This window comes from Caballeronia arvi (assembly GCF_001544695.2).
Lineage (GTDB): Bacteria > Pseudomonadota > Gammaproteobacteria > Burkholderiales > Burkholderiaceae > Caballeronia > Caballeronia arvi.
This window is the reverse complement of sequence record NZ_FCOM02000001.1, coordinates 115344-229289: the sequence shown is the minus strand read 5'-3', so window position 1 is coordinate 229289 and position 113946 is coordinate 115344. Positions and strand designations below refer to the sequence as shown.

The 113946-nt window shown below is 64.5% G+C and carries 107 protein-coding genes (2 of these 107 running past the window's edge); 54 read left to right on the top strand and 53 right to left on the bottom strand.

The window, feature by feature from the left end:
- The 6 genes from AWB74_RS01040 to cobA form a co-directional block, all read right to left on the bottom strand.
- Positions 1-670: the beginning of an Hsp70 family protein gene (locus AWB74_RS01040; RefSeq protein ID WP_200821906.1), read on the bottom strand. 1217 nt of this gene lie to the left of the window's left edge; 670 of the gene's 1887 nt are visible here — the first part of the coding sequence; it begins with the start codon at positions 668-670; its stop codon lies beyond the left edge, outside the window.
- Positions 667-1284 carry a DUF2760 domain-containing protein gene (locus AWB74_RS01035; RefSeq protein ID WP_061144913.1) on the bottom strand — a complete coding sequence of 206 codons (618 nt, stop codon included), beginning with the start codon at positions 1282-1284 and terminating at the stop codon, positions 667-669. Before AWB74_RS01035 ends, AWB74_RS01040 begins: the two co-directional genes overlap by 4 nt.
- A gap of 265 nt (positions 1285-1549) precedes the next feature.
- Positions 1550-2035 carry an adenosine-specific kinase gene (locus AWB74_RS01030; protein WP_061144912.1) on the bottom strand — a complete coding sequence of 162 codons (486 nt, stop codon included), beginning with the start codon at positions 2033-2035 and terminating at the stop codon, positions 1550-1552.
- Between the two features lie 45 nt (positions 2036-2080).
- Positions 2081-3202, bottom strand: coding sequence for a CmpA/NrtA family ABC transporter substrate-binding protein (locus tag AWB74_RS01025; RefSeq protein WP_061144911.1), 1122 nt, complete (start codon positions 3200-3202; stop codon positions 2081-2083).
- 14 nt (positions 3203-3216) lie between these two features.
- Entirely contained in the window at positions 3217-3810 is a 594-nt protein-coding gene (locus AWB74_RS01020) for an ANTAR domain-containing response regulator (protein WP_061144910.1), read from the bottom strand.
- Positions 3800-4558, bottom strand: a complete 759-nt coding sequence (gene cobA / locus AWB74_RS01015; protein ID WP_061145238.1) for a uroporphyrinogen-III C-methyltransferase — start codon at positions 4556-4558, stop codon at positions 3800-3802. The genes AWB74_RS01020 and cobA overlap by 11 nt, the downstream gene beginning before the upstream one ends.
- A gap of 586 nt (positions 4559-5144) precedes the next feature.
- On the opposite strand from cobA, the gene AWB74_RS01010 reads away from it, so the two are divergent.
- The 9 genes from AWB74_RS01010 to AWB74_RS00970 all read left to right on the top strand — a co-directional run bounded on the left by AWB74_RS01010 (position 5145) and on the right by AWB74_RS00970 (position 16817).
- Positions 5145-6470, top strand: a complete 1326-nt coding sequence (locus AWB74_RS01010) for an MFS transporter (protein WP_061144909.1) — start codon at positions 5145-5147, stop codon at positions 6468-6470.
- Between the two features lie 12 nt (positions 6471-6482).
- Positions 6483-9023, top strand: a complete 2541-nt coding sequence (gene nirB, locus AWB74_RS01005) for a nitrite reductase large subunit NirB (protein WP_061144908.1) — start codon at positions 6483-6485, stop codon at positions 9021-9023.
- Between the two features lie 17 nt (positions 9024-9040).
- Positions 9041-9385, top strand: a complete 345-nt coding sequence (gene nirD / locus AWB74_RS01000) for a nitrite reductase small subunit NirD (protein WP_061144907.1) — start codon at positions 9041-9043, stop codon at positions 9383-9385.
- A complete protein-coding gene (locus AWB74_RS00995) occupies positions 9382-10656 on the top strand; it encodes an NAD(P)/FAD-dependent oxidoreductase (protein ID WP_061144906.1) in 1275 nt (424 codons plus the stop codon). The genes nirD and AWB74_RS00995 overlap by 4 nt, the downstream gene beginning before the upstream one ends.
- Positions 10653-13382, top strand: a complete 2730-nt coding sequence (locus AWB74_RS00990; RefSeq protein WP_061144905.1) for a nitrate reductase — start codon at positions 10653-10655, stop codon at positions 13380-13382. Before AWB74_RS00995 ends, AWB74_RS00990 begins: the two co-directional genes overlap by 4 nt.
- Before the next feature lie 662 nt (positions 13383-14044).
- On the top strand, positions 14045-14395 hold the full coding sequence (locus tag AWB74_RS00985; protein WP_061123470.1) for a hypothetical protein: 351 nt from the start codon (positions 14045-14047) through the stop codon (positions 14393-14395).
- A 123-nt stretch (positions 14396-14518) separates the two neighbouring features.
- Positions 14519-14866, top strand: coding sequence for a hypothetical protein (locus tag AWB74_RS00980; RefSeq protein ID WP_061123471.1), 348 nt, complete (start codon positions 14519-14521; stop codon positions 14864-14866).
- A gap of 143 nt (positions 14867-15009) precedes the next feature.
- The gene (locus AWB74_RS00975) at positions 15010-16023 is read left to right on the top strand and encodes a hypothetical protein (RefSeq protein WP_061144904.1); all 1014 of its coding nucleotides are present in this window, start codon (positions 15010-15012) and stop codon (positions 16021-16023) included.
- A gap of 167 nt (positions 16024-16190) precedes the next feature.
- Entirely contained in the window at positions 16191-16817 is a 627-nt protein-coding gene (locus AWB74_RS00970) for a hypothetical protein (protein ID WP_061144903.1), read from the top strand.
- A gap of 10 nt (positions 16818-16827) precedes the next feature.
- On the opposite strand, the gene AWB74_RS00965 is transcribed toward AWB74_RS00970, so the two are convergent.
- The 6 genes from AWB74_RS00965 to AWB74_RS00940 all read right to left on the bottom strand — a co-directional run bounded on the left by AWB74_RS00965 (position 16828) and on the right by AWB74_RS00940 (position 25615).
- Positions 16828-18309 (bottom strand): heavy metal sensor histidine kinase, encoded by a 1482-nt coding sequence (locus AWB74_RS00965; RefSeq protein WP_061144902.1) that lies wholly within the window; start codon positions 18307-18309, stop codon positions 16828-16830.
- Positions 18306-19019 (bottom strand): heavy metal response regulator transcription factor, encoded by a 714-nt coding sequence (locus AWB74_RS00960; RefSeq protein ID WP_061144901.1) that lies wholly within the window; start codon positions 19017-19019, stop codon positions 18306-18308. The genes AWB74_RS00965 and AWB74_RS00960 overlap by 4 nt, the downstream gene beginning before the upstream one ends.
- A 111-nt stretch (positions 19020-19130) precedes the next feature.
- Positions 19131-20579 (bottom strand): efflux transporter outer membrane subunit, encoded by a 1449-nt coding sequence (locus AWB74_RS00955; protein ID WP_061144900.1) that lies wholly within the window; start codon positions 20577-20579, stop codon positions 19131-19133.
- The gene (locus AWB74_RS00950) at positions 20576-21793 is read right to left on the bottom strand and encodes an efflux RND transporter periplasmic adaptor subunit (protein ID WP_061144899.1); all 1218 of its coding nucleotides are present in this window, start codon (positions 21791-21793) and stop codon (positions 20576-20578) included. Before AWB74_RS00950 ends, AWB74_RS00955 begins: the two co-directional genes overlap by 4 nt.
- A 22-nt stretch (positions 21794-21815) precedes the next feature.
- Positions 21816-25001, bottom strand: coding sequence for an efflux RND transporter permease subunit (locus tag AWB74_RS00945; protein WP_061144898.1), 3186 nt, complete (start codon positions 24999-25001; stop codon positions 21816-21818).
- A 344-nt stretch (positions 25002-25345) separates the two neighbouring features.
- On the bottom strand, positions 25346-25615 hold the full coding sequence (locus AWB74_RS00940; RefSeq protein WP_061144897.1) for a DUF4148 domain-containing protein: 270 nt from the start codon (positions 25613-25615) through the stop codon (positions 25346-25348).
- Between the two features lie 264 nt (positions 25616-25879).
- On the opposite strand from AWB74_RS00940, the gene AWB74_RS00930 reads away from it, so the two are divergent.
- Entirely contained in the window at positions 25880-27211 is a 1332-nt protein-coding gene (locus AWB74_RS00930) for an Nramp family divalent metal transporter (RefSeq protein WP_061144895.1), read from the top strand.
- Positions 27212-27272: 61 nt separating this feature from the next.
- On the opposite strand, the gene motB is transcribed toward AWB74_RS00930, so the two are convergent.
- Positions 27273-28253: a flagellar motor protein MotB gene (gene motB / locus AWB74_RS00925; protein ID WP_061144894.1), complete on the bottom strand. Its 981-nt coding sequence runs from the start codon at positions 28251-28253 to the stop codon at positions 27273-27275.
- An 18-nt stretch (positions 28254-28271) separates the two neighbouring features.
- Complete coding sequence (gene motA, locus AWB74_RS00920) at positions 28272-29144, bottom strand: flagellar motor stator protein MotA (protein ID WP_061123595.1); 873 nt, start codon at positions 29142-29144, stop codon at positions 28272-28274.
- A 239-nt stretch (positions 29145-29383) separates the two neighbouring features.
- Between motA and AWB74_RS00915 the strand changes: the two genes are divergently transcribed.
- Both AWB74_RS00915 and AWB74_RS00910 read left to right on the top strand, forming a co-directional pair.
- On the top strand, positions 29384-30202 hold the full coding sequence (locus tag AWB74_RS00915; RefSeq protein WP_061144893.1) for a helix-turn-helix domain-containing protein: 819 nt from the start codon (positions 29384-29386) through the stop codon (positions 30200-30202).
- A gap of 130 nt (positions 30203-30332) precedes the next feature.
- Positions 30333-30605, top strand: a complete 273-nt coding sequence (locus tag AWB74_RS00910) for a hypothetical protein (RefSeq protein WP_061123485.1) — start codon at positions 30333-30335, stop codon at positions 30603-30605.
- 93 nt (positions 30606-30698) lie between these two features.
- Here the strand turns inward: AWB74_RS00910 and AWB74_RS46320 are convergent, their stop codons facing one another.
- The 3 genes from AWB74_RS46320 to AWB74_RS00900 form a co-directional block, all read right to left on the bottom strand.
- Entirely contained in the window at positions 30699-30857 is a 159-nt protein-coding gene (locus AWB74_RS46320; protein WP_160110222.1) for a hypothetical protein, read from the bottom strand.
- A gap of 81 nt (positions 30858-30938) precedes the next feature.
- Entirely contained in the window at positions 30939-32411 is a 1473-nt protein-coding gene (locus AWB74_RS00905) for an MFS transporter (RefSeq protein WP_061145237.1), read from the bottom strand.
- Positions 32412-32514: 103 nt separating this feature from the next.
- Entirely contained in the window at positions 32515-33807 is a 1293-nt protein-coding gene (locus AWB74_RS00900; protein WP_061144892.1) for an MFS transporter, read from the bottom strand.
- Positions 33808-34334: 527 nt separating this feature from the next.
- Between AWB74_RS00900 and AWB74_RS00895 the strand changes: the two genes are divergently transcribed.
- The 7 genes from AWB74_RS00895 to AWB74_RS00865 all read left to right on the top strand — a co-directional run bounded on the left by AWB74_RS00895 (position 34335) and on the right by AWB74_RS00865 (position 40568).
- Entirely contained in the window at positions 34335-35078 is a 744-nt protein-coding gene (locus tag AWB74_RS00895) for a response regulator transcription factor (protein ID WP_061144891.1), read from the top strand.
- Positions 35079-35307: 229 nt separating this feature from the next.
- Positions 35308-36258 carry a 4-hydroxyproline epimerase gene (locus AWB74_RS00890; RefSeq protein WP_061144890.1) on the top strand — a complete coding sequence of 317 codons (951 nt, stop codon included), beginning with the start codon at positions 35308-35310 and terminating at the stop codon, positions 36256-36258.
- Positions 36255-37394 (top strand): NAD(P)/FAD-dependent oxidoreductase, encoded by a 1140-nt coding sequence (locus tag AWB74_RS00885; RefSeq protein ID WP_061144889.1) that lies wholly within the window; start codon positions 36255-36257, stop codon positions 37392-37394. The genes AWB74_RS00890 and AWB74_RS00885 overlap by 4 nt, the downstream gene beginning before the upstream one ends.
- Positions 37387-37635, top strand: coding sequence for a (2Fe-2S)-binding protein (locus tag AWB74_RS00880; protein WP_061144888.1), 249 nt, complete (start codon positions 37387-37389; stop codon positions 37633-37635). Before AWB74_RS00885 ends, AWB74_RS00880 begins: the two co-directional genes overlap by 8 nt.
- A complete protein-coding gene (locus tag AWB74_RS00875) occupies positions 37632-38912 on the top strand; it encodes an NAD(P)/FAD-dependent oxidoreductase (protein WP_061144887.1) in 1281 nt (426 codons plus the stop codon). Before AWB74_RS00880 ends, AWB74_RS00875 begins: the two co-directional genes overlap by 4 nt.
- 88 nt (positions 38913-39000) lie before the next feature.
- Entirely contained in the window at positions 39001-39804 is an 804-nt protein-coding gene (locus AWB74_RS00870) for an AraC family transcriptional regulator (RefSeq protein ID WP_061145236.1), read from the top strand.
- Between the two features lie 353 nt (positions 39805-40157).
- Positions 40158-40568 (top strand): response regulator, encoded by a 411-nt coding sequence (locus AWB74_RS00865; protein ID WP_235012016.1) that lies wholly within the window; start codon positions 40158-40160, stop codon positions 40566-40568.
- 66 nt (positions 40569-40634) lie between these two features.
- Here the strand turns inward: AWB74_RS00865 and AWB74_RS46800 are convergent, their stop codons facing one another.
- Complete coding sequence (locus AWB74_RS46800; RefSeq protein WP_200821905.1) at positions 40635-40805, bottom strand: hypothetical protein; 171 nt, start codon at positions 40803-40805, stop codon at positions 40635-40637.
- Between the two features lie 151 nt (positions 40806-40956).
- On the opposite strand from AWB74_RS46800, the gene AWB74_RS00860 reads away from it, so the two are divergent.
- The 3 genes from AWB74_RS00860 to AWB74_RS00850 all read left to right on the top strand — a co-directional run bounded on the left by AWB74_RS00860 (position 40957) and on the right by AWB74_RS00850 (position 45204).
- Positions 40957-41628, top strand: coding sequence for a glutathione S-transferase family protein (locus tag AWB74_RS00860; RefSeq protein ID WP_061144886.1), 672 nt, complete (start codon positions 40957-40959; stop codon positions 41626-41628).
- A gap of 90 nt (positions 41629-41718) precedes the next feature.
- Positions 41719-43356, top strand: a complete 1638-nt coding sequence (locus AWB74_RS00855; protein WP_061144885.1) for an ATP-binding domain-containing protein — start codon at positions 41719-41721, stop codon at positions 43354-43356.
- 3 nt (positions 43357-43359) lie between these two features.
- Complete coding sequence (locus AWB74_RS00850) at positions 43360-45204, top strand: ATP-binding response regulator (protein ID WP_061144884.1); 1845 nt, start codon at positions 43360-43362, stop codon at positions 45202-45204.
- A gap of 21 nt (positions 45205-45225) precedes the next feature.
- Here AWB74_RS00850 and AWB74_RS00845 read toward each other — a convergent pair whose 3' ends face one another.
- Together AWB74_RS00845 and AWB74_RS00840 are read right to left on the bottom strand one after the other, a co-directional pair.
- Positions 45226-46080 carry a helix-turn-helix domain-containing protein gene (locus AWB74_RS00845; protein WP_061144883.1) on the bottom strand — a complete coding sequence of 285 codons (855 nt, stop codon included), beginning with the start codon at positions 46078-46080 and terminating at the stop codon, positions 45226-45228.
- A gap of 190 nt (positions 46081-46270) precedes the next feature.
- Complete coding sequence (locus tag AWB74_RS00840; protein WP_200821904.1) at positions 46271-46939, bottom strand: TetR/AcrR family transcriptional regulator; 669 nt, start codon at positions 46937-46939, stop codon at positions 46271-46273.
- A gap of 183 nt (positions 46940-47122) precedes the next feature.
- On the opposite strand from AWB74_RS00840, the gene AWB74_RS00835 reads away from it, so the two are divergent.
- On the top strand, positions 47123-47641 hold the full coding sequence (locus AWB74_RS00835) for a DUF6622 family protein (protein ID WP_061144881.1): 519 nt from the start codon (positions 47123-47125) through the stop codon (positions 47639-47641).
- Positions 47642-48043: 402 nt separating this feature from the next.
- Here AWB74_RS00835 and AWB74_RS00825 read toward each other — a convergent pair whose 3' ends face one another.
- On the bottom strand, positions 48044-49528 hold the full coding sequence (locus AWB74_RS00825) for a Fic family protein (protein WP_061144879.1): 1485 nt from the start codon (positions 49526-49528) through the stop codon (positions 48044-48046).
- A 216-nt stretch (positions 49529-49744) separates the two neighbouring features.
- Here AWB74_RS00825 and AWB74_RS00820 point away from each other — a divergent pair, with 216 nt between their 5' ends.
- The 5 genes from AWB74_RS00820 (at position 49745) to AWB74_RS00800 (ending at position 56550) form a co-directional block, all read left to right on the top strand.
- Entirely contained in the window at positions 49745-50506 is a 762-nt protein-coding gene (locus AWB74_RS00820; protein WP_061144878.1) for an SDR family oxidoreductase, read from the top strand.
- Between the two features lie 22 nt (positions 50507-50528).
- Positions 50529-51848, top strand: a complete 1320-nt coding sequence (locus tag AWB74_RS00815) for an MFS transporter (protein WP_061144877.1) — start codon at positions 50529-50531, stop codon at positions 51846-51848.
- A 17-nt stretch (positions 51849-51865) separates the two neighbouring features.
- Entirely contained in the window at positions 51866-53044 is a 1179-nt protein-coding gene (rhmD, locus tag AWB74_RS00810; protein ID WP_061144876.1) for an L-rhamnonate dehydratase, read from the top strand.
- Positions 53045-53180: 136 nt separating this feature from the next.
- The gene (locus AWB74_RS00805) at positions 53181-55697 is read left to right on the top strand and encodes a carbohydrate-binding family V/XII (RefSeq protein WP_061144875.1); all 2517 of its coding nucleotides are present in this window, start codon (positions 53181-53183) and stop codon (positions 55695-55697) included.
- 70 nt (positions 55698-55767) lie between these two features.
- Positions 55768-56550 (top strand): SDR family NAD(P)-dependent oxidoreductase, encoded by a 783-nt coding sequence (locus AWB74_RS00800; RefSeq protein ID WP_061144874.1) that lies wholly within the window; start codon positions 55768-55770, stop codon positions 56548-56550.
- Here AWB74_RS00800 and AWB74_RS00795 read toward each other — a convergent pair.
- Positions 56537-57505: a LysR family transcriptional regulator gene (locus AWB74_RS00795; protein WP_407642379.1), complete on the bottom strand. Its 969-nt coding sequence runs from the start codon at positions 57503-57505 to the stop codon at positions 56537-56539. The genes AWB74_RS00800 and AWB74_RS00795 overlap by 14 nt on opposite strands.
- 162 nt (positions 57506-57667) lie before the next feature.
- Here AWB74_RS00795 and AWB74_RS00790 point away from each other — a divergent pair, with 162 nt between their 5' ends.
- The 6 genes from AWB74_RS00790 to rhaS all read left to right on the top strand — a co-directional run bounded on the left by AWB74_RS00790 (position 57668) and on the right by rhaS (position 63550).
- On the top strand, positions 57668-57982 hold the full coding sequence (locus AWB74_RS00790) for an L-rhamnose mutarotase (protein WP_061144873.1): 315 nt from the start codon (positions 57668-57670) through the stop codon (positions 57980-57982).
- A gap of 29 nt (positions 57983-58011) precedes the next feature.
- Positions 58012-58896, top strand: coding sequence for an amidohydrolase family protein (locus tag AWB74_RS00785; RefSeq protein ID WP_061144872.1), 885 nt, complete (start codon positions 58012-58014; stop codon positions 58894-58896).
- A 12-nt stretch (positions 58897-58908) separates the two neighbouring features.
- Complete coding sequence (locus AWB74_RS00780) at positions 58909-60420, top strand: sugar ABC transporter ATP-binding protein (protein WP_061144871.1); 1512 nt, start codon at positions 58909-58911, stop codon at positions 60418-60420.
- On the top strand, positions 60420-61460 hold the full coding sequence (locus tag AWB74_RS00775) for an ABC transporter permease (RefSeq protein ID WP_061145234.1): 1041 nt from the start codon (positions 60420-60422) through the stop codon (positions 61458-61460). The genes AWB74_RS00780 and AWB74_RS00775 overlap by 1 nt, the downstream gene beginning before the upstream one ends.
- Positions 61453-62457: an ABC transporter permease gene (locus AWB74_RS00770; RefSeq protein WP_061144870.1), complete on the top strand. Its 1005-nt coding sequence runs from the start codon at positions 61453-61455 to the stop codon at positions 62455-62457. Before AWB74_RS00775 ends, AWB74_RS00770 begins: the two co-directional genes overlap by 8 nt.
- 79 nt (positions 62458-62536) lie before the next feature.
- Positions 62537-63550: a rhamnose ABC transporter substrate-binding protein gene (rhaS, locus tag AWB74_RS00765; RefSeq protein ID WP_061123600.1), complete on the top strand. Its 1014-nt coding sequence runs from the start codon at positions 62537-62539 to the stop codon at positions 63548-63550.
- A 103-nt stretch (positions 63551-63653) separates the two neighbouring features.
- Here rhaS and AWB74_RS00760 read toward each other — a convergent pair whose 3' ends face one another.
- The 7 genes from AWB74_RS00760 to AWB74_RS00730 form a co-directional block, all read right to left on the bottom strand.
- On the bottom strand, positions 63654-64259 hold the full coding sequence (locus tag AWB74_RS00760) for a copper-binding protein (protein WP_061144869.1): 606 nt from the start codon (positions 64257-64259) through the stop codon (positions 63654-63656).
- A 53-nt stretch (positions 64260-64312) separates the two neighbouring features.
- Complete coding sequence (locus AWB74_RS00755; protein ID WP_061144868.1) at positions 64313-64717, bottom strand: helix-turn-helix domain-containing protein; 405 nt, start codon at positions 64715-64717, stop codon at positions 64313-64315.
- 488 nt (positions 64718-65205) lie between these two features.
- Positions 65206-65460, bottom strand: coding sequence for a hypothetical protein (locus AWB74_RS00750; protein WP_407642377.1), 255 nt, complete (start codon positions 65458-65460; stop codon positions 65206-65208).
- 445 nt (positions 65461-65905) lie between these two features.
- Positions 65906-66151: a hypothetical protein gene (locus tag AWB74_RS00745; protein ID WP_035969404.1), complete on the bottom strand. Its 246-nt coding sequence runs from the start codon at positions 66149-66151 to the stop codon at positions 65906-65908.
- 221 nt (positions 66152-66372) lie between these two features.
- Positions 66373-67368 carry an LLM class flavin-dependent oxidoreductase gene (locus AWB74_RS00740; RefSeq protein WP_061144866.1) on the bottom strand — a complete coding sequence of 332 codons (996 nt, stop codon included), beginning with the start codon at positions 67366-67368 and terminating at the stop codon, positions 66373-66375.
- A 102-nt stretch (positions 67369-67470) separates the two neighbouring features.
- A complete protein-coding gene (locus AWB74_RS00735; protein ID WP_061144865.1) occupies positions 67471-68283 on the bottom strand; it encodes a phosphate/phosphite/phosphonate ABC transporter substrate-binding protein in 813 nt (270 codons plus the stop codon).
- 25 nt (positions 68284-68308) lie between these two features.
- Positions 68309-69313 (bottom strand): fatty acid desaturase, encoded by a 1005-nt coding sequence (locus AWB74_RS00730; protein WP_061144864.1) that lies wholly within the window; start codon positions 69311-69313, stop codon positions 68309-68311.
- A 187-nt stretch (positions 69314-69500) separates the two neighbouring features.
- On the opposite strand from AWB74_RS00730, the gene AWB74_RS00725 reads away from it, so the two are divergent.
- Both AWB74_RS00725 and AWB74_RS00720 read left to right on the top strand, forming a co-directional pair.
- Entirely contained in the window at positions 69501-70547 is a 1047-nt protein-coding gene (locus AWB74_RS00725; RefSeq protein WP_061144863.1) for a HoxN/HupN/NixA family nickel/cobalt transporter, read from the top strand.
- An 81-nt stretch (positions 70548-70628) separates the two neighbouring features.
- On the top strand, positions 70629-71486 hold the full coding sequence (locus AWB74_RS00720; protein WP_061144862.1) for a formate/nitrite transporter family protein: 858 nt from the start codon (positions 70629-70631) through the stop codon (positions 71484-71486).
- A gap of 12 nt (positions 71487-71498) precedes the next feature.
- Here the strand turns inward: AWB74_RS00720 and AWB74_RS00715 are convergent, their stop codons facing one another.
- The 6 genes from AWB74_RS00715 to AWB74_RS00690 form a co-directional block, all read right to left on the bottom strand.
- Positions 71499-71810: a hypothetical protein gene (locus tag AWB74_RS00715; protein ID WP_061145233.1), complete on the bottom strand. Its 312-nt coding sequence runs from the start codon at positions 71808-71810 to the stop codon at positions 71499-71501.
- Between the two features lie 189 nt (positions 71811-71999).
- On the bottom strand, positions 72000-72308 hold the full coding sequence (locus tag AWB74_RS00710; RefSeq protein ID WP_061144861.1) for a hypothetical protein: 309 nt from the start codon (positions 72306-72308) through the stop codon (positions 72000-72002).
- Positions 72309-72591: 283 nt separating this feature from the next.
- On the bottom strand, positions 72592-72870 hold the full coding sequence (locus AWB74_RS00705; RefSeq protein WP_061144860.1) for a hypothetical protein: 279 nt from the start codon (positions 72868-72870) through the stop codon (positions 72592-72594).
- 25 nt (positions 72871-72895) lie between these two features.
- Entirely contained in the window at positions 72896-73261 is a 366-nt protein-coding gene (locus AWB74_RS00700) for a hypothetical protein (RefSeq protein ID WP_061123516.1), read from the bottom strand.
- Positions 73262-73401: 140 nt separating this feature from the next.
- Positions 73402-75105, bottom strand: coding sequence for a peptidoglycan D,D-transpeptidase FtsI family protein (locus AWB74_RS00695; RefSeq protein WP_061144859.1), 1704 nt, complete (start codon positions 75103-75105; stop codon positions 73402-73404).
- A gap of 46 nt (positions 75106-75151) precedes the next feature.
- Positions 75152-75988: an arylamine N-acetyltransferase family protein gene (locus tag AWB74_RS00690; protein WP_061145232.1), complete on the bottom strand. Its 837-nt coding sequence runs from the start codon at positions 75986-75988 to the stop codon at positions 75152-75154.
- Positions 75989-76205: 217 nt separating this feature from the next.
- Here AWB74_RS00690 and zwf point away from each other — a divergent pair, with 217 nt between their 5' ends.
- From zwf to AWB74_RS00675, 3 genes are read left to right on the top strand one after another with little or no spacing between them, the layout of a single operon-like run.
- Positions 76206-77774 carry a glucose-6-phosphate dehydrogenase gene (gene zwf / locus AWB74_RS00685; RefSeq protein WP_087038768.1) on the top strand — a complete coding sequence of 523 codons (1569 nt, stop codon included), beginning with the start codon at positions 76206-76208 and terminating at the stop codon, positions 77772-77774.
- A 28-nt stretch (positions 77775-77802) separates the two neighbouring features.
- Positions 77803-78624 carry an ROK family protein gene (locus AWB74_RS00680; RefSeq protein ID WP_061144858.1) on the top strand — a complete coding sequence of 274 codons (822 nt, stop codon included), beginning with the start codon at positions 77803-77805 and terminating at the stop codon, positions 78622-78624.
- A complete protein-coding gene (locus AWB74_RS00675) occupies positions 78624-79517 on the top strand; it encodes a Cof-type HAD-IIB family hydrolase (protein ID WP_061144857.1) in 894 nt (297 codons plus the stop codon). The genes AWB74_RS00680 and AWB74_RS00675 overlap by 1 nt, the downstream gene beginning before the upstream one ends.
- Positions 79518-79646: 129 nt before the next feature.
- Here AWB74_RS00675 and infA read toward each other — a convergent pair whose 3' ends face one another.
- The 6 genes from infA to AWB74_RS00645 all read right to left on the bottom strand — a co-directional run bounded on the left by infA (position 79647) and on the right by AWB74_RS00645 (position 84588).
- Positions 79647-79913: a translation initiation factor IF-1 gene (gene infA / locus AWB74_RS00670; RefSeq protein ID WP_006999277.1), complete on the bottom strand. Its 267-nt coding sequence runs from the start codon at positions 79911-79913 to the stop codon at positions 79647-79649.
- Positions 79914-80411: 498 nt separating this feature from the next.
- Positions 80412-81389, bottom strand: a complete 978-nt coding sequence (gene corA, locus AWB74_RS00665; RefSeq protein WP_061144856.1) for a magnesium/cobalt transporter CorA — start codon at positions 81387-81389, stop codon at positions 80412-80414.
- A gap of 166 nt (positions 81390-81555) precedes the next feature.
- On the bottom strand, positions 81556-81990 hold the full coding sequence (locus AWB74_RS00660) for a bactofilin family protein (protein ID WP_061144855.1): 435 nt from the start codon (positions 81988-81990) through the stop codon (positions 81556-81558).
- Between the two features lie 47 nt (positions 81991-82037).
- Positions 82038-82400 (bottom strand): hypothetical protein, encoded by a 363-nt coding sequence (locus tag AWB74_RS00655; RefSeq protein ID WP_061123523.1) that lies wholly within the window; start codon positions 82398-82400, stop codon positions 82038-82040.
- Positions 82387-83337, bottom strand: a complete 951-nt coding sequence (locus tag AWB74_RS00650) for a M23 family metallopeptidase (protein WP_087038727.1) — start codon at positions 83335-83337, stop codon at positions 82387-82389. Before AWB74_RS00650 ends, AWB74_RS00655 begins: the two co-directional genes overlap by 14 nt.
- Positions 83338-83622: 285 nt before the next feature.
- On the bottom strand, positions 83623-84588 hold the full coding sequence (locus tag AWB74_RS00645) for a LysR family transcriptional regulator (RefSeq protein ID WP_061145230.1): 966 nt from the start codon (positions 84586-84588) through the stop codon (positions 83623-83625).
- 205 nt (positions 84589-84793) lie between these two features.
- On the opposite strand from AWB74_RS00645, the gene AWB74_RS00640 reads away from it, so the two are divergent.
- The 3 genes from AWB74_RS00640 (at position 84794) to AWB74_RS00630 (ending at position 87856) form a co-directional block, all read left to right on the top strand.
- On the top strand, positions 84794-86326 hold the full coding sequence (locus AWB74_RS00640) for a CoA-acylating methylmalonate-semialdehyde dehydrogenase (protein ID WP_061144853.1): 1533 nt from the start codon (positions 84794-84796) through the stop codon (positions 86324-86326).
- Positions 86327-86338: 12 nt separating this feature from the next.
- On the top strand, positions 86339-87235 hold the full coding sequence (gene mmsB / locus AWB74_RS00635; protein WP_061144852.1) for a 3-hydroxyisobutyrate dehydrogenase: 897 nt from the start codon (positions 86339-86341) through the stop codon (positions 87233-87235).
- Between the two features lie 264 nt (positions 87236-87499).
- Entirely contained in the window at positions 87500-87856 is a 357-nt protein-coding gene (locus AWB74_RS00630; RefSeq protein WP_061144851.1) for a hypothetical protein, read from the top strand.
- A gap of 82 nt (positions 87857-87938) precedes the next feature.
- On the opposite strand, the gene AWB74_RS00625 is transcribed toward AWB74_RS00630, so the two are convergent.
- Genes AWB74_RS00625 through glgC form a run of 3 tightly spaced genes read right to left on the bottom strand, consistent with a single transcriptional unit; the run spans position 87939 to position 92169 of the window.
- Positions 87939-89375, bottom strand: coding sequence for a dihydrolipoyl dehydrogenase (locus AWB74_RS00625; protein WP_061144850.1), 1437 nt, complete (start codon positions 89373-89375; stop codon positions 87939-87941).
- A gap of 17 nt (positions 89376-89392) precedes the next feature.
- On the bottom strand, positions 89393-90859 hold the full coding sequence (gene glgA / locus AWB74_RS00620; RefSeq protein ID WP_061144849.1) for a glycogen synthase GlgA: 1467 nt from the start codon (positions 90857-90859) through the stop codon (positions 89393-89395).
- A gap of 38 nt (positions 90860-90897) precedes the next feature.
- On the bottom strand, positions 90898-92169 hold the full coding sequence (gene glgC / locus AWB74_RS00615; protein WP_061144848.1) for a glucose-1-phosphate adenylyltransferase: 1272 nt from the start codon (positions 92167-92169) through the stop codon (positions 90898-90900).
- Between the two features lie 520 nt (positions 92170-92689).
- Between glgC and pdxY the strand changes: the two genes are divergently transcribed.
- On the top strand, positions 92690-93571 hold the full coding sequence (gene pdxY, locus AWB74_RS00610) for a pyridoxal kinase PdxY (RefSeq protein ID WP_061145229.1): 882 nt from the start codon (positions 92690-92692) through the stop codon (positions 93569-93571).
- On the opposite strand, the gene AWB74_RS48360 is transcribed toward pdxY, so the two are convergent.
- Both AWB74_RS48360 and AWB74_RS48355 read right to left on the bottom strand, forming a co-directional pair.
- Positions 93568-94350, bottom strand: coding sequence for an IclR family transcriptional regulator (locus tag AWB74_RS48360; protein WP_061144847.1), 783 nt, complete (start codon positions 94348-94350; stop codon positions 93568-93570). The two genes, pdxY and AWB74_RS48360, sit on opposite strands and share 4 nt — an antisense overlap.
- Entirely contained in the window at positions 94347-95105 is a 759-nt protein-coding gene (locus tag AWB74_RS48355; RefSeq protein WP_061144846.1) for an IclR family transcriptional regulator, read from the bottom strand. Before AWB74_RS48355 ends, AWB74_RS48360 begins: the two co-directional genes overlap by 4 nt.
- 181 nt (positions 95106-95286) lie before the next feature.
- On the opposite strand from AWB74_RS48355, the gene AWB74_RS00595 reads away from it, so the two are divergent.
- Positions 95287-96246, top strand: coding sequence for an MBL fold metallo-hydrolase (locus AWB74_RS00595; RefSeq protein ID WP_061144845.1), 960 nt, complete (start codon positions 95287-95289; stop codon positions 96244-96246).
- Positions 96247-96353: 107 nt separating this feature from the next.
- Positions 96354-97682: an MFS transporter gene (locus AWB74_RS00590; RefSeq protein ID WP_061144844.1), complete on the top strand. Its 1329-nt coding sequence runs from the start codon at positions 96354-96356 to the stop codon at positions 97680-97682.
- 2 nt (positions 97683-97684) lie between these two features.
- On the opposite strand, the gene AWB74_RS00585 is transcribed toward AWB74_RS00590, so the two are convergent.
- The 6 genes from AWB74_RS00585 to AWB74_RS00555 all read right to left on the bottom strand — a co-directional run bounded on the left by AWB74_RS00585 (position 97685) and on the right by AWB74_RS00555 (position 104097).
- Entirely contained in the window at positions 97685-98155 is a 471-nt protein-coding gene (locus AWB74_RS00585; protein WP_061145228.1) for a hypothetical protein, read from the bottom strand.
- Positions 98156-98243: 88 nt separating this feature from the next.
- Positions 98244-99119, bottom strand: coding sequence for an alpha/beta fold hydrolase (locus AWB74_RS00580; RefSeq protein WP_061145227.1), 876 nt, complete (start codon positions 99117-99119; stop codon positions 98244-98246).
- Positions 99120-99665: 546 nt separating this feature from the next.
- Entirely contained in the window at positions 99666-100130 is a 465-nt protein-coding gene (locus AWB74_RS00570) for a hypothetical protein (RefSeq protein ID WP_061144843.1), read from the bottom strand.
- Positions 100131-100444: 314 nt separating this feature from the next.
- On the bottom strand, positions 100445-101272 hold the full coding sequence (locus AWB74_RS00565; protein WP_061145226.1) for a shikimate dehydrogenase family protein: 828 nt from the start codon (positions 101270-101272) through the stop codon (positions 100445-100447).
- 148 nt (positions 101273-101420) lie between these two features.
- Entirely contained in the window at positions 101421-103139 is a 1719-nt protein-coding gene (locus AWB74_RS00560) for a SulP family inorganic anion transporter (protein WP_061144842.1), read from the bottom strand.
- Between the two features lie 70 nt (positions 103140-103209).
- Positions 103210-104097, bottom strand: coding sequence for an NAD-dependent epimerase/dehydratase family protein (locus AWB74_RS00555; protein WP_061144841.1), 888 nt, complete (start codon positions 104095-104097; stop codon positions 103210-103212).
- Positions 104098-104247: 150 nt separating this feature from the next.
- Here AWB74_RS00555 and AWB74_RS00550 point away from each other — a divergent pair, with 150 nt between their 5' ends.
- From AWB74_RS00550 to AWB74_RS00515, 8 genes are all read left to right on the top strand, one after another.
- Entirely contained in the window at positions 104248-106029 is a 1782-nt protein-coding gene (locus tag AWB74_RS00550) for an FAD-dependent oxidoreductase (protein WP_061144840.1), read from the top strand.
- On the top strand, positions 106026-107765 hold the full coding sequence (locus AWB74_RS00545; protein ID WP_061144839.1) for an FAD-dependent oxidoreductase: 1740 nt from the start codon (positions 106026-106028) through the stop codon (positions 107763-107765). Before AWB74_RS00550 ends, AWB74_RS00545 begins: the two co-directional genes overlap by 4 nt.
- A complete protein-coding gene (locus tag AWB74_RS00540) occupies positions 107762-108373 on the top strand; it encodes an NIPSNAP family protein (protein WP_061144838.1) in 612 nt (203 codons plus the stop codon). Before AWB74_RS00545 ends, AWB74_RS00540 begins: the two co-directional genes overlap by 4 nt.
- 20 nt (positions 108374-108393) lie before the next feature.
- Positions 108394-109218 carry a sugar phosphate isomerase/epimerase family protein gene (locus AWB74_RS00535; RefSeq protein ID WP_061144837.1) on the top strand — a complete coding sequence of 275 codons (825 nt, stop codon included), beginning with the start codon at positions 108394-108396 and terminating at the stop codon, positions 109216-109218.
- A gap of 72 nt (positions 109219-109290) precedes the next feature.
- Positions 109291-110133, top strand: a complete 843-nt coding sequence (locus tag AWB74_RS00530; protein WP_061144836.1) for an IclR family transcriptional regulator — start codon at positions 109291-109293, stop codon at positions 110131-110133.
- A gap of 75 nt (positions 110134-110208) precedes the next feature.
- A complete protein-coding gene (gene relB / locus AWB74_RS00525; RefSeq protein ID WP_061144835.1) occupies positions 110209-110406 on the top strand; it encodes a type II toxin-antitoxin system RelB family antitoxin in 198 nt (65 codons plus the stop codon).
- Positions 110406-110684 carry a type II toxin-antitoxin system RelE/ParE family toxin gene (locus AWB74_RS00520; RefSeq protein ID WP_061144834.1) on the top strand — a complete coding sequence of 93 codons (279 nt, stop codon included), beginning with the start codon at positions 110406-110408 and terminating at the stop codon, positions 110682-110684. The genes relB and AWB74_RS00520 overlap by 1 nt, the downstream gene beginning before the upstream one ends.
- A gap of 91 nt (positions 110685-110775) precedes the next feature.
- On the top strand, positions 110776-112209 hold the full coding sequence (locus AWB74_RS00515; protein ID WP_061144833.1) for a cytochrome P450: 1434 nt from the start codon (positions 110776-110778) through the stop codon (positions 112207-112209).
- A 15-nt stretch (positions 112210-112224) separates the two neighbouring features.
- Here the strand turns inward: AWB74_RS00515 and AWB74_RS00510 are convergent, their stop codons facing one another.
- Entirely contained in the window at positions 112225-112842 is a 618-nt protein-coding gene (locus tag AWB74_RS00510; protein ID WP_061144832.1) for a helix-turn-helix domain-containing protein, read from the bottom strand.
- Between the two features lie 240 nt (positions 112843-113082).
- Here AWB74_RS00510 and amaB point away from each other — a divergent pair, with 240 nt between their 5' ends.
- A protein-coding gene (gene amaB, locus AWB74_RS00505; protein ID WP_061144831.1) for an L-piperidine-6-carboxylate dehydrogenase crosses the window boundary here: on the top strand, positions 113083-113946 show its 5' portion. The gene runs 636 nt beyond the window's last position; the window shows 864 of its 1500 coding nt (coding positions 1-864); it begins with the start codon at positions 113083-113085; its stop codon lies off the right edge, out of view.

Below are 113946 nucleotides of genomic sequence, written 5' to 3'. Positions count from 1 at the left end.
CGCCCACTTTGACCTGCTTGCGCCAGCCGCCGCCCGACTTCTGAATCCAGCTGTAGAGCGCGGCCTGCGGCTCTTCGAGCAGCGTCATGCGCGTGTAGCCGGCAGCGGCCGCCGCTTCGGCGGTGAGTTCGCGCGCGGCGGGATCGAAGGACGCGGGAATCGTCACGGTGACGTCCTGCTGATCGAACGGCGCATCCGGATGCGCGTGATTCCACGCCTCGCGCAGGTGCGTCAGATAGCGCACCGAGCTTTCCATCGGCGACACGCGCTCGACTTCCTCGGGCGCATCGGACGGCAGAATCGCCGCGCGGCGATCGACGCCCGGATGGCACAGCCAGCTTTTCGCGCTGGAGACGAGGCGGATCGGCGTGCCCGCGCCACGCGTACGCGCCAGTTCGCCGACGATGAACTTGCGCTCCTGCGTCCACGGCAGCGTCAGATCGCCGGGCGCGAGCTCGTTTTCATGCGGCAGATAGAGAAACGAAGGCAGCAGATCGCGTTCTTCGGCGGCGCCGGGCGCGGTCAGTTGCGCGACGGGGAGCACGCCTTGCGCGGTCTTTTCGCCGTCGCTCGCGCTCATGTCGACATAGGACAGCGCGCAATGCGTCGTGCCGAGATCGACGCCGATCGAATAGCGCGCCTGGTTTTCGTTCGAGTTGATATCGCTCACAGTTCCACCTCCGCCGGCGCGACGATGCTCGCATCATGGGACGGCGCGAGCTTCGGCAGGCGCGTGTCTTCGACCTTCCATCCGCGATGGCTGATGCTGCCCGAAAAGGGCGGCTTGCCGACGACATTGCCCGTCAGGCGCACTGCGGCTGCATCGAAACCTTCCTGCAGCGTGACGCGGGTGCCTTCGGCTTCGCCGCGCACCGGCTTGATCGAAAAATGCTCGCGCAGCACCGCGCGGCAGCCGTCGTGCACGAGGCGGGCGGCCGCGCCTATATCGGCGTCGCTGTATTTGGCGATGTCTTCTTCGACGAAATCGATGAAACGCGCGTCGCGCTGCAAGAGACCGAGCAGTTGCAGCGCGGCGACCGGGCTCGCTTCCTTCAGCGCCGATGGCGCGGGTTGCACGGGCGCGGCGGCGGGCTTGGGCGGTTGCGGCGCTTTCGGTGCTTGCGGCGCGGCTTCGGGCGAGACTTCAGGGGCGGCTTCGGGCGCGAGCGGCGCTTCGCGCAGCCGCTGCACGCGGCCCGCGAACGCCGCATTGCCCAGAATGCCGAAGAAGGCGCCGAAGGCGATGCCTATCCTGCCGAAAAAGCCTGGATTCATGTCGGTCATGTGATGCTCCTGTTGGCCGCGCGAGGACGACACTATCCTCGGGCGGCGCGGGTGGCCGGTGTTCGATGCCGTATCGGCGGGTGTGATGCCGGGATTCTGCTGACGCGTCCGCGCGGCGGCTCGGGCGGCGGCAAGACGCGAAAACGCTAACGGGGTTTATACCGTATCCCGATATTTTCCATGATGTCGCGCCCCGAATCGAAAAAAGCGCCATAACGGGTGCGCGCGGGCGTCATTCTCGTGATTTGCCCGCTCAAGTCAAGGTTCAGGCTTTGTAGCCGATCTTGCGCAGCAGGTCCTTGCGCCATTGCACGTCTTCGGCTGTTTCGACGCCGAGCGGCGGCAGCCCGTCGATCACGCCGACGATCCCGCGCCCCTGATCCGTCTGCGCGACGAGCACCTGCGTCGGATTGGCGGTCGCGCAAAAGATGCGGCAGACCTCCGGTACCGCCTTGACGGTGTTGAGCACGTTCACGGGGAAGAAGCCGTCGCCGAGCACGATGATGAAGCTATGCCCCGCGCCGATCTGCTGTGCATTGCGCGCGGCCATCTCGACGAGCGCGTCGTCCGTGCCCGATGTGCGCACGAGCCGCTTGCCCGACGCCTCGCAGAACGCGAGCCCGAAGCGGATGCCCGGCACGGCGCCGACCAGCGCCTCGTGCAGATCCTCGACCGTCTTGATGAAATGCGACTGGCCGAGGATGAAGTTGGTGTCCTCCGGCTTGTCGATGGCGATGGCGAGCAGTTCCATGGTGAATCTCCGGGACGCGCTGGAGATTCAATGGTAGGCGCTTTTCTAGGCCCTGATTTCGAATCCCGCAAGATACGCCGCCGTGTCGCCGCCATCCCAGACGCGGCCATCGCAGAACGTTGCTGAACGCCGCTCGCCCGGCACCGCGATGCCCGCCGCCAGCGCCGCCTCGCGATAAAGCGCGGTCTGGTTGACGGCTTGCGCGACGGCGGCATCGTCGAGTTCGCCGGCGAGCATCCCCCAGCGCCGATATTGCGCGATGAACCACAGCCCGTCCGATACGCGTGGATAGTTGACCGCGCCGTCATCGAAGAAACGCACCGGCAGCGCGCGTGCATCGCCGCCATCGGGCGCGGCGAGACGCGGCTCGATCAGCGCGCGCGGCACGTCGAGCAGTTCCGTCGATGCCAGCGCCTCTGCGATTTCCCCGCGATGCGCGCCAACGTCGAGCCACGCGCAGGCATCGAGCATCGTGCGCACGAGCGCGCGCGCCGTGTTCGGATTGAGCGCGGCGAAATCGCGCCGGCACGCGAGCACCTTTTCTGGATGATCCGGCCAGATCTCGCTCGTGTACGCGACCGTCGCGCCCGCGCCGCGCGCCTCGGCCACCGCGTGCCACGGTTCGCCCGCGCAGAAGCCGTCGAGCGCGCCGTCGACGAGCGCATCGGCCATGCGCGGCGGCGGAATCACGACGCTCTGCACGTCGCGCAACGGATGCACGCCGTTGGCCGCGAGCCAGTAGTACAGCCACATCGCGTGCGTGCCGGTCGGAAACGTCTGCGCGATGACCGGCTTGCGGCCGAGCGACGACAGCGCGTCTTTCACGCTCGCGCCTTGTCGGATCGCATCGGCGAGCGGGCGCGACAGCGTGATCGCCTGACCGTTGCGATTGAGGACCATCAGCACGGCCATGTCCGCCTGCGGTCCGCCGATGCCTAGTTGCACGCCGTACACCAGCCCATAGAGCGCGTGCGCGGCGTCGATTTCGCCGGAGAGCAGCTTGTCGCGCACGGCGGCCCACGAAGGCTGTCGACACAGTTCGATCGTGATGCCGTGACGCGCGCCGAGCTCGCGCAATGCGGCGACGGCGAGCGGCGCGGCATCGGACAGTGCGACGAAGCCGAGCCGCAGATGCGTGCGCTCGGGTCGGGAAGAAGTGATGTTCATAAGTGTCGATAAAGCTAAAGCAGATCGGCCATCGCGAGCAGTTGCCGCGCGATTTCCGCGACCTTCACGCCCTGATCCATCGCGCGCTTGCGCAGCGCGGCGTACGCGTCTTGCTCGGACATGCCGCGCTTGTCCATCAACAGCCGTTTCGCACGGTCGATGACCTTGCGCTGTTCCAGCTCGTTCTCCACTTGCGCGAGGCGTTGCCGCAACTGTTCTTCATGCGCGAAGCGCGCGAGCGCCACTTCGATGATCGGCGCGAGCCGCGCGCTAGCAAGTCCTTCGACGGAATACGCGGTCACGCCCGCGCCGACCGCCGCGCGGATGAACTGCTGATCGGCGTCGTTGCTGAACATCAGGACGGGGCGCGGCGCGGACTTGTTCATCACGGCGAGCTGTTCGAGCGTGTCGCGCGAAGGCGATTCGGTATCGATGATGACGACATCCGGCTTCTGGCTCTCGACGGCCTCGTGCAAAGCCGATGGCGCGGCGACTTCGGCGAGCATGTCGTAGCCCATGCGCGCGAGTTGCTCGCGCAAGTCGCCGATGGGCTTGTCGGTATCGGTGACGAGAAGAACGCGCAGCCTGCGCGCTGCTTCATGCGGCATGGGCAAAACCTTTGGCATGCGTTGCGAACTCGGCCGCTTCCCCGATCGCCCCGCCGATGAGAATCACCGCGGGACTGCCGAGACCGGCGGCGGTGGCGTCCTGCGCGAGCCGATCGAGCGTCGTGACGAGCCGCTTTTCCATCGACGATCCCGCGTTCTGCACGACCGCCGCCGGCGTGCTCGCGGGCATGGCATCGAGCAGCGCTGCCGTAAGACTCTCGATGCGGCTCATGCCCATATAGATCGCGAGCGTGGTGCCCGTGGCGGCGAGCGCGGCCCAGTCCGGCTGACTGTGGTCCCGCATGTGCGCGGTGACGAAAGTCACGCCCTGGCAATGATCGCGATGCGTGAGCGAGATGCCGAGGCCCGCCGCCGCCGCGAATCCCGACGACACGCCGTTGACGATCTCGACCGCGATACCCGCGTCGCGCAACGCGGCGATCTCTTCGCCCGCGCGTCCGAAGAGCAGCGCGTCGCCGCCCTTCACGCGCACCACATGCAGCCCCTTCTTCGCGTAACGCTGCATGAGGCGCTCGATGAAGGCCTGCGGCGTCGATTTGCAGCCGCCTCGCTTGCCGACGCGAATCACGCGCGCTTGCGGCGCAAGCGTGACGATGTCCGCGTTGGCGAGATCGTCGACGAGCAGGATGTCGGCGGCGGCGAGCGCCTTCGCGGCGCGCAGGGTGAGCAGGTCCAGATCGCCGGGACCTGCGCTCAACAAGGTGACTTTGCCTTTGATGGTGCTCATCGTTGCTTCCTGATTCATGGCGTATGTGAAACATCGGCGCGGCAAACGCCAATGGCGTCCGCTCGTGCCGCTGCACGAAGGGACGCCTTTGTCCGTCCTGCTGTCCTTCATCGTGCCGCGACCGCCGTTGCCCGCAGCGCTTTCATCAATGCAATAAGCGGGCCATTGCGTGATGCGGACGTGTTTCGCACTGTGCTTGTGCGTGAATCGCAGGCGCGGCACCGTTTCGGCGCGAACGCGCTCCGACCGCGTGAACCGGATCGTACAAATGCAAACGCACGGCATCAGTGCTGCGTCGCACCATCGCTGTGCCCGGCTGCATCGAAACATGACGCTCATCGCGCGTGCACCTGCAGTGCGCGCATCGCGAAGCGCCTTACGCAGCAACGCTTTCCCGCCGATACCCCGCGCATGGCATAGCCCTTGCCTTATGACTTGCCATCGGATCAACGGCGATCCGTCCTGAATACAGCGCCCGGCAGGTTGCAGCCATGCGGGCATCGGACAACGGCGTCCCCCGCATTCGGCCAACCGGTCGAATGCGCGGGACGCCTTTCTTTTTGGCGGCTACACGATGAACACAGCGATGGACAAAGCCACCCGGATCGATCTCTTCAGCATGCGCGGCGCACCGATGCGCGCCTTCCATCTCACGTGGATGGCGTTCTTCGTGTGCTTCTTCGCGTGGTTCGCGTGCGCGCCACTGATGCCGCTCATCAAGCGCGAATACGGTCTCACGGCCGATCAGGTCGCGAACATCAACATCGCGGCCGTCGCGGTGACGATTCTCGTGCGCCTCGTCGTCGGCCCGATGTGCGATCGCTTCGGCCCGCGCAAGGTGTATAGCGCGCTGCTGCTCGCGGGTTCGCTGCCGGTGCTCGGCGCCGCGCTTTCGACCGGCTACGACAGCTTTCTGTGGTGCCGTCTCGCGATCGGCGCGATCGGCGCGAGCTTCGTCATCACGCAGTACCACACGTCGGTGATGTTCGCGCCGAACGTCGTCGGCACCGCGAACGCGACGACCGCCGGCTGGGGCAACGCAGGCGCGGGCGCGGCGCAGGCCATCATCCCGCTGCTCGTCGCGGCCGCCATCGCGCTGGGCGCGGGAGAGGCGTCGGCGTGGCGCGTCGCGCTGATCGTGCCGGGCATCGCGATGCCGGTCATGGCCTTCTTCTACTGGCGCTATACGCAGGACTGCCCGCAAGGCGATTTCGCGACGCTGCGCCGTGCGGGCATCGCGATCGATGGTGGCAAGAAGGGCGGCTGGCAGAGCTTCCTGACGGCGTGCGCGAACTATCGCGTGTGGATGCTCTTCGTGACATATGGCGCGTGCTTCGGCGTGGAAGTGTTCATCCACAACATCGCGGCGATCTACTACGTCGATCACTTCAATCTCACGCTCGGCCAGGCCGGCATGGCGGCGGGCAGCTTCGGCCTGCTCGCACTGTTCGCTCGTGCGCTCGGCGGCTGGCTCTCCGATAAGGCCGCAGCGAAGAAAGGCCTCGACATTCGCGCGACGCTGCTCTTCGCGTTGATCGCGGGCGAAGGCATCGGACTTTATACGTTCGCGCATGCATCGGGCGTCGTGCTCGCCATCGTCGCGATGCTGCTGTTCGGTCTTTTCACTCACATGGCGTGCGGCGCGACCTACGCGCTGGTTCCGTTCATCGATCGCAAGGCGCTCGGTGGCGTGGCGGGCGTGATCGGCGCGGGCGGCAACGTCGGTGCGGTCGCGGCGGGCTTCCTGATGAAAGGCCTCGGCAACGCGCAGGCGACGCTCTCGATGCTCGGCGTGATCGTCGCGGGCACGGCGCTGTGCGCGCTCGCGGTGCGTTTCTCTCCGGAACACAAGGCCCGCGAAGCCGCACTGCGCGAAAGCGCGCTCGCAGCCAATAACGCAATCGCAAACTAGGAAGGTCCCGTCATGAAAATCGTCGTCATTGGTCACGGCATGGTCGGCCACAAGTTCCTCGAATGTCTCGCCGAAAGCGCGGCGCTTGCACTCGACGTGACGGTGCTCTGCGAAGAACCGCGCGCCGCTTACGATCGCGTGCATCTCACCGAGTTCTTCTCGGGCAAGTCGGCGGACGATCTTTCGCTCGTGCAGGAAGGCTTTTTCGAGCAGTCGGGCTATGTGCTGAAGTTGAATGCGCGCGCCGTCGCGATCGATCGCGCCGCGCGCACCGTGACTGCCTCCAACGGCGACGTGCTTCCGTACGACAGGCTCATTCTCGCGACGGGCTCGTATCCGTTCGTGCCGCCGCTCGAAGGAAAGGAGCGCGACGGCTGCTTCGTGTATCGCACGATCGAGGATCTCGAAGCGATGCAGGCCTTCGGCGCACGCGCGAAGACGGGCACGGTGGTCGGCGGCGGCCTGCTCGGTCTCGAAGCGGCGAAGGCGTTGCGCGACATGGGGCTCGAAACGCATGTGGTCGAATTCGCGCCGCGCCTGATGGCCGTACAGGTCGATGAAGGCGGCGGACGCGTGCTGCGCGGCAAGATCGAAGAACTCGGCGTGACGGTGCATACGGGCAAGAACACGCTGGCTATCGTCGATGGAGAAGGCGCGGTCAATCGCATGAATTTCGCCGATGACACGCATCTCGACACCGACATGATCGTGTTCTCCGCGGGCATTCGTCCGCGTGACGATATCGCCCGCGCGGCGGGTCTCGACATCGGCGCACGCGGCGGCATCGTGATCGACGACGCATGCCGCACGAGCGATCACGATATCTTCGCGATCGGCGAATGCGCGCTGTGGAAAGGGCAGCTCTTCGGTCTGGTCGCACCGGGTTACGACATGGCGCGCATCGTCGCGAAGCAGATCATCGGCGAGGAAGCCGCGTTCGCGGGCGCGGACATGAGCACGAAGCTCAAGCTGATGGGCGTCGATGTGGCAAGCATTGGCGATGCGCACGGCAAGACGCCGGGCAGCCGCACGTATCAGTACAGCGACGAGCGCAAGCAGGTCTACAAGAAGCTCGTCGTATCCGATTGCGGCAAGTTCCTGCACGGCGCCGTGATGGTCGGCGATGCGACGGAATACGGCACGCTCCTGCAAATGATGTTGAACAAGATCGAATTGCCCGAAGCGCCCGAGTTCCTGATTCTCCCGTCGAGCGATGGCAAAGCGAAGCCCGCACTCGGCGTCGAAGCCTTGCCCGATGCCGCGCAAATCTGCTCGTGCAACAACGTGAGCAAGGCGGAAATCTGCGCGGCGGTATGCGCGGGCGCGACCAGCATCGGTGCGATCAAGTCGTCGTGCAAGGCGGGCGCGTCGTGCGGCGGCTGCGTGCCGCTCGTCACGCAAGTGATGAAGTCGGAGATGAAGCGTCAGGGTCTCGCGGTCAACAATCACATATGCGAGCACTTTCCGTATTCGCGTCAGGAGCTGTATCACATCGCGCGCGTGGAAGGGCACCGCACGTTCGGCGCGCTGCTCGCGAAGCACGGCAAGGGACGCGGCTGCGATATCTGCAAGCCTGCGGTCGCGAACATTCTCGCTTCGTGCTGGAACGAATTCGTGCTGAAGAAGGAGCACGCGAGCCTGCAGGATTCGAACGATTACTACCTCGCCAACATTCAACGCGACGGCACGTATAGCGTCGTGCCGCGCATGCCGGGCGGCGAAGTGACGCCCGATGGCCTGATCGCGGTCGGCCAGGTCGCGAAGAAATACGGGCTCTATACGAAGATCACGGGCGGCCAGCGTGTCGACATGTTCGGCGCGCGCGTCGAGCAATTGCCGTTCATCTGGGAAGAGCTGATCGCAGCGGGCTTCGAATCGGGTCATGCCTACGGCAAGGCGCTGCGCACCGTGAAGTCGTGCGTCGGCTCGACGTGGTGCCGTTATGGTGTCGGCGATTCGGTCGGCCTCGCGATCGAGCTTGAAAACCGCTACAAGGGCCTGCGCACGCCGCACAAGATCAAGTTCGGCGTGTCGGGCTGCACGCGCGAATGCGCCGAAGCGCAAGGCAAGGACGTCGGCGTGATCGCGACGGAGAACGGCTGGAACCTCTACGTATGCGGCAACGGCGGCATGAAGCCGCGTCACGCGGAACTCATTGCGTCGGATCTCGATCATGACACGCTCGTGCGTTACATCGACCGCTTCCTGATGTTCTACGTGCGCACGGCGGATCGTCTGCAACGCACGAGCGTGTGGCGCGACAACCTCGAAGGCGGCCTCGATTATCTGATAGATGTCGTCATCAACGACAAGCTCGACATTGCCGCCGAGCTCGAATCGGAAATGCAGCTCGTCGTCGATACCTACGAAGACGAATGGAAGAAAGCCGTCACCGATCCGCACACGCGCAAGCGCTTCCGTCACTTCGTCAACAGCGATGCAGGCGATGCGAACGTGACGTTCATCGAAGAGCGCGGACAGATTCGTCCCGCCACGCTGGAAGAACGCAAGTCGAAGCTCGCCGATATTCCCGTCACCGTCGAAACCGTCTGAAGCCCAGGAGAAACATCATGAACGACCGCATCGAACAGGACTGGACCGCCGTTTGTGAACTCGACGACATCGTGCCCGACACGGGCGTGTGCGCGCTCGTGAAGGGCACGCAGGTCGCGGTGTTTCATCTCGCGGGCGAAGACGCGGCCCTGTACGCGATCGACAACTACGATCCGCATTCGCAAGCGGCGGTGCTGTCGCGCGGCATCGTCGGCAGTATGGGCGAGCGCATCGTCGTCGCATCGCCGATCTATAAACAGCACTTCGATCTGCGCACGGGCGAATGCCTCGAAGCGCCGGAGCTTTCGGTGAGCGCGTATCGCGTGAAGGTCGCGGGCGGCAAGGTCTGGGTCGCCGCATGAAAACCGAATATGCGGTTGCGGGCATCGCCTCTTTGAATGGCGCGCCGTTTGCGCGCCAGCGGCTGGTCGTCGTCGGCAACGGCATGGCGGGCATGCGCACGGTCGAAGAGCTGTTGAAGATCGCGCCCGAGCTCTACGACATCACCGTGTTCGGCGCGGAGCCGTACGGCAATTACAACCGCATTCTGTTGTCGCCGGTGCTCGCGGGCGAGAAGCGCGTCGACGACATCATTCTCAATACGCGCGAATGGTATGACGCGAACGGCATCACGCTGCATGCGGGCGATGCCGTGACGGAGATCGATCGCGTGCGGCGCATCGTGCGCTCGGAGAAGGGCGCCGAGGCGCGCTACGACCGCCTGCTGATCGCGACGGGTTCGAAGCCCTTCATCATTCCGGTGCCCGGCTGCGATCTGCCCGGCGTGATCGCATTCCGGGACATTCAGGATGTCGAAACGATGCTCGACGCGGCACGCGATCATCGTCATGCGGTGATCATCGGCGGGGGGCTGCTCGGGCTGGAAGCGGCCAACGGCTTGCAGCGGCAAGGCATGTCGGTGACGGTCGTGCATGCGACCGACAGCCTGATGGATCGTCAGCTCGACGCAAGCGCGGCCGCGTTGCTCAGGCGCTCGCTCGAAGCGAAGGGCCTGCGCTTCGCGATGGCCGCGCAGACGACCGAAATCATCGGCGATGACCGCGTGCGCGCCGTGCGTTTCGCCGATGGCACGCAGATCGATGCGGACCTCGTCGTGATGACGGCGGGCGTGCGCCCGAACATCGCGCTGGCGCAGGCATCGGGTCTGCATTGCGAACGCGCGATCGTCGTCGACGACACACTGCAGACCTTCGATCCGCGCGTCTATGCGGTGGGCGAATGCGTGCAACATCGTTCGGCGACCTTTGGTCTCGTCGCGCCGATCTGGGATCAGGCGCGCGTGGCGGGCGCGCATCTCGCGGGCGCGGGGCATCGTCGCTATGTGCAGAGCGCGACTGCGACGAAACTCAAGGTCACCGGCGTCGATCTGTATTCGGCGGGCGATTTCATCGGCGGCGACGGCAGCGAGGATCTCGTGCTGCGCGATCCGCGCCGCGGCGTCTACAAGCGGCTCGTGCTGCAGGCTGGACGTCTGATCGGCGCGGTGCTGTATGGCGATGTGAAAGACGGCGGCTGGTATTTCGATCTGATTCAGGCACGCGCGGACGTCTCGCATCTGCGCGGGAAACTGCTGTTCGGCAAAGCGCTTTGCGAAAGTGAGATTTCCAATTGAGCATTCCCATCGTTCCGCTGGTTCCGGTTAAAACCACGTGTCCTTATTGCGGCGTCGGCTGCGGTGTCAGTGCGTCGCCCAAGAGCGCGACGCAAGTCGATATCGCCGGCGATGAAATGCATCCGTCGAACTTTGGGCGTCTGTGCGTGAAGGGCTCGGCGCTCGGCGAAACGGTCGGACTCGAAGGCCGTCTGCTCACGCCGAAACTGCGCGACGAGACGACCGGCGCGCTCACCGATGCTTCATGGGACGACGCCATCGGCACGGTCGCGAGCGGCTTTGCGCGCATCATCGAAGAACATGGCCCGGATGCAGTCGCGCTGTATGTGTCGGGCCAACTGCTGACCGAGGACTACTACGTCGCCAACAAGCTGATGAAGGGCTACATCGGCAGCGCAAACATCGATACGAATTCGCGGCTGTGCATGTCGTCGTCGGTGGCGGGACACAAGCGCGCATTCGGCGAAGACCTCGTGCCGATGAACTACGAGGATCTCGAACTCGCGGATCTGATCGTGCTGGTCGGTTCGAACACGGCATGGTGTCATCCGATCCTGTTTCAGCGCATCGTGAAGATGAAGGAGACGCGGCCCGATGCGAAGATCGTCGTGATCGATCCGCGTCATACGGCGACGTGCGAAATGGCCGATCTGCATCTGCCGCTCAAGCCCGGCAGCGATGTGCGCCTCTTCAACGGCCTGCTCGCCTTTCTCGCGGAACACGGTGCGACGGATGCTTCTTTCGTCGACGAGCACACCAACGGCTTCGACGCGGCGCTCACGGCCGCGGGGCCTTCCGATCTCGCGCAAACCGCGAAGGACTGCAAGCTCGATCAACATGATCTGATGACGTTCTATCGCCTGTTCGCGCGCACCGAACGCGTCGTGACCGTGTATTCGCAAGGCGTGAACCAGTCGAGCGCAGGCACGGACAAGGTCAACAGCATCATCAACTGTCATCTGCTGACGGGGCGTATCGGCAAGCCGGGCATGGGGCCGTTTTCGTTCACCGGGCAGCCGAACGCGATGGGCGGCCGCGAAGTCGGCGGCCTCGCCAACACGCTCGCCGCGCATCTGGAGTTCGGCGATCCGCTGCATGGCGAGATCGTGCAGACGTTCTGGTCTTCGCCGGTCATCGCGCAGCGTGCGGGCTTGAAAGCCGTCGAACTGTTCGATGCGATCGAAGCGGGCCGCGTGAAGGCCGTGTGGATCATGGGCACGAATCCGGTCGTGAGCCTGCCCGACGGCGATCGCGTGAAGCGCTCGCTCGAGAAGTGCGAACTCGTGGTGGCATCGGACATCATCGAGAAGACGGATACGAACGCGTTCGCCGATGTGCTGCTGCCCGCGCTCGGCTGGGGCGAAAAGAACGGTACCGTGACGAACTCGGAGCGGCGCATTTCGCGTCAGCGCGCGTTCATTCCTGCGCCGGGCGAGGCGCGCGCGGACTGGCGCATCATCTGCGATGTCGCGCGGCGCATGGGCTTCGATGGCTTCGATTTCGCGGGACCGCACGAGATTTTCGACGAGCATGCGCGGCTGTCCGCGTATCGCAACGATGCTTGGAAAGGTGCGTATCGCGCGTTCAACGTGAGCGGTCTCACCGGCATGAGCCGCGCGCAATACGATACGCTGAAGCCCGTGCAATGGCCTTTGCTTGCGTCCGGCGAAGAAGGCGCGGCACGTCTCTTCGAAGATGGCCGCTTCAGTCATGCGGACGGCCGCGCGCGTTTCATCGCGACGACTGCGCGCGCGCCGGTCAACGCGCCCGATGAAGACCATCCACTCGTGCTGAACACGGGCCGTGTGCGCGACCAATGGCACACGATGACGCGCACGGGCCGCTCCGCGAAGCTCGCGGGGCATATCAGCGAATCGTTCATCGACATGCATCCGCACGACGCGCTCGCATGCGGCGTGCGCGAGGGCGAACTCGCGCGCGTGGCGAGCCGCTGGGGCTCGATGATCGCGCGCGTGCAGCACGGCGGCGGCATGCCGCGCGGCAGCGTGTTCGTGCCGATTCACTGGAACGATCAGGTCGCCTCCGATGCGCGCGTCGGCGCGGTGGTGAATCCTGTCGTCGATCCGGTTTCGGGCGAGCCGGAGTTCAAGCACACGCCGGTGTCGGTCGAGAAATTTCATGTCACGTGGCATGGTTTTTCGCTTTCACGCAGCACGCCCGATCTCGACCGCGTGACGCACTGGACGCGCGTGCATGGCGCGCGTTTCGAGCGCTACGAGATGGCGGGCCGCAATCGTTTCGATGCGGCTCATGGCGATCATCACGACTGGGCGCGTGCGCTTTTTCATATCGACGATCATCACGCGGACTGGATCGAATACGAGGACAAGAGTGCGGGCGTGTATCGCGCGGCGCATCTGGTGGACGATCGCATCGAAAGCTGCGTGTTCATCTCGGAGCGTCCCGATCTCCCCGCGCGCGCCTGGCTTGCGAGTCTCTTCGAGAAAGATCGCCTCGACGATGACGATCGCGCAAGCCTCCTGCTCGGCCAGCCCGCAGCCAAGGGCGAAGACACCGGACCGACCGTGTGTTCGTGCTTCGGCGTCGGACGCAACACGATCTGCAACGCGATCCGCGACAAGGGGCTGAAGAGCGCCGCCGAAATCACGTCGTGCCTCAAAGCGGGCGGCAATTGCGGATCGTGCGTGCCGGAGTTGAAGAAGCTCATCGTCGAGACGGAAATGGCGCGGCTGAGCACGGTCTGATTGCCGGACCGCTTGCGTGGTCTGACGCACGAACGCGGGCGCATGTCGTCCGCGTTTTTTGCTTTTCAGCGCATCGCATCGTACACACGGACCCGTGGAAACCCGCGAAAACAGGGCGTTTCCGGGCGGTCGGCCTATTGGTATGAGCGGTTGCCCACCAAATTTCTCACGATTTGGTGTGACATGAAATTTAGTGTTGGCTGCCCCACGCTTGGCACATTTCAATTTCCGTACAGTCACTTCAAAACACAGGCACTTAAAAAACCAGGTGCCTGAAACAACATAAAAACGTGTTACGGGGATTGCGATGAAGAACAACGCAAAGCAAATCGACACCGCGGAAGGCCAACGCGCCTCAATCCGCTCGACGGGAATCGTAAGCCCGTCCCAGACCGGCCTCGACCTGTTCGACTCATTGCACGAACGACGACTTCGTCCGCTCGAAGCTCGCGCGTTCCCGCTTTCGCGCTACTTCTGATCTGACTGATCCGCGCCCGAAGCGCGACCTCTTTCAAACGTCTACTGATTTTTCGCACGGATTCATCGACGCGAAATTCGAACAGGCGCTTGAAATAGGAATGCTAATTAAATTGCTGTGTCCGCTACATATTGGCGTCGATGTAGCCGGAAAAACCCGTGCGCCTTCACTTGGAGACATCACCATGCAACGCAAACTGATCGCAGCCGCAGCCGCTCTCTCGCTCGTTTCCGCCGCAGCTTTCGCAACGGGCACGAACTCCAGCTCCAGCTCGACGTCGGGCGGCACGTCGGCCGCAGCCGTCTATGGCTTCGGCTCGTTCACCGCGACCAACGCCGGCATCGCCAACGGCCACGCATCGGCTACGGCTGGCCAGGGCCACGGCGTCACGGGCAACACGACCAACGCGACGACCGGCCACATCAACACGACGTCGGCGAGCGGCAAGGGTTTCGGTGGTTCGGGTGCAACGGGCGTCTCGGGCGCCGACGCTGCAGCGAACGCCTGGAGCAAGCTGGGCGGCGGCTGGCGTTAAGCCCCCGGTTGCGGACGGCGGACTTCGCCCGCAACGGGGTTCGCTTATCCGTATCGGTGTGACCGTAGATCGAAGAACAAAAAACGAAATCCAATCTTTCCGATTCGATAAGGAATGCAAATCATGAAACGCACTCTGATCGCTGCTGCACTGCTCTCGTTCGTCTCCGCCGCCGCTTTCGCAACGGGCACGAACTCCAGCTCCAGCTCGACCTCGGGCGGCTCGACCTCCGCTTCGGTTTCCGGCTTCGGCCACTTCACGGCCAGCAACTATGGCACGGCCAACGGCAACGCGCAGTCGGTCGCCGGCAACGCGTTCGGCGGGACGGGCAACTTCACCAACGCGACGACCAGCCACACCAACACGTCGAACGTCGGCGGTTTCGGTCACGGCACGTCGTCGGCAGGCGGCACCTCGGGCGCGGACGCAGCGGCCAATGCATGGAGCAAGCTCGGCGGCGGCTGGCGTTAAGCCGGACCGTGAGCCACGGCAGGGGCGGCGTCATCACGAGACGCGTATATGCGCGACACCGCCTTTGCCGATCTTATAAAAAAATCCAAGTCGTCCGGGGCGTCATGCGTTGTGGCGTTCCCCTTTCCTTCCGGAGAACCAGAATGAACAAGACCACTTTGCAACTGGCATGCGCAGTGCTGTTTTGCGCAGCGCAACTTGCCCACGCTGACACCACGGCGAATTCCTCGTCGGGCTCCGTATCGGGGTCGACTTCGACCGGCATCGGTCAGGGCGGCGGATCGAGCCTGAACAACATCGGCACGTCGGCGAACTCGACGGCCAACACCAGTTCCAATTCATCGTCGGTCGGCGGCCTCGGCGTGGCGAACGCGAACGGCGGACGTTCATCGGCAACCGGCGGCAGCTCGTCGGCGCGAGGCGGTTCGTCGAACGTCAATATCTCGCTGACGATGCCGGCGCTCGCGAACTCGAGCACGGGCGCGAACGGCACGGGCTCTCCCACCGGCACGGATGCGACGGGCAAAGCCGCGACCAGCGGCCCCGGCACGAGCGCGTTCGACACGCGCACGACGGTCGATTACAACCAGAGCTCGTACTCGGTGCGCACGACGCCGTCGATCGCCGCGCCGGCGCTCACGACGACGCTGTCCGACACCTGCATGGGCTCGGCGAGCTTCGGCCTGTCGATCACGGGCTTCGGCGCGACCGGCGGCACGACGCTCGTCGATCAGGCTTGCGTGCGCCGTCTCGATGCACGCGAATTCCGCGCAATGGGCCTGACCGATGTCGCGCTCGCGCTCCTGTGCCAGAGCGAAGCGAACCGCCGCGCCGTCGAAGCCACGGGCCATCTGTGCCCGGGCACGACCACGCCGCTCGCGAAGACGGGCGCAGACGCAGTTCTTTCGGATGACGAAAAGTATCGCGATCCGCTGATCCGCGCGCGCCTCGGCTTGCCGGTCACCGCCGCGAACAATCCGGAAGTCAACCTGAAGACGCGGGACGATGCGAAGCAGGCTCAGCCGGCGCCCGCGAAACAGGTCGCGCAGCCGACGCCGGTCGCGGTTCGCGCGTACGATAAGCATGAAGCCTCGGATGGCGTCGAAGTGGCGAGCGCGCCCATCGGCGAAAAGATCGAAGTCTCGCTGGTGCAGTGAGGTGCGGTACATCCAATGGCAGCATGACGCCTTGGAGCAGAAGAGACGCGCCTGAGTAATCAGGCCGTCTCTCCCTTTCAAGGGTTGGCTCTGAAAGACTGGTCCCGGAGAGTCAACCCTCGTTTTCCCGCTTGATGTCCCGCTTGATTTTTTGCACGAGGCAGGCGATGAAGAGTCAGAAGAAAACAGCGGCCATCGCGCTCGCAGCGGCTGCAATGGTCTCGATGACGCCGATGCGCGCGCACGCCGACGTGAGCGCCGGTCTGATCTGGGCCGCGAATCCTGCGGGCCTGCAGGCGATGCCCGATGCGCAGGCGCTCGCGCTCTTGCCTTCGACCGGTTATGTGCCGTTGCAGACTTCGGGCGGCAAGTGCCTGCTCGTCGCGCGACGCGGCACGAAGATCGTCGCGGTGGAACTGTCGCCGCTCACAATCGGCACGAAGATCATCGGATGGAAGCCGCAGGAGATCGACATGAGCACGCTCACGTCGAAGTGGGGCTATCAGCCGCCGAAATCGTCGATCGATACGAAGAGCTTCGGCAATCCGGTCACGAATAGCATCTCCGTGCAAAGCAAGACCGACACGTCGAAAGGCGGTTCGTATGCACGCGCGAGCAGTTGGAGCAACGGCAACGTCGACGCGCACAGCAGCGCGATTGCATCGGCCAACGGCGAGACGGAAGCCGCCGAATCCGTGACGGTGAACGGCAAGACGTATCGCAAGTACAGTCATTTCAAGCCGGCGACGGCAGACGCGCCGGTCGCGGCATCGGACGAATATTTCTGTCAGTGACGCATGCGCATCACGTCGCGGCGGATTTCGTTTCGACGACCGGCGGCACCGGCAAGGCGACACTCTCCGGCCGCGTCTCGCTGCCGAAACGGGCGACCGAGAACGAGAACGTGTTGATGCCGTTCGCGCTCGTCGCGGACACCGTGCCGCGATGCATCTCCGCCACCGCCTTGACGATGGCGAGCCCGAGGCCATGATTCTCGCGGCTGTTCGTACGTGAGCTTTCCGCGCGATAGAAGCGGTCGAAGAGATGCGCCATCACATGCGGCTGAATCGGCTCGCCCGGATTGGCAACCGCGATGCGCACGCGTCCATGCTCCCGCGTGATCGATACGGCGATCGTCGCGCCGGGCGCGCAATGCTGAATCGCATTCATCACGAGATTGGTCAGCGCGCGTCCGAACAGCGACGTGTTGACGAAGGCGCGCGCGTCGCCGCTCGCCGTCGCGCCGACTTGCGCTTCCTCCAGCGGAATCTCGAGAAACTCCAGTGTGCGATTGACTTCCGCCGCGAGCGAAACCTCGACGAGCCCCGTCGCGCGCTCGCCCTGATCGGCGCGCGCGAGAAACAGCATGTCGTTGATGATCGCGCGCACGCGCTCGAACTCTTCGAGATTCGATTGCAGCGTATGACGCAGCTCTTCGATCGAGCGATCGCGCGTCAATGCGACTTCCGTCTGACCGATCAAAATCGTGACCGGCGTGCGCAGCTCGTGCGCGACATCGGCGTTGAAGGATTCGAGCCGGCCGTAGGCGTGATCGAGACGCTCCAGTGCGCCATTGAAGGACTTCGCGAGATCTTCCAGCTCCATCGGCAGCGCGCGCGTGTTGAGGCGTTGCGAGCGATTGGTCGGGCTCAGTTTCGATGCATCGCGTGTGAGCCGCGTGAGCGGCGCGAGACCGAGACGCGCGACCGAATAGCTCAGCAGCAGGACGGCGATGGTCGACAGCGCCATGAATGCGGCGAGCGCGAGACCGAAAGCACGCATCGTGTGGACGTTGGGTGAGCAGTCGATTGCGACGAAGAGCTGCAAGGGCGGACGGTCCGCGTTGGGCGGGATCGTCAGCGTGGTCATCAGCATGTCGTAGGCGCGGTCTTTCGGGCGAAAGCGCTCATAGCCGCCCAGCACGCGCTTGACGACGCGGCCCTCGGGCGGCGCACCGTATTCGAAGCGCGGATCGTTGCTGGAGACCGCGAAGAGCGTGGAGCCGTCGCGCGGCGTGATGTCCGCGAGCTTCTCTTTCGCGATCTTCCATTTGTCGGGATTCGATACGTGCGTGACGATGAGCCGTGCAACCTCCGCGCGATTGTCGAGCGAGTCGCGCAAGTGCTGCTCCAGTTGCACGCGCAACACGAGAAAAAGCCCGGAGCCGACGAGCGAAAACACGAACAGCGCGACGAGCGCGAACATCACGGCGAGACGCCGCGAGATGGAGCGCTGCGTGCGCGGTTCGAGCGGCTCACGCGCCGGCGATGCCCACTGCGTGTTCATGATGGTCTCGCGTCTTCCCTTGTTTCGCGCGTGTCGCGGGCTTCGCGCACTTCGAGCACATAGCCCATGCCGCGCACGGTGTGCAGCAGTTTCGTGCGGAATGGTCCGTCGAGTTTTGCGCGCAGACGTTTGATCGCCGTTTCGACGACGTTCGTGTGGCTTTCGAAATCGACTTCCCACACGAGCTCGGTGATCGCGGTCTTCGACAGAATGTCGCCGTGACGGCGCGCGAGCACCGAGAGCAACTGAAACTCTTTCGCGGTGAGATCGAGCCGCACGCCATCGCGCGTCGCACGGCGGCCGATCAGATCGACATACAAATCACCGACGGAAATGAGCGTGGATTCCTGCGCGCGCGTGCGGCGTGCGAGCGCATGCAGCCGCTCGACGAGTTCGAGGAACGAGAAGGGCTTGGTCAGATAGTCGTCCGCGCCTTCGCGCAAGCCGCGCACGCGATCGTTGATGTGATCGCGCGCGGTCAGCATGATGACGGGCGTCGACTTCTGCATGCGCAACGCCTTCAGCACCGCGAATCCGTCGCGTCGCGGCAGCATCACGTCGAGCACGATCACGTCGTAGTCGTATTCGATGGCGAGATGCGTGCCTTCCTCGCCGTCCATCGCGACATCGACGACCCAGCCTTGCTCGGTCAACCCCGAGCGCAGGTAATCCACAACCTTGTGTTCGTCTTCGACTATCAGGACTTTCATGCCTGGCACCTGTGTGCGTTCAGTGTGTGCTTACCGTGTTGTTCAACGATAACTATACGAGCCTCGTGGGCTTCGTGCTTGTTTTCGTGCTTACTTTGGTCGCTTACGTTTCTACTGACTTTGCTGCGTTGCATTCGCAACTTCTTGCGCGTCATTCGTAGTCCATCCTCCGCCCAACGCCTTCACGAGCGCCACCGATGTCGTGCGCTGCTGGCCGCGAATCTGCACATCCTGACGCTGACTCGTGAGCAATTGCTGCTGTGCGGTGATGACGTCGAGATACGCGACGAGCCCGCCCGAATAACGATCGTTCGCGAGCGACAGCAATCGTTGCGCATCGACCACGGCCGCATGCGATTGCTTCGCCGCGCCATCCAGCACCGACAATCCGACGATACCGTCCTGCACTTGCTGAAATGCGCCGAGCACGGTTTGCCGATAATTCGCGACCGCCGCGACATAACCTTCGTTGGCGAAATCGACGCCGGCCGCGCGACGCCCGCCATCGAACACGACCTGGCTCGCCATCGTGCCGATGGTCCACAAAAGGCTCGGCGCGGAAATCAGGCTGGAAAACGCAGTGCTTTCCCATCCGATCGTGCCGTTCAGCGTGACGCTCGGGAAGAACGCCGCGCGGGCGACGCCGATCTGCGCGTTGGCCGCCGCCATCGCGCGCTCGGCCGAGGCGACATCGGGCCTGCGTTGCAGCACGTCGCTGGGCACGCCGAGCGGTATCGACGGAAGCGGGCTGTCATCCAGCGCGGGCGCGATGGCGAATTGCGGCGCGGGCGTGCCGACGAGCGCAGCGATCGCATGCTCGAACTGCGCGCGCTGATTCACGAGCAGTTGCGCCTGCACGCGCGTCTGATCGAGCAGGGCTTGCTGCTGCAATACATCGAGGCCCGACACGGCGCCCAGATCATGCTGCGCTTTCACGTAATCGAGCGCCTTGTTTTGCAAATCGACGGAGCGGTTCAGCACGTCGATTTCGGCATCGAGCTCGCGCATCGAGAAGTAATCGCTCGCGAGATCGGTCGTGAGCACGAGCCGCGCATTGGCGAGATCGTCGCGCGACTGGTCGGCCGTGGCGTGCGCGGCTTCCACTTCGCGTCGAATGCGGCCGAAGAGATCGACGTCGTAATCGACGGTCGGCGCGAGCTTCAGATCGTTCTGCACGGTCGAGCTGTTCGGCGTCGCGTAGTTGTTCACGGGCCGGTTCTTCGATATGCGCGAGCGCGAAGCATTTGCGCCGAGATCGACTTCCGGCAGCGTGAGCGCCGATGTTTGCGCGAGCGTCGCGCGGGCCTGCGCGTAATGCGCGCTCGCGGCAGCGAGCGTCTGGTTCTGCGCGAGCGCCTGCGTTTCGAGGCCGTTCAGCGTGACGTCGCCGAAGCCTTGCCACCAGTCGAGCGCGAGCGGCGCATGCGAAGGCTCGCCGACGCGCCAGTACGAATCCGTCTTCCAGTCCGGCGGCGCGTCGGCCATCGGGCGATGATAATCAGGCCCGACCGTGCAGGCCGCGAGCATCGAAACGAGCGCAATACAAAAGGCGGCTTTCATGACGCGGCCTTGCCTTGCTGCGGCGCGATGACGACATGATCGCCGTCCGCGATCGAATCGCTCGGGTTGATGATGACCTTGTCGCTCGCGTCGATGCCGCTCTCGATTTCGAGCGATTGCCCGAGGTCCTGCGCGATCACGATCTTGTGCAGATGCACGCGACCGTCTGCATCGACGACGGCGACACGCGGGCCTTCCGCGCGAAACAGCAGCGCGTTGCCCGGCACGAGCAGCCGCGCGTGCGCGGTGGCGGGCAACGCGACCTGCACATACGCGCCGGGACGCAGACGGCCGTCGGCGTTCGGCAACGTCACTTCGATCTGCAAGGAGCGCGTGGGCACGTCGATCGCGCCGGAGATATGCGTGATCTTGCCGTGAAACTGCTCGCCCGGCAGCTCGGCCTGCATCACGGTCACGTCCTGGCCGACCTTCGCGTTTTGCGCATACGCCTGCGGCATCTGCACGAACACGCGCAGCGGATCGGACTGCGCGAGCGCGAACAGCGCGCGGCTCGTGCCGCTGCCCGCATCGATGAGATCGCCGACATCCACATTGCGCTGCGTAACGACGCCTGCGAACGGCGCGACGATGCGCTTGAACGATTCGAGCTGACGCAGGCGCTTCACGTTGGCATCGGCGGCGGCGAGATTCGCAACGCCCTGGTTGTACGTGCTCTGACGTTCATCGAGCTCCTGTTGCGAGACCGCGTCGCGCTGACGCAATTGCTGCCAGCGTTGCAGCGAACTCTTCGCGAGGCCGAGGCTCGATGCAGTCTGATCGCGTTGCGCGACGGCCTGCGCGAGTTCCTGATCGATCTCGGGCGTATCGAGATCGGCGAGCAACTGGCCTTGCTTCACGCGCGCGCCGATATCGACATACCAGTGCAGCAAATAACCGGTCGAGCGCGCATAGATCGGCGATTCGACGAAACCGCGCAACGTGCCCGGCAAGGTGATTTCGCCGCCGCCGTCGGTTTGCGTCGGCGTGACCACATTCACGTATTGCTGCGCGTTTTGCTGCGTGCTCGCGGCCATCGAGCGGTTGTGCATCATGTCTGTGACGACGGTGCGCGCGGCGCCGATCGCGAGCAGCGCGAGCACGATGACGAGCGCGATCTTCGCGCGTTTCCATTCCGCATGGCGCGGCGGCAGCGCGGGGCCTTCGTCCGGGTCGCGTGCGGGAATCGCAAGCGATGCATGGTTCTTTTCGGTCATGTTCGTTCGAAATGCTGTGAAGTCAGTGTTGGCCGTTGCCGTCTACGTGTTGCGATGGATGCTCGCGGCCCGCGCGACGTGCGAGCCGTGCATGAATGCCCGCAAAGACGAGCGGCACGAAAAAGAGCGTGGAAACCGTGGCGAACAGCAGGCCGCCGATCACCGCGCGGCCGAGCGGCGCGTTCTGCTCCGCGCCTTCGCCGAGGCCGAGCGCCATCGGCACCATGCCGATGATCATCGCGAACGCGGTCATCAAAACCGGACGGATGCGGCTCGCGCCCGCTTCGAGCGCGGCGGTGAGCGGCGGCATGCCGGCATTCAGGCGCTGGCGCGCGAACGAGACCATCAGAATGCTGTTCGCGGTAGCGACGCCCATGGTCATGATGGCGCCGGTGAGCGCGGGCACGCTCAAATGTGTGCCGGTGAGAAACAGCATCCAGATGATGCCCGCGAGCGCGGCCGGCAATGCGCTCACGATGATGAGCGGATCGACCCACGACTGAAAGTTCACGACGATCAGCAGATACACGAGCACGATCGCCGTCGCGACGCCGAGGCCGAGACCGAAGAACGACGTGCGCATCGTTTCGACCTGGCCGCGCACGACGATCTGACTGCCGCGCGGAAGCGTCTTACGCGCTTCATCGACGAGATGGTTCACCTGCCGCGCGACGCCGCCGAGATCGCGTCCTTCGACGCTCACGAAGAGATCGATCACGGGCCGGATGTTGTAGTGCGTGACCACCGCGAACTGCGTGCGCGGCGAGAGCCGCACGAGATTGCCGAGCAGTTGCGTCGGCCCGTTGAGCGATGCGGATACGGGCGTGCGCAGCAGTTCATCGATCGATGAAACCTGATATTGCGGCGTCTGCACCGCGAGGTTGTATTCGACGCCATTGCGCGGATTGAACCAGAAGCCCGGCGCGGTTTGCGAGCTTCCCGACAGCGAGACGAGCACGTTCTGCGCGACGTTACTCGCGGAAAGATTCAGTTGTTGCAGGCGCGTGCGGTCCATTTGCAGGTCAATGGCCGGCTCGTCGAGCTTCTGCTGAATGTGCGTATCGACATTGCCGGGAATCATGCGGATCTGCTTCATCAGCTTGCTCGCAGCTTCGAAGTTCGCTTGGCCGTTCTGCCCTTGAATCTGCACGTCGATGGCTGCGGGCAGGCCGAAGTTCAGGATCTGCGTGACGATATCCGCGGGCTGAAAGAAGAACTCGACGCCGGGGAAGCGGCGCGGCAGGAGCGCACGCAATTCGTCGATGTACTTCTGCGTCGGCGCGTGATCTTCCTTGAGCGCGACCTGAATCTCGCCGTCGAGCGTGCCGATCGTGCCCGCGTTGCTGTACGAGAGATTGATGCCGCTATAGGGCAAGCCGAGGTTGTCGAGGATCGTCGCGAGTTCGTCTTGCGGCACGACCTGGCGCACGACCTTTTCGACTTCATCGGCGAGGCGCGCGGTTTCCTCGATGCGCGTGCCGGTCGGCGCACGCATGTGCATGCGGATATCGCCCGCATCGACGCTCGGGAAGAAGTCTTCGCCGAGCACGAACACGAGGCCCGCGGAAAGCAGGCAGAAACCGAGAAACAGCGACGCGAACATGCGACGGCGCACGAGCAGCGTCGACAGAATCACGATATACGCACCACGCATGCGCTCGAAGCCGCGATCGAAGCGGCGATGCAGCCGCATGAAGAGATTCGGCTTCGCCTTCGCATCGGGCGCGTGCGCGTGGCCCATCAAGAGCATCGCGAGCGTCGGCACGAGCGTGCGCGACAGGATGTATGACGCGAGCATCGCGAACACGACGGCTTCGGCGAGCGGCACGAACAGGAACTTGGCGACGCCGGTGAGAAAGAACATCGGCACGAACACGATGCAGATGCACAGCGTCGACACGAGCGCGGGCACGGCGATTTCACCGGCGCCTTCGAGAATCGCGTCGTGCAGATTCGTGCCCATGTGCAGATGCCGTTCGATGTTCTCGATCGTCACCGTGGCATCGTCGACGAGAATGCCCACCGCGAGCGCGAGGCCGCCGAGCGTCATGATGTTGATGGTCTGCCCGAGCGCATGCAGCACGATCAGCGACGAGAGTATCGAGAGCGGAATCGAGATCGCGATGATGCACGTGCTGCGCCAGTTGCCGAGAAAGAGCAGGATCATCGCGGCGGTGAGCGCGGCGGCAATGAGCGCTTCACGCACCACGCCTTGCACCGCCGCTTTCACGAACACGGACTGATCGAAGAGCGCGCTGATCTTCAGATCGGGCGGTAACGACGCACGCGCTTGCGGCAAGAGATCGTGCAAGGTGTTGACGATGGAAAGCGTCGACGCATTGCCGTTCTTCAATACCGAAATCAGCACGCCGCGCCTTCCGTCCTGCCGCACGATATTGGTTTGCGGCGAGAAGCCGTCGCGCACGTGTGCGACTTCACGCAGATAGGTGGTCGCGCCGTTGATCGTGCGCACAGGAATGTCGTTCAGGCCCGCGACGGTCGCGGGCGAGCCGTTCATGTTGATCGTGTATTCCTTCGGGCCGATCTTCGCGGTGCCCGTCGGCAGAATCAGGTTCTGTGCGTTGACGGCCTGCACGACATCCGTCGGCGTGAGGCCCTTGGCGAGCAGCGCGCGCGTATCGAGATCGACGGATATGAGGCGCGTCTTGCCGCCATAGGGATAGGGCACGGCCGCGCCGGGAATCGTCACGAGTTGCGGGCGCAGGAAGTTGAGCGCGGTGTCGTTCAGATCCTGCTCGGACTGCTTCGGGCTCGACAGGCCCAATTGAATCACCGGAATGCTCGATGCTGAATAGCTGATGACGAGCGGGGGCGTCGCGCCTGGCGGCATCTGCTTCAACTGCGCCTGCTCGACCGCGACGGTCTGCGCGATCGCGGTCTGAATGTTCGCGGTGGGCTGCAGAAAGAGCTTGATGATCGCGATGCCTTGCAGCGATTGCGACTCGATGTGCTCGATGTTGTTCACCGTGGTCGTGAGGCTGCGCTCGTTGACCGACGTGATGCGGTTGGCCATGTCCTGCGCGGAGAGGCCCGTGTAGTTCCAGATGATGCTGACGACGGGAATATCGATTTCAGGCAGTACGTCCACCGGCGTCGTCACGAGGACGAAGGGCGTTGCCAGCAGAATCATGATGGCCATCACGATGAACGTGTATGGCCGCTTGAGGGCAACGTTGACTATCCACATTGAGTCGTTCGGAAGATGCTGGGGAAGGGCGTCGCGAAAGATGCGAGTGCGGCGCGCGAGATGCAATGACGGCGCGAGCCGCGCGGTGCGCCATCGGTGTCGCTATGGTAGTGGCGGGGTGCCAACGACAATGTGACGCGAATATGGCGTCGTTGTCAGATTAGGCGATTTGAAAGCAAGCTTGCGAAAGCGCGCGGTCAGGACCGCGTGCGTCTGTCACATATAACGGGAATAGCGCGGTTTGATTGCAGGTAACGTCCTGCATCGGTGCGTCAGCGAGACGGCGCGGGATCGTTCGCAGTGGCGGGAGCCGCGCGTGTCTCGTCGGAAAAACGGGCGAAGCGTTATTGCGCGTTCTGCGGCGTCGCGCCTTGTCCGGAAGCGGAAGTGCCGTCAGAGGACGAGCCATACGCAGTCGACGGCTGCAGCTTTTGTTCTGCTGCCTGGATGTTGTCCGGATAGAAGGCGTCGCGTTCGGACGGGTTATAGCCGGCTTGCTCGACGCGTTGCAGATCCTGCCTGACCTGTGCCCGCGTGAGGCCTTCGCTTTGTGCGAGCGCGGCGAGCGGCGCGGCGGCAAGCGCAATGACGGCGATGCGTGTGATTAATTTCATGACGTACTCCTCATGCGAGTGAAGGTTGAACGTGGCGTGCAGCGTCGCACAGCCACCCTCGAATTCTATTTGTCGTACCGTGACGACATGCTGGCGATCACGTGGCGCATTGGTCAGATTGGAACGAGCGATCAACGTGAAGTGAAGCTATGGAAGGGGCATCTGTCATCGCGCGTAGCCGATGTTAGACTCGCCCGCGTAAGGCGTTTCGTAAGCCGTTCGACGTCGCGTGCCGTCCCGGATATCGAGTAAGGAACACAACAATTGCCCTTCAATCTGCCGACCACGGCCACCGCGCCGTTTTGTCCATCGGAAGTCAAAGGCTCGGTCGCCGTTTCGCCGGGCGCGCCGCTCTGGAAAAAGCTCTTGCAGTTCGCGGGGCCGGGTTTGCTCATTTCCATCGGCTATATGGATCCGGGCAACTGGGCGACGGATATCGAAGCCGGTTCGCGTTACGGCTATAACCTGCTGTTCGTCGTCGTCCTGTCGAGTCTCGCGGCAATGGTGCTGCAATGTCTTTCGATGCGCCTTGGCATCGTCACGGGAAAGGATCTCGCGCAGTTATCGCGTGAACGCTATTCGAAGCCGGTCGCGAACGTGCAATGGATGCTCGCGGAGTTATCTATCATCGCGTGCGATCTCGCGGAAGTGCTCGGCGGCGCGCTCGCGTTTCATTTGCTGTTCGGCGTTTCGCTGATATGGGGCGTCATTCTGACGGCATTCGATACGCTCATCGTGCTCGGATTGAAAGGCAAGAACTTCCGCGATCTCGAAGCGATCATGCTCGGTCTCATCGCGACGATCGGCGTCGGTTATATCGTCGAACTCGTGCTCGTGAAGCCGCATTGGCCATCGGTGGCGGCGGGGCTCGTGCCGTCGATTCATGCGTTGAGCGATCGCGAGCCGCTGTATCTCGCGATCGGCATTCTCGGCGCGACCGTGATGCCGCATAACCTGTATCTGCATTCGTCGATCGTGCAGACGCGCGTCGTCGATCGCGACACGAAAAGCCTTGCATCGGCGATCAATCTTTCGCGGCTCGATACGATCGTGTCGCTCATTCTTGCCTTGCTCATCAATGCGGCGATTTTGATTCTCGCTGCATCGGCGTTCCATGCGACGGGGCATACGCAAGTCACCGAGATCGAGGACGCCTATAAGCTGCTTGCGCCGATCGTTGGTACTGGGCTTGCGGCGATTCTTTTCGCGGTGACGCTGTTTGCGTCAGGGCAGAGCTCGACCTTTACAGGAACGATCGCTGGGCAGGTCATCATGGAAGGCTTTCTGCGGCTGAAGATTCCGTGTTATCAACGCAGATTCATTACGCGGGCGCTGGCTCTCGTGCCGGCCCTGATCGGCGTCTATCTGATGGGCAATGGTGCGGTCGGCAAGCTGCTTGTGGCGAGTCAGGTGGTATTGAGCCTGCAATTGCCGTTCGCGCTTTATCCGCTGATTCGCATGACGAACGATCGTGAGTTGATGGGGCAGTTCGTGAACAAGCCGTTTATGAAGCTCGTCGCGTGGGCGCTGTTCGCGGTGATCAGCGCGGCGAATGTGTGGCTCGTAGTGCAGACGGGGATGGAGTGGTTCGCCTGAATGAAAAAGCGCTATGCATCTTTTGGAATGCATGGCGCTTCATCAAACCCACCAACTCGCCTCACTTCGCCATCGCCACCGACACATTCGTCCTCGCCGCCACAGCGGCCGGAATCGCGCCATCGACAGGCCGTGTTTCATCCACCGTCGTGCGTCCGCCATCGCGGAAAAACGCCTGCTCCGCAGCCTTGTTCAGCACGAGAATACTGATCCGCCGATTCGTGGGCTCATCGACGACATCTTTATTCAAAGGCAGAACGTCCGCGAGACCGCGCACCTGTAGCACCTTGCTTTCCTTCATTCCGCCCGCAACCAGCGCGCGCCGCGCGGCATTTGCCCGCTCGCCCGACAGCTCCCAGTTCGAATAGCCCGCCTGATTGCCGGAGTAGGGCACGGCATCGGTGTGTCCTGCGATCGACACGCGGTTATCGACATCATTCAACGACGCGCCGATGTTCGTCAGGATCGTCGTCACATAACTTTCGAGCCTGAAGCTGCCCGATGCGAACATCGGCCGCTTGAGCGAATCGACGATCTCGATGCGCAAGCCTTCGCTCGTAATCGCAATGCGGATCTGATCCTTGTATGCGCGCAGCGCGGGCATTTGCTCGATCAACGCCATGAGCTTCTGCTTGAGCTGCTGCAGCTTTTGCAGATCTTCCATCGCAACGGACGCGCGCGCGATCGATTGCGGCACCGGCTGCGTCTGGCTCTTCTTGCCTTCACCGGGACGCGTGCTCGACAAATCCTTGCCGCCGCCCGTGATGACGCTCGTATGCGCCGATGCACCGCCGTCGTTGCCGAACAGCGCGGACAACGGCGTGTTGAAGTACTGCTCGATGCCTTCCTTGTCGTACTTCGAGGTCGATCCGAGCAGCCACATCAACAGGAAGAACGCCATCATCGCGGTAACGAAGTCGGCATAGGCGATCTTCCATGCGCCGCCATGATGTCCGTGACCGTGCGCCTTCTTCTTGCGCTTAACAACGACGGTGGGCGCAAGCACGGATTGCAGCGGGTCGCGCGAAGGTTTCTCAGCCATGTGCGTGCTCCTCGTGCTTTAGCCAGCCGCCTTCGGCATCTTGGTCGCGCGCACCGCGTCGTCGAGTTCCTTGAAGCTCGGGCGATCGGCGGTGAAGAGCACCTTGCGGCCGAATTCGACGGCGACCGTCGGCGCATAGCCGTTCATCGATGCGAGCAGCACGGACTTCACGCACTGGAACGGCTTCGCTTCGGCCGCGCCCTTCGCGTTCAACAGATCCGCGAGCGGGCCGATGAAGCCATACGCCAGCAAAATGCCCAGGAACGTGCCGACGAGCGCGCCCGCGATCATCTCGCCGAGCACGGCGGGCGCAGCGCCGACCGAGCCCATCGTGTGCACGACGCCCATCACCGCCGCGACGATGCCGAACGCAGGCAAGCCATCGGCCATCTTCTGGATCGCGTTCGCGGCGACCGAGCTTTCGGTGTGATGCGTCTCGAGTTCTTCGTCCATCAGGTCCTGCATTTCGAGCGCGTTCACATTGCCCGCCGACATCATCCGCAGATAGTCGACGATGAAATCGAGCAGATGATGATCCGCCATCACGTGCTCGTATTTCTGAAAGAGCGGGCTGGACTCGGGCGCATCGACATCGGCTTCGAGCGCCATCATCCCTTCCTTACGCGCCTTTTGCAGCAGTTCGTAAAGCAGCGCGATCAGCGCGACGTATTTCTCTTTGGTGTAGCCGCCGCCCTTGAACGCCTTGGGTATCGATTGCAAGGTTTTCTTGAGCGTGGCCGTCGGATTCGATACGACGAACGCGCCGATCGCCGCGCCGAAGATACACAGCAGCTCGAACGGTTGCACGAGCGCGGCGAGGTGGCCGCCGACGCCGATGAAGCTTCCGATCACCGAGCCGATGACCAGGACCCATCCGATGATGACAAACATGTTTTCTCCGCAAATGTCCGGGCGCCGCGGGCAGTGCGCGCTCGGGCTTGAGACGCGCACGACTCGCGACGCATTGTTCGCTTGTTGTGGGGCTTATCGGCTCGAAATACACGAGATTTAGGGTGACGCGCGCAAGTTTTTCTGCGCAAATGTTTGCGGAGTAAATCTTACGTTCGTTCGGTACGCCCTACGTCGAAGGTAATGGATCGCTTGTCCGGGCTTCGTCTAACATCGCCTGCATGAACTCGACCCTCGTTGCTTCCGCCGTTCAATCGACCGTCGGCGCGCTATTGCGCGAATGGCGCCAGCGCCGCCGTTTGAGCCAGCTCGATCTCGCAGGCGTTGCGGACGTCTCCACGCGCCATCTGAGCTTCGTCGAATCGGGACGCTCGCTGCCGAGCCGCGACATGCTGATGCGCCTCGCCGAGCAACTCGATGTGCCGTTGCGCGAGCGGAACACGTTGCTCGTCGCGGCGGGTTATGCGCCGCTGTATCGCGAGCGTGCGCTCGCCGATCCGCAACTCGCGGCGGCGCGGCGCGCAGTCGATCTCGTGTTGAAAGGGCACGAGCCGTATCCCGCGCTCGCGATCGATCGTCACTGGACCATGGTCGCCGCCAATGCGGCGCTCGCTCCGCTCGTCGCGTCGGCGCACGCGGAACTGCTGACGCCGCCGGTGAACGTGCTGCGCCTGTCGATGCATCCTCGGGGTCTTGCCGACGCCATCGACAACTGGCATGAATGGCGTGCGCATCTTCTCGCTCGGTTGCGACGGCAGATCGACGTATCGGGCGATGCGACGCTCGTCGCGCTGCTGACCGAACTCGACGCCTATCCCACGCCCGCGCACGCGCAGCCCGCATCGCGCGGCGAAACCGATCCGGTCGTCGTGCCCTTGCGGCTGCGCACGCCGCACGGCGTCCTGTCGTTCTTCAGCACGACGACCGTTTTCGGCACGCCTGTCGACATCACGTTGTCGGAGCTCGCGATCGAAGCCTTCTTTCCCGCCGATGACGCCACCGCCGATATCCTGCGCCAACTCGCCGATGCGCGACGCTGAGCTTGCGCCGCTTCGCGCATGCTTACAGAATTGAACCTGGCGTTAAGGTGTGAATCTATGAAGAGGCAGGCTGCGCGCTGAAGGCGTGCCGCCTTTGTCAGCTTTTGTCCAACCAACGCGGAAGACAGCGATGATTCAAACATTCGAGCAAGTGATCGGCGGGCAAAAGATGCAGTTCTGCGCGAGCATCGCGGAAGGCGGCGGGCCGGTGCGCGTCATCATCAGCCGTGCGGACTCGGCGGAGTCGCTCGTGATCGTCGAAGCCGATGGCATCATCGGCGCGATCAAGGCTGAAGTGGAAGCGCCCGATACCCTGGTCGCCGATGCTGTGCGCAAGGCGCAACAGGAGGCGCTGATCGAGCGCGCGCTGGAAACCGGCGCCGTGCAGACGACGAGCCTTTAGCCGCCCATTTATCCGGCAAACACGAAGCAATGCCCGCGCGGCTTTCGCAGCCGCGCGGGCATTGTTTTGTGCGCGTTGAAGCGGCGAGGCGCCTTACATGCGCGGCTCGCCGTTCTTCGGATCGGCGGGCACCATCGGTGTCGCGGAATCGGGGCCGTCGGGCATGTCCGGATCGTCCGGATTCGGCGGGGCGTCGGGGTCGAGCAGCTTGTCCGGGTCCGGTTCGCGGGGCTCGTCGGGGGAGCGGGGCATCGTCGACATGGTGTTCTCCTCAGGATGATGGCTCTGCGTGGTCCTTCAGGGCGATGCAACGGGCGTTCCCGCCGCTCGCGCTCACTCGGCTTCGTCCGGAACCGGGCCGCACGCACGCTTCGCGTCTTCTGTCCGCGCGCTCGCCGGATTGCTCACATGGCGCGCCGTCAACGCGGCGCACAGCAGCAGCGCGACGGAAATCCACGCCGACCAGCGCACTGCCTCGACGATATGTCCCGCGCCCGCCGCGCCCTCGCCGTGACCCGCGAGCGCGCCGAACGCCGCGACGCCGATCGCGCCCGCCGCCTGCCGCGCGGTGTTCAGCACCGCCGAGGCCGTCCCCGCGCGCTGCTGGCCAACGGTGCCGAGCAGCGCGGTCGTCATCGCGGGAACCGCGAGGCCCATCCCGGACGGAATCAGCAGAAAAGGCACGAACAGCGCGGCCGTGGGCGTCGTCGCATCGACGAAGGCGAGCGCGGCAAAACCGGCGGCATCGAGCAACGCGCCGAAGATCATCGGGCCGCGCGAGCCGAAGCGCGCTACCACGGGACCGCTCGCCAGGTTCGAGATCAGGAAGCCGCCGGTCAGCGGCAGGAACGCGAGGCCGGTCTGCAAGGGCGTATGGCCGAGCACGCGCTGCAGGTACAGGCTCAGAACGAACACCATCCCATAATAGGTGAGATTCACGCCGATGCCGAAGACCACCGACGCACCGAACGTGCGCTCGTGAAACAGCGAGAGCGGCAGCATCGGCGCGCGGCTCGTGCGTTCGATGGCGATGAACGCCCCGCCCGCCGCCAGCGCGAGCACGAGTCCACCGATGACGAGCGGATGCGCGGCCCCGAGCGGGCGCAGTTCGATCACCGCGCCGACGAACGCCGCGAGCGCGACGATCGCGAGCGCCTGGCCGGGCAGATCGATGCCGCGCGCTTGATCCGCGTGCTTCGGACGCGTCCGGTCGACCCACAGGAGCGTCGCCGCGATGCCCGCCGCGCAGATCGGCAGATTGACCCAGAAGATGCTGCGCCACCCGAAGGCCGCGATCAGCAGGCCGCCGACGATCGGCCCCGCCGCGATGGACACCGCGCCCGCCGCCGTCCACAGCCCGACCGCCCGCGCACGGAGGCGCCGGTCGTGGCCGCAGGCCGCGTTCAGCAGCGCGAGCGAGTTCGGCAGCATCGCCGCCGCGCCGACGCCTTGCAGCGCGCGGGCGGCGATCAGTTGCGGCGCATCGGCCGAAAAGGCGCACGCGAGCGACGCCAGCGCGAACAGCGCGAGCCCGCCCGCGAACATGCGCCGCGCGCCGAAGCGATCACCGAGCGAACCCGCGGAGAGCATCAGCGCGGCGAACGCGAGCGCGTAGCTATCGACGGTCCATTGCAGGCTCGCGACGCTCGCGCGCAGATCGTGGCCGATGCTCGCGAGCGCGACATTGACGATCGAGACATCGAGTTGAGAAACGACGAAACCGACGCTGGTCGCCGTGACGATGAGCATCTGCCGTGCGGACAGATGCGTTGCGGAGGAGGAGAGGTTCGAGTTCATGCCGTTCATCGTAAGCACGGCGCGCGTTCGATGTTTCGGCCTGCGGTGAAACGTGAAAGGCAAATGAAAAATGGCGCGCCGCATGAACGGCGCGCCATGCCACGATGAAAACTTAACGCGTTTCCCTGATGAAAAGCGTCGTCAGCGCGCCGACCGCGCACAGCGCGCCGACGTAGAGCGCGGGCGCCATCGGGCTCGATTTCATCATCAGCGAGACGACGATCGGCGTGAGCCCGCCGAACACCGCATACGCGACGTTGTACGAAAACGAGATGCCCGAGAAGCGCACGGCGGGCGGAAAGGACTTCACCAGCACGAAGGGAATCGCGCCGATCACGCCGACGAAAAAACCCGCGCACGCGTACCACGGCAGCAGCGCGGAGGCATCGAGCGCGACCTGCCGGAACATCAGCCAGTACGACACGGCGAGCGCCATGCCGCCGATGAAAATCGTCTTGCCCGCGCCGATCCTGCCCGCGATCGCGCCCGCCAGCACGCAGCCGATCGTCAGGCACAGCGTCGCCGCACAGTTCGCGAGGAGCACCGTCGCCGGCGCGATGTGGAACTGCTTCTGCAGGAGCGTCGGCGTCATCAAAATCACGACGACGATCGCCGCAGAAAGCATCCATGTGAGTAGCATCGACACGATCACGGCGCGGCCGTGGTCGCGCAGCACGGCCTTGAGCGGGATCTCCGCCGCAAGCGACTTGCGCTTCTGCAATTCCGCGAAGACCGGCGTTTCATGCAGCCAGCGGCGCAGATAGACCGAGCAGAGGCCGAACACACCCCCGAGCAGGAACGGCAGACGCCACGCAAAATCCGCGACTTCGGCCGGCGCGAACGTCTTGTTGATCGCGGTGGCGATCAGCGAGCCGAGCAGGATGCCCGCCGTCAGACCGGCCGTGAGCGTGCCGCACGCGTAGCCGATATGCCGCCCCGGCACGTGCTCGGAGACGAACACCCACGCGCCCGGCACTTCGCCGCCGACGGCCGCGCCCTGCATCACGCGAAACAGAAGCAGCAGCACGGGCGCCATCAGCCCGAGCGATGCGTAGGTGGGCAAAAGGCCCATCAGGAGCGTCGGCACGGACATCAGCAGCACGGAGAGCGTGAACATGCGCTTTCGGCCGAGCAGATCGCCGAAGTGCGCCATGACGATGCCGCCGAGCGGCCGCGCGAGATAGCCCGCCGCGAAGATGCCGAAGGTCTGCAACTGGCGCAGCCAGTCGGGAATCGACGGCGGAAAGAACAGCTGGCCGATGACCGGCGCGAAGAACACGAAGATGATGAAGTCGTAGAACTCGAGCGCGCCGCCGAGCGCGGCGAGCGTGAGCGTCTTGTAATCGCCGCGCGTGAGCGCACGGCCGGCCGCGCGGGGAGCGTCGGTCAGAGGTGTTGCCTGCATCGAAAAGAGAACCCGTGAGTGGAAAAGCCACGCGAGACGCGCGGTAGGACGAGGCTTTGCCCTGCGGGATCGATGAAACGCGCCGGGTGAGCGCGAAGCGAAGGCCGAAGCGTGGCGCACACATGCGCCAGGCCTGAACCAGCGGGCGCGGATTCTGAAGTCGCCGCCCGTCTTCCGCGCTGCGCTGTGCGACGGACAGTCGCGGCGCAGCTTGCCGCGCGACGTCTCTGTAAAAACGACGGCAGCGGGAACTTTGAAGCCGAAGGCGGCATGTTACAGGACGAAAGCCACCGCAAAAGCGAAAAGCCGTTCTTTTTTGAGATGGTGGCGCGCATCGGACAGCCGGGCCGTGAGGGGCGCGCCGTCACATGCGTTGACAATTCGGACGAGTCCGATGGGAAAGGTTTGCATCGCTGCCCAGAATGCGCAGCTTGAATCCCCCGTCTCATCTCGCTACGAGACGCCCGGCGGGCCCCCGAAAGTGCGGCATCCGCCCAATGTCCCTTGGACTCATCAGGTAAGACACTATGCGCGTCGCCGTTTTGCAAACCGACCCAAGTTATCGAAATCTCATCAGCGATGTCGTCAAACGACTCGGCCACAGTTGCGTGACCTTCGGCGATGGCCTCGTGCTGTCGAAGGCGCTCTCGCGCTCCACGGTCGATCTGCTGATTCTCGACTGGAATACATCGGGCCTGTGCGGCCTGGATCTGCTGAAATCGGTGCGTTCGAGCTTCGGCGAGCGCGTGCCGGTTTTGTTCGCGACGCCGGACGGCGCCGAGCACAACGTGGTGTGCGCACTCACTGCCGGCGCGGACGATTACGTCGTCTATCCGATCCGCCCGGGCGAGTTCGGCGCGCGCGTCGAAGCGCTCCTGCGCCGCGCTTATCCCGCAACGACCAGCGCGTGCCTCGAAGTCGGCCCGTACCGCTTCGACGCCCGCCAGCAAACCGTCACCGTGCGCGGCAAGCCGGTTCAACTGAGCGGCACGCAATTCCGTCTCGCGCAATTGTTCTTCTCGAACATCGGTCGCGTGCTGTCGCGCGATCACATTTTCGCGATGGTCTGGGGCCGCGAGTTCCGCGAAACCACGCGCACGATCGACAGTCACGTTTCGCGTCTGCGTCTCGCACTGGAGATCGAGCCGGTCAACAACTTCCGCCTGCAGCCGGTGTACAAGAGCGGCTATCGCCTGCTGCATCTTTACGATGAAGGCGAAGATGCCGGCGACGATCACGCCGATCCCGAGCGTGCGCAAATCGCCGCCTGAGGCCTGAACTCGATATCAACGAAAATGCCGTCGCAATGACGGCATTTTTGTTTGGGGCCGCGTTTCTATGCTGAAATCGGCGTTCACCCGCGGGTGCAAACCGATCCGGCAAGTCTGTTCGTAGCGCCACAAAGCCTTCCCCCGACGATGATCGCTTATGCCGATATCGTCATCAAATCCGTCCAGCCGCTTCAAGACGCTTGCTTCACGCGTTTCTACGATAAGCGGCATGAAAACCATCGACATCATCGACTCGCACACGGGCGGCGAACCGACGCGCCTCGTGACCGCGGGCGCCCCGGACCTGGGGCAAGGCACGCTCGCGCAGCGTCTCGAAACGTTTCGCACGCGTTTCGACGACTGGCGCCGCGCGATCGTCACCGAGCCGCGCGGCTCCGACGTGATGGTCGGCGCGCTGCTATGCGAACCCGACGATCCCGGCGCGGCGGCGGGCGTCATCTTCTTCAATAACGTCGGCTATCTCGGCATGTGCGGGCACGGCACGATCGGGCTCGTCGCGTCGCTGGCGTATGCGGGCAGGATCGAGCCGGGGCGGCATCGGATCGACACGCCCGTTGGTCCCGTCGACGCCACGCTCAACGCGGACGGCAGCGTCAGCGTGCGCAACGTGCCGGCGTATCGGTACAGGCAAGCGGTGACGGTCGATGTGCCCAATCACGGTCCGCTCACCGGCGACGTCGCGTGGGGCGGCAACTGGTTCTTCCTCGTCGCGGATCACGGGCGCGAGCTCGTGCCCGAGCGCATCGCGGAACTGACCGCGTTCACCGAGTCGATCCGCAATGCCTTGCACGCGCAAGGCATCACCGGCGCGGATGGCGCTTACATCGACCATATCGAATTGTTCGCGGATTCTCCGGTCGCGGGCGTCGACAGCCGCAATTTCGTGCTGTGTCCGGGCAGCGCCTACGATCGCTCGCCGTGCGGCACCGGAACGAGCGCGAAGCTCGCGTGCCTCGCCGCGGACGGTCTGCTCGCGCCGGGCGATATCTGGCGTCAGGAGAGCATCATCGGCAGCGTGTTCGAGGGCAGTTATGCGATCGATCGCGACGTGCTCATCCCGACGATCACGGGCTACGCGCACGTCATGGGCGAAGGCCGGCTGGTCTTCGACGAGCGCGATCCGTTCATGCGAGGCATCGAGCCCGGCGCGCGCGCATGACGGCGGACGTGATCGTCGTCGGCGGCGGCATCGTCGGGGCGGCGTGCGCGGCGGAATGCGCGGCGCGCGGCGCGACGGTCGAGGTGCTGGAAGCGCGCGGTATCGGCGGCGGCGCGACGGCGGCGGGCATGGGCCACATCGTCGTGATGAACGATTCGCCCGCGGAATTCGCCTTGGCGCGCGCATCGCGCGAACTGTGGCTCGCGCTTGGCCCGCAACTGCGCGAGCGCGATGCGTTCACGCGCTGCGGCACGGTCTGGATCGGAGAGGACGAAGACGAACTGGACGCCGCCCGCTCGATGCGCGACGCCTTCGCGGTGGCGGGCGTGCGCGCGCACATGCTCGATCGCGCCGCGCTGCGTGAAGCCGAACCGGCGGTGAGCCACGCGATGCAAGGCGGCCTGCTGATCGACGACGACGCCATCGTGTACGCGCCCGCCGCGGCGCAGTGGCTCTTGACGTCTTCGACGCGCATTCGCGTATCGACGGGTTGCGCGGTGAGCGCCGTCGATGCCGACGACACGCACGCCAGCGTCACGCTCGCGAACGGCGAGCGGCGCACGGCCGCGCATGTGGTCGTCGCCAACGGGCTCGCGGTTCCGTCGCTGATCGCGGGCGTGCCGATCGAAGCGAAGAAAGGGCATTTGCTCATCACCGACCGCTATCCGGGCACGCTCCATCATCAGGTGCTGGAGCTCGGCTATATCAAGAGCGCGCATCACGCGCGCGGCACGTCGGTGGCGTTCAACGCGCAGCCGCGTCCGACGGGGCAGGTGCTGATCGGCTCGTCGCGGCAGTTCGGTACGCTCGATCCCGCCGTCGAAATCGACGTGCTCGGCGCGATGCTCGCGCGCGCGACGCGCTATCTGCCGGGCATCGGCGCGCTCGATGCGATCCGCGCGTGGACGGGTTTTCGCGCCGCCACGCCCGACGGCCTGCCGCTGATCGGACCGGCGCGCTTTCCCGGCGACCGGCTGTGGCTCGCGGCGGGCCACGAAGGACTCGGCGTGACGACATCGCTCGGCACCGCGAAGCTCATCGCCGCGCAGATGCTCGGCGGCCCGATTCCCTTCGATATGCCCGACACGAACGCCTTTTCCCCGCAACGATTCGCAACGGAGCACGCCGGTGGCTGATCTCGTCCACGTGACCATCGACGGCGAAACGCTCGCCGTGCCCGCCTTTACGACCGTCGCGGCCGCTATCGCGATGCGCGGCATCGGCGCGACGCGGCGCTCCGTGACCGGCGAGCCGCGCGCCGCGCTGTGCGGCATGGGCGTGTGTCACGAATGCCGCGTGACAGTCGATGGCCGCGCGTATGTGCTCGGCTGTCAGACGCTGTGCCGCGACGGCCTTTCGATCGAGACCATGCGATGAACGTCGAAGCATGCGATATCGCGATCGTCGGCGCGGGGCCGGCGGGTCTGAGCGCGGCGCGGGTGGCGGCGCAAGCGGGCGTGCGCGTCGTGCTCATCGACGACAATCCGCGCGCGGGCGGCCAGATCTGGCGGCAAGGTTCAACGCTCGCACCCGCCGCGCCGTTGCGCCAATGGCTCGATGACACGCGCCCGCACACGAACCTCGTCGTCATGAACGCGACGAAAGTGGCCGCCGCGCCCGGCGACAAGCGGCTCTTGCTGGAACGCGACGGCGCACCGCTCATGCTCGCGTATTCGAAGCTGATTCTCGCCACCGGCGCGCGCGAGCGGCTCTTGCCGTTCGAAGGCTGGACGCTGCCCGGCGTCACGGGCGCGGGCGGCTTGCAGGCGCTCGTCAAGGGCGGCATGCCGGTGCGCGGCGAGCGCATCGTCGTGGCGGGCAGCGGGCCGCTGCTGCTCGCCGTCGCCGATACCGCCCGCCGTCACGGCGCGCATGTCGCCGCGGTGATCGAACAGGCGCCGTGGGCGCGTGTCGCACGCTTCGTCGCGTCGCTGGCGCTGACGCCGGGCAAGCTGGCGCAGGCCGTCGCGCTCGGCGCGGTGCGTTACCGGACGGGCAGTGTCGTCGTGAAGGCGCACGGCGATGCACGCGTCGAAGCGGTCACGGTTCGCACGCGCGGACGCGACGTCACGCTTGCCGCGGACCGCATCGCGTGCGGCTATGGGCTCGTGCCGAACGCGACGCTTGCGCTCGCGCTTGGCTGCACGATCGGCGATAGCGACGGCGCGATACACGTCGACGATGCGCAGCGCACATCGCGAACCGATATCTTCGCGGCTGGCGAATGCACTGGCATCGGCGGCATGGAACTGGCGAGCGTCGAAGGCGCGCTGGCGGCGCACGCGGCGCTCGGCACGACCGCGCACGCCGGTCTCGTGCGTCTCGTGCGCGAGCGCGATCGGTGGCGCGCGTTCGCGCAACGCGTGGCGCGGGCGTTCGAACTGGGCGCCGACGCGCGCGCGATGCCATCGCCCGACACGTTGCTGTGCCGTTGCGAGGATGTGTCGATCGGAGAAACCGCCGTACACGCGAACTGGCGCGACGCCAAGCTTCAGACGCGCTGCGGCATGGGACGCTGTCAGGGACGCATCTGCGGCGAGGCGGCATCGGTGTATTTCGGCTGGCCGAGTGCGGCGGCGCGTCCGCCGTTCGCGCCGGTACGCATCGACACGCTGATTGCGGCGCGCGATCACGCCGGACCGATCGTTCGATAGTGGGGCGAGCGCGAATTTCGACCGCGCGTGCGCGCTCCTATAATCGGTCGTCCCTACCGAAACCCCGCGGATGACCAGCTCGACCCTCATGACCAGCACGCTGCCGATCGTGCAAACCGCATCGACGTTCTCCGAGATGCTCGCGCATTTCGCGCTGCTCGCGCCGGTCTTCGACGCGATGCCCGACATCGTGTTCTTCGTGAAGGACCGCGACGCGCGCTACGCGATGGTCAATCGCACGCTCGCGCGCCGCTGCGGACACAAGGACGACAAGTCGGCGCTCATCGGCAAGACTGCGGAGGACGTGTTTCCGCGGCGCTTCGGGCGCATCTATACGGCGCAGGATCAGGCGATCATCGCGCAGGGGCATCAGCTCATCGATCAGCTCGAACTGCATCTCTATCCCGGACGCGAGCCCGGCTGGTGCATGACATGCAAAGTGCCGCTCCATGACCGGCACGGGCATATCGTCGGGCTCGCGGGCATCTCGCGTGATCTGCAGGCCGCCGAAGGCACGCATCCCGCCTACAGCCGGCTTGCAGCGGTGGTTCAGCACATTCAGGAAAATTACGTGCAGCCGCTCAACATGCGGCAGCTCGCGCAGATGGCGAACATGTCGATCGCGCAGCTGGAGCGGTACTTCCACAAGGTCTTCCATCTGACGCCGCGTCAGGTGCTCCTGAAGACGCGGCTCGATGCGGCCACCGCGCTGCTCGTCTCGCAGGCGAAAGTCACCGATGTCGCCGCGCTGTGCGGCTACACCGATCACAGCGCGTTCACGCGTCAGTTCAAGGCGACCGTCGGCATCACCCCGAGCGAATACCGCGCGCTATTGCAGGCGGGGACGGCGAGCGGGTCGCGCCCCGATTACGTGCGGGATACAAACGTCTGACGGGAAATCAGGGCAAGGCCGATGCCGGAATTACACGGTCGTGCGTGGGGATCGTGAATCCGGCCGGCGCGCGTGAGCCGAAACGTCCGCCGGATGCGGCGCTGGCGGCCATCGGATGCGAGCCGGTTCGGATCTTGCTTATTCAGGCACGCAGCGACCGGCCAGCTTTGCGCGCCGGCGCTGTCGAAACCGCGTGGCGTTCCGCACCGGCGCACACACGGCGTAAATAGCGGTGCGTTCGGAATTCCCGCCGCCTTTTCGTGTCAATCAAGTGCGCGCACCCTCGCGCGCGCGGCGGCGACAAGTTGGAGACCTCCGCGAGAATTCCGTTTTTAGCAGTTGAAAACAACATCATGAGCGAAGTAGCAAGACTGGGGCATATGCGGATCGTACTCATCGAAGACGATCCCGAAAGCAGGGCATCACTGCAAATGTTGCTGGAGGAAGAAGGTGCGGAAGTCGTAGCCGTGCCCGACGCCGAAGACGGCGCGCAGGCGGCGATCGAGCATCTTCCCGATGCGGTGATCTGCGATCTGGACCTGCCCGAAATGGACGGTTTTTATCTCATCCAGCGTTTGCGCGATCACGAGATACGCGGCAATCTGCCGCCGTCCGTGGCTATCGCGCTGACGGGACACGGCGGCGACGAGTATCGATTACGCAGCATCGGCGAGGGTTTTCAGCATTTCATGACGAAGCCCGTGCATCCCGATGAACTCGTCACGCTGATCCAGGACGCGGCTGGCGCGCGCGTTGTGATGTAAGCGTGATCTGAGTGCGATGTGAGCGATAGTTGGCGCCGCCCGTGACAGGCGGCGCGCATCGACGATCTAAGACCGGTCGCGGTTGCGCGCCCGAGTCGCGCCCGTGATCACGGCGATACCGAGCATGATGACGGCGACGATCATGATCGTGTGCTGCGCGACGTGCATCGCCACCAGCGCCCAACACACGCCGCCGATAAAAATCAGCCAACCGACGAGATAAATGACTAGCGTCATCGACTTCTCCTTTTTTCGTTGTGTACGGAAATCGTAGTGCGGCCTTCATGAAAGGGCCTTATCCTTTCGACGCCCGGGCGCGCATAAGTTCATCGGATGCAAGGGGCGTACCGCGGCGGCATCGTCGAACTTGAAAACAAGAGCCAAAGCCATGCTGACCGTGCACCACCTCAACAACTCCCGTTCCCAACGCGTGCTCTGGATGCTCGAAGAGCTCGGTGTCGAATACGAGCTGAAGCGCTATCAACGCGATCCGCGCACGATGCTCGCGCCGCCCGAATTGCGCGCCGTGCATCCGCTCGGCAAGTCGCCGGTCGTCACCGATGGCGATCTGACGCTCGCGGAGTCGGGCGCGATCATCGAATATCTCGTCGAGCGTTATGGCGAAGGACGTTTCTCGCCGCCGCCGGGTACGTCAGCCGAACGCGTGCGTTACAACTACTGGATGCATTACGCGGAAGGTTCGGCAATGCCGCCGCTCTTGCTCAAGCTCGTCGCGCGCCGGCTGGAGAGCGCGAAGATGCCGTTCTTCGCGAAGCCGATCGCGCGGCGCATCGCGCAGACGATGCAAAGCAGTTTCATCGATCCGCAACTGCGGCTGCACTTCGGCTATATCGAAGCCGAACTCGCCAGATCGACGTGGTTCGCCGGCGAGACCTTCAGCGCCGCCGACGTCCAGATGAGCTTCCCGCTCGAAACCGGCAGCCAGCGCGCGGGCGCGAAATCGATGCCGCATATCCGCGCATTTCTCGAACGCATCCACGCGCGGCCGGCGTATCAGCGCGCGCTGGAACGCGGCGGGCGCTACGACTACGCCACCTAGCCAATTGGCCGTTCGGCCGACCTGCCGGCGCACGCGAGGCGTTGCGTACAATCAGGTGCACGACGCAACCACTCAGCCCAAAGGCGACGCATGGCCCGAATCGTTCCCGACGACTGGAAGAACCTCGACGCGACCGGCGCGGCGGCGCGCGAACTCGAAACTCTCGCGCTCCTCGAAAAGCTGCCCGACGACTACACGGTCTATCACGGCGTCCACTGGACGCGCATCAACGAAGGTTTTTCGGTTTTCGGCGAGGCGGACTTTGTCGTGGTCGCGCCATCGGGCCGGGTGCTGATGATCGAGATGAAGGCGGGTTTCCTGCGCGAAACCAGCGCGGGCCTCGTGAAGGTTTATCTGCAGAAGGAACGCAACGTCGCCATTCAACTCGCGCGCACACTGGAGAACCTGCATCGGCGCTTCACGGCGGCGTTCGGCGCGGGCACGTATCGCATCGAGGAGTTGCTGTATTGCCCCGACTACACGGTGAAGAACGCCGCGATCGCGGGCGTTTCGCCTGCGCGCATCGTCGATGCGAGCCGCAAAGCGCAGCTCGCGCGTGTCGTGCTGGAGATTCTGCCGCCCGACGAACCGCGCTTCGAAGCGGCGGCACGCATCCATCATTTTCTCGCCGATGAACTCTCGCTCACGCCCGACACCAATGCGCTCGTCGGCGCGGCGAACACGCTCGTCACGCGCTTGTCGGGCGGGCTCGCGACCTGGGCGCGCCGGCTCGAGTTCGAGCCGTTTCGCCTGCGCGTGATTGCGACAGCCGGCGCAGGCAAGACGCAACTCGCCGTGCGCGTGATGCGCGATGCGCTCGCGCAAGGCAAGAGCGTGCTCTACGTGTGTTTCAATCGGCCGCTCGCCGACCATATCCGCGCGATCGCGCCGAAAGAGGCGAAGGTCGCGAATTATCATCAATTGAGCGCGGCCGTTGCGCGCGACGCGGGCAGCCCGCCCGATTTCAGCCAGCCCAACGTCTTCGCGACGCTCGAAGAGCGTTTCGCTGCTGTGCCCGTGCCGGAGCACTGGAAGACCGATGTGCTGATCGTCGACGAAGGTCAGGACTTTCAGGCGGCATGGGTCGAGGCGCTCGAACGCCTGCTGAATCCGGACGGCGCGTGGTGGTGGCTCGAAGATCCGATGCAGAACCTCTATCTGCGCGAGCCAGTGCCGCTGCCGGGCTGGACCATCCTGCGCGAGAGCACGAACTACCGCAGCCCGCGCGATCTGCTCGGTTTCATCCGCAAGATCGTCGGTCCTGAAGTGCGGCTCGATGCGGGCAGCCCGTTCGACGGCTCGGACGTCAGCATATCGACCTACGATGACGGCCATTCCGACGAAATCGTCGAAGCGACCAAGCGCGCGATCACACACGCGCTGTCGCTCGGTTTCCGCAAGCAGGACATCGCGGTGCTGTCGTTCCGGGGCCGCGAGGGCTCGGCGCTCACCGCCGTCGATCAGCTCGGCCCGCACCGGCTGCGCGCCTTTACCGGCAGCTACGATCTGTTCGGCAACCCGGAATATCGCGATGGCGACGTGCTGCTCGAATCGATCTATCGCTTCAAGGGTCAATCGGCGCCGTGCGTGATCCTCACGGAAGTCGATTTCGACGCGCTCGACGAGCAGGCCGCGCGCAAGATTTTCGTCGGCGCGACGCGGGCGACGATGAAGCTGATCGTGGTCGCATCCGGGCGCGCGGCCCGGGCCATTGAAGCGTTGCAGTAGCGGATGGCCGTCACGAGCACCGAACCTTCGCTGCGCGCCCACACGGCGCGCCCGTGGTTCCGCCGCCTGTGGTACGCGGCGCTGATCGCGTTCGCGGTCGCGCCGCCGATCGGCGCGGTCGGCTACATGCTGTATTCGGGGCTCATCGCGCGCGAGACGCACAGACTCGTCGTGCCCTATGACGTCTACTGGGACGCCGCGCAGTTGCAGATCGCCTACGAGCGCTTCGAGAATCACGTGCTCCTGTATCGCAATGGCATCGACGAGGACGCCGATGCCGTGCGTGTGAGCTATCGTCTGCTGCGCGCGCGGCTGACGCAGGTGTCGGCGTCGACGGGGATGGCCGATGGACACGAATCGCTCCTCAACCGGCAGCGCGAAATCCTGCGGCAATTGCAGACCGCGCTCGATTCCATTCAGGCCGACGTCGCCGGGCTCAAGGCGGAAGAGCGTCAGCACACCTTGCGCGTGATCGGCGTGCTGCGCCAGAACGCGCCGGTCGTCGCGGAACTGGCGGGCGGGCGGCGCCTCATGGATATCGCCGAGCGCGAGGCGATCGTGCGCGACTTCGACGCGAAGCGCCGCTATCTGATCTACGGCGGCATTCTGCTCGGGCTGCTGTCGGCGGCGGCGACCGCGCTCTTGCTGTTGAACGGCTATCGGCGCACGCGGCTCATCGAGCAGCAACGGGCGGCGCTCGCGGCCGAACATCAGGCGACGCGCGTCGCGCGCGAGGCCGGTGTCGCGAAGGATACGTTTCTCGGCATGATCAGCCACGAATTGCGCACGCCGCTGCACGCGATCGTTTCGTCGGTGGAACTGCTCGGCCTGAACGCGCGCGGCGACGCGGATCGCAAGATCATGCAGCGCCTGGAAGCGGGCGCGCGCCATCTCGAAGCGCAGATGCGCGATCTCACCGATTACGCGCGTCTCGGCGCGGGCAAGCTCGAACTGCGCATGGTCGTATTCGATCCGGTCGAACTGCTCGAATCCATTGTCGATGCGAACACGCCCGCCGCGAGCGCGAAGGGGCTGACGCTGCGCGGCGACTACGCAGGCGAGCGCGGGCCGATCGAATCGGACCCGCATCGCGTGCGGCAGATCGTGACCAATCTCGTCACCAACGCGATCAAGTACACCGACGCCGGTTCCATCGACGTGCATTTTGCGCGTACGGACAAGCGTCTCGATATTTCCGTGATCGACACAGGCCCGGGCATCCCGCGCGAGCAACTGCCGCTGATCTTTCAGGAATTCATGCAACTCGATTCGTCGAGCACGCGGCGCTTCGACGGCGCGGGCATGGGGCTCGCGGTCGTGCGCGGGCTCGTCGATCTGCTCGGTGGCACGATCGAGGTGTCGAGCGAAGTGGGACAGGGCGCTGCGTTTCGCGTGAGCTTGCCGGCGGTATCGGTCGCGCGCATGCCCGAGCGCGGCGAGCAGGAAGCCGACGCGCCCGAGCTGCGCCGATCGCGCGTGCTCGTGATCGATGACCACGAGTCGATCCGCGATTCGCTCAGCGAGATGCTCACGCATCTGGGTTATTCGGCCGTCGCGTTGCCGGATGTCGACAGCGCGCTCGCTTGGCTGCGCGCCAACGACGCCGACGTGATCCTCGCGGACCTGCACATGCCGGGCAAGGACGGTTACTCGTTCGCGAACGAATACCGCTCGCGCAGCGCGCCGGGCGCGAGCGTGCCGATCATCGCGGTGAGCGCCTACGCGCCCGAGCTGGTGGACCCGAGCGCGGTGGTGCTGTTCTTCGACTATTTGCTGAAGCCGGTGCGCTACGAGGTGCTGAAGGACGCAGTACACCGCGCGGTGACGGTGCGCCGGCGCGCCGCGTGAGGGGTGGCCTCAGTGTGGTGACTAGCTGCGCATCAACCGCTTGGAAAGATCCGCGACGAGAATGCCGAGCCGCGCGGGCTTCTCGAAACACGCCACGTTGTAATCGCGAATCACCTGGCTGATCTCCGATTCGCTCGCCTTGCCCGTGGTGAGCTCGCCCGTCAGCACGAAAACCGGCGCATCCGGATTGTCCGACTCGCGCACCGCGCGGATCGCGTCCGCCGACGTATGCACGCCGAACAGCCAGTCGATCACGACGGCATCGAACACTTGTGCCTGAAGCGTTTCGAGAAAGGCGTCGAGGCCGTAAAACGCCATCGCCGTGAAGCCGGTGGCTTCGAGATAGTCGTGCAGATTGTCGGCGGAGGCGTGATCGTCGTCGACCACGGCGATCACCGGCTTATCGGTGTCCGTGCGGCGCGGCTGGATCTCGATCTTGTGGACGTCGCACGCTTCGTGCAGCAGCACGCCTTCATGCTTCGTCACGATCCAGCGGCCGTTGAGCTTCTGCGCGATGAAATCCGGACGGCTGCCCGCTTCGAGCGCGTTGCCGACCCACGCCATGCACGCAATTTCGAGCGAACCGAGCTTCAGGACGGCATCGTGCGCGGTGCCTTCGGTATCGTCGGGGCGCGTGTTGATCGAATCGAAGAGCTTCAGCGCGGGCTCGTCGAAGGCATCGGCGACGCGGCGGATCTGCGCGAGCGTCCACGGACTGTTGCCGCGCAGTTTGCGATGACCCTGCGAAAAACTCAGGTCGAGAATACGGCACAGCTCGGCGGTCTGCTGCCGCTTTCCGATGCCATGACGGGCCATGAGTTCGCGCACGCGTTCGGCGACGGCGAGCGATTCGGAGGAAGACGTTTCAGTGACCATACAGCCAGTCGGGGGCGTGAGGGTGAGACCGCTAAAGGCGTGGTTCGGCGCGGGGGCGCGCGCCATGCGCAGTCGATCCGACATTGTAAATGGCGCGGGACATCGTGCTCAAAAATGCATCGATGGAACCTCTGATCTTACGGGCGAAGCGCGCGCGACTGCCGTTCGCTGGCGCGCAGTCGCGCGGCTCTCACATCGTGTCGATCACGGCGTCGACCAGTTCGCGCGGTGTGCCGAACGTGCCGGGCGCGGCGGCGAGCGCGGACAGCCGGTTGTCGATCAGCAGCGACGCGAGTCCGTGCACGTGCGCCCACGCCGACGCCATCGCGATGGTCTGATCCGTACCCATCGCGCCGAATGCGCTCTTGCTGCCCGGCGCGATGTCGGGCACCGAATCGAACACGTCGGCGAGGCCGGCGGCGGACATGCGCCGCGCTTCGACGAGCGACGGCCTTTCCGTGTCGAGCAACTCGTTGCGCGACATCAGCCGGAAGAGGTCGGGATTGGCGACGGCGAAATCGATATAGCCGTGCGCGATCGCCCGGCTGCGTTCCGCGCCGGGTCCGATGCCGGCGGCGCGCTTCTGCATCGATTGCGCGAGCCGCCGATGTCCGCTTGCCGCGAGTTCGGCGAGCACGCCCGCCGTGTCGCCGAAATGGTGTTGAGGGGCCGTATGCGACACGCCGGCCTCGCGCGCGATGGCGCGCAGGGTAAGACCGCGCAGTCCGTCGCGCCGTAACACGGTTTCGGCGGCGTGCAGTAACGCATCCGGCAGCGAACCGTGATGGTAGGGATGAGGCGCGCTCTCGGGCGTTTTCGCTGGGCGGCCCCGTTTTCTTGCTGGCGTGGGATTCTGCATAGGAATCAGGACTCGTCGGTCGATCAATCTTTACAATGTAAATTTATGTTGACGCAAACCGACGCCAAAGTCAAAATCTTTCCAACGTAAAGATTAACGGCGACAAGCGCTGTGCCTCCAGATGCACGGCGCGAACGCCGACACATTCCGATCAATCGCGTCAGGTTTCACAGGAGAACGATCATGTCCTTCCAGGATATTTTGCTGGGTACGCCTACCTGGGTTTGGGTTCTGCTTGCAATACTGGTTTCGCGCGGCATGAAGGCGATGAAGGCGGGCACCGCTCCGCTTTCGAAGTTGGGCATCGTGCCGGCGGTGTTCGCTGGCTGGGGCCTGCTGCATCTGCTGTCGGACCCTGAGACCGGATGGGCCACGGCGTCGATGTGGATGGCAGGCGGCGCGCTGGGCGTGGGCATCGGCGCGGCGGTCGCGAAGAAGAGCGGGATGACGGTGGATCGTATACGGCGCACCGTCACGCTGCCCGGCTCGGCGGTGCCGCTCGTGCTGATCCTGCTGACTTTCGCGATGAAATTCTGGATCGGCTTCGAACTCGCGACGTCGGTGCATATGGGGGTGGATTCGACCTTCGTCGTGCTGAACGGCGTAGTGACCGGCTTGGTGGCGGGGATTTTCGCGGGGCGCTTCCTGATCTACTGGCTGGCGCTGCGACCGGAGCAAACGCCTGTGCTGGAACGGCTGTAATTCGCATCGCCGTGAAGCCGCGGGGTTTCACGGCGATTTCGTTTTAATGCGGTTTGCTTTTGATGGCGCATCCATCGGCATCGTCCGAAACAACAATTCGTTATTATTGAAAGGAGTATTGGCGAATTTCGCGTCAATTAGCGGCTTTTTGCGAGCTACACTGCGAGGCATCAATCAGTGGGAGGTCGCCGTGTTGATCGCTGTTCTGTTTATTTGCCCGATAGGTGTGGCCGCGCTTTTCGGATTCGCACTCGTCGCCGACAGGCACTTCAGGGATTCGACTTCCGTCCCGTCGCAGCGGACCGAATAGCCCCGTCTGGGCGCCTCCCGACTCGAAATTCTTTAACTCTCATCGAGAAGTTTTAATTTTCGGGGCGATTTCGTCATTCTCATCGAAAAAATCTAACTTTTCGGTGTCGCCAAGTGGTTCGAAAAGGCCGTGCGCACGACTTCCTCGATGCGGTCGAGGACGGCGCGAGGAATGTGCTGATACTGCTTTCTCCGATGCGCCGATAGCACGCCCTTGTTCGACTGGACCATGCGAATGAGCGCCGAAAGGTCCTTGCGCGGAAGATCAAACTCGTCGTTCAGCTGCGCGAACGCGGCGTCGTATCCCTGCAGCCATGCAATCTCGCGCGGAATCTCGTCGCGCACGGCCTCCTTGATCATCGCGTACAGGAATGCGACCTCGCGGTCGGCATTGAAGAAGCGATAGGCGCGGCTCGAAGGCGCGCTGAGCACGAGCGGCTCGGTGTCGATACGCCGGTAGTTCCACAGCCGTGTCACCGGGCGCGAGAACGCCGTCAGCACCGCGTGATACGCCGGAATGTTGCGCTCCATCACTGCGGACACGGGAATCACCGTATCCGCGCCGAGCAGCCCCGAGCGCGCGAGCACGTGCTGAATGAGAAAGCGATGCAGCCGGCCGTTGCCATCGAAAAACGGATGCAGATAGACGAAGCCGAAGGCCGCGCATGCCGCTTTTACGAGCACGTCGGGGCAGCGTTTCTGATCGTTGACGAAGTCTTCCCAGTGGGTCATCACCCGCCGCAGATCGTCGATCGGCACGGGGAAGAAGTCGACCCGGCCAGCTGCGTCCTCCAGCCAGTTCTGCTTGGTCCGGTACGACGCTTCCTGACCGTAGGCGTCGCGCACGATCACGTTTTGCAGTTGCACGAGCCATTCTTCGTCGACTGTCGCCGGCTCGCCCGCGCGCCTCAGGAGTTGAACGAAGCGTTCCTGCTTGTCCGAGCTGGGCGTTTCCGATTCGATCGCATAACTGCCGCGTGTCTCCGACCAATACAGAAACGCGAGCGCGCGCCGATACAACTCCGGGTCCTGCATGGCATCGAGCGCGCTCTGCGCTTCGAGAAGCAGGTCGGTCAAGGGCGGGTCGGCGGGAATCGCCGCGCGATGGACGATCGGGCAAAACCCGGGCGTCCCGAGGGCGTTGTTGCGCACACGAAAACGCGACGCGCGCGTGGGCTGCGGCGCCGTGTAGTACATGTCAGTGGGAAACAGATCGACATAACCGCCGCGGATGCTCACGCCCGCATCCAGTTCCTTGCCGCTCAGCCATTCCCAGAGAAAGCAGGCACGGCGAATCTGTTCGCCGGTCGGCGTCGCGCGCAGGCGCGCGATGAGTTCGCCAGGCTCCATGTGCTCGAACGCGGCGTCGATGATCTCGAGATTCACGCCTTCGTGGCGCAGGGCGAACTCCAGATGACCGACGGGCGTATCGTCAAAGGCGACGCTGTTCGGAAACAGAATCTGGCTTTCGCTGTCGATGCGCCGGTTCACTGACGAACTGGCGTACGCGAGCCGCGGCGGCGGCGTCACGCGCAGCTCGCCGATGGCGATGAGACGGGCATAACCGATCGGCGTCATCGAGATTTCTTAACGGTTATCGAGAAATCGTAATTTTAGGCCGGTTTCTGGTGGTTTCATCGAGAAATCATAACGAGTGGCCATCCGGCCGACCCCATCGATCCGCTTTTGCTATCGAACGATCGCCCTTTCGAATTGTTGCGCTATTGCTGCGGGACTATAGTGCCTCTCACGGCATCGAACCCAAAGCAACGAACAACGAAAGGAGACGAACTCATGAACCGTATCGATCTGGCTGGACGCGTCGTCATCGTCACGGGCGGCGCGCGCGGAATCGGCCTCGCGGTGGCGGAACGCGCGCTGGAATCCGGCGCCGACGTATCGCTGTGGGACGTCGACGGCGAACGCCTCGCGCGAACGAGCGCCGAACTCTCGGCGAAGCACGCAGAGCGCAAGGTCAGCGACGCCGTCGTCGAACTGACCGACGAATTTTCCGTCGAGGCCGCCGCGCAAAAGACGCTCGCCGCGCACGGCAGAATCGACGTGCTAGTCAATAACGCGGGCATCACAGGCGGCAATGGCACGACGTGGGAACTCGCGCCCGACGTGTGGCGCCGCGTCATCGATGTCAATCTGATCGGGCCGTATCTCACGTGCCGCGCCGTCGTGCCGCACATGCTGAAGGCGGGCTACGGGCGTATCGTGAATATCGCGTCGGTGGCGGGCAAGGAAGGCAATCCGAACGCTTCGCACTACAGCGCATCGAAGGCCGGGCTGATCGGTCTCACGAAATCGCTCGGCAAGGAACTCGCGGGCAAGAACATTCTCGTGAACGCCGTCACGCCCGCCGCCGCCAAAACCGAAATCTTCGATTCGATGTCGCAGCAGCACATCGACTACATGCTCTCCAAGATCCCGATGAACCGCTTCCTCATGCCGCAGGAGGCCGCCTCGCTGATCCTGTGGCTGTCGTCCGAAGACTGCGCGTTCAGCACAGGCGCGGTGTTCGATCTGTCGGGCGGACGCGCGACGTACTGAGTCGCGTCATCGGGAGAATCACATGAACCATTCCGCCCAGTCGGAAGGCGCCGTCACGTCGCGTGTCATGCGCCGATTGCTGCCGTTTCTGCTGCTCATGTACGTGCTCGCGTTTCTGGACCGCGCGAATATCGGCTTCGCGCAGAAGGCGCTGCAGCAGGACACCGGCCTCAGCAATGCCGCGTTCGCCTTCGGCGCGGGCGTGTTTTTCGTCGGCTACGCGATCTTCGAAGTGCCGAGCAATCTGCTGCTGCATCGCGTCGGTGCGAAGCTGTGGATGTGCCGCATCATGGTGACGTGGGGCCTCGTCTCCGCCGCGATGGCCTTCGCGCACTCCGCGACGACGTTCTATGCGCTGCGCTTTCTGCTCGGCGTCGCGGAAGCGGGATTTTTTCCGGGCATCGTCTATTACCTGACGCGCTGGTTTCCGCAGTCGTCGCGTGCGCGGGCGCTGGGCGTGTTCTACTTCGGCGCGCCGCTCGCGTTCATCTTCGGTGCGCCGCTGTCCGGTCTGCTGCTCGATCTGCATGGCGCGCTCGGCCTGAAAGGCTGGCAATGGCTCTTTCTCGTGGAAGGGCTGCTGGCGTCGATCGTCGGCGTGTGGGCGTTCTGGTATCTCGATGACGATCCCGCCAAAGCGCGCTGGCTCACGCACGAACAACGGGCGTTGCTGATCGGCCGCCTAAGCGACGACGCCCGCGCCGCGTCGTCGCACGGGCCACGCGGCGTGCTCGCCGCGCTCGTCGATGGACGCGTGCTCGTGTTGTGCTGCGTGTACTTTCTGATCCAGGCGGCGGTGTACGGCGTCATCTTTTACCTGCCGCAACAGGTGGCCGCGCTGCTCGGCACAAAAGTGGGCTTGCACGTCGGGCTCGTGACCGCGCTGCCGTGGATCGCCGCGGTGATCGTCACGTGGATCGTGCCGCGCCACGCCGATCGCACGGGCAGGCATCGCCAGTACGCGGCGGCGCTGCTCGTGATGTCGGGCATCGCGATCGCGGTCTCCGGGCTCGCGGGGTCGCCGGCCGTGTCGCTCATCGCGCTGTGCTGCGCGGCGAGCGGCTTCATCGCCGCGCAGCCGCTCTTCTGGACCTTCCCGACGCGCTATCTGACGGGCGCGGCGGCCGCGGCCGGCATCGCGCTGATCAACTCGCTCGGCGGACTCGGCGGTTTCTTCGCGCCGATGGCCCGCACCGCCGCCGAAGCCGCATTCCATTCGACGAGCGCCGGCCTCATCGTGCTCGCCGGTGCGAGCGTGCTGGCGGCGCTCGTCATCGTCCTGCTGGTGCGCACGCCCGAGCGCACGCCCATTCCGAGCGGCAACGCCGCCAACGCATCCTGATTCGAAGGAGATAAAAAATGTCCATGCCGACCATCAAGCAAGTGCGCGCGTTCACGGTCCGCGGCGGCGGCGCCGATTATCACGATCAGGGCGCCGATCACTGGATCGACGATCACATCGCCACGCCGATGGCCCGCTATCCCGAATATCGGCAGAGCCGCCAGTCGTTCGGGCTGAACGTGCTCGGCTCGCTCGTCGTCGAGATCGAGGCGAGCGACGGCACCGTCGGCTTCGCGGTGACGACGGGCGGCGAGATCGGCGCGTTCATCGTCGAGAAGCATCTCGCGCGTTTTCTCGAAGGGCAGCGCGTCACGGACATCGAAAAGATGTGGGATCAGATGTACAACGCGACGCTTTATTACGGACGCAAGGGCATCGTGCTCAATGCGATTTCCGGCGTCGATCTCGCGCTGTGGGATTTGCTCGCGAAGGTGCGCAAGGAGCCGGTGTTTCATCTGCTCGGCGGCCCCGTGCGCGACGAACTCCAGTTCTACGCGACGGGCGCGCGCCCGGATCTCGCGAAGGAGATGGGCTTCATCGGCGGCAAGATGCCGTTGCAGCACGGGCCGGCGGAAGGCGAGGAAGGGCTCGCGAAAAATATCGCAAAACTCGCCGATATGCGCGCGAAAGTCGGCGACGATTTCTGGCTCATGTTCGATTGCTGGATGAGCCTCGATCTCAACTACGCGAAGCGCCTCGCGAACGCGGCGCGCGAGCACGGCCTGAAGTGGATCGAGGAAGCGCTGCCGCCCGACGACTACTGGGGTTACGCGGAACTGCGCCGTTCCGTGCCGGGCGGAATGATGGTGACGACCGGCGAGCACGAAGCGACGCGCTGGGGCTTTCGCATGCTGTTCGAGATGGGCTGCGCGGATCTCGTGCAGCCGGATGTCGGCTGGTGCGGCGGCATCACGGAGCTCATCAAGATTTCGGCGCTCGCGGACGCGCATAACGTGCTCGTCGTGCCGCACGGATCGTCGGTGTACAGCTATCACTTCGTCGTGACGCGCCACAACTCGCCGTTCGCCGAGTTCCTGATGATGGCGCCCAAGGCCGATCAGGTCATGCCGATGTTCACGCCCCTGCTGCTCGATGAACCCGTGCCCGTGAACGGCCGCATGAAGGTGCCGGAGACGCCCGGCTTCGGCGTGCGCCTGAATCCGGAATGCGCGCTGACGCGGCCTTACACGCACTGATGCCCTCGGGCGGCTTCCTGAAACTGTGACAGTTTGAGACGAAAACGGCAGGCCGGACGCAATCGCACGACTTATGATTTGCGAGCAGTGATCGGGTTTGCTAAGTAAAATTTTGTCTTAAAAGGAAGTCACTCGAATGGCAGCGATATCGCATAAATGGTCCGCGCTCGTGACCGCTACCTGTCTTGCTTTCGGCTTGTCGTCGGCGTATGCGGCGAATCCGCCCGTGCCGGCCGCGGCGCAGGTTCAATGGCCGCGTGAGCTCGACACCTCCACCCAGCGCATCGAAATGTATCAACCGCAGATCGAGCAATGGAACGGCAATCACATCGCGGGGCGCGCGGCGGTGGCCGTAGGCGCGTCGAGCGGAACGGCATCGCCGACTTATGGCGTCGCGCAGTTCACCGCCGACGCGGATATCGACAAGGCATCGGGTTTCGTGCACCTGAGCAACATCAAGATCGGCGATGTCAGCGTGCCGACCAATCCGGGCGTCGCGGGCAACGTGAAGAGCGCGATCGTCGGGCACTTGCCGGCGCAGGGCATGACCGTGTCGCTCGACGAGTTGCAGACGAGCTATGCGGTGTCGAAGCAAGTCGGCAACATGGAGAAGGTCGCGGTGCAGAATCCGGTGCCGAACATCGTGTTCGAATCGTCGCCGACCATCCTCGTGATGATCGACGGCAATCCGGCATGGCGCGATGTCGGCGGGACCGGCTATCAGCGCGCCATCAATAGCCGCGCGATGCTGCTGAAGGACGGCAGCGGTCACGTCTATGTGAACGCGGGCGGATACTGGTACGCGGCGCAATCGATGAACGGTCCGTGGGCCGTGCTCGCACAGCAGCCGCAGGCGCTCGTCGCCGCCGCGAAAAAGGCCGACGCCGGCCAGAAAGCCGACTCGATGCTGCCGCCAGGCGGCAAGCCCGCGTCGCAGGCGCCCGCCGTGCTGGTGGCCACGCAGCCGACGGAGCTCGTCGTCACCGACGGCCCGCCGCGGCTCGAACCCGTCGCGGGCACCGGCTTGCTGACCGTGACGAACACGGATCATGCGGCTTTCGTGGAGCCGCAGACCAATCGCCACTTCGTGCTGGTTTCGGGCCGCTGGTTCGCGGGACCGTCGGATAAGGGACCGTGGCAGTACGTGCCGGGCCAGGATCTGCCGAAGGATTTCGCGAAGATTTCGCCGCAAGACCCGAAGGGCAACGTGCTCGTGTCCGTGCCGGGCACGCCGCAGGCGAAGGAAGCGGCCATTGCCGCGACCATTCCGCAGACCGCGACCGTCTCGCGCACGAAGGCGCACGTGAGCGTCGCGTATGACGGATCGCCGCACTTCCAGGCGATCGAAGGCACGCCGCTGCAATACGCGGTCAACACGGCGACGCCGGTCATCGAAGTGAGCCGCACGCAGTACTACGCGGTGCAGAACGGCGTCTGGTTCGCGGCTGCCGCGCCGACCGGCCCGTGGGCCGTCGCCACCGATGTCCCCGGCGTCATCTACACGATTCCGGTACAGTCGCCGCTGCATTATGTGACCTACGTGCGCGTGTACTCCGTGACGCCCGATGCGGTCGTCGTCGGTTATTCGCCGGGCTACATGGGCGTCGTCGTGAACGACAGCGGCACGGTGGTCTATGGGACGGGTTATGCGTATCAGCCGTACGTGGGCGAGACGGTGTACTACGGTTATCCTCCGACCTACGGTTACAACGCGGGCTTCGCGATGGACGCCGCCGTCGGCTTTGCGTTCGGCTTTGCCGCCGGCGCGATCTGGGGCTCGTGCGCGCCTTACTGGGGCCCGTATTGGGGCGGTTACCACGGCGGCGGCTGGGGCTACGTCAATATCAACCAGGCGAACTTCTATGGCCGCTGGGGCGCTGGCACCGTGACGCACACGGCGGGCTACAACCCGTGGACCGGCAACGAGTGGCGCGGCACGGCGGCCGCGGGCTGGAATCCGGCGACGGGCGCGCATTGGCAAGGCAGCCGGGGCGCGGCATTCAATCCGTATTCGGGCAACTTCGCGGCGGGACGCCAGGGTTCGTTCGCGAACCCGGTGACGGGGCGCGAAGGCGCGGGCCGCGCGGGTGTCGTCGGGAATGCCTATACCGGCAACTATGCGGCCGGGCGCGAAGGCGCGATCACCAATCCGGTGACCGGGCGTAGTGCGGCGGGCCGGGCGGGCGTCGCAGGCAATGCGCAGACCGGCGACTACGCGGCGGGCCGGCAGGTCGGCGGATACAACGCGCAGACGGGCCGCGCGGGCGTCGCGGAGCGGGGCGTCACGGGCAATGTGCAGAACGGCACGGCGCAGACGGTGAACCGAGGCGTCGTCACGAACGCATCGCGCGGCAATGCGGTTGCGTGGAATAACGGCGATGTCTACGCCGCGCACGACGGCAACGTCTATCAGCACACGCAGGACAACGGCTGGCAGCAGCATACGTCCAATGGCTGGCAGTCGGTCGATCGCAACGATTCGGCGTTGAACAATAATCTCGATCAGCAGCGGCAAGCGCGCGAGGGCGGACAGGATCGCTTCGCGAATCGCAGCGGCGGCTTCGGTGATGGCGGTGGCGGAGGCTTCGGCGGCGGCGGTGGTGGTGGTTTCCACGGCGGTGGCGGCGGCTTTCACGGAGGGTTCCGCCGCTAGGCGCTGAGGCGCATAGGCAAACGCGGATGGCGGCGCAAGCCGTCATCCGCCCGACAAGGAGGAGACATTGATGCTTCTGGAGAACAAGGTCGTCGTGGTGACGGGCGGATCGCGCGGCATCGGCCGTGCGATTGCGCTTGCGAGCGCGCGTGAAGGCGCCGATGTCGCGATCAACTACTGGCGCGACAACGACAGCTCGTACGGCAAGGCATCGGCGGTGGAATCGATCGTCGGCGAGATCGAAGCGCTGGGGCGCCGCGCGATCGCAATCGAAGGCAACGTCGCCGAGCGCGAGACGGGCCTCGAGCTGATCCGGCGCACTGTCGATGCCTTCGGTCGCGTCGATGTGTTGTCGAGCAATGCGGGTATCTGTCCGTTTCACGCGTTTCTCGACATGCCGGCTTCCGTCTATGAATCGACGGTCGCGGTGAATCTGAACGGCGCGTTCTACGTCACGCAGGCGGCCGCGAACCAGATGAAGGCGCAGGGCACAGGCGGCGCGATCGTCGCGACGAGCTCGATCAGCGCGCTCGTCGGCGGCGGCATGCAGACGCATTACACGCCGACCAAAGCGGGCGTCCATTCGCTGATGCAATCGTGCGCGATCGCTCTCGGGCCCTACGGCATACGCTGCAACTCGGTGATGCCTGGCACCATCGCGACGGACCTCAACGCCGACGATCTGTCGGATGCCGACAAGCGCGCCTACATGGAAAAGCGCATTCCCTTGGGCCGTCTGGGCGCGCCGGATGACGTCGCGCAATGCGTCGTCTTTCTCGCATCGGACCGCGCGCGCTATGTGACGGGCGCGTCCTTGCTCGTCGACGGCGGCTTGTTCGTCAACCTGCAATAGCCGCCAGAGACGCCGCCGAGTATTTCCGCAGCAGCGCGATGAAGTACTCGGCCGGTTCGCTCAACGTCTCGAACTTGCGGCGCAACAGCCCGAAGCCCGACAGGCTCTTGCCTATTTCGATCGGCAGTTCGATCAGCAATTGCGCGCGCAGATAATCGCGCACGACGGATTCCGGCAGCATCGCGACGGCCTCGCTGTTTTGCAGCAATTGCAGCGTCGCGAAGATCGACGCGCATTCGACGATATCGGCGGGCGTCGTCAGCCCGGCGCGCGCGAGTTCGTCTTCGAAGAGTCCGCGCGCGGGGCTCGTGATCGGCTGCAGAATCCACGGCCAGCCGACGAGCGTATCCAGCGCGAGCGCGGTCTTGTCCGCGAGCGGATGCCCCGCGCGCACGACGAGCCGCATCGCTTCGCGCGCGAGCGGCTCGAAATCGAAATCGTTGTGCTGTAGAGGCGTCGTCAGGCGGCCGAGCGCGAGATCGACTTCGCGGCGATGCAGCAATTGCACGACCTGATCGCTCGTTTCGCCGAGAATCCGCACGTTCAGAAGCGGCCGCTCGGACTTCAGTTCGGTGACGGCCATCGCGAGCACGTCGGGCGCGGCGCCCATGATTGCGCCGACCGTCAGTTGCCCGTGGCCGCCGCGGCGCTTCGCGTCGAGATCATCGGCGAAGCGCGTCAGATCGGCGAGCGCGCGGCGCGCATAAGCGAGCGCGGCGGTGCCGAGCGGCGTCGGCTGCATGCCGCGCGCGTTGCGCTCGAAGAGCAGAAAGCCGAAGGCCTCCTCGATATCCGCCAGCATGCGGCTCGCGCTCGGCTGCGCGACATTGATCGCCTCGGCGGCCTGATGGAGATTGCGCGCATCGTCGAGCGCGACCAGCAACGCCAGATGCTTGAACTTCAGGCGGTTGACTAAAGCATTCGGAGACACACTTTGGGACACGTTCTGATTCATTCGACAGTCCGCGTGGAACCGCGCGAAGATACGGCGCAGCGATACGTTTTTGCGATCGGCCAATCCTGCAATCGGATTGTCGTGTTATCGGTCGGCGAATTATAGTCGCAGCACAACGAGTCCCGAACACAGGGAATCACCAATCAGAACAAGGCGGGCCGCATGGAGACAGTGGCATTTCGCATGACCCTGAAACCGGGCATGCGCGGCGAGTACGAGAAACGCCACCGCGAAATCTGGCCGGAACTGGCCGATGCGTTGCGTGCCGCGGGCATCCGCGATTACTGGATCTTTCTGGACGAATCGACCGGACATCTCTTCGCCAGCTACAAGCGCACCGAGACACATACGACCGACGCGCTGCCGGCGCTGCCCGTCATGCGCAAGTGGTGGGACACCATGGCCGAGCTGATGGAGACGCATCACGACAACGCGCCTGTGGCCGTGCCGCTCGCGCCGGTCTTTCATCTTCCCTGAAACGTTCGCCTCTTTCGCGAGGAAGCAACATGCAGGTCGTCGATCCGCATATTCACCTGTGGGATCTGTCCACGCATCATTACCCGTGGCTCGCGAATCCGCAGACGTCGTTCGTCGGCGATGCGCGTGACCTGAAGCACGACTATCTGCTCGCCGATCTGCTGCGCGATGCGGAAGACGTCGACGTGCTGAAGCTAGTGCATGTCGATGCGAATCACGATCCCGCCGATCCGGTCGAGGAAACACGCTGGCTGCAATCGATCGCGGATAGCGAAGGCATGCCGAACGGCATCGTCGCGGGTGCGGATCTTTCGGCGGACAACGCGCAGGCCGTGCTCGAAGCGCACGCGGCGTTCGTCAATACGCGCGGCATCCGTCAGATTCTCAACGTGCATGACAACAGGCTCTACGATTATGTCGGCCGCCACTATATGCGCGAGCCGCAATGGCGCAGCAACTTCGCGCTGCTGAAGCGTTTCGATATGTCGTTCGACTTGCAGCTCTATCCCTCGCAGATGGAAGAGGCCGCGCAACTCGCCCGCGAACATGCCGATACGCAATTCATCGTCAATCACGCGGGGATGTTCGTCGACCGCAATTCGACGCAGGGTTATCGCGCGTGGCGCGAAGGCATGCGCCTCTTGGCCGCCTGCCCGAACGTCGCGGTGAAGCTGAGCGGCTTCGCGATGTTCGATCACGACTGGACCGTCGAGAGCCTGCGTCCTTACGTGCACGAGACGATCGATACCTTCGGCACTGATCGCGCGATGTTCGCATCGAATTTTCCGGTGGACCGCTTGTTCGGCACATACACGGCGATATGGAACGCGTATGCGCAGATCGTGAGCGATGCCAGCGACAGCGAAAAGAGCAAGCTCTTCGTGCGCAATGCGGAGCGGATCTACCGCATATAAGGAGACACGAGCATGACGCCAAGACTCGAACTCAGGCATGCGAGCAAATCGTTCGGCCGCGTGCGCGCGCTCGGCGACGGCAGCTTGCAGCTCTTTCCCGGTGAAGTGCACGCGCTGCTCGGCGAGAACGGCGCGGGAAAATCGACGCTCGTGAAGCTGCTCGCGGGCGTCTATCAGCCCGATGCGGGCGAGCTGCTCGTCGAAGGCGTCGCGCGCCGTTTCGCGAATCCCGCCGAGGCGCGCGATGCGGGCATCGCCGTGATCTATCAGGAGCCGACGCTCTTCGCTGATCTCTCCATCGCGGAGAACATCTACATGGGCCGGCAGCCGCGCGATCGCTTCGGCCGCATTCGTTACGACGAGATGCATCGCGAAGTGGATGCGCTGCTCGCGTCGCTCGGCGTGAATCTGCGCGCGCAACGGCTCGTGCGCGGGCTGTCGATCGCGGATCAGCAAGTGGTCGAAATCGCGAAGGCGCTGTCGCTGGACGCAAACGTGCTCATCATGGACGAACCGACTGCCGCGCTTTCGCTGCCCGAAGTCGAGCGGCTGTTCGCGATCGTGCGCGGGTTGAAAGAGCGCGATGCGGCGATCCTCTTCATCACGCATCGGCTCGACGAAGTGTTCGCGCTCACGCAACGCATGACGATCATGCGCGACGGCATGAAGGTCTCCGACGCGCTCACGCAGGACATGAGCATCGACGCGATCGTGAGCAAAATGGTCGGCCGGGATCTCGACACGTTCTATCCGAAAGCCGACGTCACGCCCGGCGATGTACGTCTCTCGGTGCGTAATCTCACGCGCGAAGGCGTGTTCAAGAACGTCTCGTTCGATGTGCGCGCCGGCGAGATCGTCGCCCTGGCGGGACTGGTCGGCGCGGGGCGAAGCGAAGTCGCGCGCGCGATTTTCGGCATCGATCCGGTCGATGGTGGCGAGGTGAAGATCGCGGGCAAAAAACTGGCGCTCGGGTCGCCGGCCGCCGCCGTGCGCGCGGGCCTCGCGCTCGTGCCGGAAGATCGCCGCGCGCAAGGGCTCGCGCTCGAACTGAGCATCGCGCGCAATGCGTCGCTGACCGTGCTCGGACGTCTGATGCGCCACGGGCTCATCAGCGCGAAAAGCGAATCGATGCTCGCGGCGGACTGGGGCAAACGCCTGCGCCTGAAAGCCAGCGATCTCGATGCGCCCGTCGGCACGCTATCGGGCGGCAATCAGCAGAAAGTCGTGCTCGGCAAATGGCTCGCGACGAACCCGACCGTGCTCATCATCGACGAGCCGACGCGCGGCATCGATGTCGGCGCGAAAGCGGAGGTGTATCGCACGCTCGCGGAGCTCGTGAAGGAAGGCATGGCCGTGCTGATGATTTCGAGCGAATTGCCCGAAGTTCTCGGCATGGCGGACCGCGTGCTCGTGATGCACGAAGGCCGCATCAGCGCGGATATCGCCCGCGCCGATGCGAACGAGGAACGTGTGATGAGCGCCGCTTTGGGCGCCTCGCCGCAAGCTCTGGGACGCGCAGCATGATGACACGACATTCTCCGACGCTACCCGCGATGCACGCCGCCGAAACGAAACGCGAAAGCCTCGCGGTATCGATCGCGAAGAGCCGCGAGCTGACGCTTTTGATCGTGCTGCTCGTGCTGATCGGCGCGACCGCTGCCGTGAAACCCGACTTCCTCAATCTGCAGAATCTGCGTGACGTGCTGCTCAACGTGTCGATCATCGGCCTGCTGACGGCGGGCATGATGATCGTGATGCTGATGCGGCATATCGATTTGTCCGTCGCATCGGTGGTCGGCGTGAGCGCGTATGCGGTCGGCAGCCTCTTCGTGATGTTTCCGCACATGCCGGTTGTCGTCGCGATGCTCGCGGGCATCGGCGTCGGGCTCGTGATCGGCTTTCTCAATGGCGCGCTGGTGACGTTCGGGCGCGTGCCTTCGCTCGTCGCCACGTTATCGACGCTCTATATCGTGCGCGGCGCGGATTACGCCTGGGTCCACGGCGGCCAGATCAACGCGACGAGCCTGCCCGATGCGTTCGCGGCCATCGCGACGGGCTCGCTCTTCGGCGTGCCGAATCTCGTGCTGATCGCTTTGGTCGTGCTGATCGCGTTGTCGGTGTATCTGAAGCAGTATCGCGGCGGGCGCGAGCATTATGCGATCGGCTCGAATCCGGAAGCCGCACGGCTCGCGGGCATTCGCGTCGACCGGCGCGTGATGATCGGCTTCCTGCTGTCCGGCGCGATCGCGGGACTGGCCGGCGTGCTGTGGCTCGCGCGCTTTGGCACCGTCGATGCCAGCACGGCCAAGGGCATCGAGCTGCAAGTGGTCGCGGCGGCCGTGGTCGGCAGCGTGGCGATCACGGGCGGCGTCGGCACCATCGCGGGCGCGACGCTCGGCGCGCTCGTGCTCGGCGTCATCAACATCGCGCTGGTGGTGCTGCGCGTGTCGCCGTTCTGGCAGCAGGCGATTCAAGGCGCGCTGATCGTCGCGGCGATCGCGCTCGATACCCTGCTCGCGCGTTCCGTCGCGCGCCGCATGATGAGGAAACGCGATCATGGCTAAACCCGATTCCGCTTTGTCTACGGCGAAGCGCCGCCATCTGCAATGGGAAGCGATGCTCGTCATCGTGCTCGTCGTATCGCTGATCGGCGGACGCGTGTTATCGCCGATGTTCCTGTCATCGGCGAACATCTCCAACATGCTCGCGGACTTCACTGAGATCGCGCTGATCGCGTTGCCGATGACGCTCATCATCGTCGCGGCGGAGATCGATCTGTCAGTGGCGTCGGTGCTCGGCGCGTCGAGTGCGCTGATGGGCGTGCTCTGGCACATGGGCTTGCCGATGCCGCTCGTGATCGTCCTCGTGCTGCTGTTCGGCACGCTCGCGGGCCTGCTCAACGGCCTCGTGATCGTGCGCTTCAATCTGCCTTCGCTCGCGGTGACGATCGGCACGCTCGCGCTGTTTCGCGGCCTCGCCTACGTGCTGCTCGGTGATCAGGCGATCGCGGATTTTCCCGCGTCGTACACGGCCTTCGGCATCGATACGATCGCGGGCAGCTTCCTGCCGATGCCATTCGTTCTGGTCATCGCGGGCGCAATCGTCTTCACGATTCTTCTGCAGGCGACGCCGTTCGGCCGCAGCCTCTACGCGATCGGCGCGAATCCGACCGCCGCGCAATTTTCGGGCATCGACGTCGCAAAGACGAAGCTGAAGCTCTTCATGATGTCGGGCGCGATGGCCGCTGCCGCGGGCATCGTCTACACGCTGCGCTTCACGAGCGCGCGCGGCGACAACGGCGAAGGCTTCGAGCTTTCCGTGATCGCGGCGGTGCTGTTCGGCGGCGTGAGCATCTTCGGCGGACGCGGCTCGATGATCGGCGTGCTGCTGTCGCTCGTCATCATCGGCGTGTTGCGCAATGCACTGACGCTCGCGGACGTATCGAGCGAAACGCTGACGATCGTGACGGGCGCGCTGTTGCTCTCGTCGGTGCTGATTCCGAATCTCGTCGCGCGCTGGCGGGCGGCGCGCGAGAAGCGTCTGATGGCGCGGGCGCTTTGATTGAGTACGTTGTCCGTTGATGTTGAAAAACCAGCGCAAGGGCCCGGAACCCGCGCGCAATGACAGGAGACTTTACGACATGAAGAAGCCCATTCGATTCATGCGCGGCCCGGCGCTGGCGGCGGCCTTTCTCGCCGCGACTGTCGCGCTGACGGCAAGCGCCGCGGATATCAAGAGCGGCCTGAAGATCGCGTTCCTGCCGAAGCAGATCAACAACCCTTACGAAGTGATCGCCGACGACGGCGGCATGGCCGCGATCAAGGAGATGAAAGGCGACGGCAAGGTCGTGGGGCCATCGGATGCGGGCGCGTCGTCGCAGGTGAGCTATATCAACACGCTCATCACGCAGCGGCAGAACGCGATCGTGATCGCGGCCAACGATGCGAACGCGGTCGTGCCGTATCTGAAGAAGGCGATGTCGCAGGGCATCAAGGTCGTCACCTTCGACTCGGATACAGCGCCGGACGGGCGGCAGATCTTCGTCAATCAGGCCGACTCGGAAGCGATCGGGCGCGGGCAGATTCAACTGCTGTCGAAGCTGATCGGCGGCGAGGGCGAGTTCGCGATTCTTTCCGCGACGCCGAACGCGACGAATCAGAACACGTGGATCAAATGGATGCAGGAGGAACTGAAGAAGCCCGAGTATTCGAAGATGAAGCTCGTGAAAATCGCCTACGGCAACGACGACGATCAGAAGTCGTTCGTCGAGACGCAGGGCTTGCTTCAGGCGTATCCGAATCTGAAGGGCATCGTCGCGCCGACATCGGTTGGTATCGCGGCGGCGGCGCGTTATATATCGAGTTCGCCGTCGAAGGGCAAGGTCGTCGTGACGGGGCTCGGCACGCCGAACCAGATGCGCGCGTTCGTGAAGAACGGCACGGTCAAGGCGTTCCAGCTTTGGGACCCGGGTCAGTTGGGTTATCTGGCGGCGTTCGCGGCGGCGAATCTAGCGTCGGGGACGATCACCGGCAAGGAAGGCGATTCGTTCGATGCGGGCAAGCTCGGCAAGCGCACCGTGGGCAAGAGCGGGGAAGTGATTCTCGGACCGCCGACGACGTTCGATTCGGCGAATATCGACAACTTCAACTTTTGACGTGAAGAGGTCGCGACAGACCTGAGAGAGAACGAAACGCCCTGCGGGGCGTTTCGTCTTTGTGGCGTTGCAACAGGAACGGCCTGCCTTCGGCCGAGCCCGTTCACTTCACCGACTGTCCGCTCCTCATCACCTGCACGGCGGTCGCCGACTCGAACCGCGCCTGCACCATGTCACCCGCCTTCAACCCCGCGAGCGATACGTCCGGCGCGACGTCGAGCGTCACCGTGTGGCTCGGCCCGCGCAGGGTCACGCGCCGCTTCTTCGTGTCGACGCGCTCGATGGTCCCGATCACCTCGACGACGCGCGCTTGCGCCGCCACGCCGCCCGATGCCGGGATCGCCGCGTCGGTTTCGATGCGCTGGCGTATGCCGTCCGACTTCACCTTCGACACGCGCATGAGCAGCGCGGCGCGGTAGTCGATGTTGACGATATCGCCGAGCTGCAACTTCTTGACGTCGCCGATTTCCGGATTGACCGCCACTTCGGCGACGCGCCCTTGCGGGCCTTGCAGCGATACGCTGTTGGTCGTCGGATCGATGCCGACCACGCGCGCCTGCACCTGCACGACGGCCGCCGCGCTGCGCGCCTGCGGGCCGGATGCCGTGTCCTGAGCCGACGCGCTGCCTGTCGCGCCGAAAGCGAGCGCCGCGCACGTCGCCAGGATCCTGATTGCGCGATGCGGCCGTTGAGTTGACGAGCGATTCATGCGTTGCCTCCTTGTCTGTATAGAGCGCTTCGTTGAGCGTGAACGCCGCGCCTTCAGCGGCGTGACTTCGACAGCAAATGACCGAGCCCGAGATTCGTGGCGATCTGCCAGATATAAACACGCGAGTAACGCACGCCATAGCGCCGCTCGATCAGCTCGCGCAGGCGCGCGTTGGTCCAGGTGGCGCTCTCGAAGCCGTGCTCGCGCGCCGATCCCTGCAACGCGGCGGCGATCCAGTCGAGCGCGTCGCGATCGAGCACCGATGCGCGTCCGCCGACACCCATCTTCGCGAGCGCGTCGAGGCCGCCATCGGCGACGATCGCCTTGTAGCGTCGTACCGTCTGCAGCGAAAGATGCAACGCGTCGGCCACCGCTTCGACCGATGCGCCATCGAGCAACATGCGCCCAGCCGTCATGCGTCGCACCACGCTCGGCAGTGTTTTCGGATGGGAGAGCATCGCGCGCGCCGCTCGATGGTTCGGATTACGTGCGAACCGCCCGCCACGTCAGGCGCGGCACTGCGAGCCGGAATCGGCATCCGGCGCTCGTCCGTGTTCCGGCCGGTGCGCGCGAGCAGCGGGTGCAACGTTGCGGCGTCCGTATGCGTTCATGCGTGCCCCCTTGTCGAATGGAGACGGCGGGACTTGATCGGGCGTGCTTGAAGTAAGGTCGATGCGCGGCGTGTGAAACGAGCCGGCTTACAGGGATGTACCAATAAACGTTTTCGGGCACGATGGGCAACCATCGGCGAAAATTTTTTGGGCTTGATAAATCGAAGTGAATTGCCTATGAACGCTGCCGATAGGCAATCGACGCGCTCCCGGCGACGCGCGGACGATGCGCGGCGCGCAATGCCGCACGCGTCCGTTTCGGGCGCGTGTCCTATGCAATGCGCAGCGCACGCCGACTCATTGTTTGCTGGGGCCCAGGCGAACTGCAACGGCGTTCAAACGCGATAAAACTCGATGTCCTGACCCGCGTGCACCGCTCGCTTGAGCCACTCGGGCATATCGCCGAGGCCGTCCCACGTGTCGCCACTCGCATTGCGGAAGATCGGCACGGCGCCTCCCGCCGAATTGGGCAGGGAAGGCAATTGCGGCATCGGCCGCTTGGTTTTCAGCGCGCCATGCGTCCCGTTGGTCTTGGTGAAGGAGGGCGGCGGGGCCGCCGCCGCCGGCGCTTCGGCCAATGCTTCGGCCAACGCTCTTTCCGTAATGCCGAACTCAGCCATTCGGCTGCGCAGATACGCAATGATGCTGTCTCGCTTTCTTTCGTCCACGGCTTTCCTGATTCAGCTTTTTGATTTTCAGAGGGCGAACCGATACCCCGCGCGGACCGGGGCGGTTCGATGACTTGAATATATGTGTTTTATGAAGCGTGACGCAGGGCCTGCCTCACGTCAATTAGTGTATTTACCGCACACCTATTAATTCGCCCGGTGACTTTGCCTTTAATGCCGACATTGCCCCAATGCGAACGTTCGCCCGCCCGGGCATCGCCGTGACGGATGCGCGGAACGCAAACGCGCGGAAAGTCAAGACGGGGAGCCACGAAGCGGACGCGAAGCAGAGCCGCCGATGCAGCATGGCGGCCGAAAACCTCGCTTAACTCCATTGTATGCTGCCTTCGGCAACTGTTAAATCGTTTTAACGGCTATGTTGTTCCCCTGGTAATTCCGCACCGTGGGCGCGAATGGCGGCAATCAGTTCCGCAGGCGTAATTTCATAACGCACTTCGCGGTGAATGCCGGGTTTGCGCTCGTCGATTTCAATCAGCAGTACGGCTTTGCCGTCCGCCGCGGGTTCGAGGCGCAGCGAACGCACTTCCTGTCCGCTGGCTTCGTCGTATTCCGTCAGGAGCGTCATGGCGCCGGTGGCGGCGCTTCTCGGCATCGACATTCTTCCTCCCGTCTTGCGACGTCGTTGTTGTTGTGTCGCCGCGCCGTCCCCCGGCGTGCACGAAATTCGGGCGCGCTGCGAGAGGTTTCAGCCTGGCGAATGAAGCGACGCGAAGGACGGCGCGGCCCGCGCCGTTCTCCGGTATCTCATTATTGCCTGTCGAAAGCGCGCGCGTCCAGCGTCGAACTTGGGGGGGCTTGCGACCCCAAATTTCTTCAGGCGTCCCTGCCGATCGCGTCGCGCGCCTGGCTCGTGATCTCGAACGAGCGCAGGCGCGCCCGGTGGTCGAAGATCTGCGCGGTGACGATGAGTTCGTCGGCCTGGGTCTGCGCGATCACCGAGCGCAGGCCGGCTTCGACATCGGCCGGATCGCCGACGACGGAGCACGCGAGCGAATGTTCGACGCCCGCGCGCTCCGCATCCGTCCACGCGATGTTTCCGGTAGGCGGCGGCAACTGGCCGGGCGTGCCGCGGCGCAGATTGATGAACTGCTGTTGCAGCGACGTGAAAAGAAAACGCGCTTCGTCGGCGGTATCGGCGGCGAAGACGTTCACGCCGACCATCGCGTAGGGCTTTTTCAGGGCCGCGGAGGGCCGGAACTGCGCGCGGTAGACCTCGAGCGCGGTCAGCAGATAATCCGGCGCGAAATGCGATGCAAACGCGAACGGCAGCCCGAGCGCGGCCGCGAGCTGCGCGGAGAACAGCGACGAGCCGAGCAGCCAGATCGGCACATTGAGGCCCGCGCCGGGCACCGCGCGCACGCGCTGGCCTGCGACGGGATCGGCGAAATAGCGTTGCAACTCGACGACGTCATCGGGAAACGATTCGGCGCTGCCTTGCAGATCGCGGCGCAGCGCTCGCGCGGTGGTCTGATCGGTGCCGGGCGCGCGGCCGAGCCCGAGATCGATACGCCCGGGAAACAGCGACGCGAGCGTGCCGAACTGCTCGGCGATCACGAGCGGCGCGTGATTCGGCAGCATGATGCCGCCGGAGCCGACGCGGATCGTCGTCGTGCCCGCCGCGATATGGCCGATCACGACGGCCGTCGCCGCGCTGGCGATGCCCGTCATGTTGTGATGCTCGGCGAGCCAGTAGCGCAGATAGCCCCAGCGCTCGGCGTGGCGGGCGAGATCGAGCGAATGGGCGAAGGCGTCGGCCGGTGTCGAGCCGAGCGGAACCGGAGAAAGGTCGAGTAGCGAGAAGGGGATCATTGCGGCTTTCCGAAGACGTGGCAATGCGCGATGCCTGTGCGCCGCGAGCCACGCGCTGAAAAGGCCGATTGTGCCGAAACTCCGGGAAATCTGCCGGATCGGTCAGGCGAGCCGCGGATAGCCCTGCGATATCGCTTCGCGTTCCAAGCCGAGGATCGGAGCGTAGTCCGCGAGCGAGCGCTTGACGAGACGCTTGAGCCGAAGCCGGCGGGCAAGCGGCGCATCGCGATCGAGCGCATGCGCGAGTGCCTGAAAAAGCGTGTCGACGTCATCGTGCGGCACGCGCGCCGACGCGATGAACGGCAGCGCGGCTGCCCTGGCCGTCATGCCGATCACGCGCACACACTCCGCCAGTTCCGACAGATGCGCTTGTGCAAATGAAAACGTGACGCAATCTATCGCCGCGACATCCGCGCGCTGTTCCGCGAGCGCGCGCAGCGACGCGAGATGCGCGCCGGTTTTTGTCGCGGACGCGAAAAACCGTCCGTCGTGCGCGAATGGCGCCACCGCGTGGCGGAAGAGGTTCATGCCGCTGTTGGAATCGTCGTCGTTGTAGACAGCGCGCAGGCCGCGGCAGGCTTCGATCGATTGCGCCGCGACATGCGCCCCCGCGACGATCACGCTGCGATACGCGCCGTTCTCGCAGCCGGGCGCGTCGAAGTCGGGCGCGGCGACGAGCCGCACGCGATCCGCGAGCGCGTGCACGAGCGGATAGCCGCAGGTCTGCGACAACAGCACGTCGTCGCGCAGCCAGAACGCGGTGAGATCCGGACCCGGATCGACGATGTCGAGCGTATCGCCGCGCGCGCTCAGCCAGTTCGCGAGCTGCTCACGGACGTGCGCGAGCAGCGTGCGCCAGTCCGCGGCGAGCGCGGGCGTGACGTTGTACATCGGCAGGGCGGCGATCCAGTGCATGCGTCGAATCGTACAGGTCGGCGCGTCAGCTCGCGAGGCGGGCGGCATCGCCGCTCTGCGCGACGCGACGATCGGCGGGCGAATTCGGCGCCGCGAACGGATGCACCGGCCCGGCGCCTTGCGCGAACGCATGGCGGCGCGCCCATTCGCCGTATCCGCGCACGACGAAGCCGCCATTGCTCGCGCGATACGCGTCGCGCCGGCGCGCATAGATAACGCCGAGCGCGAACCACGGCACGCCGGGCAGATCGTGATGCACGGCATGATAGTTGTTGTTGAGAAAAAGCAGACGCCACGGCCACGCGGCTTCGTTGACGACCGTGCGTTCGCTCGGGCGCTCCGCCGCGCGATGCTCCTGGAACGAGCGCACCGACGCCAGCGCGAGCGACACATAACCGCCGCCGAACACGAACGCGCGCCATGGAATGCCGCATCGGGATTCGAGCCAGCCCGCGAGCAGCACTAGCGACGCGAGATGCACGGCCCAGCTGGCGACGATCCGCCAGCGTCCTTCAGCTATGGCCTGCGCCGCTTCCCGCCACGACGCCGCGATCGAGAACCACGGCCCGATGAGCATGCGTCCCGCGAACGTATTGCGCGCGGCGAGCGCGGCGCGCAATACGGGACCGGCGTTCGCCCATTGCCCGGGCGTCACGTAGTAGCTTTCGGGATCGCGGCCGGGCTCGGTGAGATGTGCGTCGTCGTGATGACGCAGATGCGAATCGCGATAGACCTCGTACGGAAACCACACCGCGAGCGGCGCCAGGCCGAAGAGCATGTTGACGAGCGGCCAGCGCGTCGGATGCGCGTGAATCAGTTCGTGCTGCAACGACATGTACCAGCACGACAGCACCGCGAGCAACGCGACGGCCGGAACGAGCCCGAGCGTGCGCGCATTGAGCGCGACGCCGAACCAGCCGCCGTAAATCGCGACGATCACCGCCCACGTCGGCCATTCGCTGCGCCAGCCGAAGGTTTCGCGTCGGCGCTGGAGTTCCTGGCGTTGGTCGTCGTCGAGATAGCGGGGCATGGCGGACACAGGGAAAGGCGAAGGGCCATGCTAGCGGGGCGCTCGCGCCGTCCAAACCAACGATTCCGCCTAAGGTTTTCGCGATCGGCGCAATAAGCATTCGACAGGCATTCGTGGAGCAGCCGGAATATTGGCCACGCTTTCGCGCACGGTATTCTTTGTCCCTTTAAAACCCATCGCGCGCGCCATGTCCGAGCCGATCGAGCCGCATCGCAATCTGCCGCGCAAGTCCGCGCGCCTCATCGCCGGACTGATCGCGTTCAACGTGCTCGCGTGGGTCTGGGCGCTCGTCGCGTTTCGTCACTATCCGCTCTTGCTCGGTACGTCGCTGCTCGCGTATTCGCTCGGCCTGCGCCATGCGGTCGACGCCGACCATATCGCCGCCATCGACAACGTCACGCGCAAGCTGATGCAGGAAGGCAAGCGCCCGCTCTTTATCGGCTTCTTTTTTTCGCTCGGGCATTCGACGATCGTCGTCGCGGCCACCGCGCTGATCGCCGCGACGGCGCTGGCCGTGCAAGGCCGTTTTGCGGAGTTTCGCGAGATCGGCGGGATCATCGGCACGTCGGTGTCGTCGCTTTTTTTGTTCGCCATTGCAGCGATGAACCTCTTCGTGCTGCGCGGCGTGTGGCGCGCGTTCCGGCGCGTGCGCCGCGGCGAAGCGTGCCGCGACGAAGACATCGACATGTTCGCGGTCGGCGGCGGGCCGCTCGCGCACATTGCGCGGCCGCTTTTCCGGCTGATCGGCAAGAGCTGGCACATGTATCCGCTCGGCTTTCTGTTCGGGCTCGGCTTCGACACGGCGACCGAAATCGGCCTGATGGGCATCGCGGCAGCCGAAGCGGCGCGCGGCATGCCTGTCTGGTCGATTCTCGTGTTTCCGGTGCTGTTCACGGCGGGCATGTCGCTCATCGACACCGCCGACGGCATGCTGATGACGGGCGCCTACGGCTGGGCGTTCATGAAGCCGATCCGCAAGCTCTACTACAACCTCACCGTCACGCTGATGTCGGTGCTGATCGCGGTGCTGGTCGGCGGTATCGAGGCGCTCGGGCTGATCGCGGACCGGCTGCAACTGAAGGGCGGGCTGTGGGATCTGGCGGCGTCGCTGTCCGGGCACTTCGGGATGCTCGGCTACGGGATCGTCGGCGTATTCGCGGCGTGCTGGCTCGTGTCCGCGCTGATCTACAAATGGCGCGGCTACGAATCGCTGGATCGCTGCATCGCCCGATGACGTTGGGCATTCTTCCTGCTTCGTGGATGCGCCAGCCGCTCATCCACTTCCCGTATCGAGCGGCGTTCAGGGAGAACGATCATGAACGACCCGCAAGCCGGGGCGAAATCGCCGAATCTCGATAGCGCCGAAAAAGAACAGGCAGCCGAGCATTCCGCGCCGCATCCGCTCGTGATCCATGAAATCGTGCGCGAAGAGGGCGAGGTGGCGATGGAGCGGACCTTCGGCGCGCTGATGTGGTCGGCGCTCGCCGCGGGACTGTCGATGGGCTTTTCCTTTCTCGTCCAGTCGATCCTCGAAAGCGCGCTGCCGGAGTCCAGCTGGCGCCACCTGATTTCGAGCTTCGGCTATACGATCGGCTTCGTGTTCGTAATTCTCGGGCGCCAGCAGCTTTTCACGGAAAGCACGCTGACGGCGGTGCTGCCCGTGCTCACGCGGCGCGATGTCAAGACCTTGCTCAAGGCGCTGCGGCTCTGGGCGATCGTGCTGTTCTTCAATCTCGTCGGCACGGCGATCTTTGCGGGCATCCTCCAGATTCGCGGCGTGTTCTCGCCGGAAGTCAGCGACGCGCTCGCCCACGTTTCGATGGCGCCGCTGTCCGCGGATTTCGGCGTGACGCTCGTACGCGGCGTGTTCTCGGGCTGGCTCATCGCGCTGATGGTCTGGCTGCTGCCGAGCGCGCGCTCGGGGCGGCTGCTCACGATTCTGCTCGTGACCTACACCGTCGCCGTGAGCAAGCTCACGCATGTGATCGCCGGCTCGGTCGAATCCGCCTATGCGGTGATGATCGGCGCGGCCAGCGTCTCCGATTACTTCCTCGTGTTCCTTATCCCGACGTTCCTCGGCAACGTGATCGGCGGCGTATCGCTGGTCGCGATCGTCAATCATGCGGCGATCGCGCCGGAGATCACGAACCTGCCGCGGGAAGATCGCGACTGAACGGAGCGCGGCTCATTTGTTGTTGCCCGCGCCCGTGCCGTAGAGGCCGTTTCCGAAGCCGGTGCTGCCATCGGATTTATGGTCCTTGCCAGCGGTCGCGGCGCGCCCCTTCGCCGCATCCTTCGATTGCGGCTTCTGCGATTCATGCATCGGCGCGCCCGACGGCTCGTTACGCGAGTTCGAATCCGACTGACGCTGTTCCTGACGCCCGGTGCCGCCGTCGTTCGTGATTTGCGCGACGCCGTAGGTGCTGAATGCCGCGATGACGCTGGCGAAGAGCATCGGCCAGAGTCGGCGCACGCGGCCGTGACGATGAATGGACATGACGACTCCCGGCATGATCGAAAGACTTGCTTTCGAGCATGAACGATGCCTGGCGAGCCGGCCGGGCGCGTTCGAAACGCGCGTGCCGTGAATCGTGGAAAGTTCGAATGGCCGTTGCACGCCCGGCGCGGGAAGCGTCGGCGTGCAACGATGGGATCGCGCCGCGGCGCGAGGGGCGAAAGCGGTGGTTCAGGCCGCTTTCGCCCAGAGCCTGTTGGTCGATTTCCTGCGGCTGCCGGAGCCGTCGCGCGGGCCGCTGTCGACCGTGTCGAGCGCAATGCGCAGCGCTTCGATGCGCTGCTTCTGCGCCGGAACGAGCGCATAGCCTTTCATCACGGCCGTGAGCCGCTCGCGCCAGTATTCGACGTTGAGCGTGCCGGAAGATTGCTTGTGCATCGTGCGAAGCTGCGCGAGCGCGCGCTCGATATGTTGCAGTTCGATATCGGCCAATGCCGAGGGCAAAAGGCTGCCCTTGGCCTCACTTTTCTTCTTCTTCATGTGGTCTTCCTCTCGGCCATGCGGCGCGTGATCCCGACTTCGGACACGCGCGCCGTACAGGCACCCCGTTCACCCGCACTATTTTTTGAACCCGTCGCGGGTGGCCCTTGCTCTTTTATTCGGATGACCGATCGTCGCCCTTCTCAATGGGCCCGATCGTTAGCAAAAATGTACGCAAGGCGAGGCTGCCGGCTCCGTCTGTCATCGCACATTGGTGCAAGCTGACAACAGGATTTCGATGTTGCGCCGCGAGAGGAGCGGCGCGGCCGAGGGGATGAAGCGCTTACTCGTCGCGTTTGGCCGTGTGCTTGCCGCTGCGGCCGATCTGCTCTTCCATCGCGATGTCGAGCTTGCTGACCTTGCGCGGCTTCGCGGGCTCGCGTGCGTTGACGAACGCGACGAAGTCGTCCATCGGCATCGGCTCGGAGAGCTTTTTCGAGCCAACGGCTGAGCGCTCGGCGAGATAGAAGAAGCCGCCGGGCATCGCGATGGCGGCATAGTTCGCGTTGCCGCTGCGGGTTTTGAGCCGTTCGACGGCGCTGATGGCTTTGGTCGAGCGCATGTTGGGTGTGGATGTTTTCCGTGAGTTATTTATCCGTCGAGTCCTGGCTCGGCGTGTCCGATGGCGCGCACTTCTTGCCCGCGCCCTCGATCCAAAGGTTCGACGGATGACGCTTGCCTGGATAGAAGCGGTACGTGGTTTCGCCGTTGTCGTAACGCACCTTGATCACGTTCGAATCGCCGAACTCGAGCATCACGCCTTGCGGAATGGCGGTCTGCTGATATTTCGCGTCGTGCTTCTTCGCTTCGTCGGCGATGCATTGCACGATGCCGTTGACCTTGTTCTGCGTCGACGACTTTTCGACTTCGGGTTGTCCGGCGTCTTCGTTGTGAAACTGGGCGCAGGCGGCGAAAAGCACAGGCAGCGCGAGCGCCGCGGCGAGTTTTTTCATGGTGTTTCCCGTGTTGTCTCGGTGTGCCGAACACGACATTAGAGCACAAGCCCTTTACAGTCCGGTCAGGTTCGCGGGGATGTTTCCGAGCGTTGCAGCAGGCGGCGCAGCAAGGGCCGCGCCGGCCTGCGCGGCATCCGTCACGCGTCCGGCGGCACGCCGAGCAGCGGCAGCGCCCCGCCGACGATGCCCGAGAACACCGGACCCGCGACCGTGCCGCCGTAGTAGGTGCCACCCGTGGGTTCGTCGATCATCACGGCGACGATCAGGCGCGGATCGCTCATCGGCGCGATGCCGACGAAGGACGCGCGGTATTTGTTCGCCGCATACGAGCGCCCGACCTGCTTGCGCGCGGTGCCCGTCTTGCCGCCGACGCGATAGCCGTCGACCGCCGCGGCGCGGCCGGTGCCGTGATCGCCGATCGCCATTTCGAGCATGTTGCGCACGGCTTTCGCCGTTGCGGGCTTGGTCACCTGAGGGGACGCGCGGCGCGTTTCGCCCTGGATCAGCGTGGCCGCGTGAAAGCGGCCGTCGCCGGCGTAAGCGGTATAAATCTGCGCGATCTGCACGAGCGACAGCGAGAGGCCGTAGCCATAGGCCATCGTCGCCTGCTCGATCGGCTTCCAGCGCTCGGGCGCACGCAGACGCCCGGTCGCTGCGCCCGGAAAAGTCAGTTCCGGCGCACGGCCGATGCCGTAATCGCGATACTTGTCCCAGATGGTTTGCGCGGGAATCTGCAGCGCGAGCTTCGTGAGCGCGACGTTGCTCGACATCTGCACCGCCTCGGCCACGGTGATGACGCCGTGATTCGAGGTGTCGTGGATCACGTTCGGGCCGAGCTTGAACGTGCCCGGCGCCGTGTCGATACGCGTGTCGGGCCGCACCTTGCCCAGATCGATCGACAGCGCGGCGACGAGCGGCTTGATCGTCGAGCCGGGCTCGAAGGTGTCGGTGAGCGCGCGGTTGCGCAACTGCTCGCCGGTGAGGCGCGCGCGATCGTTCGGATCGAAGCTCGGATAGTTCGCGAGCGCGAGCACTTCGCCGTTTTTGGCATCGAGCACGACGACGCTGCCCGCGCGCGCCTTGTGCTTCGCGATCGCCGCCTTCAGTTGCGAATACGCGAGCTGCTGGATGCGCCGGTCGATCGTCAGCTGGATGGTCTCGCCGTTCTGCGGCAGCGCTGGCTCGCCGATCTGCGACACGACGCGCCCCAGCCGGTCGCGGATCACTTCGCGCTGGCCGGCTTCGCCCGTGAGGCGCTTGTCGGCGGCGAGTTCGACGCCTTCCTGCCCGTGATCTTCGTTATTGGTGAAGCCGACCACGTGCGCCGCCGATTCGCCTTCGGGATAAAAACGCTTCGTATCCGGCGCGAGCGTGATGCCCGCGCGCCCGATCTGCGCGATGCGCTCGGCGGTTTCCGCTTCCACCTGACGTTTGAGCAGCACGAACGCGCGGCTGCCGTCGATGCGCCGTTGCAGGTCTTTCGGCGGCATGTCGAGCAGGCGCGCGATTTCGTTGCCGTGATCGCCGTCGAAGAGTTTGGGCGTCGCCCAGACTTCGTACGTGGCGAGGCTCACGGCGAGCATCGCGCCGTTACGGTCGACGATGCGTCCGCGCGTCGCCGAGAGCGCCAGCGTGCGCTGATAGCGCTTCTGTCCTTCGCCGAGATAGAACTTGTGGTCGATCACCTGCACCCACAGCGCGCGCCCGGCGAGCGCCATGAAGGCCGCCGTCACGCCGATGAGCACGAGGCGCGAGCGCCACGCGGGCAGGGGATGCACGAGCACCGTGCTGCGATGATGCGTCTGGAAATCGCTGCCGCCGCGCGTCTTCTTCTTGAACATCGTGGTCTTGTGATTAAGCTTGGTTGTGCCGACCGGAACGCGCGTCTCAGGGAAGGCGCGCGAGGGCGGCGTCGAGATCGGCGCTATCCGGCAGACGAATGCCGAGTTCGTTTTCGAGGACGCGGCGCAGATCCGCCGCATCGCCGAGTTCGCGATGCGCGCTGCCTTCGTGTTCGTCGTGCGCCGAGAAACGCCGGTTGAAGAGGCCGTAGCGCTTGCCCGGCGCGAGGCGCGCGGCAAGCAGGTTGTGCACGAAAATCGACTGCGGCCAGGTGGACACGAAATGGTTGGCCATTTCGTAGTCGGCGTCATACTGCGGGTCGAGGTCGAACCGATAGACACTCGTCCATGCGCCGTTCACGAGCGCCTTCAGGATGTAGCCGTGCGGTTCGCCGCCGGCGTCGTCGAGGCGAAACGCGCCGTGAGGCGTGATCTGCTCGAGGCCGGTTTGTAGCGCGAGCGGCGCGGAGAGCGTCATGCCGCCGAAGCCGACATCGGTGAGGAAGGTGCCTTCGTCGACGTCGACGAGCAGCAGCATGTGCATGCGCGCCGGCATTTCGGACGCTTCGCGGCCCCACAGGACACGGCCCGCGAAGCTGCGCACGCGAAAACCCAGTGTCTCGAGTACGCTGCGAAACAGCAGATTGTGTTCGTAGCAGTAACCGCCGCGCCGGCTCGTGACGAGTTTGCGCTGGATGGATTCCCGATCGAGTCTGACCGGGCGGCCGAGCAGAACGTCGAGATTTTCGAAGGGAATGGCCTGCGGATGCAGCAGATGCAGCGCACGCAGCGTGTCGAGCGTCGGCGCGGGCCGGGCGGGACCGCCGAAGCCGATGCGCTCGAAATAGGCGATAAGGTCGATGGAAGTGTCGTGTGCGTTCATGAGGTGTCCCGGCCTTGGGTTGTCGACGCCGTCGTCGATGTCGCAGTGTCCGCGCGCTCCGTCGCAAGCGCGCATATTTTACGACACGAAAGGTTAAAAATTACAAAAAGCATACGTTTTTCGATTCGAATGCCTGCGGCACGTCGTCCGAATGAACTGTGCCGCATCGATGCAGGTCTTTCCAGGTTCAAGCGCAACCGACAAGGGGCGACACGCCATGCAGAAAGAAGCGAACGAAACGAATCAGTCGAACCAGGCCAAACCAGCCAACCCCGCCGCGAGCGCGACCTGCGCCGGCAAGCATCCCGCACCGCCTTGCACGCTCGTGATCTTCGGCGCGGGCGGCGATCTCACCAAGCGGCTTTTGATGCCGTCGCTCTACAACCTGTCCGCCGACAAGCTGCTCGACGACGACATGGAAATCATCGGCGTGAACCACGGCGAGCGCGAGACGTCAGATTGGCGCGACGAGCTCACGCAATCGCTGCGCAAGTTCGCCGCGGACAAGGCCGCGACCTTCCACACGTCGCAATTGAACGAGGACGCGTGGAACTGGGTCGTCGGACGGCTCGAGTATTTTCCCGGGGAATTCGAGGAAGACGAGACGTTCGCGCGGCTCAAGGCGCGGCTGCAAAAGGCGAAATCGGGCAACGTCGTGTTCTACCTCGCGGTGGGCGCGCGCTTTTTCGAACCGATCATCAAGCATCTCGGCGCAGCGGGGTTGCTCGAAGAGAAGGACGGCAATTTCAGGCGCATCGTGATCGAGAAGCCCTTCGGCAGCGATCTCGCGTCCGCGAAGGAACTCAACCGCAGCCTGCTCGAATTCGCGGACGAGTCGCAGGTGTATCGCATCGATCATTTTCTCGGCAAGGACACGGTGCAGAGCATTCTCGCGGTGCGCTTCGCCAACGCGATGTTCGAGCCGGTCTGGCGGCGCGAGTACATCGACAACGTGCAGATCACGGCGGCGGAAACCATCGGCGTGGAAGGGCGCGGCAGGTTCTACGAGCAGACAGGCGCGTTTCGCGACATGCTGCCGAACCATCTGTTCCAGTTGCTCGGCATGGTGGCGATGGAGCCGCCCAATTCGTTCGACGCCGAATCCGTGCGCGACCGCAAAGCCGAAGTCTTCGACGCGATCCGCCCGCTCACGGCGAACGACGTCGTTCTCGGTCAGTACGAAGCGGGCCCGGCCGGTCCGGGCTATAAGGAAGAGCCGGGCGTCGCGAAGGACAGCCGCACCGAGACCTATGCGGCGGCGCGCGTGTATGTCGAGAACTGGCGCTGGGCGGGCGTGCCGTTTTATCTGCGCACCGGCAAGCGGTTGACGGAGCGGCGCACGGAAATTTCAGTGCAACTGAAGGCCGTGCCGTTTCTGCTGTTTCGCGATACGCCCGTCGATGCGCTGACGCCGAATGTTTTCACGCTGCGCATCGATCCGTCGCACGGCACGAGTTTCGACTTCAATGTGAAGGTACCCGGTCCGGTCATGCAGATCGGCAAGGTGCGCTCGAGATTCAGCTACGCGGATTTCTTCGCGGAGCGCGCGAACGTCGGCTACGAGACGCTGCTCTACGACTGCATGCTCGGCGACGCGACGCTCTTTCAGCGCGCGGACAGCATCGAGACGGCGTGGGCGGCGGTGGATCGCGTGCTGCATCCGGACAGTCCGCTCGTCGTGCACGGCTATGCGGCGGGCAGCGCGGGACCGGCTCAGGCGGACCAACTGCTGGCGCAGGACGGCCGCACGTGGCGCTCGCTCACCGATACGCAAAAGAACGACTGACCTCATCCCAACCAAAAGGACAACGAGCGTGAGCACAGAATCCAAAGCCAAACAGAAGACGCATGTCTCTGCCGACAAACTCGCGATCAGGGCCGAGCGCATTCTCGCGATCGATATCGGCGGGACCGGGCTGAAAGCGGCCGTCATCTCCGAGGACGGCGAGATGAAGAGCGACCGCGTGCGCGTGGCGACACCGCATCCGGCGAAGCCCGACGTGGTCGTCGAGACGCTGATCGAACTGGTGAAGCCGATCGTCGCGGAGCCGCCGACGCACATTTCCATCGGCTTTCCGGGCGTCGTGCGCGACAACCTCGTGCTGACCGCGCCGAATCTCGGCACCCCGGCGTGGCGCGGCGTGCCGCTCGCGCAGCTGCTCTCCGAGCGCCTCGGCAACGTGCCCGCGCGCATGATCAACGACGCCGAAATGCAAGGGCTCGCGGCGATCGAAGGGCGCGGCATCGAGCTGGTATTGACGCTCGGCACCGGCGCGGGCACGGCGCTCTTTCGCGACGGCGAGCTGATGCCGCATCTGGAGCTCGCGCATCATCCGGTCGCGAAGGACAAGACCTACGACGAATACATCGGCAACGCGGCGCGCGAGAAGGCGGGCAAGAAGCGCTGGAGCCGGCGCGTGGAGAAGATCATCGGCATTCTCGCGACGCTCGTGAACTACGACCGTCTGTGGATCGGCGGCGGCAACGCGGCGCACATCAAGTTCAAGCTGCCCGATAACGTGGCGATCGTGTCGAACGCCGCGGGCATCGAAGGCGGCGCGCGGCTGTGGCATCCGCGCTCGGTGCGCGAGACGCGTCAGCTGCCGCACTTCAATCAGCGGGAAGGGGCGCACTGATGAACGCCAACGGCAAATTCGGCCTCGTCAGCGCATCCGGCGACGGCGCCGCGGCCTTCGACGCGCTCGCCCAGGCGGAACTCGTCGTGACCGACTGCGACGGCACGCTGCTCTACACCGACAAGACACTCGGCCAGCCTGCCATCGACGCGGTGCGCCGCCTGCGCGAAGCCGGCGTGCGCTTCACGGTGGCGAGCAGCCGGCCGGGCAAGGGCATGCGGCATATCGTCGAGCCGCTCGGCATCGACATGCCGTACGCGTCGTACAACGGCGGCAGCCTGGTTCGGCCGAAGACGTGGGAAGTGCTGTCGTCGCACAAGCTGCCGCGCGATGTCGTGCAGACGTCGCTCGAAGCGTTCGCCGCCGCGAATGTCGACGTGTGGGTCTTCATCGACGACAACTGGTATCTCACCAATCCCGATGCGACCTACGTGCCGCTCGAAACGCGCACTGTCGGCTACGAAGGCGTGCTCGTCACGCGTTTCGACGATATCGATCTCGACGCGGTCGACAAGATCGTCGGCTCGACGGCCGATACGGCGCTGCTCGCGCGCGTAGAACCGAACTTGCAGAAGCAGCTGGAAGGCCGGGGCCATGCGGCGCGCTCGCAGACCTATTATCTCGACGTGACGAGCCTCGAAGCGAACAAGGGCACGGCGGTGCGCGAACTCGCGCGCATCGCGAACGTGCCGCTCGAACGCGTGGCCGTGCTCGGCGACATGGGCAACGACATGGCGATGTTCGAGATCGCGGGTGTATCGATCGCGATGGGACAGGCGTCGGAAACCGTGCAGCGTCGCGCGAGCCTGGTCTCGAAGAGCAACGACGAAGACGGCTTCGCGATCGGCATCGACGCGCTGCTGGCGGCGCGTCAAGAGGCTCGAAACGGGTAGGGCAGGCATCGACGCGAGGCGCCGCCAGCGTGGCGAAGCGCGAGGCGTCGAAGTACAGGTGATCCGCGGAAGGTTCAGAAGCGTGTGCTGCGGATCATGCTCACGCCGGTTGCAGGGATACGATGAAAATCAGCGACGACGCATCGGTGCGCGCGGGGCGCCGCCGCCTGCGCGTTCGTCCTTGTGACGGAAGTTGATGCGGCCCTTGGTCAGGTCGTACACCGAAAGTTCCAGCGTCACGCGGTCGCCGGCCAGAATCCGGATGTGATTCTTGCGCATGCGGCCCGAGGCGTACGCGCCTACGACGACGCCGTTGTCCAGCGTCACGCGATAGCGGCTGTCGGGAAGCACTTCGTCAACGATGCCGTCGAGTTCGATGAGTTCTTCTTTCGCCATATGGGGCTCCTGTGGTCAGTTGTAATGGGTGCTGCTACGCATCGTACCGGTCCAGCGTGTAACGCCGAAGAACGGCCGCGCAACGCCGCCAGGCGCGCAATCGCGTCGCTACGAAACGTTATAGGCGATGCAAAGCGTGGCCCGGCACGTCCGGCACGTAAAACGTGCGTTTCGGAGCGCGCCGCGTCTCTCTTTCAGGCTCGTTGTGAGCTTGACGGCATAGGCCGGACGACCGTGCGTGCCGCTTTGGCGGCGCGCCCTGGCCGGCATGACCGGGACGGCGACATCGGCGAACAGCGAAGCCGACGTGCAAGTTGAAACGAAAAGCGGTGAATCCGGGAAGTGAGCGCGTTTGCGATACGCTTACGTCATATGCGGTCGAGGAGGCGATTTGCAAGCCCCGCTGACATTCTCGCGCAAATCGGTTGATTAGACAATGAAATTCGCCCGAAGGTTCCTTCTGCGGCGCTTTCCGTTGCGTGGACGACGCAGCCGTGGCTATAGCCACCCGGCCTTCTTGAAACGCCAGTACAGCACCAGATCGACGACCAGCATGACGGCGAGACAGGTCGGATAGCCGTAGACCCAGTCCAGTTCCGGGATGCTCTTGAAGTTCATGCCGTAGATGCCGGCGATCATCGTCGGCACGGCGAAGAGCGCTGCGAACGAACCGAGGCGCTTGGTCACTTCGCTCTCCGCCAGCGCGATCAGGCCGAGATTGACCTGAATCGCCGTGACGATCATTTCGCGCCGCCCTTCGATGGTCTTCACGATGCGCAGCAAGTGATCGTACACGTCGCGGAAATATTCCTGCATGCCGGAGCAGACGCCGGGCGACCGTCCGCCATACAGTTTGCTGACAGCTTCTAGCAGCGGCGCCGTGTGATGCTGCAGGATCGTCATGCGGCGCTTCAGCGAATACAGGTCCTCGATGATCTCGCGCGATTCCACTGAGCCCTTCTGCTCGAAGATGCGCTCTTCCACTTCATCCACTTCGGCGCCGAGCGTCTCGAGCACGGGGAAGTATCGATCGACGACCGCATCGAGCAGCGCGTACATCACGAAAGCGGGCCCGTGCTTGAGCAGATGCGGCTCGCGCTCGCAGCGCTTGCGCACTTCCTGAAAGCCTTGCGTCGTGCGATTGCGCACCGAGAGCACATAGTTCCTGCCGACGAACACGTTCATCTCGCCGACGAGCACTTCGCCTTCTTCATCGAACTCGACCGTATGAAAGACCGCGAACAGCGAGTCGCCGTATTCCTCGATCTTCGGCCGCTGATGACCGTGCTGCGCATCTTCGACCGCCAGCTCGTGCAGTCCGAACTGATGCGTCATGTGCGCGAGCTCGCCGGGACCGGGTTCTTTCAATGCAACCCAAATGAAAGAGTCGGGCAGGTCCCGATACGCGTTGATATCGTCGATATGAACGTCCGCGAGCTTGCGGCCGTTCTGATAAGCCGCGCAATTGACCAGCATGAGGCGCCCTTTATAGTTCTGTCGATGTGACGGGCCACGCGTCGATGGGCGCTCGAAGTCGCGTGAATCGCTTGGGGCGCGAGCGCGTGGCCTTCATCAACGAATCTTAGCCGGACATGCGAGCGGTTGCCAACGAGCGCCCATCGAGTGGCGCTCATTGCTCCCGTCAGTTCGCGGCGAGATCGATGCCGTACTCCGGCGGACTCGGCAGCGCCGGCACATGAGTGGGCTGCGCATCGAAGCGGGTGAGCTTGCCCTCGACCGTCGCGCCGATATCCATGCGCAGCTTCTGATAGAAGATGTTGCCCGTCACGCGCGCGTTGGACTGAAGCTCGACGAAATGCGCGACGGTGACATCGCCGGTGACGCAGCCGTTGATGATGACGTCGTAGGCGCTGACGTTGCCGCGAATCGCGCCCTGGTCGCTCACGACGAGCAGCGTCTCTTCGCCGGGGCGGCCCGTCACGTTGCCGGTGACCTGGCCGTCCATGCGCAGACCTTCGCTGAATTCGAGATCGCCCGAAATGTGGACGTTGTGCGCGATGAGCGTCGCGAGCTTCGCGAGCTTGACGTTGTTGGGATCTTTCTTCGATGAAAACATCTCGGGTCCTTGCGATGCAGTAAAAGGGTTGCGTGAAGCGCGCGGCTTCAGTTGGGTGCGTGCTGTTTCCTGAGGAATGCGAGATCCGTCTGCAGGCGCTGGATTTCGGCGGTGCTTTCGGTGACGCGCTGCTCGAGCGACGCGCGGCTCGCCGCTTCCTGTTCGAACGCGAACTGTGCGTGCGCGAGCTGCTCGCGCAGCTTCTGTTCGGAGACGGGCGGCGCGCAGAGCGTATCGAGTTTGCGCACCTCTTCATGCGAGCGCTTGAGCGCGAAGCCCGCGGCGGCGAGGGCCGTCATGGCGCACACGGCGGCGATCAGGCCCAGCCAGATACCCGCGCCGCGTTTGGGCGTAAGCGAATAGGACTGGCGAGTGAGCAGCGATCGCCGCTTCAAATCAACTTTGCGCATTCGGCTTGCGCTTGAAGAGCGCGAGGTAAGGATTGGGATTGATCTGCGCGCCGTCGACGATCACTTCGAAATGCAGATGCGGACCCGTGGAACGTCCGGTCGAGCCGATCTCCGCGATTTCCTGTCCGGGCATCACGTAGTCGCCGGTCTTCACGAGGATGCGCGACGCATGTCCGTAGCGCGTCATCATGCCGTTGCTGTGACGGACATCGACCGCGTTGCCATAGCCGTTGCGCTCGCCGGCCTGCACGACGCGTCCGCCTGCGCTCGCAAAAATCGGCGTGCCGGTCGGCGCGACCAGATCGATGCCGGGATGAAAGCTGAGACGCCCGGTGAACGGATCGAAACGATTGCCGTAGGGCGAGCCGCTGCGCGCGGTGGGCGCGGGATTGCGGCCCGGAAACGCCATGTACGCCGCGTAATGCGTGAGCGTCTGCGTTTGCAGTTGCGACACCTCGTCGTTCAGACAATCGATGATGCGCCGCGCGCCCTTGAGACGCTGGCGCGGCGTGCCGCTGCTTGCGCGGTTTGTGTCGCACAGGCGCGGCGGCAGCGCCGGTCCGCCTGCACCGTCGAGCGCCGCGGCGCCTTCCTCGCTGTCGGGCAGCGGCGGCACGTCGTGCACGCCGGAGGGGCCGCCGGTGCCGCGCGTGGCCTTCAGACGATCGTCGAAATCATGCAGTTCGTGCACTTGCGCGGACAGCCCTTCGACGCGCGGCGTGAGCTCGATCAGCGCGGCGTTGAGGCGGCCGAGTTCCTCGATCTCGTACGAGCGGCGCGACATCAGCGCCTGCTCCTCACCGAGATGGCTGCGGCCGAACATCGTGCCGATCGCAATGCCCAGCGCGAGCGCGGCAATCAGAAGCGCGATGCTGCCGATGATCGCGATGGCGCGCGCCGTGCGCGCCTCGACGAAGCGGATGCGCTGGTGGGACATGGTCCGCCGTGACCAGATGACGAAAGCCATCAGCGCACGCGGCGGCCCGTTGGGCCGGCAGAAAAAAGACTAGGAAAAATCACGGGAATGGAGTGCGCCGCGCTCTCCACGGCAAAGCAATGAAACTGGGCGGCGATTATGCCGCACGCATCGCGCGCAAGTGATGTTTAAACAGGACGTCGAAGCAAAATTACATGATTACATCGAGTCAAATTTTGTGATGCAGGAATGAACGGGATTAATTAACACATATATGTTTTCTCGGCGGTCAAAAAGTATCGCGATTCATCGGGATGGCTTGACATCGACCCAGACCATGTGCTGGTCATCGCCCATCAGGAATGCGCGGTTCGCTTCGGCGGCCGCGCGCAGATAGTCCCAAACCGCCGTGATGCGCTTAAGCTTGCGCAGGTCCTCGCGGCATGACAGATAGAAGGCGCGCGTCACGACGATTTCGTCGGGCAGCACCGGCACGAAGCGCGGATCGGGCGAAGTCATGAAACACGGCAGGATCGCGAGCGCGCGCCCTTGCAGCGCCGCGAAATATTGCGCGATCGCGCTCGTGCTGCGCCATTGCGACACCGCGCCCGGCACCGCGCGTTCGAGATACAGCAGTTCGTAACTGAACGCGAGATCGTCGATATAACTAGCGAAGCGATGCCGGCGCAAGTCCTCGGCGTTGCGGATCGGCTCGTGCGCTTCCAGATACTCGGCCGTCGCGTAGAGCTTGAGCCGGTACTCGCACAGCTTCGTGTAGACGTACTGGCCCTGTTCGGGGCGCTCGAGTGTCACCGCGATATCCGCCTCGCGCTTGGAAAGGCTCACGAAATGCGGCACCGGCAGCAAGTCGATGGAAATGTTCGGATGCGCGTCCTGAAACCGCGCGAGCTGCGGCGCGAGAAAGAAGCAGCCGAAGCCTTCCGTCGAGCCGACGCGCACATGGCCCGACAACGCATGCCCGGTATTGGCGATCTGCTCGGTGGCCGATTGCACCGTCGTCTCGATCGAATCGACGAAACCGAGCAGGCGCTGGCCTTCGGCGGTCAAAATGAATCCGCCGCTGCGCGATTTGTCGAACAGCAGGGTGCCGAGCGCATCTTCGAGCGCACGCACGCGGCGCGCGACCGTCGTGTAATCGACCCCGAGGCGCTTGGCTGCGCCGCTCGCGCGCTGCGTGCGGGCGACTTCGAGGAAAAAGCGCAAATCGTCCCAGTTGAGGCGGGCGAGGTCGAGTTTGCCGGGATTTTGCATGGCGTTTTTTTGCATATCGATCGGGTATTTTTATAGTGCCATGATGGACTTTTGCATAACTATACTCAACTCAACGAGCCTGCAAAAACACGGGCCGATTCTCATAAGACGGAGACGACATGCTGTTCCCCTGGCGCCGCATCGGCGCGTCTTCGCTTTCCCTCCCTTTCAGTACGTCCGCAACTTCCCTATCAAGGAGTAACTCGTGAATATCGCTGCTGAACATCCGGCGCAGAGTGCGTCCGTCCGTACGGCCAAGCTGCTCATCGACGGCCAGTTCGTGGATTCGAAGACGGCCGAGTGGCGCGACATCGTCAATCCGGCGACGCAGGAAGTGGTCGGCCGCGTGCCTTTTGCGACGAAGGACGAAGTCGATGCCGCGGTCGCCGCAGCGCACAAGGCGTTTCAGACGTGGCGCACCACGCCCCTCGGCGTTCGCATGCGCCTGATGCTCAAGTTTCAGGATCTCGTGCGTCAGAACCAGAAGCGCATCGCACAGACACTCACGGCCGAGCAAGGCAAGACGCTCGCCGATGCCGAAGGCGACATCTTCCGCGGTCTCGAAGTCGTCGAGCATGCGTGTTCGATCAGCACGCTGCAGCAAGGCGAATTCTCCGAAAACGTTGCGGGCGGCGTCGATACCTACACGCTGCGTCAGCCGATCGGCGTCTGCGCGGGCATCACGCCGTTCAACTTCCCCGCGATGATCCCGCTGTGGATGTTCCCGATGGCGATCGTTTGCGGCAACACCTTCGTGCTGAAGCCGTCGGAACAGGACCCGCTCTCGACGATGGAACTGGTCGAACTTGCGCTCGAAGCGGGCATTCCGGCGGGCGTGCTCAACGTCGTGCACGGCGGCAAGGACGTGGTCGACGCGATCTGCACGCATCCCGATATCAAGGCGATTTCCTTCGTCGGCTCGACGGCCGTCGGCACGCACGTCTACAACCTCGCGAGCCAGCACGGCAAGCGCGTGCAGTCGATGATGGGCGCGAAGAATCACGCCGTCGTTCTGCCCGACGCAAACAAGGAGCAGACGCTCAACGCGCTCGCGGGCGCAGGCTTCGGCGCGGCAGGGCAGCGTTGCATGGCGACGTCGGTGGCGGTGTTCGTCGGGGCGTCGAAGGACTGGGTGCCGGAACTGGTCGAGCGGGCGAAGGCGCTCAAGGTCAACGCGGGCATGGAGCCGAACACGGATGTCGGTCCGGTCGTGTCGAAGGCCGCGAAGGAGCGCATTCTGGGTCTGATCGGTAAAGGCGTGGAAGAGGGCGCGACGCTCGCGCTCGATGGCCGCGATATCGACGTGAAGGGCTACGAGAGCGGCAACTTCATCGGCCCGACGGTCTTCACGAACGTGAACCCCGACATGTCGATCTACAAGACCGAGATCTTCGGCCCGGTGCTGTGCGTGCTCGAAGCGGAGTCGCTCGATGACGCCATCGCGCTCGTCAACCGCAATCCGATGGGCAACGGCGTCGGACTCTTCACGCAGAGTGGAGCTGCGGCGCGCAAGTTTCAGAGCGAGATCGATATCGGTCAGGTGGGCATCAACATTCCGATTCCGGTGCCGGTGCCGGCGTTCAGCTTCACGGGCTCGCGCGGCTCGAAGCTCGGCGATCTCGGGCCGTACGGCAAACAGGTCGTGCAGTTCTATACGCAGACGAAAACCGTTACCGCGCGCTGGTTCGACGACGCCACCGTGAACGACGGCGTGAACACGACCATCTCGCTTCGCTGAGGGAGAGTTCTCATGCAAATCGGCTTCATTGGCTTGGGTCACATGGGCGGTCCGATGGCCGCCAATCTGCTGAAGGCGGGCCACGCCGTAACAGCGTTCGATCTCGTGCCGGCCGCGCTCGACGCGGCGAAAGCGGCGGGCGCGACGCTCGCCGCATCGCCGCGCGCGGCGGCCGAGGGCGCGGAAGTCGTCATCACGATGCTGCCCGCCGCGCAACACGTCAAAGCGGTCTATCTGAACGATGACGGCGTGCTCGCGGGCGTCACGAAAGGCGTGCCGCTCGTCGACAGCAGCACGATCGATCCGGCCACCGCGAAGCTCATCGGCGAAGCGGCGGGCCGCCAGGGCAATCCGTTCGCGGATGCGCCCGTGTCGGGCGGCGTCGTCGGCGCGCAGGCGGGCACGCTGACCTTCATGGTCGGCGCGGACGAGGCGCTCTTCGAAACGCTGCGTCCCGTGCTGTCCGGGATGGGAAAAAACATGGTGCGCTGCGGCGAAACCGGCACGGGTCAGATCGCGAAGATCTGCAATAACCTGCTGTTGGGGATTTCCATGATCGGCGTCGCCGAAGCGATGAAGCTCGGCGAAACGCTCGGCATCGATCCGACGAAACTGGCGAGCATCCTGAACACATCGACAGGACGTTGCTGGAGTTCGGATACGTGTAATCCCTATCCGGGCATCATCGAAACGGCGCCGGCTTCGCGCGGTTATTCGGGCGGATTCGGCGCGGACCTCATGCTGAAGGATCTGGGTCTCGCCGTCGATGCGGCGCGCGGCGCGAAGCAGCCGGTTTTCATGGGCGCGCTGGCACAACAGTTGTATCAGTCGATGAGCCAGCAGGGACTCGGCGGACTCGATTTTTCAGGCATTATCAAGCTGTATGCGAAGCAACAAAACGAGCAATAAGCAATCTAACGAGTAAATGACCCGGCACGCACGTGCGTGCCGAATAAGGGTCAATAAATAACGGCTTTATTAAGTTGCACTGCACAACGCGTCGCGCAATCGCATACTGGGCGCGATCATCGGGATAACGATGATTCGCTTTCCAAAAATTTGTCCTATTCTGAAAGCACGACGCCCGTCTGCCGTTCGAGTCGAACGCTCCGGTTGCGCCACGGTGCTGGTAGAACGCCCGTCGTTTTCGGGCAATCAGATGAGGAGTACGCGATGCAAGTAACACGACACTTAAATATGGAATTGCGGCACGCCACGGTGCCGACTTATGTAGCCAGCTATTTCTTTCCGTTGCTGCTATTGGCATACGAAGTCTGGCGAGTGGGGTCGTGGGTGGCGGTGAACGGCTTCAACTTCATGAACTTCAACTCTATGGGTTATGAGTTCGCGTTGATGATCGCCGTGTTCTGCATGCAAATCATCGTGGAAATCGCGTTCCTCGCAGGCGCTGTTCTGACGAAGCACAAGGACGTCGGACACAGAATGGCGAATTTGCTGCTGGGGCTTTTCTGCTCGATGGTCGTGCTCGGTTTCGACCTTGCACTGCAATATGGCCTGAGCGGAAGTTAAGCCGAAACGAATTTCTTCTCTGAACACGAAAACGCCGGTTGATCTCAACCGGCGTTTTTATTGCACTGCAACTCGATTCGATTCAGCAACCCGCCGCGCTCGCCAACGCGGGCGGCGTTTCGGACCGTTCTTCGTAGCATTTCCTGTCCGCATCCTTCAGCGCGCCGCGCAGCCCTTCTTCCACGACGGGATGATAAAACGGCAGCTTGAGCGCTTCATCCAGCGTCAGTTCCAGTTGCAACGCCCATGCGAGCAGATGGCCCAGATGCTCCATCGCCGGGCCGCAGCCTTGCGCGCCGCGCAGCTTGCCGGTTTTCGCGTCGGCATAGACGTGCAGGAGTCCGCGATTCTGCCGCATCACGCGGCTGCGCCCCTGATTTTCGAACGAGGCTTCTCCGGTCACCGTCATCTGCTTGTCGAGATCGTCGTATGACGCGCCGACGATCGCCACCTGCGGCTCACTGAACACGATCGCAAACGGCACCTTGCGCTTGACCGGCCGCACGTCGGGGAAGCGCACGGCGTTGTCGCCGGCGAGCTTGCCTTCGTCGGCGGCGTCGTGAAGCCACGGACGCGTGCCGTCGCAATCGCCCGCGACGAAAATGGCGCTCTGGCCGCATTGCATCGTGGTTTCATCGAAGAGCGGCACGCCTTTCTCGCTCAGTTCGATGCCCGCGTTTTGCAACGCGAGCGGCTTGAGATTCGGCGCGCGGCCGGTGGCGGCGAGCACGAGATCGAAACTTTCCGCGTGCGCCTGGCCTTCGGCTGATTTGAAGCGCAGGAACGGCTTGTCATCGCGCAAGGACAGCTCGTCGAACTTCGCTTCGGGATCGAAATAGAATTCGTCGGCGAGCGCCGCGACGAGCGCATCGCGCACGGGCTTGTCGCTGAGCGCCGCGACGCTGCCGCCCTTGCCGAACATGAAAATCTCGACGCCCAGACGCGCGAGCGCCTGCCCGAGCTCCAGCGCGATCGGCCCCGTGCCGAACACGGCGATGCGCTTCGGCAGCGTGCGCAGCTCGAAGAGATCGTCGCTCGTGATGAGCTTGTCGCCGAACACTTTCAGCTCGTCGGGGACCGTGGGCGCCGCGCCCGTCGCGATCACGATGCGCTTCGCTTCCACGCGCGTATCCCTGCCGACCGACAAGCGCGTCGCCGATTCGAAGCGCGCCTGGCCGCGCAGCAGCAATCCGGCCGGCAACGCGTCGATTTCTTCGAGCACGCCCTTCACGAAGTAATCCCGCTCGCGACGCACATAGTCGAGCACATGCGCGTAATCGGCTTCGAGCGCATGCGTGCCTTCGATGCCGCGCGGCGCGAGCGCTTGCGCATCGTGCAGACCGTTGGCCGCCGCGAGCAGCAGCTTGGACGGCATGCAGCCGACGCGCGCGCAGGTCGTGCCGAGCTCGCCGCTCTCGATCAGCACCGCGTTCGCGCCCGCTAGCCGCGCCGCGCGAAACGCGGCCATGCCGGCCGTGCCCGCGCCGATCACGGCGACGTCCACTTCGATCTCGTTCATTCCGTTTCCCGCTGTTTTCACGGGCCGAGCAAACCCTGATACACCTCGGCGTACGCGAGCGCCGCCGCTTCCCAGCCGAAGTTCTGGCCCATCGCGCGCTTGACGACCGCTTTCCAGTCGGTGCGCCGCGCCTTCAGGGCGAACGCGCGCCGGATCGCACCGACGATGCCCGTGCGGTCGAAGGTATCGAAGACGAAGCCGGTCGCGAGATCGTCGGCGAGATTTTCGAGCGAGGCATCGGCGACGGTATCCGCGAGCCCGCCCACGCGATGCACGAGCGGCAGCGAGCCGTACGCGAGCGCGTAGAGCTGCGTGAGCCCGCACGGCTCGAATCGCGACGGCACCATCACGATATCGCTGCCCGCGATGATCGAATGCGACAGCGTCTCGTCGAAGCCGAGCTCGACCGCAACCGCGCCCGGATGCGCCGCCGCTGCGTTCTTCATGCCGGTTTCGAGCGCCGGGTCGCCGGTGCCGAGGACGACGAGCTGGCCGCCGCGCTGCACGATATCGGGCACGGCCGAGAGCAGCAGATCGAGACCCTTCTGCTCGGTTAGACGGCTGACGACGCCGAAGAGCAGGGCGTCGTCGTCTTTCGCGAGGCCCATGCGCTCCTGCAGCGCCGCCTTGCACTTCGACTTGCCCGAGCCGGGCTTGGCCGCGGTGTACTTCGACGCGATGGATTCATCGACCGACGGGCTCCAGATCGAATAATCGACGCCGTTCAGAATGCCCGTGATGTCATGTGTGCGCGTCTGCAACAGGCCGTGCAGGCCCGCGCCGTGCGCCTGCGTCTGGATCTCGCGGGCGTAGGTCGGGCTGACGGTCGTAATGCGGTCGGCGTAGTAGAGCCCCGCCTTCAGGAAGGAGACGTGGCCGTAGAACTCCAGTCCTTCCATCGCGTAGAAGTCGCCCGGAAGCTGCAGCGCGCCGAATTCCGACGCCGGAAACGTGCCCTGATACGCGAGGTTGTGCACCGTCATTACACTCGCCACGCGCGGCGCGCCGCTGCGTTCGAACGCGCGCAGATACGCGGGCGCGAGCCCCGCGTGCCAGTCGTGCGCGTGCACGATATGCGGTTTCCACGCCGGATCGGCGCCCGTCGCGATGCGCGCTGCCGTCCAGCCGAGCAGTGCGAAACGGCGGTCGTTATCGGCATACGGATGATTGGCCGCATCCATATACGGATTGCCCGGACGATCATAGAACTGATCCGCGCGCACGACGTACACGGTCACGCCGTGCGGTTTCAGCACGCCGCGCTCGAGCCGCACGTTGCCCGCGCCGAACGCGCCGCCCAGATCGGCGACGGGGTCGAGATCCGCAAGCCCCGCGAGCACGGCCGGAAAGCCAGGCAGCACGACGCGCGCATCCGTGCCCAGTTGCGACTGCGCGGGCGGCAGCGCGCCGACCACATCGGCGAGGCCGCCGGTCTTCAACAGCGGAAACATTTCTGCTGCGGCATGCAGCACGCAAACGGTCATCGGCGCTCCTGTCGATCCGGTTCGTGTTGACGCTTCGGCTAGCGCGAGAGCCGCGCCAGCGCGTCGCGTGTGATGAGCGTGACGCCGGAATCCGTGCGGAAGAAGCGCGCGGCGTCGTCGTCCGGATCTTCGCCGACCACGAGGCCTTCGGGCACCGTGCAACCGCGATCGATCACGACCTTCTGCAAGCGGCAACTCGGCCCGACCGTCACCTGAGGCAACAAGACTGCCTCATTGATGTTACAGAACGAGTGCACCCGCACTGCCGACGAAAACACCGACTTCGACACCTGCGATCCCGAGATCACGCAGCCGCCGCAGACGAGCAGATTCGTGATTGCGCCTTGCTGGCCGTTCAGGTCGCGCACGAACTTGCCGGGCGGCAGTTGCTCCTGATTCGTCCAGATCGGCCATTTGCGGTCGTACAGATCGAGTTCGGGAATCGTCGAGGCGAGGTCGAGATTGGCTTCCCAGTAGGCGTCGACGGTGCCGACGTCGCGCCAGTACGCAGGCGCGTCCGGATCGCTGCTGGAAGTCACGCACGACATGCCGAACGGATGCGCGATCGCCTTGCCCGTCGTCACGACGCGCGGAATGATGTCCTTGCCGAAGTCGTGATCCGTGTTCGACGTCTCGATGTTCTCCTGCAGCATGTCGTAGAGATACTTCGCGCTGAACACGTAGATGCCCATGCTCGCGAGCGCGACGTCGGGCTTGCCGGGCATCGCGGGCGGATCGGCGGGCTTTTCGAGGAAATCGGTGACGCGGCGGTTTTCATCGACGTGCATCACGCCGAACGCGACCGCGTCCATGCGTGGCACCTCGATGCAGCCGACCGTGCAGTCCGCGCCGCTCTCGACGTGATCGAGCACCATGCGCGTGTAGTCCATCTTGTAGATGTGATCGCCCGCCAGCACGATGACGAACTCCGGCCCGATCGAGCGGACGATATCGAGGTTCTGATACACGGCGTCGGCGGTGCCGCGATACCAGCTCGAATCGACGCGCTGCTGCGCCGGCCAGATATCGATGAACTCGTTGAACTCGCCGCGCAGGAAACCCCAGCCGCGCTGCAGATGGCGAATGAGCGAATGCGCCTTGTATTGCGTGACGACGGCGATGCGGCGGATGCCGGAATTGAGGCAGTTGGACAGCGCGAAGTCGATGATGCGGTACTTGCCGCCGAAGTGCACGGCGGGCTTCACCCGCTTGTCGGTGAGCGGCCCGAGACGCGTGCCGCGCCCGCCGGCGAGAACGATTGCGAGGGTCGACTTCTGCAAATCGGTGCGATTCTTAGACAGCGTCTCCATGTCAGCCTCCTGATTTGACCTGCGACTATTGATGTCTTGCCGTGTGTTCGTCCTCGTATGCTTTTCGATGTCGTCACTGCGCGTGCCGATGCTGGCCGCGCGTGTTCGCCGTTGCAGCATTATCCGGCGCGCGTTCGGATTCGTGTGCTGGAGTTACGCGATTTTTTCGCTGAATGCTGCATGCGGTTTATCCCGCGCCTTGGGAGCAAAGCGTGTGCCGAACGCGCACGGGCGTGCTGTGGAGATGGTCCGGAACGGTGATGGTGTTGCGGGCGCGCGACCGTTTGGGCTTCTGATCGATCGCGCCGCTCGACAAAACGCGCCCGCGCAATTTATAACGGGCGACGCCATGCCGCAGTGCGTCGAGGCACGGCACAATACGATGCATGCAATGCCCGTACTTGCTTGGAAGCCGCGCGCACGGGCGTTCTTTCTGAAGCCGCTGTCGCGCTGCGCTGCACGACACCCGGCACGCCAAACGTTTCACCTGACCGGACACGATCAATCGGGAAAGCAGAACATGAACAACGTCCTGAGCATTCAATCGCATGTGGTGTTCGGCCATGCGGGCAACAGCGCGGCGGTCTTTCCGATGCGGCGTCTCGGCGTCAACGTCTGGCCGCTCAACACCGTGCAATTCTCCAATCACACGCAATATGGACGCTGGACCGGCAGTGCGTTCGACGCCGACGAGCTTCAGAACGTGATCGAGGGCATCGGCGCGATCGGCGTGCTCGCGCGCTGCAACGCAGTGCTGTCGGGCTATATGGGTGCGCCGGAGCAGGGCCGCGCGGTCGTCGAGATCGTGAAGATGGTGAAGGCGGTGAATCCGCGCGCGCTCTATTTCTGCGATCCGGTCATGGGCCAGACGGGCGGCTGCACCGTCGCCGCAGGCGTCGAGGATTTCCTCGTCACGACGATGCCCACAATCGCCGACGCGATGATGCCCAACCACGTCGAACTGGAGAAGCTCGTCGGGCGCACGATCGAAACCGTGGAAGAAGCCGTCGATGCGTGCCGCGAAGTCATCGCGCGCGGTCCGCGCACCGTGCTGGTGAAACATCTGCTCGATCGCAACAGCCGCGCCGACACCTTCAACATGCTCGCCGTCACGCCGACGGAAGCGTGGTTCGCGCAGCGTCCGCTATATCCGTTCGCGCGGCAGCCGGTGGGCGTCGGCGATCTGACGAGCGCGGTGTTCGTCGCGCGCACGCTGCACGGCGATTCATTGCGCAACGCGCTCGAACACACGCTCGCGGCGGTCAATGCCGTCGTCAAGGCGACTTACGAGGCGGGGCGTTACGAGCTGGAGATCGTCGCGTCGCAGGATGAAATCGCGAAGCCGACCGACCGCTTCCCTGCGATTCGCGTGACCGGCACGGAAACCGTCAGGGGCGTCTAGCTTTCTTCCATCAGGCCGAAGCGCCAGGACAAGCGGCGCGTCGCGGCCAGGAGCGCATGCGCGAGCGGGCCATCCGCGGCGCTGTCGAAACCGCCCGCCGAACCGATCAGCGCGATCACGAGGCACACGCTGCCCGTGTGATCGAACACCGGCGCGGCGAGCGTGTGGATGCCGGGCACCGGCGCACCGAGCGCGGTGTCGAGGCCGCGTTTCCTGATGTCATCGAAGCGCGCAGCGTCCGGTTGCGCGCCTTCCGTTCCGGCGAGACGGATGCCGTCCTGCTGCATCAGGCTCGCGAGCATGTCGGCGGGAAGATGCGCGGCATATACGCGTCCGATCGCCGTATTGACGAGCGACATCACCGTTCCGATGCGCAAGCTCACGTGCTGCGGCCGCGCCGATTCCTCCAGCCGGATCACGGTCGGGCCGAGCGGGCCGAGCGCGGCGGCGGCGACCGTCATCGACGTGCTCGCGGCGAGCGCGACGATCTCGGCTTCGGCGTCGCGGATCGGCGAGAGGCGCTGCAACGCGATCAGCCCGAGTTCGCGGCTCAACGGCCCCGCATGAAAAAGCCCGGCGTCGTCGCGCGCGAGGAGCCCGACTTTCACCAGACTCACCAGATGCGCGAACGCCTTCGCCGGCGGCATGCCGGCCGCGGCGGCGAGATCGCGCAACGTGAGCGGCTCGCCTGCCGCGACCAGCGCGCGCAAGAGATCGCCCGTTGCGTCGAGCGCGTTGATGCCGCGCTGCGGCCGCGCGTCTTCTTCGAATATCGTCATGAAAGCCGTTCTGTGATGTCGCGTGCGGCGTCTTTCAACGCACGGGCGAGCGCGCCGTCCCAGTCGACGTCGGCGAGGCCGGTCGGTCCGATCGCCGTCAGCGCGAGCTGCATGCGCGCGCTGCCGTCGAACACCGGCACGCTCATGCTGCTGACGCCGGGGCTCGGCGCATCGACGCTGCGTTCGATGCCGCGCGCGCGGATTTCGCCGATGCGCGCGTCCGTGCCGGGCGCATCGGTTTCCTGCTGATGCGCGAGCATCGCGGCGACGCGGGTTTCGTCGTCGAAGGCGCGGAATATACGTCCCGTCGACGTCGACGAAAGCGACATCACCGTGCCGACATGCAGATTCACATGCAGCGGATAGCCGCCGCGTTCGTAGCGCACGATCGTCGGTCCCTGTGGGCCGGCCACGCTGACCGCGACGCTCATGCCCGTCGCGAGCGCCAGCGCCGACACGCGCGGTGCGGCCGCACGATACGCCGGCTGATGTTCCAGATTCAACAGTCCGAGCCGCAGCGAAAGCGGGCCCGGCTCGTAATTGCCGGTGAGCGCGTCGCGTTTGACGAGCCCGAGGCGCGTCAGGCTGACGAGGTAGGTATGCGCCTGCGCGCTCGACAGCTCCGCGGCTTCGGCGAGCGCGCTCAACGCAAGCGGCTCGCGACGCGCGGCGAGCGCTGCGAGCAGACGCGCGCCGACCTCGACGCTCTGAACGCCGCGCTGTTTTTTTTCCTCGCCGGTTTCGGAAAGACCCAAGCGCACTCCGCAATCGATGAAAGTGAACGAATGGCAGATGTTAGCCGAGCCGCATTCATCCGATGCAGCGATTCAGTATTTACCCGTAATTTGCAAATAGCAAATACGCTTGCTGTTGACAAAAATCAGCGGCGCGCCGATCATCCACTCATCCCCACGAGAATGGAAGCGAGACACGATCATGGCAAAGGCTTTTGCATCGCAGGCCGATCTGGAAGAAAAGAAGATCACCTTCACGCAACTCTCCGAAAACGCTTACGCCTACACGGCGGAGGGCGATCCGAACTCGGGCGTCATCATCGGCGACGACGGCGTGCTGATCGTCGATACGACCGCGACGCCCGCGATGGCGCAAGACCTCATCGCGAAAATCCGCAGCGTCACCGACAAGCCGATCAAATACGTCGTGCTGTCGCATTACCACGCGGTGCGCGTGCTCGGCGCGTCGGCGTATTTCGAGGAAGGTGCGCAGCAGGTCATCGCGAGCCGCGGCACGTATGAAATGATCGTCGAGCGCGGCGAGCAGGACATGAAATCGGAGATCGAGCGCTTTCCGCGCCTGTTCGCGGGCGTCGAGACGGTGCCGGGCCTCACGTGGCCGACGCTCGTTTTCGAGAAGGAAATCACGCTGTGGCTCGGCAAGCTCGAAGTGAAGATCGCGCATCTCGGCGCGGGCCACACGAAGGGCGACACGGTCGTCTGGCTGCCGTCGCAGAAAGTGCTGTTCTCGGGCGATCTGGTCGAATACGACGCCGCCTGCTATTGCGGCGACGCGCAGCTCGAAGAATGGCCCGCGACGCTCGAAGCGCTGCGCGCACTGAAGGCGGAAAAGCTCGTGCCGGGGCGCGGCCCCGCGCTGCTGTCGCCGGCCGAAGTGGACAAGGGCCTCGACTACACGAAGGACTTCGTGACGACGCTGCTGCAGGCGGGCCGCGACGCCGTCGCCGACAAGCTCGATCTGAAGGGCTCGATGGCGCTTACGCGCAAGTCGATGGACCCGAAGTTCGGCCACGTCTTCATCTACGAGCACTGCCTGCCGTTCGACGTCTCGCGCGCGTACGACGAAGCGAGCGGCATCAAGCATCCGCGCATCTGGACGGCGCAGCGCGACAAGGACATGTGGGCCGCCCTGCAGGACTGACGTTCTACTCTCGCGGCGCGCTTTAGCGAAAGCGCGCCGCATTCCCCCTAAAGGCTCAACAGGCGCGTTCAAGACGCCGGCCCAAACACGCCCATCTGGAGCGAGACATGTCGAAGTCGATCGTTACGGCGGCGCTCAGTCCGAGCGCCGCCGGGGAAGCGCACGCCCTGTCGGACGATGCGCTGTTCCGCAAAGTCGCATGGCGCATCATCCCGTTTCTCTTCCTGTGCTACGTGGTCTCGTTTCTGGACCGCATCAATATCGGCTTCGCGCAGTTGCAGATGAAGCACGATCTCGGCTTCTCGGATGCGATGTACGGTCTCGGCGCGGCCGTCTTTTACGTCGGCTACGTGCTCTTCGAAGTGCCGAGCAATCTGCTGCTCGCGAAGTTCGGCGCGCGTCGCACGTTCACGCGCATCATGCTGCTGTGGGGCGCGGCGTCCGTCGGCATGATGTTCGTCTCGACGCCCGGTCATTTCTATCTGCTGCGTTTCATGCTCGGCGTGTTCGAGGCGGGCTTCTTTCCGGGCATCGTGCTGTATCTGACCTACTGGTTTCCGGCCAAACGGCGCGCCGGCGTGATGTCGGTATTCTTCGCGGGCGTCGCGGTAGCGGGCGTGTTCGGCGGACTGGTGTCCGGCTGGATCATGCGCGACATGGCGGGCGTCATGGGGCTGCACGGCTGGCAATGGATGTTCGCGATCGAAGGCGCGCCGGCGGTCCTGCTCGGCCTGATCGCGCTGCGTTTGCTCGTGGATACGCCGCGCGATGCGCACTGGCTCACGCAAGCGCAACAGGACCGGCTCGCGGTGCTGTGCGCCGAAACCTCCGGCAGCGCCGAGGCGCACGATCGCCGCGGCTTCTTCGATGCGCTGCGCAACCCGCGCGTCTATCTCTTCGCGTTCATCTATTTTTCGCTGACGTGCGCATCGCTGACGCTGAGCTTCTGGATGCCGCTGATGATCCGCGATTTCGGCATCACCGATGTGATGTCCGTGAGCCTCTACACCGTCGTGCCGAACGCGATCGGCGCGGTGGGACTGATTCTGATCGCGCGTCATTCGGATCGTGCAGGCGAGCGGCGCAAACACTTCGTGTGCTGCACGATTGGCGGCGGCATCGCGTTCGCGGCGCTCACGCTGCATTTGCCGAGCTTTCCGCTGATGCTCGCGATTCTCTCGCTCGCCACGACGCTGATCTTCGCCGCGCTGCCGATATTCTGGGCCGTGCCCGCGAGCCATCTGCCGGGCAAGAGCGCGGCGGCGGGCATCGCGTTCATCAGCAGTATCGGCATCACGAGCGGGATCGTGAGTCCGTGGGTGATCGGCCAGATCCGCACCGCGACGGGCAGCATGGATATCGCCGTGCATCTGCTTTCCCTGCTGCTTTTTGCGAGCGGCGCCGCGCTGTTCTTCGGATTGCGGCGTCGCGCCTGAATTCAGCCCGCGGCCATCGCCTTGAAGTTTTCAGGCGTCGCGAAGGCGAGATATTGGGCCTGCATCTCGGGCGTGAGGAATTCGAGCATCGTCGAGTTCTCGATCCAGAATTCGATCACGTCGAAGAAGTTGTTGCCGCGCGTGCGGCGCACCGCGCGCCAGCCTTCGCGCTCGCCGATCGCGATGACGTCTTCGGCGGCGAGCTTCGTCGCAATCGCCATATGGAATGCGCTGTACTGCGGGCGCTTGAACGCGCCGGCGCCGTAGCTCACGCTGTCCTCGTGAGCGCCGCCCGGCGTGATCACCTGATCGCTCGGATACACCTCGATGATGCTGCCGCGATCGTCGCCCGCGACGGCCATCCACGCGTCGGGAAACGGCGAGAAGGGCGCGGCGAAACCGCCCCACAGTTCCGCGAGCACCTGGGCGACGTGCTTCGGATCGTTGGCGGGAATGGAGGCATGGAAGATCATCGTGAGCTCCGATTCGCAGTGCGATGATGCCGGCATTCTTGCAGAGTCTATTGTTATGAGTGTTCTCATACGCGTCAGGACTCAGCGCTTATCCGACAAACGCCGACGCGAAAGCGGCAATGTCCGTCGTCAGCCGTGCCGCATCGCTCAGAAAGATGCCGTGCGGCGCACCTTCGTAGACGACGAGCCGCGCGTTCGGAATCAGCCGCGCCGTGCGTTGCGAGGTCAGTTCCAGCGGATTCGACACGTCTGCATCGCCCTGCACGATGAGCGTCGGCACATCGATATCGCGTAACTCGTCGCGGAAATCGCCGCGATTCACCGTTTCGTTGCAGGCGAAAAGCGCCTGATGCGATGTGCGCAACGCCATCTCGCGAATCCAGTCGATCATGGCCTGCGATGCGTCCGGTCCCGCGAACGGCCGCGCATTGTCGGCGAGCCACTGCGGATAATCGGTCATCAGGTCGTGCTGGAAGGCATCGGCATAGGCGCGGTCGATGCCATCGGGATTGTCAGGCGTCTTCGCGAGCATCGGCAGGGTCGATGCGATCAGCGCGAGGCGCGCGACGCGTGCGCTGCCGTGACGCGTCAGATAGCGCACCGCTTCCGCGCCGCCCATCGAGTAGCCGACGAGCGTGATGTCGGAAAGATCGAGCGCCTCGATGACGCCGGCGAGGTCGTCCGCGAGCGTGTCGTAGTCGTAGCCGCCGCCTGGATCGCTGGAACGTCCGTGGCCGCGCCGGTCATACGCGATGCAGCGAAAGCCCTGGCGCGCGAGCGGTAGCATCTGATAAGCCCACATGTCGCCCGGCAACGAATAGCTCGGAACGAAGACGATCGTCTTGCCGTTGCCAGCCGCGCCTTCCGGCTGCCAGTCGCGGTAAAACAGTTCGACGCCCTCGTTCGTTGCGATGAAGCCCGGCCGGGCGATGGCAGCATGGACTCGATCTCGATTCGCGGGCATGTCCGTCTCCTTGTCGATGAACAGTGTGATCGAATCGTCGCAGGAGAAAGCGGGACGGACAATTACGTCGAAGGTAATAGGCCGCGCGCGCAAAAAAAAACGCCGCCCGAAAGAGGGCGGCGAGTGCGCGTCCGGTGTGGGCTCTGCAATTGAGAGGGGACGCGTGAGGAGACAGGGCATACGGGTTCAGTATGGCAAAGCCTCAGGCTGCGCTCAATCGCCGATTCGAATTTCTGCGTTTCAGCATCGACGTAACGGATGAAACGGAATGCGAATGAATCGAGGCTAGGCATCCGAGATTAAGATTAGTCGCGCGTTGACCTGTGGTTTTGATCTGCGGGAGCGAGATAGACTCAGCGGACGTTTCAAACATCGTTCGCAGCACGATCGCGCGTCTCACTGGGGTTGGGGAGAAGGCGAGACGCAGCCGTAGTACGACTCGGTGCGGCTCGTTCGGCAGCGCGCGCCGGGCGACTGGGCGCCCGTGGTGGAGCGCGTCGCCGCGGCGCTGTCCGGGCGGCTCGCCGCTCGCGCCGCGACGCAGGATCAGCAGGCGTCGGCGCTGGCCAGTCTCGGATAGCCGGGCTGGCTCGAATCGATGGTCGTCACGCACGCTCCGTCGGAGAGATCGAGCATGCTGTCGATCTCACGCTTCGAGCCGTCTTTCATCTGCACGCTGTAGCGGTAGACCTTCGCCGTCTGCTCGGGGCTCTTCTGGAACAGGCTCGTCAGATCGAAGCTCAGACCCGCGCCAGCGCCCGCGCCGCTCCATCCGTTCCCGCCGATGCCGCCGCCGCCCACGCCCAGCGTCGGACCGGACGACGACGCGGTGCTCGTCGCAACCGTCGTCAGATACTGCTTGCCGACGATGCGGCCGACCGCGAGCGTGCTGTCCGCCGGCATCGGCGCCGATGCGCCCGGTCCGCTCACGCATGCGGCGAGCACGGCGAATGCGATGACCGCGAAGCCTGCTCGCGCCGCGCGTCGAAATACTGTTTGATTCGATTTCATTCCAGCCTCTTGCGTGCGCCTGCACGCGTTTCATTGACCCTCGAAGCAAGTGCGCGAGCCTCGGACTGAATCGCACGCTCACGCCGGCACGGCCGGAAGCGTCCCGAAAAAAACGCCGCCCTGAAGGGGCGGCGTTCTTCGGCGATACGCTTCGAAACCGGAAGGCCGGCGCGCTTCGCGAGGGACGCGAATGCGCGCCCGAAATGTTGAACGAATACGCGCGGCGATTGAACCAGATTGCTCCGATTCGCTGGGTTTGAATCGCGTCGTCTCGTCGGTTCTTCAGTCCTTCAGCAGATAAGCGCGTCGTCTCGTCAGTCCTTCAGCAGATAAGCGACGATCGCATCGCAGACGCGGCCGAACATCTGCGTGCCCGTGACCGTCGTGCAGCCGCGCGCGCGGGCCGCTTCGATGAAGGGCGTGAGCGGCGGCTTGGTCACGACATCGCCGACGAACGTTGTCGGAGGCAGGCGGGAGACGTCGATCGGCAACGGATCGCCGGGGCGCATCCCCGCCGGAGACGCGTTCACGATGAGGTCGTAGCTTTCCGCGGGGGCATCGTCGGCGACGTGCACCGCGCCGCGGCCCAGCGCGGCGAGCCGCGAGGCGAGGGCGCCGGTGCGCGCGGCGTCGAAATCGCGGATCGCGAGCGACGCGACGCCTGCATCGACGAGCGCATGACCGATCGCCGAGCCCGCGCCGCCCGCGCCGATCAGGAGCGCGCGTTGGGCCCTGGGCTCGCAGCCGGCGTCGCGCAAGGCCGCGACCATGCCGATGCCGTCCGATGCGCCGCCGTGCCACGTCGCGTCCGCGTTGCGTTTGAGCATGTTGACCGCGCCGAGGAACGCGCCTTCGTCGGTCAGCGACTTGCAATACTTCGTCGCGCTGAACTTGTGCGGCACCGTGATGATCACGCCGTCGCAGTTCTGCAGCCGCGCGACGCCCGCAAAAAATGTGTCGAGGTCGTCGGGCGCGACGTGCGCCGGAATCACGATCGCGTCGCGGCCCGCCGCGCGCAGCGCCGCCGTGACGCCGGAAGGCGAACGCACCTGCGCGATCGGATCGCCGACGATGAAATACACGCGCGTCGCGCCGCTCAAGCCCGCATCGAGCGATGCGGAAAAATTTGTGTCCTGCGCCATTGTCTCGTTTGCCTCCTGACCGAAAAAATTCATCTCCCTGAATGCTAGTTGAAAATGGAATAGCATTCAACAAATTCGAACATTCAATTGGAGGCAACTAACCGTCGGTGATTTTCTCGCCGCGGCAGACGGCGTCCACCAAAAGCGTCTATAGCGTTTCCGGCTCAGTCATGCCCGGGTTGACTCCGGCTGCCGCGAGCGCCTCGTGCAGCGTCTCGAACACGTTCGACGCGCCAAGCACCAGCGTCAGTCCATGCCGGTCCATGTCGTTGCGCAGGAAGCGATTCACGCGCCCGAACAGCACCGCGACGCCGCGCCCGCGCAGCGTTTCGATCAGCTCGCCGATCGTGCGGGCGGCGGAGTAATCGAGATCGGTGATTGCGCCGGCATCGACGATCACGTGGCGCACATCCTCCGACGCGCTATCGACGAGCTGCGTCACTTCCGCCGCGAAAAAGTGATCGTTGGCGTAGAAGAGGTCGGCGCCGAAGCGGTAGACGATCAGGTTCGGCGCGGTCATCGCGCCTGGCGTCGTCGGCATGAACTGCCAGGGTTTGCCCGGCGCGACGGGCGTGAGGACCATCGTGTGTGGATGATAGCTGTGGCGCACGTGCCGCATCAGCGACAGCGCGACCGCGAGCAGGATGCCATGCTCGACGCCCACCAGCACCACCGCGCCCGCCGTGATGAGCGCGAGCGCGAACTCGCCCGGGCTTTCGGCGCGGATGTCCCTCAGGCTTTGCACATTGACGAGGCCAATCGCGATGGTGAACACGATGCCCGCCAGCACGCAATGCGGCAGATAGCGCAAATAGCCGCTCAGGAAAAGCAGCACGATCGCGACGACCGCCGCGAAGACGATCTGTCCGAACTGGCTGCGCGTGCCCGCGCGCTCGGCCATCGCGGTCTGCGTCGGGCTGCCGTTGACGACGAACGTGCCGGAGAGCGCCGCCGCCGCGTTCGCCGCCGCGAGGCCGAGGATATCGCTGTTGGTATCGACTTCTTCTCGATACTGCTGCGCGAACACGCGTGCCGCCGCGGCGCTTTGGGCGATGATCATCACGAAGCACGACGCCGCCACGGGCATCAGTTCGAGACATTGCTGCCAGGTAACAGCGGGAAAGCGCAGCGGGGGCAAACCGCCGTCGACCTCGCCGAGCACCGCGATGCCGTGTGCGGCGAAGTCGAACGCCTTGCTCGCGGCGATGCTGCCGATCACCGCGATGAGCGCGACCGGCAGGCGCGGCGCCACGCGCTTGCAGCCGAGAATCGCGACGACCACGACGAGCGCGAGCGCGAGCGTCGGACCGTGAGCGTGCATCGCGTGACTGACGACATACGCGAGCTGCGCCAGGCTGCGCGACGACGGATACGGCACGGTCATGCCGCTGAGATCGCCCAACATGGCGATCGACACCTGAATGCCCACGCCCGCCAGAAAGCCGACGAGCACCGTGCGCGACAGAAAATCGGCGAGAAAACCGAGCTTGAAGAGACGCGCGAGCAAGAGCAGCGCGGCCGTCTCCAGCGCGACCATGCCCGCGAGCGCGACGTATTCGGGGCTGCTCATCGCGGCCATCGACGAGAGCTTGCTCGCAAAGATCGTTGCCGTCGCGGAGTCGGCGGCCACCACGAGATGCCGCGACGCGCCGAACAGCGCGAACGCGATGAGCGGCAGGAACGCGGTGTAGAGGCCCGTCACCGCGGGCATGCCGGCGATGCGCGCGTAACCGAGCACCTGCGGAACGTCCATCGACGCGAGCGAGATACCGGCGAGCGCGTCGCGCAACGCGGCGGCCCGGTTGAGCGGGAGTATCCCTTTGAGAAATCGTGCGCCCGCCGCCGGGCTTCGAGTCGGATCGTGCATGCTTGACACCCTGTTCCTGAAGAAGCGAATCGTGCCCCAATGAACGAGCGGTGCCAAGACGCCGTTTGCTCTACCGGTAAAAATCCACGGTTTGCTGCAATCCATCGGCGAGCGGTGTGCGCGGCAGATCCGGCAGTAATCGGGCGAGCGCCGGATCGTCGGGAAACGATGTCGCGATGGGCAGCGGCGCGCCCGCCGCGTCGATATGCGCGTCCGGCGCGATCGCTTTCAATTGCGCGATGACGCTTTCCATCGGCGTGATATCGCCGGCGAGGGTGAACACGTGCGCGCCGTCGAACTTGCTTGCGAGCGCGAGTTCGTAGGCGGCGGCGACGTCATCGGCGTAGACGAGGCCCGTCACGCCGGTGAAGGGAATCGTGTACGGCTCGCCGCGTGCGGCCGCGCGGCAGGCCAGGCTCGGACCGGCGCTCGATCCCGTTTCGCGTCCCGCGCCGTAGATCACCAGCGGCCGAAAGCCAACGCTCGCGATACGCCGATCGTGCCAGTACGCGCGCGCCGAGCCTTCGCACGCGAGCTTGAACGCGCCGTAATGCGTCATCGGAAAGGGCGTGGCGCCATCGTCGGGACCGAAGACGCCCGCGCTGCTCGCATACAGCACCGAGCCGATGCCGCACGCGATGGCCGCATCGAACACGTTGAGCGTGCCGATCAGGTTGATGCGCGCGCCGCGCACCGGATCGGCCGAACACGCCGGCGTGAGCACGCCCGCGAGATGGATGACGGCGTCGCAGCCGTCGAGCGCGGCCGCGACATCGCGCGCTTCGGCGATATCGCCGGTCCGCCATTGCACGTCATCGGCTTGATCCGGCGCGAGCGCGCGCAGGAGTCGCGCATCTTCGCGCACGTCGAAGGCGCGCACCTGCATGCCGCGCGCAAGCAGCCGCCGCATCACCCATGCCGCCAGAAAACCGCTTCCGCCTGTCACCAGCACTCTCATACCGCTTCCTCCATCGTCGTCTCAAAAAAGAACTTGGCTTGCGTCGCGTTTGTGGAATAGTATTCCAATATCAAAGCGAGTTCTACAGCAAACATGCGTTTCGTATCGTCAGAGGAACGGCGCCGCGAAACTGGACGGAGCCAAAGAGGAATGGTGGAGACACTGGATAGTCTGGGACAAAACGAAACGTTCGACGTTGTCGTGATCGGCGCGGGTGGCGCGGGCATGTCGGCGGCGCTGGTCGCGGCCATCGACGGCGCGCGCGTGCTGCTGGTCGAGAGCACCGAATATGTGGGCGGCTCGACGGCCTATTCGGCGGGCACGACGTGGATTCCCGCGTCGATGCACGCGGCGAGCGTGAATCGCGACGATACGTCCGCGAACGCCGAAGGCTTTCTGAATCGCGCGGTCGGCGAGCGCAGCAGCGCCGCGATGCGCGGTGCTTTTCTCGATGCGGGTCCGAAAGCGGTCGCGCATATCGAAGCGAATTCCGACGTGAAATATCGCGCGCGCCCGTTTCATCCCGATTATTTGTCGGAAGTCGAAGGCTCGACGCTGCGCGGTCGCGCGCTGGAACCGCTGCCGTTCGACGGCCGCAAGCTCGGCCGCGCGTTCTCGCTGATCCGTCCGCCAATTCCCGAATTCACCGTGCTCGGCGGCATGATGGTCGATCGCGACGACGTCGGGCATCTGCTCAACATGACGAAATCGTTCGCATCGTTCCGGCATGCGGCGAAGCTTCTCGCGCGCCACGCGCGCGACCGCATGAGCTCGCCGCGCGGCACGCGTCTCGTGATGGGCAACGCGCTGATCGCGCGCTTGCTGTATTCGCTGCTTCAGCGCGGCGTCACCGTGTTGACGGCCACGAAGGTCGAAAGTTTGCACAGCGGCGCGAACGGCATCGAGGCCGTGACGCTCAGCCACGTCAACGAGCGGCGGCGCATCGGCGTGAAGGGCGGCGTGATTCTCGCGAGCGGCGGGTTCAACCGGCATCCGAAGCGTCGCGGGGACATGCTGCCGGGCGCCGATCCCGGCTGGTGTCCCGGTGCGCCCGGTCACACCGGCAGCGCGCAGGATCTCGCGCTCGCGGCGGGCGCGCGCTTCGGCGCGGGCGCGCTGTCGAACGCGTTCTGGGCGCCGGTCTCGATGCGCAAGCGCGCCGACGGCACCACCGCCGTGTTTCCGCACTTCCTGATGGATCGCGGCAAGCCGGGCATGATCACCGTCGACAAAACGGGCAGACGCTTTCTCAACGAGAACACGTCGTATCACCTGTTCGGCATCGCGATGCAAAAAGCGAACGAGACGACGCCTTCCGTGCCCGCGTTTCTCGTCACGGACGCCGAAGGATTGCGCAAGTACGGCCTCGGCATGGTGCGTCCGGGCGGCAAAGGACTTGCGCCGTTTCTCGCCGACGGCTATCTCGTCGAAGGCAATACGCTCGATGAACTCGCGGGCAAGCTCGGCATCGACAAGTCGGGACTCGCGGACAGCGTCGCGCGGATGAATCGCTATGCGCAAACCGGCATCGATCCGGATTTTCAGCGCGGCACGACGGACTATCAGAACGCCAACGGCGACGCCAGCTGGACCGGCCCGAACAAGTGCCTCGGTCCGATCGGAACGGCGCCGTTCTATGCGGTGCGGCTCTATCCAGGCGATATCGGCGCCGCGACCGGCCTCGTCACCGACACCGACGCACGCGTGCTGAACCGCGACGACCGGCCGATCGGCGGCCTCTACGCGTGCGGCAACGACATGCAATCGGTGATGGGCGGCGTCTATCCCGGCCCCGGCATCACGCTCGGGCCCGGTCTCGCGTTCGGCTATCTCGCGGCGCGGCACGCATCGGCGCGCGCGAAACAGCCGGCAAGCGTCACGCTCACCCTTCCGCTCGAACTCGACGCGCACGCACACGCACACGCCAAATGAAGCACGAACCGATTCTCGAATGCGACGTCCTCGTGCTGGGTTCCGGCGCGGGCGGTCTGTCGACGGCCGTGACCGCGGCTACGCAGGGCTTGTCCGTGCTCGTCTGCGAGAAGGAAGACGTGTTCGGCGGCACGACGGCGTGGTCGGGCGGCTGGATGTGGATTCCGCGCAATCCGCTCGCGACGCGCGCGGGCATCGTCGAAGACGAGAGCGCACCGCGCACGTATCTGAAGAGCGAGCTCGGCGCGCACTTCGACGCCGCCAAGGCCGACGCGCTCATCGAGCACGGCCCGCGCATGGTCGAATTCTTCGAACGCAATACGTCGATGCGTTTCATCGACGGTAACCGCATCCCCGATTTTCATACGACGCAAGGCGCGGCCACGGGCGGCCGTTCGCTCTGCGCGATGCCGTTCGACGGACGCGAGCTCGGGACGCTCATCGATAAACTGCGTCCGCCATTGGCCGAAGTGACGATCAAGGGCATGGCGATCGCGTCGGGACAGGATCTCGCGCACTTTCTGAACGCGACGCGCAACGCAAAGTCCGCATGGCACGTGACGAAGCGCTTCGCCGCGTTCGCGTGGCACACACTGCGTCACGGCCGCTCGATGCATCTCGTGAACGGCAATGCGCTCGTCGCGCGGCTGCTGAAATCGGCGGCGGATCGCGGCGTCGATCTGCGCACGCGTGCGAAGGCGGTATCGCTCACGCGCGAGGCGAATCGCGTGACGGGCGCGCGCGTCGAGATCGAAGGCGTGATGCATGCGGTGCGCGCGCGATGCGGCGTCGTGCTGGCTTGCGGCGGCTATCCGCACGACGCGAAGCGTCAGGCCGACACGTTCCCGACGATGCCGCACTGGTCCGCCGCTCCGTGCAGCAATACGGGCGATGGCATTCGCCTCGGCGAACGAGCGGGCGCGCATTTCGATACGTCGCTCGAAACGCCCGCCGCGTGGGCGCCCGTGTCGCTCGTGCCGAAACGCAACGGCGAGCCGGTTGCGTTCCCACATCTGATCGAGCGCGCGAAGCCGGGTGTGATCGCGGTGACGCGTGCCGGCAGACGCTTCACGAACGAGGCGTCGTCGTATTACGACTTCGTTTCGTCGCTGATCGGCACGACGCCGCCGGGCGAAGAAGTGTGCGCGTGGCTCGTTTGCGATCATCGGTTCCAGCGGCGTTATGGACTCGGTTTCGCGAAGCCGTTTCCATTTCCGCACGGAGCGTACGAGCGCTCGGGCTATCTGAAATCCGCGCCGACGCTCGAAGCATTGGCTGAGCAATGCGGCATCGATGCGCGCGGCCTTGCCGATACCGTTGCCACGTACAACAGCTACGCGAAAGATGGCTTCGATCCGCAATTCCACAAAGGCTCGACGCCTTATAACCGCGTGCAGGGTGATGCGTCGCACGCGCCGAATCCGTGCCTCGCGCCGATAGCCGACGGCCCGTTCCACGCGGTGAAGATCGTCGCGGGCAGCCTCGGCACCTTCGCTGGCCTCGCGACGGATGCGCGTTCGCGCGTGCTCGACGAAGCGCGCGCGCCGATTCCCGGTCTCTACGCGGTCGGCAACGACGCCGCGAGCATGATGGGCGGCCACTATCCCGCGGGCGGCATCACGCTCGGCCCCGCGATGACCTTCGGCTATCTCGCGGGCCTCGAAATGGCGTCGCCGATGCACGAAGACAGCGTCACGAATCTCTCGAACTTCAAACAGGCAAGGACTCTGCAATGACTCTCTACGACACGGTCACGTTGACGGTGAAGATCGGCGCGAACGCGCAGGTTTTCGAAAACATCCAGGCGAGCGGCAATGCGCCCGGCTCGAAGCTGCTCGGCTGCTGGTATTCCGATATCGGCGCATTGGGCCGTGTGATGGTGCTGCGCGGCTTCGAATCAGAAGCGGCCTTGATAAAAGAACGTCAGCGCCTGTTGCTCGAAGGCAATCCGTTCGGCTGCGGCGAGTTCATCACCGATGTCGAAGTCAACAGCTACGCGCTCTTTCCGTTTCTCCCGCCGATCGAACCGGCCGTACACGGCGGCATCTACGAGATGCGCGTCTACGGCACGAAGCTCGCGAGCCTGCAACATACGATCGACGCGTGGCAGAACGCCGTGCCGGAGCGCACGAAGCGCTCGCCGCTCATCGGCGCGATGTATGCGCTCGACGGCACCGTGCCGCGCTTTCTCAACATCTGGCCGTACCAGAGCGTCGATGAGCGCTCGCGCATCCGCGCCGAGGCCGTGAAGGACGGCATCTGGCCGCCCAAAGGCGGACCGGCCCATCTGACGACGATGGAATCCACCATCTATATGCCCGCGCCGTTCTCGCCGCTGCGCTAACCATCACGGAGACGACGCAGATGTCACCACGCAAGCTGTCCTTGTCCGCGCTGACGGTTCTCGAACTGACGCCGCCGCAGATGGTCGAGTGCGCGGCGAAGGCGGGCTACGATTTCGTCGGGCTGCGGCTTTTGCCCGCGACCGACACGGAGGTGCGCCACGAGATCGTCGGCGCCACGCCGATGAAGCGCGAAACGCTCGCCGTCCTGAAAGACACCGGAATCGGCGTGCTCGATGCCGAAATCCTGCGGCTCAGGCCCGACACGAATGTCGCCGATTACGAGCCGATGCTCGAGACCGCCGCCGAACTGGGCGCGCGTTACGTGCTCGTCGCGGGCAACGATCCTGACGAGGCGCGCACGGCCGAACGGCTCGCCGCGTTGTGTGATATCGCGAAGCCGTACGGTTTGTCGCCGTCGCTGGAACCGATGCCCTGGACCGACGCGAAGGACATCGTGCAGGGCGCGCGCATCGTGAAGGCGGCGGCGCGCGCGAACACGGGGCTTATCGTCGATCCGATTCATTTCGACCGCGCGGGTTCGTCGACGCAAACGCTGCGCGAGCTGCCGCGCGAGTGGTTCGGCTACGTGCAGTTCTGCGACGCGCCCGCCGAGCGTCCCGCCGATCTCGACACGCTGCTCTACCAGGCGCGCGCCGAGCGGATGATTCCGGGCGAAGGCGGGCTCGATCTCGCGGGCCTGCTGCGCGCGCTGCCCGACGATCTGCCGCTGTCGATCGAAATACCGATGAACACGTGGGCGAAGACCGCGAATGCGCTCACGCGCGCGAAGCGTCTGCGCGAAGCGACGCTCGCGGTGCTCCAGGAGACGTACGCGGAACATTGACGCGCGCAGGTTGAATTCCGGGGTGGAATCGTGTTCTCATTCCGAATCATCGGAAATTCGAGAGACTGAGAAATGGCAGGAAATCTGGAGCGGGCGCTGTCGATCATCGAACTGCTGGCGAAGAATGGCGGGCGCATGCAGCTCGCCGCCATCGCCGACACGCTCAACATTCCGCGCAGCGGCACGCACCGCCTGCTCGCGATGCTGATCGACGAGGGCTATGTCCGTCAGGACGAGGATCACGGCGAGTACATGCTCGCGCTGAAACTCGTGTCGCTCGCGCTCATCTATCTGTCGACAGGCGGGGTGCTCGACGTGTCGCAGCCCGTGCTCGACCGGCTCGCGGCGCAGTCGGGCGAGCTGGCGCGGCTGGGCGTCGTCGAGGACGATCACATCACGTTCGTCGGCAAGGCGCAGGGCGCGAAATCCGGCCTTCGCTACGATCCGGACATGGGCAGCCAGCCGCCGCTGCATTGCACGGCGAGCGGGCAGGCGTGGCTGTCGTCGCTGTCGGACGAGGAAGCGCTCGAGCTCGTATCGAAGCAGGGCGGGCTGGGCAAGCCGGGGCAGGGCGGCCCGAAGGCGCCGAAAACCATCCAGCAGTTTCTCGCGGATGTGCAGGCGGCGCGAAAGCGCGGATACGGCATCGCGAGCGAGACGTACGAGGCCGGCATGACGTCGATGGCCGCGCCGATTCATCATCCGGTGACGGGCGTGGTCGTGGGCGTCGTGAGTCTTGCGGGTCCGACGAGCCGGCTGCCGGAAGCGCGCTTGAAGGAACTCGCGCCGGCGCTGCTCGAAGCGGCGTCGGACATGGGCGCGGCGACGTTGAGCTCGCCTTATTTTAAGCGGCCGGTCGTGAATGTGGAGGCTCCCGCCGAAAAGGCGAAAGCGAAGAAAGTGCGCGCTGTATGATTGGCCGAATGGACGAGGTGACGCGGGGAAAATGCCTGCGTTATCATCGTTTTCATCATGAAACGAGAACTTGAAATGCCCACTCCGCTCGATCCCATCGTGTCCGAATTCGCCACCGTCGAAGAAGCCGAGGCTTATGACCGGTGGTTTCGGGCCAAGATCCAGGCCGCACGCGACAATCCGGGTCCGCTCATCCCTCACGACGAAGCGATGGCGCGCATTCGCAATAAGCTTCACGCCAGAATCAAAGAGAAAGAGAAGCTTCGAAAGTGATGCTGCCGATTCGATGGACCACCAAAGCGCTCGACAACCTCGATGAACTGACCGATCACATTGCCGAAGACAGTATCTGGGCAGCAGTCGACATATTCGAGCTCATTCAAAACTGTGTCATTCCCGCGGCCACTCATCCTTATCTTTTCCGGCCGGGCCGTCTGGCGGGAACGCGCGAGATCGTTGCGCATCCCAATTACATCGTTGTCTATGAAATCGTCGATGGATGGATTCAGGTCATGGGCGTTGTCCACTCCCGACAACAGTACCCCCGATAGCCGATCCTGAGCCTGAGCGCCCGTCAAGGGCGCTTCGCACGTCCCCCGTCCTGCACTATCCTGCAAAGATCAAGCCCCCGCGAGGCCGATCATGAACGCAGCGTCCGTCAGCGCGCCCTTGCGCGAAGTCGATGACTTACCGTCCCCGCGCGGCCTGCCTTTGCTCGGTAATCTGCACCAGTTGCCGCCCGCCACGCACCATCTGACGCTCGAGCGCTGGGCCACCGAACTCGGCACGCCCTACGTGTTCCGATTCGGCACGACACCCGTCACGGTCTGGAACGATATCGAGTTGGCGCACGCGGTGATGCGCGAGCGGCCGCATCGCTATCGGCGCTATGCGCCCATCGAAAACATACTGAAAGAGTTCGGCTGCAACGGGCTCTTTTCGATCGAAGGCGCCGCGTGGGAGCCGCAGCGCCGTCTCGTGATGCAGGCGCTCTCCATTCCGCACATCAAGGCGTTCTATCCGACGCTCGCCGCGATCACCGAGCGGTTGCGGCGGCGCTGGGTAGCGGCGGCACGCGCGGGCCGCGTGGTCGACATGACCGAGGACCTGAAGCGCTTCACCGTCGATGTCACGAGCGCGCTCGCATTCGGCGAAGATCCGAACACGCTGGAAAACGAGCACGTCCTGATACAGGAGCAGCTCGCGATGCTCCTGCCGATGCTGATGGCGCGTATCAATGCTCCCTTCGCGTACTGGCACTACGTGAAGTTTCCACGCGACCGCAAGTTCGACGAAGCGATGACGGCCGTGCATCGCCACATTCGCGAACTGATGGCGCGCACGCGCACACGGATGCGCGACGACGCAGCGTCCGGTGCGCGCGAAACCGAAGCGCCGCGCAATCTCCTCGAAGCGATGCTCGCACTGCGCGATGCACCGGGCTCCGGCATCAGCGACGACGAAGTCTCGGCCAACGTGCTGACGATGCTCGTCGCGGGCGAAGATACGACGGCGACATCGATCGCGTGGGCACTGCTCTTTCTCGGCACCGACGACGCATTGCAGGCGCGCGTCGCCGCCGGCGCGCGACGTGTGCTCGGCGATTCGGCCGTCTGTCCGAGCTACGACGCGATGCGCGAACTCGACCTGTGCGAAGCGGTGTGCACGGAAGCGGGCCGCCTGCATCCGATCGCGCCGTATATGTCGCTGGAGCCGCTGGAGGAAGTGCGTCTGCAGGGCGTGCGCTTGCCCGCGGGCACTAAGGTATTCCTGCTGAACCGGCCCGCGATGCTGGACCCGCGCAATTACGCCGATCCCGGACGGTACGATCCCGAGCGATGGCTGCGTGATCATCGTCACGAAGGCGCGCACGAACCGCGCGCTTATCTGCAATTCGGCGCGGGGCCGCGCGTGTGTCCGGGGCGGCATCTGGCGGCGGTGGAAATGCGGCTCGTCGTGTCGATGCTGACGGCGAACTTCATCGCGCAGCTCGCGACGAATCCCGCCGATATCCACGAAGTCTGCGCGTTCGTCTCGGTGCCGAGCGAAATGCCGGTGCGTCTCGTCCTGCGCTAGTGGTTTTATCGGACGTTAGCGGGCATCCGCTACATCGGCTGCGGACTGAGTCGGCACACCGCCCGTGGCCATCCACAGCACTTCGGCGTCTTCCTCGCTCGTCGAAATAGCCGCGTGGCCGGTGCGGCTGTCGAAGTAGATGCTGTCGCCGGCGTTTAGATGCGTCGGCGCGTAGAGTTCCGAATAGAGGCACACGCTGCCGCTGATCACGTAAAGAAACTCTTCGCCTTCGTGACGGCCCCAGTCGTCGAAAGCGTCGAGCGTGTGCGCCGAAATGCGGATGCGAAACGGCAGCATCGCCTTGTGCGCGAGCTCGGTGGCGAGCAGCTCCATCTGATAACCGCGATACGCATGGCGCTGCCCTTCATCGCGGCGCGTGAGGGCGCGGCGTCCGTTCGCGCTCGGTGCGGGCGCGCTGCCGAAGAGTTCGGCGAGATCGATCCGCAGACCGCGCACGATTTTTTGCAGCACGTCGAAGGTCGGCGACATCAAGCCGTTCTCGATCTTCGACAGCGCCGAGCGCGACACGCCGCACAGACGGCTCGCGGTTTCGAGCGTCAGGTCTTGCGCGAGCCGCGCGCGTTTCACCCGGCGCCCGAGGTCGGCCGCGGATTGATCGGGGATGTTCTTCATAGGATGCGGTCGAGGCTTTTGTTTCCGATAATACCATCGCGCAAACGCGGCATTCGCATCGGCGCGCAGGCCGAAAACATGCCGAATCTACTGCCAGCAAGGGCCGCGCGCATTGGTGACAACCCCAATATTGTCGGCTGTTGTTCGCAACGCCGGCAGCGCGTATAGTCTGCAGGCTTACGCAAGTTTCCGATCAGAAACTTCGCTCCAAGGACAAACCCGCTTCGAAAGGACTTCATCGTGAACGCACAATCGATTCTTTCCGACCTCGGCATCGCGAGCCTCGTGACCGATGGCGACATGGCCGCCGCCTCTCCGATCACCGGTGAAGTCATCGGCCGGGTGAAGCAGAACACCGTCGCCGATGTCGATGCCGCGCTCGGCGCCGCGCGCACTGCCTTCGCCACGTGGCGTAACGTGCCCGCGCCGCGCCGTGGCGAGCTCGTGCGGCTGCTCGGCAATCGCCTGCGCGAGAAGAAGGAAGCGCTCGGCCGCCTCGTGTCGCTCGAAGCAGGCAAGATTCTTCAGGAAGGCCTGGGCGAAGTGCAGGAAATGATCGATATCTGCGATTTCGCCGTCGGGCTCTCGCGCCAGTTGTACGGTCTGACGATCGCGTCCGAGCGGCCCGGGCATCGCATGGCGGAGACGTGGCATCCGCTCGGCGTCTGCACGATCATCTCGGCGTTCAATTTTCCGGTCGCGGTGTGGTCGTGGAACGCGGCGCTCGCGCTCGTGTGCGGCAACGCCGTGGTGTGGAAGCCGTCCGAAAAGACGCCGCTCACCGCGCTGGCCGTCGATCGCATCATGCGCGATGTCATCGAAGAATTCGGCTCGGCGCCCGCAGGTCTCGCTTCGGTGATCATCGGCGGACGCGAGGTCGGTGCGGCGCTCGTCGCGGACAAGCGCTCGGACATCGTCAGTGCGACCGGCAGCACGGAAATGGGCCGCAAAGTGGGCGTCGCGGTGGCGCAGCGCTTCGGCCGCTCGATCCTCGAGCTCGGCGGCAACAACGCGGGCATCGTGTCGCAGACGGCGAATCGCGATCTCGCGCTGCGCGGCATCCTGTTCTCGGCGGTCGGCACGGCCGGGCAGCGCTGCACGTCG

Bases quoted from the DNA above. Each gene is read 5' to 3' on its own strand.
- AWB74_RS01035 (WP_061144913.1), bottom strand. From the start codon at position 1,284: ATGACCGACATGAATCCAGGCTTTTTCGGCAGGATAGGCATCGCCTTC.
- AWB74_RS01030 (WP_061144912.1), bottom strand. From the start codon at position 2,035: ATGGAACTGCTCGCCATCGCCATCGACAAGCCGGAGGACACCAACTTC.
- AWB74_RS01025 (WP_061144911.1), bottom strand. From the start codon at position 3,202: ATGAACATCACTTCTTCCCGACCCGAGCGCACGCATCTGCGGCTCGGC.
- AWB74_RS01020 (WP_061144910.1), bottom strand. From the start codon at position 3,810: ATGCCGCATGAAGCAGCGCGCAGGCTGCGCGTTCTTCTCGTCACCGAT.
- cobA (WP_061145238.1), bottom strand. From the start codon at position 4,558: ATGAGCACCATCAAAGGCAAAGTCACCTTGTTGAGCGCAGGTCCCGGC.
- AWB74_RS01010 (WP_061144909.1), top strand. From the start codon at position 5,145: ATGGACAAAGCCACCCGGATCGATCTCTTCAGCATGCGCGGCGCACCG.
- nirB (WP_061144908.1), top strand. From the start codon at position 6,483: ATGAAAATCGTCGTCATTGGTCACGGCATGGTCGGCCACAAGTTCCTC.
- nirD (WP_061144907.1), top strand. From the start codon at position 9,041: ATGAACGACCGCATCGAACAGGACTGGACCGCCGTTTGTGAACTCGAC.
- AWB74_RS00995 (WP_061144906.1), top strand. From the start codon at position 9,382: ATGAAAACCGAATATGCGGTTGCGGGCATCGCCTCTTTGAATGGCGCG.
- AWB74_RS00985 (WP_061123470.1), top strand. From the start codon at position 14,045: ATGCAACGCAAACTGATCGCAGCCGCAGCCGCTCTCTCGCTCGTTTCC.
- AWB74_RS00980 (WP_061123471.1), top strand. From the start codon at position 14,519: ATGAAACGCACTCTGATCGCTGCTGCACTGCTCTCGTTCGTCTCCGCC.
- AWB74_RS00975 (WP_061144904.1), top strand. From the start codon at position 15,010: ATGAACAAGACCACTTTGCAACTGGCATGCGCAGTGCTGTTTTGCGCA.
- AWB74_RS00970 (WP_061144903.1), top strand. From the start codon at position 16,191: ATGAAGAGTCAGAAGAAAACAGCGGCCATCGCGCTCGCAGCGGCTGCA.
- AWB74_RS00965 (WP_061144902.1), bottom strand. From the start codon at position 18,309: ATGAACACGCAGTGGGCATCGCCGGCGCGTGAGCCGCTCGAACCGCGC.
- AWB74_RS00960 (WP_061144901.1), bottom strand. From the start codon at position 19,019: ATGAAAGTCCTGATAGTCGAAGACGAACACAAGGTTGTGGATTACCTG.
- AWB74_RS00955 (WP_061144900.1), bottom strand. From the start codon at position 20,579: ATGAAAGCCGCCTTTTGTATTGCGCTCGTTTCGATGCTCGCGGCCTGC.
- AWB74_RS00950 (WP_061144899.1), bottom strand. From the start codon at position 21,793: ATGACCGAAAAGAACCATGCATCGCTTGCGATTCCCGCACGCGACCCG.
- AWB74_RS00945 (WP_061144898.1), bottom strand. From the start codon at position 25,001: ATGTGGATAGTCAACGTTGCCCTCAAGCGGCCATACACGTTCATCGTG.
- AWB74_RS00940 (WP_061144897.1), bottom strand. From the start codon at position 25,615: ATGAAATTAATCACACGCATCGCCGTCATTGCGCTTGCCGCCGCGCCG.
- motB (WP_061144894.1), bottom strand. From the start codon at position 28,253: ATGGCTGAGAAACCTTCGCGCGACCCGCTGCAATCCGTGCTTGCGCCC.
- motA (WP_061123595.1), bottom strand. From the start codon at position 29,144: ATGTTTGTCATCATCGGATGGGTCCTGGTCATCGGCTCGGTGATCGGA.
- AWB74_RS00915 (WP_061144893.1), top strand. From the start codon at position 29,384: ATGAACTCGACCCTCGTTGCTTCCGCCGTTCAATCGACCGTCGGCGCG.
- AWB74_RS00910 (WP_061123485.1), top strand. From the start codon at position 30,333: ATGATTCAAACATTCGAGCAAGTGATCGGCGGGCAAAAGATGCAGTTC.
- AWB74_RS46320 (WP_160110222.1), bottom strand. From the start codon at position 30,857: ATGCCCCGCTCCCCCGACGAGCCCCGCGAACCGGACCCGGACAAGCTG.
- AWB74_RS00905 (WP_061145237.1), bottom strand. From the start codon at position 32,411: ATGAACGGCATGAACTCGAACCTCTCCTCCTCCGCAACGCATCTGTCC.
- AWB74_RS00900 (WP_061144892.1), bottom strand. From the start codon at position 33,807: ATGCAGGCAACACCTCTGACCGACGCTCCCCGCGCGGCCGGCCGTGCG.
- AWB74_RS00895 (WP_061144891.1), top strand. From the start codon at position 34,335: ATGCGCGTCGCCGTTTTGCAAACCGACCCAAGTTATCGAAATCTCATC.
- AWB74_RS00890 (WP_061144890.1), top strand. From the start codon at position 35,308: ATGAAAACCATCGACATCATCGACTCGCACACGGGCGGCGAACCGACG.
- AWB74_RS00885 (WP_061144889.1), top strand. From the start codon at position 36,255: ATGACGGCGGACGTGATCGTCGTCGGCGGCGGCATCGTCGGGGCGGCG.
- AWB74_RS00875 (WP_061144887.1), top strand. From the start codon at position 37,632: ATGAACGTCGAAGCATGCGATATCGCGATCGTCGGCGCGGGGCCGGCG.
- AWB74_RS00870 (WP_061145236.1), top strand. From the start codon at position 39,001: ATGACCAGCACGCTGCCGATCGTGCAAACCGCATCGACGTTCTCCGAG.
- AWB74_RS00865 (WP_235012016.1), top strand. From the start codon at position 40,158: ATGAGCGAAGTAGCAAGACTGGGGCATATGCGGATCGTACTCATCGAA.
- AWB74_RS46800 (WP_200821905.1), bottom strand. From the start codon at position 40,805: ATGACGCTAGTCATTTATCTCGTCGGTTGGCTGATTTTTATCGGCGGC.
- AWB74_RS00860 (WP_061144886.1), top strand. From the start codon at position 40,957: ATGCTGACCGTGCACCACCTCAACAACTCCCGTTCCCAACGCGTGCTC.
- AWB74_RS00855 (WP_061144885.1), top strand. From the start codon at position 41,719: ATGGCCCGAATCGTTCCCGACGACTGGAAGAACCTCGACGCGACCGGC.
- AWB74_RS00850 (WP_061144884.1), top strand. From the start codon at position 43,360: ATGGCCGTCACGAGCACCGAACCTTCGCTGCGCGCCCACACGGCGCGC.
- AWB74_RS00845 (WP_061144883.1), bottom strand. From the start codon at position 46,080: ATGGTCACTGAAACGTCTTCCTCCGAATCGCTCGCCGTCGCCGAACGC.
- AWB74_RS00840 (WP_200821904.1), bottom strand. From the start codon at position 46,939: ATGCAGAATCCCACGCCAGCAAGAAAACGGGGCCGCCCAGCGAAAACG.
- AWB74_RS00835 (WP_061144881.1), top strand. From the start codon at position 47,123: ATGTCCTTCCAGGATATTTTGCTGGGTACGCCTACCTGGGTTTGGGTT.
- AWB74_RS00825 (WP_061144879.1), bottom strand. From the start codon at position 49,528: ATGACGCCGATCGGTTATGCCCGTCTCATCGCCATCGGCGAGCTGCGC.
- AWB74_RS00820 (WP_061144878.1), top strand. From the start codon at position 49,745: ATGAACCGTATCGATCTGGCTGGACGCGTCGTCATCGTCACGGGCGGC.
- AWB74_RS00815 (WP_061144877.1), top strand. From the start codon at position 50,529: ATGAACCATTCCGCCCAGTCGGAAGGCGCCGTCACGTCGCGTGTCATG.
- rhmD (WP_061144876.1), top strand. From the start codon at position 51,866: ATGTCCATGCCGACCATCAAGCAAGTGCGCGCGTTCACGGTCCGCGGC.
- AWB74_RS00805 (WP_061144875.1), top strand. From the start codon at position 53,181: ATGGCAGCGATATCGCATAAATGGTCCGCGCTCGTGACCGCTACCTGT.
- AWB74_RS00800 (WP_061144874.1), top strand. From the start codon at position 55,768: ATGCTTCTGGAGAACAAGGTCGTCGTGGTGACGGGCGGATCGCGCGGC.
- AWB74_RS00795 (WP_407642379.1), bottom strand. From the start codon at position 57,505: ATGAATCAGAACGTGTCCCAAAGTGTGTCTCCGAATGCTTTAGTCAAC.
- AWB74_RS00790 (WP_061144873.1), top strand. From the start codon at position 57,668: ATGGAGACAGTGGCATTTCGCATGACCCTGAAACCGGGCATGCGCGGC.
- AWB74_RS00785 (WP_061144872.1), top strand. From the start codon at position 58,012: ATGCAGGTCGTCGATCCGCATATTCACCTGTGGGATCTGTCCACGCAT.
- AWB74_RS00780 (WP_061144871.1), top strand. From the start codon at position 58,909: ATGACGCCAAGACTCGAACTCAGGCATGCGAGCAAATCGTTCGGCCGC.
- AWB74_RS00775 (WP_061145234.1), top strand. From the start codon at position 60,420: ATGACACGACATTCTCCGACGCTACCCGCGATGCACGCCGCCGAAACG.
- AWB74_RS00770 (WP_061144870.1), top strand. From the start codon at position 61,453: ATGGCTAAACCCGATTCCGCTTTGTCTACGGCGAAGCGCCGCCATCTG.
- rhaS (WP_061123600.1), top strand. From the start codon at position 62,537: ATGAAGAAGCCCATTCGATTCATGCGCGGCCCGGCGCTGGCGGCGGCC.
- AWB74_RS00760 (WP_061144869.1), bottom strand. From the start codon at position 64,259: ATGAATCGCTCGTCAACTCAACGGCCGCATCGCGCAATCAGGATCCTG.
- AWB74_RS00755 (WP_061144868.1), bottom strand. From the start codon at position 64,717: ATGCTCTCCCATCCGAAAACACTGCCGAGCGTGGTGCGACGCATGACG.
- AWB74_RS00745 (WP_035969404.1), bottom strand. From the start codon at position 66,151: ATGCCGAGAAGCGCCGCCACCGGCGCCATGACGCTCCTGACGGAATAC.
- AWB74_RS00740 (WP_061144866.1), bottom strand. From the start codon at position 67,368: ATGATCCCCTTCTCGCTACTCGACCTTTCTCCGGTTCCGCTCGGCTCG.
- AWB74_RS00735 (WP_061144865.1), bottom strand. From the start codon at position 68,283: ATGCACTGGATCGCCGCCCTGCCGATGTACAACGTCACGCCCGCGCTC.
- AWB74_RS00730 (WP_061144864.1), bottom strand. From the start codon at position 69,313: ATGCCCCGCTATCTCGACGACGACCAACGCCAGGAACTCCAGCGCCGA.
- AWB74_RS00725 (WP_061144863.1), top strand. From the start codon at position 69,501: ATGTCCGAGCCGATCGAGCCGCATCGCAATCTGCCGCGCAAGTCCGCG.
- AWB74_RS00720 (WP_061144862.1), top strand. From the start codon at position 70,629: ATGAACGACCCGCAAGCCGGGGCGAAATCGCCGAATCTCGATAGCGCC.
- AWB74_RS00715 (WP_061145233.1), bottom strand. From the start codon at position 71,810: ATGTCCATTCATCGTCACGGCCGCGTGCGCCGACTCTGGCCGATGCTC.
- AWB74_RS00710 (WP_061144861.1), bottom strand. From the start codon at position 72,308: ATGAAGAAGAAGAAAAGTGAGGCCAAGGGCAGCCTTTTGCCCTCGGCA.
- AWB74_RS00705 (WP_061144860.1), bottom strand. From the start codon at position 72,870: ATGCGCTCGACCAAAGCCATCAGCGCCGTCGAACGGCTCAAAACCCGC.
- AWB74_RS00700 (WP_061123516.1), bottom strand. From the start codon at position 73,261: ATGAAAAAACTCGCCGCGGCGCTCGCGCTGCCTGTGCTTTTCGCCGCC.
- AWB74_RS00695 (WP_061144859.1), bottom strand. From the start codon at position 75,105: ATGTTCAAGAAGAAGACGCGCGGCGGCAGCGATTTCCAGACGCATCAT.
- AWB74_RS00690 (WP_061145232.1), bottom strand. From the start codon at position 75,988: ATGAACGCACACGACACTTCCATCGACCTTATCGCCTATTTCGAGCGC.
- zwf (WP_087038768.1), top strand. From the start codon at position 76,206: ATGCAGAAAGAAGCGAACGAAACGAATCAGTCGAACCAGGCCAAACCA.
- AWB74_RS00675 (WP_061144857.1), top strand. From the start codon at position 78,624: ATGAACGCCAACGGCAAATTCGGCCTCGTCAGCGCATCCGGCGACGGC.
- infA (WP_006999277.1), bottom strand. From the start codon at position 79,913: ATGGCGAAAGAAGAACTCATCGAACTCGACGGCATCGTTGACGAAGTG.
- corA (WP_061144856.1), bottom strand. From the start codon at position 81,389: ATGCTGGTCAATTGCGCGGCTTATCAGAACGGCCGCAAGCTCGCGGAC.
- AWB74_RS00660 (WP_061144855.1), bottom strand. From the start codon at position 81,990: ATGTTTTCATCGAAGAAAGATCCCAACAACGTCAAGCTCGCGAAGCTC.
- AWB74_RS00655 (WP_061123523.1), bottom strand. From the start codon at position 82,400: ATGCGCAAAGTTGATTTGAAGCGGCGATCGCTGCTCACTCGCCAGTCC.
- AWB74_RS00650 (WP_087038727.1), bottom strand. From the start codon at position 83,337: ATGTCCCACCAGCGCATCCGCTTCGTCGAGGCGCGCACGGCGCGCGCC.
- AWB74_RS00645 (WP_061145230.1), bottom strand. From the start codon at position 84,588: ATGCAAAATCCCGGCAAACTCGACCTCGCCCGCCTCAACTGGGACGAT.
- mmsB (WP_061144852.1), top strand. From the start codon at position 86,339: ATGCAAATCGGCTTCATTGGCTTGGGTCACATGGGCGGTCCGATGGCC.
- AWB74_RS00630 (WP_061144851.1), top strand. From the start codon at position 87,500: ATGCAAGTAACACGACACTTAAATATGGAATTGCGGCACGCCACGGTG.
- AWB74_RS00625 (WP_061144850.1), bottom strand. From the start codon at position 89,375: ATGAACGAGATCGAAGTGGACGTCGCCGTGATCGGCGCGGGCACGGCC.
- glgA (WP_061144849.1), bottom strand. From the start codon at position 90,859: ATGACCGTTTGCGTGCTGCATGCCGCAGCAGAAATGTTTCCGCTGTTG.
- glgC (WP_061144848.1), bottom strand. From the start codon at position 92,169: ATGGAGACGCTGTCTAAGAATCGCACCGATTTGCAGAAGTCGACCCTC.
- pdxY (WP_061145229.1), top strand. From the start codon at position 92,690: ATGAACAACGTCCTGAGCATTCAATCGCATGTGGTGTTCGGCCATGCG.
- AWB74_RS48360 (WP_061144847.1), bottom strand. From the start codon at position 94,350: ATGACGATATTCGAAGAAGACGCGCGGCCGCAGCGCGGCATCAACGCG.
- AWB74_RS00595 (WP_061144845.1), top strand. From the start codon at position 95,287: ATGGCAAAGGCTTTTGCATCGCAGGCCGATCTGGAAGAAAAGAAGATC.
- AWB74_RS00590 (WP_061144844.1), top strand. From the start codon at position 96,354: ATGTCGAAGTCGATCGTTACGGCGGCGCTCAGTCCGAGCGCCGCCGGG.
- AWB74_RS00585 (WP_061145228.1), bottom strand. From the start codon at position 98,155: ATGATCTTCCATGCCTCCATTCCCGCCAACGATCCGAAGCACGTCGCC.
- AWB74_RS00580 (WP_061145227.1), bottom strand. From the start codon at position 99,119: ATGCCCGCGAATCGAGATCGAGTCCATGCTGCCATCGCCCGGCCGGGC.
- AWB74_RS00570 (WP_061144843.1), bottom strand. From the start codon at position 100,130: ATGAAATCGAATCAAACAGTATTTCGACGCGCGGCGCGAGCAGGCTTC.
- AWB74_RS00565 (WP_061145226.1), bottom strand. From the start codon at position 101,272: ATGGCGCAGGACACAAATTTTTCCGCATCGCTCGATGCGGGCTTGAGC.
- AWB74_RS00560 (WP_061144842.1), bottom strand. From the start codon at position 103,139: ATGCACGATCCGACTCGAAGCCCGGCGGCGGGCGCACGATTTCTCAAA.
- AWB74_RS00555 (WP_061144841.1), bottom strand. From the start codon at position 104,097: ATGAGAGTGCTGGTGACAGGCGGAAGCGGTTTTCTGGCGGCATGGGTG.
- AWB74_RS00550 (WP_061144840.1), top strand. From the start codon at position 104,248: ATGGTGGAGACACTGGATAGTCTGGGACAAAACGAAACGTTCGACGTT.
- AWB74_RS00545 (WP_061144839.1), top strand. From the start codon at position 106,026: ATGAAGCACGAACCGATTCTCGAATGCGACGTCCTCGTGCTGGGTTCC.
- AWB74_RS00540 (WP_061144838.1), top strand. From the start codon at position 107,762: ATGACTCTCTACGACACGGTCACGTTGACGGTGAAGATCGGCGCGAAC.
- AWB74_RS00535 (WP_061144837.1), top strand. From the start codon at position 108,394: ATGTCACCACGCAAGCTGTCCTTGTCCGCGCTGACGGTTCTCGAACTG.
- AWB74_RS00530 (WP_061144836.1), top strand. From the start codon at position 109,291: ATGGCAGGAAATCTGGAGCGGGCGCTGTCGATCATCGAACTGCTGGCG.
- relB (WP_061144835.1), top strand. From the start codon at position 110,209: ATGCCCACTCCGCTCGATCCCATCGTGTCCGAATTCGCCACCGTCGAA.
- AWB74_RS00520 (WP_061144834.1), top strand. From the start codon at position 110,406: ATGCTGCCGATTCGATGGACCACCAAAGCGCTCGACAACCTCGATGAA.
- AWB74_RS00515 (WP_061144833.1), top strand. From the start codon at position 110,776: ATGAACGCAGCGTCCGTCAGCGCGCCCTTGCGCGAAGTCGATGACTTA.
- AWB74_RS00510 (WP_061144832.1), bottom strand. From the start codon at position 112,842: ATGAAGAACATCCCCGATCAATCCGCGGCCGACCTCGGGCGCCGGGTG.